General features: G+C 64.9%; 107 protein-coding genes and 1 tRNA gene (2 of these 108 cut by a window edge). 54 read left to right on the top strand and 54 right to left on the bottom strand.

The genetic code is table 11. The features are described 5' to 3' along the window. From AUL31_RS08760 to urtE, 6 genes are all read left to right on the top strand, one after another. Positions 1-322, top strand: the 3' portion of a protein-coding gene (locus AUL31_RS08760) for a formylmethanofuran dehydrogenase subunit C (RefSeq protein WP_060604548.1). Its footprint begins 476 nt before the window's first position; 322 of the gene's 798 nt are visible here — the last part of the coding sequence; the start codon falls outside the window, past its left edge; its stop codon occupies positions 320-322. A 226-nt stretch (positions 323-548) separates the two neighbouring features. After that, complete coding sequence (gene urtA, locus AUL31_RS08755; protein WP_060605317.1) at positions 549-1,880, top strand: urea ABC transporter substrate-binding protein; 1,332 nt, start codon at positions 549-551, stop codon at positions 1,878-1,880. An 85-nt stretch (positions 1,881-1,965) separates the two neighbouring features. Further along, entirely contained in the window at positions 1,966-3,576 is a 1,611-nt protein-coding gene (gene urtB, locus AUL31_RS20590) for an urea ABC transporter permease subunit UrtB (RefSeq protein ID WP_060604545.1), read from the top strand. Continuing rightward, complete coding sequence (gene urtC, locus AUL31_RS08745; protein WP_060604542.1) at positions 3,573-4,718, top strand: urea ABC transporter permease subunit UrtC; 1,146 nt, start codon at positions 3,573-3,575, stop codon at positions 4,716-4,718. The genes urtB and urtC overlap by 4 nt, the downstream gene beginning before the upstream one ends. A gap of 6 nt (positions 4,719-4,724) precedes the next feature. Beyond that, complete coding sequence (urtD, locus tag AUL31_RS08740; RefSeq protein ID WP_244489354.1) at positions 4,725-5,504, top strand: urea ABC transporter ATP-binding protein UrtD; 780 nt, start codon at positions 4,725-4,727, stop codon at positions 5,502-5,504. A gap of 4 nt (positions 5,505-5,508) precedes the next feature. Then, a complete protein-coding gene (gene urtE / locus AUL31_RS08735) occupies positions 5,509-6,204 on the top strand; it encodes an urea ABC transporter ATP-binding subunit UrtE (RefSeq protein ID WP_060604539.1) in 696 nt (231 codons plus the stop codon). A 19-nt stretch (positions 6,205-6,223) separates the two neighbouring features. Here urtE and AUL31_RS08730 read toward each other — a convergent pair whose 3' ends face one another. From AUL31_RS08730 to AUL31_RS08720, 3 genes are all read right to left on the bottom strand, one after another. Next, the gene (locus AUL31_RS08730) at positions 6,224-6,421 is read right to left on the bottom strand and encodes a hypothetical protein (RefSeq protein ID WP_060604536.1); all 198 of its coding nucleotides are present in this window, start codon (positions 6,419-6,421) and stop codon (positions 6,224-6,226) included. 160 nt (positions 6,422-6,581) lie between these two features. Continuing rightward, positions 6,582-7,004, bottom strand: coding sequence for a hypothetical protein (locus AUL31_RS08725; protein ID WP_060604532.1), 423 nt, complete (start codon positions 7,002-7,004; stop codon positions 6,582-6,584). 77 nt (positions 7,005-7,081) lie between these two features. Beyond that, a complete protein-coding gene (locus AUL31_RS08720; protein ID WP_060604529.1) occupies positions 7,082-7,519 on the bottom strand; it encodes a hypothetical protein in 438 nt (145 codons plus the stop codon). A 168-nt stretch (positions 7,520-7,687) separates the two neighbouring features. On the opposite strand from AUL31_RS08720, the gene AUL31_RS08715 reads away from it, so the two are divergent. From AUL31_RS08715 to AUL31_RS08675, 9 genes are all read left to right on the top strand, one after another. After that, positions 7,688-8,047 carry an MliC family protein gene (locus tag AUL31_RS08715; RefSeq protein WP_073469158.1) on the top strand — a complete coding sequence of 120 codons (360 nt, stop codon included), beginning with the start codon at positions 7,688-7,690 and terminating at the stop codon, positions 8,045-8,047. Between the two features lie 7 nt (positions 8,048-8,054). Continuing rightward, complete coding sequence (locus tag AUL31_RS08710; RefSeq protein ID WP_073469159.1) at positions 8,055-8,501, top strand: urease accessory protein UreE; 447 nt, start codon at positions 8,055-8,057, stop codon at positions 8,499-8,501. A 109-nt stretch (positions 8,502-8,610) separates the two neighbouring features. Continuing rightward, positions 8,611-10,050, top strand: coding sequence for a xanthine dehydrogenase small subunit (xdhA, locus tag AUL31_RS08705; RefSeq protein WP_060604523.1), 1,440 nt, complete (start codon positions 8,611-8,613; stop codon positions 10,048-10,050). Continuing rightward, complete coding sequence (gene xdhB, locus AUL31_RS08700) at positions 10,050-12,443, top strand: xanthine dehydrogenase molybdopterin binding subunit (RefSeq protein ID WP_082646867.1); 2,394 nt, start codon at positions 10,050-10,052, stop codon at positions 12,441-12,443. Before xdhA ends, xdhB begins: the two co-directional genes overlap by 1 nt. Next, on the top strand, positions 12,440-13,279 hold the full coding sequence (gene xdhC / locus AUL31_RS08695; protein ID WP_060604520.1) for a xanthine dehydrogenase accessory protein XdhC: 840 nt from the start codon (positions 12,440-12,442) through the stop codon (positions 13,277-13,279). Before xdhB ends, xdhC begins: the two co-directional genes overlap by 4 nt. Before the next feature lie 63 nt (positions 13,280-13,342). Continuing rightward, the gene (locus AUL31_RS08690) at positions 13,343-14,902 is read left to right on the top strand and encodes an ABC transporter ATP-binding protein (RefSeq protein WP_060604518.1); all 1,560 of its coding nucleotides are present in this window, start codon (positions 13,343-13,345) and stop codon (positions 14,900-14,902) included. Beyond that, positions 14,895-15,983, top strand: coding sequence for an ABC transporter permease (locus tag AUL31_RS08685; RefSeq protein ID WP_060604514.1), 1,089 nt, complete (start codon positions 14,895-14,897; stop codon positions 15,981-15,983). Before AUL31_RS08690 ends, AUL31_RS08685 begins: the two co-directional genes overlap by 8 nt. After that, on the top strand, positions 15,980-16,906 hold the full coding sequence (locus tag AUL31_RS08680; RefSeq protein WP_060604511.1) for an ABC transporter permease: 927 nt from the start codon (positions 15,980-15,982) through the stop codon (positions 16,904-16,906). The genes AUL31_RS08685 and AUL31_RS08680 overlap by 4 nt, the downstream gene beginning before the upstream one ends. Before the next feature lie 30 nt (positions 16,907-16,936). Then, positions 16,937-18,019 (top strand): BMP family ABC transporter substrate-binding protein, encoded by a 1,083-nt coding sequence (locus AUL31_RS08675; RefSeq protein ID WP_082646866.1) that lies wholly within the window; start codon positions 16,937-16,939, stop codon positions 18,017-18,019. 378 nt (positions 18,020-18,397) lie between these two features. Here AUL31_RS08675 and AUL31_RS20295 read toward each other — a convergent pair whose 3' ends face one another. Further along, complete coding sequence (locus tag AUL31_RS20295; protein ID WP_143190183.1) at positions 18,398-19,093, bottom strand: hypothetical protein; 696 nt, start codon at positions 19,091-19,093, stop codon at positions 18,398-18,400. Positions 19,094-19,492: 399 nt separating this feature from the next. Between AUL31_RS20295 and guaD the strand changes: the two genes are divergently transcribed. Continuing rightward, positions 19,493-20,875 (top strand): guanine deaminase, encoded by a 1,383-nt coding sequence (gene guaD / locus AUL31_RS08660; RefSeq protein ID WP_060605299.1) that lies wholly within the window; start codon positions 19,493-19,495, stop codon positions 20,873-20,875. Between the two features lie 83 nt (positions 20,876-20,958). Beyond that, complete coding sequence (locus AUL31_RS08655; RefSeq protein ID WP_060604503.1) at positions 20,959-21,828, top strand: fumarylacetoacetate hydrolase family protein; 870 nt, start codon at positions 20,959-20,961, stop codon at positions 21,826-21,828. Between the two features lie 6 nt (positions 21,829-21,834). On the opposite strand, the gene AUL31_RS08650 is transcribed toward AUL31_RS08655, so the two are convergent. Continuing rightward, positions 21,835-22,533 carry a GntR family transcriptional regulator gene (locus AUL31_RS08650; RefSeq protein WP_060604500.1) on the bottom strand — a complete coding sequence of 233 codons (699 nt, stop codon included), beginning with the start codon at positions 22,531-22,533 and terminating at the stop codon, positions 21,835-21,837. Positions 22,534-22,606: 73 nt separating this feature from the next. Between AUL31_RS08650 and AUL31_RS08645 the strand changes: the two genes are divergently transcribed. From AUL31_RS08645 to glgB, 4 genes are all read left to right on the top strand, one after another. Continuing rightward, entirely contained in the window at positions 22,607-23,611 is a 1,005-nt protein-coding gene (locus AUL31_RS08645; protein WP_060604497.1) for an ABC transporter substrate-binding protein, read from the top strand. A 180-nt stretch (positions 23,612-23,791) separates the two neighbouring features. Continuing rightward, positions 23,792-25,747, top strand: a complete 1,956-nt coding sequence (locus tag AUL31_RS08640; protein ID WP_060604495.1) for an alpha-1,4-glucan--maltose-1-phosphate maltosyltransferase — start codon at positions 23,792-23,794, stop codon at positions 25,745-25,747. Between the two features lie 60 nt (positions 25,748-25,807). Beyond that, on the top strand, positions 25,808-29,131 hold the full coding sequence (gene treS / locus AUL31_RS08635) for a maltose alpha-D-glucosyltransferase (RefSeq protein WP_060604493.1): 3,324 nt from the start codon (positions 25,808-25,810) through the stop codon (positions 29,129-29,131). Next, complete coding sequence (gene glgB / locus AUL31_RS08630; RefSeq protein WP_060604489.1) at positions 29,132-31,351, top strand: 1,4-alpha-glucan branching protein GlgB; 2,220 nt, start codon at positions 29,132-29,134, stop codon at positions 31,349-31,351. Positions 31,352-31,359: 8 nt separating this feature from the next. On the opposite strand, the gene ssuD is transcribed toward glgB, so the two are convergent. The 6 genes from ssuD to AUL31_RS08600 form a co-directional block, all read right to left on the bottom strand. Beyond that, complete coding sequence (ssuD, locus tag AUL31_RS08625) at positions 31,360-32,493, bottom strand: FMNH2-dependent alkanesulfonate monooxygenase (protein ID WP_060604486.1); 1,134 nt, start codon at positions 32,491-32,493, stop codon at positions 31,360-31,362. Positions 32,494-32,521: 28 nt separating this feature from the next. Continuing rightward, complete coding sequence (locus AUL31_RS08620) at positions 32,522-33,340, bottom strand: ABC transporter permease subunit (RefSeq protein WP_060604484.1); 819 nt, start codon at positions 33,338-33,340, stop codon at positions 32,522-32,524. Then, positions 33,337-34,137, bottom strand: a complete 801-nt coding sequence (locus AUL31_RS08615) for a taurine ABC transporter ATP-binding protein (protein ID WP_060604479.1) — start codon at positions 34,135-34,137, stop codon at positions 33,337-33,339. The genes AUL31_RS08620 and AUL31_RS08615 overlap by 4 nt, the downstream gene beginning before the upstream one ends. Positions 34,138-34,142: 5 nt before the next feature. Then, positions 34,143-35,123, bottom strand: a complete 981-nt coding sequence (gene tauA, locus AUL31_RS08610) for a taurine ABC transporter substrate-binding protein (protein ID WP_060604476.1) — start codon at positions 35,121-35,123, stop codon at positions 34,143-34,145. Positions 35,124-35,257: 134 nt separating this feature from the next. After that, positions 35,258-35,539 (bottom strand): hypothetical protein, encoded by a 282-nt coding sequence (locus AUL31_RS08605; protein ID WP_060604472.1) that lies wholly within the window; start codon positions 35,537-35,539, stop codon positions 35,258-35,260. A 78-nt stretch (positions 35,540-35,617) separates the two neighbouring features. Further along, on the bottom strand, positions 35,618-36,799 hold the full coding sequence (locus AUL31_RS08600; RefSeq protein ID WP_060604468.1) for a M20 aminoacylase family protein: 1,182 nt from the start codon (positions 36,797-36,799) through the stop codon (positions 35,618-35,620). Positions 36,800-36,983: 184 nt separating this feature from the next. Here AUL31_RS08600 and AUL31_RS08595 point away from each other — a divergent pair, with 184 nt between their 5' ends. Together AUL31_RS08595 and AUL31_RS08590 are read left to right on the top strand one after the other, a co-directional pair. Beyond that, on the top strand, positions 36,984-38,129 hold the full coding sequence (locus AUL31_RS08595; RefSeq protein WP_244489353.1) for a D-alanyl-D-alanine carboxypeptidase family protein: 1,146 nt from the start codon (positions 36,984-36,986) through the stop codon (positions 38,127-38,129). Further along, positions 38,126-39,259 (top strand): CobW family GTP-binding protein, encoded by a 1,134-nt coding sequence (locus AUL31_RS08590; RefSeq protein ID WP_060604466.1) that lies wholly within the window; start codon positions 38,126-38,128, stop codon positions 39,257-39,259. The genes AUL31_RS08595 and AUL31_RS08590 overlap by 4 nt, the downstream gene beginning before the upstream one ends. Here AUL31_RS08590 and AUL31_RS08585 read toward each other — a convergent pair. Continuing rightward, positions 39,243-39,464, bottom strand: coding sequence for a sulfurtransferase TusA family protein (locus AUL31_RS08585; RefSeq protein WP_409359953.1), 222 nt, complete (start codon positions 39,462-39,464; stop codon positions 39,243-39,245). The two genes, AUL31_RS08590 and AUL31_RS08585, sit on opposite strands and share 17 nt — an antisense overlap. A gap of 97 nt (positions 39,465-39,561) precedes the next feature. Here AUL31_RS08585 and AUL31_RS08580 point away from each other — a divergent pair, with 97 nt between their 5' ends. Both AUL31_RS08580 and AUL31_RS08575 read left to right on the top strand, forming a co-directional pair. Continuing rightward, entirely contained in the window at positions 39,562-40,113 is a 552-nt protein-coding gene (locus AUL31_RS08580; RefSeq protein WP_060604462.1) for a DUF924 family protein, read from the top strand. A gap of 76 nt (positions 40,114-40,189) precedes the next feature. Continuing rightward, positions 40,190-41,131, top strand: a complete 942-nt coding sequence (locus AUL31_RS08575; RefSeq protein WP_060605291.1) for an SMP-30/gluconolactonase/LRE family protein — start codon at positions 40,190-40,192, stop codon at positions 41,129-41,131. Positions 41,132-41,188: 57 nt separating this feature from the next. Here the strand turns inward: AUL31_RS08575 and AUL31_RS08570 are convergent, their stop codons facing one another. The 3 genes from AUL31_RS08570 to AUL31_RS08560 are packed head-to-tail and all read right to left on the bottom strand — an operon-like array spanning position 41,189 to position 43,396. Continuing rightward, positions 41,189-41,821: an alpha/beta hydrolase gene (locus tag AUL31_RS08570; RefSeq protein ID WP_060604459.1), complete on the bottom strand. Its 633-nt coding sequence runs from the start codon at positions 41,819-41,821 to the stop codon at positions 41,189-41,191. Next, a complete protein-coding gene (locus AUL31_RS08565) occupies positions 41,805-42,815 on the bottom strand; it encodes an MDR family oxidoreductase (RefSeq protein WP_060604457.1) in 1,011 nt (336 codons plus the stop codon). Before AUL31_RS08565 ends, AUL31_RS08570 begins: the two co-directional genes overlap by 17 nt. Continuing rightward, a complete protein-coding gene (locus AUL31_RS08560) occupies positions 42,812-43,396 on the bottom strand; it encodes a peroxidase-related enzyme (protein ID WP_060604455.1) in 585 nt (194 codons plus the stop codon). The genes AUL31_RS08565 and AUL31_RS08560 overlap by 4 nt, the downstream gene beginning before the upstream one ends. A gap of 104 nt (positions 43,397-43,500) precedes the next feature. Between AUL31_RS08560 and AUL31_RS08555 the strand changes: the two genes are divergently transcribed. Together AUL31_RS08555 and AUL31_RS08550 are read left to right on the top strand one after the other, a co-directional pair. Further along, a complete protein-coding gene (locus AUL31_RS08555) occupies positions 43,501-44,295 on the top strand; it encodes an enoyl-CoA hydratase (protein ID WP_073469163.1) in 795 nt (264 codons plus the stop codon). A gap of 11 nt (positions 44,296-44,306) precedes the next feature. Continuing rightward, positions 44,307-45,944 (top strand): acyl-CoA synthetase, encoded by a 1,638-nt coding sequence (locus AUL31_RS08550; RefSeq protein WP_060605288.1) that lies wholly within the window; start codon positions 44,307-44,309, stop codon positions 45,942-45,944. On the opposite strand, the gene AUL31_RS08545 is transcribed toward AUL31_RS08550, so the two are convergent. Further along, the gene (locus AUL31_RS08545) at positions 45,934-46,452 is read right to left on the bottom strand and encodes a gamma-glutamylcyclotransferase (protein ID WP_060604448.1); all 519 of its coding nucleotides are present in this window, start codon (positions 46,450-46,452) and stop codon (positions 45,934-45,936) included. The genes AUL31_RS08550 and AUL31_RS08545 overlap by 11 nt on opposite strands. 47 nt (positions 46,453-46,499) lie before the next feature. On the opposite strand from AUL31_RS08545, the gene AUL31_RS08540 reads away from it, so the two are divergent. Further along, complete coding sequence (locus AUL31_RS08540) at positions 46,500-47,513, top strand: DUF2125 domain-containing protein (RefSeq protein ID WP_159439797.1); 1,014 nt, start codon at positions 46,500-46,502, stop codon at positions 47,511-47,513. 36 nt (positions 47,514-47,549) lie between these two features. On the opposite strand, the gene AUL31_RS08535 is transcribed toward AUL31_RS08540, so the two are convergent. Continuing rightward, entirely contained in the window at positions 47,550-48,299 is a 750-nt protein-coding gene (locus AUL31_RS08535; protein ID WP_060604442.1) for an SIMPL domain-containing protein, read from the bottom strand. 140 nt (positions 48,300-48,439) lie between these two features. On the opposite strand from AUL31_RS08535, the gene AUL31_RS08530 reads away from it, so the two are divergent. Next, a tRNA-Ile gene (locus AUL31_RS08530) sits at positions 48,440-48,515 on the top strand. A gap of 397 nt (positions 48,516-48,912) precedes the next feature. Here AUL31_RS08530 and AUL31_RS19975 read toward each other — a convergent pair. The 8 genes from AUL31_RS19975 to AUL31_RS20285 form a co-directional block, all read right to left on the bottom strand. Next, a complete protein-coding gene (locus AUL31_RS19975; RefSeq protein WP_073469165.1) occupies positions 48,913-49,548 on the bottom strand; it encodes an NYN domain-containing protein in 636 nt (211 codons plus the stop codon). A 352-nt stretch (positions 49,549-49,900) separates the two neighbouring features. After that, positions 49,901-50,962, bottom strand: coding sequence for an ABC transporter ATP-binding protein (locus AUL31_RS08520; RefSeq protein ID WP_060605285.1), 1,062 nt, complete (start codon positions 50,960-50,962; stop codon positions 49,901-49,903). 41 nt (positions 50,963-51,003) lie between these two features. Continuing rightward, complete coding sequence (gene melA, locus AUL31_RS08515) at positions 51,004-52,320, bottom strand: alpha-glucosidase/alpha-galactosidase (RefSeq protein ID WP_060604435.1); 1,317 nt, start codon at positions 52,318-52,320, stop codon at positions 51,004-51,006. 45 nt (positions 52,321-52,365) lie between these two features. Then, complete coding sequence (locus AUL31_RS08510; protein ID WP_060604432.1) at positions 52,366-53,208, bottom strand: carbohydrate ABC transporter permease; 843 nt, start codon at positions 53,206-53,208, stop codon at positions 52,366-52,368. A gap of 10 nt (positions 53,209-53,218) precedes the next feature. Then, positions 53,219-54,160 (bottom strand): carbohydrate ABC transporter permease, encoded by a 942-nt coding sequence (locus tag AUL31_RS08505; RefSeq protein WP_060604428.1) that lies wholly within the window; start codon positions 54,158-54,160, stop codon positions 53,219-53,221. A 46-nt stretch (positions 54,161-54,206) separates the two neighbouring features. Continuing rightward, entirely contained in the window at positions 54,207-55,493 is a 1,287-nt protein-coding gene (locus AUL31_RS08500) for an extracellular solute-binding protein (RefSeq protein ID WP_159439798.1), read from the bottom strand. A 77-nt stretch (positions 55,494-55,570) separates the two neighbouring features. After that, the gene (locus AUL31_RS08495) at positions 55,571-56,626 is read right to left on the bottom strand and encodes a LacI family DNA-binding transcriptional regulator (protein WP_060604424.1); all 1,056 of its coding nucleotides are present in this window, start codon (positions 56,624-56,626) and stop codon (positions 55,571-55,573) included. A gap of 105 nt (positions 56,627-56,731) precedes the next feature. Further along, on the bottom strand, positions 56,732-57,361 hold the full coding sequence (locus AUL31_RS20285) for a helix-turn-helix domain-containing protein (protein WP_060604420.1): 630 nt from the start codon (positions 57,359-57,361) through the stop codon (positions 56,732-56,734). 212 nt (positions 57,362-57,573) lie between these two features. Between AUL31_RS20285 and AUL31_RS08485 the strand changes: the two genes are divergently transcribed. The 3 genes from AUL31_RS08485 to AUL31_RS08475 all read left to right on the top strand — a co-directional run bounded on the left by AUL31_RS08485 (position 57,574) and on the right by AUL31_RS08475 (position 61,008). Then, the gene (locus tag AUL31_RS08485) at positions 57,574-58,596 is read left to right on the top strand and encodes an Ldh family oxidoreductase (RefSeq protein ID WP_060604417.1); all 1,023 of its coding nucleotides are present in this window, start codon (positions 57,574-57,576) and stop codon (positions 58,594-58,596) included. Then, on the top strand, positions 58,593-59,894 hold the full coding sequence (locus AUL31_RS08480) for an MFS transporter (RefSeq protein ID WP_060604414.1): 1,302 nt from the start codon (positions 58,593-58,595) through the stop codon (positions 59,892-59,894). Before AUL31_RS08485 ends, AUL31_RS08480 begins: the two co-directional genes overlap by 4 nt. A gap of 148 nt (positions 59,895-60,042) precedes the next feature. Then, complete coding sequence (locus AUL31_RS08475) at positions 60,043-61,008, top strand: rhamnan synthesis F family protein (protein WP_060604410.1); 966 nt, start codon at positions 60,043-60,045, stop codon at positions 61,006-61,008. On the opposite strand, the gene AUL31_RS08470 is transcribed toward AUL31_RS08475, so the two are convergent. The 5 genes from AUL31_RS08470 to AUL31_RS08450 all read right to left on the bottom strand — a co-directional run bounded on the left by AUL31_RS08470 (position 60,995) and on the right by AUL31_RS08450 (position 68,850). Further along, positions 60,995-64,177, bottom strand: coding sequence for a glycosyltransferase (locus AUL31_RS08470; protein WP_060604405.1), 3,183 nt, complete (start codon positions 64,175-64,177; stop codon positions 60,995-60,997). The two genes, AUL31_RS08475 and AUL31_RS08470, sit on opposite strands and share 14 nt — an antisense overlap. Positions 64,178-64,224: 47 nt before the next feature. Next, the gene (locus AUL31_RS08465; protein ID WP_060604402.1) at positions 64,225-65,145 is read right to left on the bottom strand and encodes an NAD-dependent epimerase/dehydratase family protein; all 921 of its coding nucleotides are present in this window, start codon (positions 65,143-65,145) and stop codon (positions 64,225-64,227) included. 21 nt (positions 65,146-65,166) lie between these two features. After that, the gene (gene gmd, locus AUL31_RS08460; protein WP_060604399.1) at positions 65,167-66,144 is read right to left on the bottom strand and encodes a GDP-mannose 4,6-dehydratase; all 978 of its coding nucleotides are present in this window, start codon (positions 66,142-66,144) and stop codon (positions 65,167-65,169) included. Between the two features lie 189 nt (positions 66,145-66,333). After that, a complete protein-coding gene (locus AUL31_RS08455; RefSeq protein ID WP_060604394.1) occupies positions 66,334-67,941 on the bottom strand; it encodes an FAD-dependent monooxygenase in 1,608 nt (535 codons plus the stop codon). 84 nt (positions 67,942-68,025) lie between these two features. Next, complete coding sequence (locus AUL31_RS08450; protein WP_244489352.1) at positions 68,026-68,850, bottom strand: FkbM family methyltransferase; 825 nt, start codon at positions 68,848-68,850, stop codon at positions 68,026-68,028. A 35-nt stretch (positions 68,851-68,885) separates the two neighbouring features. On the opposite strand from AUL31_RS08450, the gene AUL31_RS08445 reads away from it, so the two are divergent. The 4 genes from AUL31_RS08445 (at position 68,886) to AUL31_RS08430 (ending at position 72,217) form a co-directional block, all read left to right on the top strand. Continuing rightward, a complete protein-coding gene (locus tag AUL31_RS08445) occupies positions 68,886-69,866 on the top strand; it encodes a zinc-dependent alcohol dehydrogenase (RefSeq protein WP_060604391.1) in 981 nt (326 codons plus the stop codon). Positions 69,867-69,876: 10 nt separating this feature from the next. Continuing rightward, complete coding sequence (locus AUL31_RS08440; protein ID WP_060604388.1) at positions 69,877-70,275, top strand: 6-pyruvoyl trahydropterin synthase family protein; 399 nt, start codon at positions 69,877-69,879, stop codon at positions 70,273-70,275. Further along, positions 70,272-71,072 (top strand): class I SAM-dependent methyltransferase, encoded by an 801-nt coding sequence (locus AUL31_RS08435; RefSeq protein ID WP_060604376.1) that lies wholly within the window; start codon positions 70,272-70,274, stop codon positions 71,070-71,072. Before AUL31_RS08440 ends, AUL31_RS08435 begins: the two co-directional genes overlap by 4 nt. A gap of 242 nt (positions 71,073-71,314) precedes the next feature. Then, the gene (locus AUL31_RS08430; protein ID WP_060604373.1) at positions 71,315-72,217 is read left to right on the top strand and encodes a LysR substrate-binding domain-containing protein; all 903 of its coding nucleotides are present in this window, start codon (positions 71,315-71,317) and stop codon (positions 72,215-72,217) included. Positions 72,218-72,222: 5 nt separating this feature from the next. Here AUL31_RS08430 and AUL31_RS08425 read toward each other — a convergent pair whose 3' ends face one another. After that, the gene (locus AUL31_RS08425) at positions 72,223-72,951 is read right to left on the bottom strand and encodes an SDR family oxidoreductase (protein WP_060604372.1); all 729 of its coding nucleotides are present in this window, start codon (positions 72,949-72,951) and stop codon (positions 72,223-72,225) included. Between the two features lie 122 nt (positions 72,952-73,073). On the opposite strand from AUL31_RS08425, the gene AUL31_RS08420 reads away from it, so the two are divergent. Genes AUL31_RS08420 through AUL31_RS08395 form a run of 6 tightly spaced genes read left to right on the top strand, consistent with a single transcriptional unit; the run spans position 73,074 to position 78,777 of the window. Beyond that, a complete protein-coding gene (locus AUL31_RS08420) occupies positions 73,074-74,417 on the top strand; it encodes an ABC transporter substrate-binding protein (RefSeq protein WP_082646861.1) in 1,344 nt (447 codons plus the stop codon). Further along, positions 74,417-74,974 (top strand): SIS domain-containing protein, encoded by a 558-nt coding sequence (locus AUL31_RS08415; RefSeq protein ID WP_082646860.1) that lies wholly within the window; start codon positions 74,417-74,419, stop codon positions 74,972-74,974. The genes AUL31_RS08420 and AUL31_RS08415 overlap by 1 nt, the downstream gene beginning before the upstream one ends. 9 nt (positions 74,975-74,983) lie before the next feature. Beyond that, positions 74,984-75,886, top strand: coding sequence for a carbohydrate ABC transporter permease (locus AUL31_RS08410; RefSeq protein WP_060604369.1), 903 nt, complete (start codon positions 74,984-74,986; stop codon positions 75,884-75,886). Next, positions 75,883-76,704, top strand: a complete 822-nt coding sequence (locus AUL31_RS08405) for a carbohydrate ABC transporter permease (protein WP_143190186.1) — start codon at positions 75,883-75,885, stop codon at positions 76,702-76,704. The genes AUL31_RS08410 and AUL31_RS08405 overlap by 4 nt, the downstream gene beginning before the upstream one ends. Further along, on the top strand, positions 76,701-77,693 hold the full coding sequence (locus AUL31_RS08400) for a sugar-binding transcriptional regulator (RefSeq protein WP_060604366.1): 993 nt from the start codon (positions 76,701-76,703) through the stop codon (positions 77,691-77,693). Before AUL31_RS08405 ends, AUL31_RS08400 begins: the two co-directional genes overlap by 4 nt. 4 nt (positions 77,694-77,697) lie before the next feature. Beyond that, positions 77,698-78,777 (top strand): ABC transporter ATP-binding protein, encoded by a 1,080-nt coding sequence (locus tag AUL31_RS08395; protein ID WP_060604360.1) that lies wholly within the window; start codon positions 77,698-77,700, stop codon positions 78,775-78,777. Here the strand turns inward: AUL31_RS08395 and AUL31_RS08390 are convergent. The 3 genes from AUL31_RS08390 to AUL31_RS08380 all read right to left on the bottom strand — a co-directional run bounded on the left by AUL31_RS08390 (position 78,774) and on the right by AUL31_RS08380 (position 82,070). Next, positions 78,774-80,477 carry a peptidoglycan D,D-transpeptidase FtsI family protein gene (locus AUL31_RS08390; RefSeq protein WP_082646859.1) on the bottom strand — a complete coding sequence of 568 codons (1,704 nt, stop codon included), beginning with the start codon at positions 80,475-80,477 and terminating at the stop codon, positions 78,774-78,776. The two genes, AUL31_RS08395 and AUL31_RS08390, sit on opposite strands and share 4 nt — an antisense overlap. Before the next feature lie 120 nt (positions 80,478-80,597). Beyond that, on the bottom strand, positions 80,598-81,587 hold the full coding sequence (gene galE / locus AUL31_RS08385) for a UDP-glucose 4-epimerase GalE (RefSeq protein ID WP_060604358.1): 990 nt from the start codon (positions 81,585-81,587) through the stop codon (positions 80,598-80,600). A 27-nt stretch (positions 81,588-81,614) separates the two neighbouring features. Continuing rightward, on the bottom strand, positions 81,615-82,070 hold the full coding sequence (locus AUL31_RS08380) for a tRNA (cytidine(34)-2'-O)-methyltransferase (protein ID WP_060604355.1): 456 nt from the start codon (positions 82,068-82,070) through the stop codon (positions 81,615-81,617). A 53-nt stretch (positions 82,071-82,123) separates the two neighbouring features. Here AUL31_RS08380 and AUL31_RS08375 point away from each other — a divergent pair, with 53 nt between their 5' ends. From AUL31_RS08375 to AUL31_RS08360, 4 genes are all read left to right on the top strand, one after another. After that, positions 82,124-84,013, top strand: coding sequence for an ABC transporter ATP-binding protein (locus AUL31_RS08375; protein WP_060605268.1), 1,890 nt, complete (start codon positions 82,124-82,126; stop codon positions 84,011-84,013). A gap of 146 nt (positions 84,014-84,159) precedes the next feature. After that, entirely contained in the window at positions 84,160-84,720 is a 561-nt protein-coding gene (gene petA, locus AUL31_RS08370; protein WP_060605264.1) for a ubiquinol-cytochrome c reductase iron-sulfur subunit, read from the top strand. An 18-nt stretch (positions 84,721-84,738) separates the two neighbouring features. Further along, on the top strand, positions 84,739-86,025 hold the full coding sequence (locus AUL31_RS08365; protein ID WP_409359959.1) for a cytochrome b: 1,287 nt from the start codon (positions 84,739-84,741) through the stop codon (positions 86,023-86,025). 23 nt (positions 86,026-86,048) lie between these two features. After that, positions 86,049-87,011, top strand: coding sequence for a cytochrome c1 (locus AUL31_RS08360; protein ID WP_082646887.1), 963 nt, complete (start codon positions 86,049-86,051; stop codon positions 87,009-87,011). 28 nt (positions 87,012-87,039) lie between these two features. On the opposite strand, the gene AUL31_RS08355 is transcribed toward AUL31_RS08360, so the two are convergent. Then, on the bottom strand, positions 87,040-88,140 hold the full coding sequence (locus AUL31_RS08355) for a helix-turn-helix domain-containing protein (RefSeq protein WP_060604351.1): 1,101 nt from the start codon (positions 88,138-88,140) through the stop codon (positions 87,040-87,042). A 146-nt stretch (positions 88,141-88,286) separates the two neighbouring features. Between AUL31_RS08355 and AUL31_RS08350 the strand changes: the two genes are divergently transcribed. Beyond that, positions 88,287-88,997 carry a hypothetical protein gene (locus tag AUL31_RS08350; RefSeq protein ID WP_060604349.1) on the top strand — a complete coding sequence of 237 codons (711 nt, stop codon included), beginning with the start codon at positions 88,287-88,289 and terminating at the stop codon, positions 88,995-88,997. Here the strand turns inward: AUL31_RS08350 and AUL31_RS08345 are convergent. Genes AUL31_RS08345 through AUL31_RS08325 form a run of 5 tightly spaced genes read right to left on the bottom strand, consistent with a single transcriptional unit; the run spans position 88,994 to position 92,505 of the window. Beyond that, entirely contained in the window at positions 88,994-89,464 is a 471-nt protein-coding gene (locus tag AUL31_RS08345) for a MaoC family dehydratase (RefSeq protein ID WP_060604346.1), read from the bottom strand. The genes AUL31_RS08350 and AUL31_RS08345 overlap by 4 nt on opposite strands. After that, complete coding sequence (locus tag AUL31_RS08340; RefSeq protein ID WP_060604341.1) at positions 89,461-89,901, bottom strand: MaoC family dehydratase; 441 nt, start codon at positions 89,899-89,901, stop codon at positions 89,461-89,463. Before AUL31_RS08340 ends, AUL31_RS08345 begins: the two co-directional genes overlap by 4 nt. Positions 89,902-89,929: 28 nt before the next feature. Next, positions 89,930-91,033, bottom strand: coding sequence for a redox-regulated ATPase YchF (ychF, locus tag AUL31_RS08335; protein WP_060604338.1), 1,104 nt, complete (start codon positions 91,031-91,033; stop codon positions 89,930-89,932). Positions 91,034-91,087: 54 nt separating this feature from the next. After that, entirely contained in the window at positions 91,088-91,810 is a 723-nt protein-coding gene (gene pth, locus AUL31_RS08330) for an aminoacyl-tRNA hydrolase (RefSeq protein ID WP_060604335.1), read from the bottom strand. Between the two features lie 53 nt (positions 91,811-91,863). Continuing rightward, entirely contained in the window at positions 91,864-92,505 is a 642-nt protein-coding gene (locus AUL31_RS08325; RefSeq protein ID WP_060604332.1) for a 50S ribosomal protein L25/general stress protein Ctc, read from the bottom strand. A 273-nt stretch (positions 92,506-92,778) separates the two neighbouring features. Between AUL31_RS08325 and AUL31_RS08320 the strand changes: the two genes are divergently transcribed. Beyond that, positions 92,779-93,408 carry a glutathione S-transferase family protein gene (locus tag AUL31_RS08320; protein WP_060604328.1) on the top strand — a complete coding sequence of 210 codons (630 nt, stop codon included), beginning with the start codon at positions 92,779-92,781 and terminating at the stop codon, positions 93,406-93,408. Between the two features lie 18 nt (positions 93,409-93,426). Here AUL31_RS08320 and AUL31_RS08315 read toward each other — a convergent pair whose 3' ends face one another. The 5 genes from AUL31_RS08315 to lgt all read right to left on the bottom strand — a co-directional run bounded on the left by AUL31_RS08315 (position 93,427) and on the right by lgt (position 98,421). Next, positions 93,427-94,359: a ribose-phosphate pyrophosphokinase gene (locus tag AUL31_RS08315; RefSeq protein WP_060604325.1), complete on the bottom strand. Its 933-nt coding sequence runs from the start codon at positions 94,357-94,359 to the stop codon at positions 93,427-93,429. Between the two features lie 126 nt (positions 94,360-94,485). Continuing rightward, on the bottom strand, positions 94,486-95,637 hold the full coding sequence (locus AUL31_RS08310) for a M24 family metallopeptidase (RefSeq protein WP_060604322.1): 1,152 nt from the start codon (positions 95,635-95,637) through the stop codon (positions 94,486-94,488). A gap of 11 nt (positions 95,638-95,648) precedes the next feature. Continuing rightward, positions 95,649-96,464 carry a peptidoglycan editing factor PgeF gene (gene pgeF, locus AUL31_RS08305; RefSeq protein ID WP_082646858.1) on the bottom strand — a complete coding sequence of 272 codons (816 nt, stop codon included), beginning with the start codon at positions 96,462-96,464 and terminating at the stop codon, positions 95,649-95,651. 32 nt (positions 96,465-96,496) lie between these two features. Then, on the bottom strand, positions 96,497-97,582 hold the full coding sequence (locus AUL31_RS08300) for a class I SAM-dependent methyltransferase (RefSeq protein WP_060605255.1): 1,086 nt from the start codon (positions 97,580-97,582) through the stop codon (positions 96,497-96,499). After that, complete coding sequence (gene lgt / locus AUL31_RS08295) at positions 97,579-98,421, bottom strand: prolipoprotein diacylglyceryl transferase (protein ID WP_060604318.1); 843 nt, start codon at positions 98,419-98,421, stop codon at positions 97,579-97,581. The genes AUL31_RS08300 and lgt overlap by 4 nt, the downstream gene beginning before the upstream one ends. Before the next feature lie 138 nt (positions 98,422-98,559). On the opposite strand from lgt, the gene AUL31_RS08290 reads away from it, so the two are divergent. From AUL31_RS08290 to AUL31_RS08275, 4 genes are all read left to right on the top strand, one after another. Continuing rightward, positions 98,560-98,871 carry an accessory factor UbiK family protein gene (locus AUL31_RS08290; protein ID WP_060604315.1) on the top strand — a complete coding sequence of 104 codons (312 nt, stop codon included), beginning with the start codon at positions 98,560-98,562 and terminating at the stop codon, positions 98,869-98,871. Between the two features lie 257 nt (positions 98,872-99,128). Further along, positions 99,129-99,629: a type III secretion system chaperone family protein gene (locus AUL31_RS08285; protein ID WP_060604312.1), complete on the top strand. Its 501-nt coding sequence runs from the start codon at positions 99,129-99,131 to the stop codon at positions 99,627-99,629. 49 nt (positions 99,630-99,678) lie between these two features. Further along, the gene (gene proC, locus AUL31_RS08280; RefSeq protein WP_244489351.1) at positions 99,679-100,488 is read left to right on the top strand and encodes a pyrroline-5-carboxylate reductase; all 810 of its coding nucleotides are present in this window, start codon (positions 99,679-99,681) and stop codon (positions 100,486-100,488) included. A 4-nt stretch (positions 100,489-100,492) separates the two neighbouring features. Further along, on the top strand, positions 100,493-100,852 hold the full coding sequence (locus AUL31_RS08275; protein WP_060604310.1) for a tRNA-binding protein: 360 nt from the start codon (positions 100,493-100,495) through the stop codon (positions 100,850-100,852). A 1-nt stretch (position 100,853) separates the two neighbouring features. Here the strand turns inward: AUL31_RS08275 and AUL31_RS08270 are convergent, their stop codons facing one another. The 8 genes from AUL31_RS08270 to AUL31_RS08235 all read right to left on the bottom strand — a co-directional run bounded on the left by AUL31_RS08270 (position 100,854) and on the right by AUL31_RS08235 (position 110,497). Beyond that, positions 100,854-102,842 carry an iron ABC transporter permease gene (locus AUL31_RS08270; RefSeq protein ID WP_060604307.1) on the bottom strand — a complete coding sequence of 663 codons (1,989 nt, stop codon included), beginning with the start codon at positions 102,840-102,842 and terminating at the stop codon, positions 100,854-100,856. Next, positions 102,839-103,708, bottom strand: coding sequence for an ABC transporter substrate-binding protein (locus AUL31_RS08265; RefSeq protein WP_060604304.1), 870 nt, complete (start codon positions 103,706-103,708; stop codon positions 102,839-102,841). The genes AUL31_RS08270 and AUL31_RS08265 overlap by 4 nt, the downstream gene beginning before the upstream one ends. Positions 103,709-103,712: 4 nt before the next feature. Beyond that, positions 103,713-106,181, bottom strand: a complete 2,469-nt coding sequence (locus AUL31_RS08260) for a TonB-dependent siderophore receptor (RefSeq protein ID WP_244489350.1) — start codon at positions 106,179-106,181, stop codon at positions 103,713-103,715. Positions 106,182-106,292: 111 nt separating this feature from the next. Beyond that, a complete protein-coding gene (locus AUL31_RS08255) occupies positions 106,293-107,219 on the bottom strand; it encodes a FecR family protein (protein WP_060604300.1) in 927 nt (308 codons plus the stop codon). Positions 107,220-107,223: 4 nt separating this feature from the next. Continuing rightward, complete coding sequence (locus tag AUL31_RS08250) at positions 107,224-107,736, bottom strand: RNA polymerase sigma factor (protein ID WP_060604297.1); 513 nt, start codon at positions 107,734-107,736, stop codon at positions 107,224-107,226. 66 nt (positions 107,737-107,802) lie between these two features. Beyond that, positions 107,803-109,119, bottom strand: a complete 1,317-nt coding sequence (locus tag AUL31_RS08245) for an ATP-binding protein (protein WP_060605246.1) — start codon at positions 109,117-109,119, stop codon at positions 107,803-107,805. A 119-nt stretch (positions 109,120-109,238) separates the two neighbouring features. Next, entirely contained in the window at positions 109,239-109,964 is a 726-nt protein-coding gene (locus tag AUL31_RS08240) for a response regulator (protein ID WP_060604292.1), read from the bottom strand. Then, positions 109,961-110,497, bottom strand: a complete 537-nt coding sequence (locus AUL31_RS08235) for a MarR family winged helix-turn-helix transcriptional regulator (protein ID WP_060604288.1) — start codon at positions 110,495-110,497, stop codon at positions 109,961-109,963. Before AUL31_RS08235 ends, AUL31_RS08240 begins: the two co-directional genes overlap by 4 nt. A 217-nt stretch (positions 110,498-110,714) precedes the next feature. On the opposite strand from AUL31_RS08235, the gene AUL31_RS08230 reads away from it, so the two are divergent. Together AUL31_RS08230 and AUL31_RS08225 are read left to right on the top strand one after the other, a co-directional pair. After that, positions 110,715-111,641, top strand: coding sequence for a branched-chain amino acid aminotransferase (locus tag AUL31_RS08230; RefSeq protein ID WP_409359958.1), 927 nt, complete (start codon positions 110,715-110,717; stop codon positions 111,639-111,641). Between the two features lie 135 nt (positions 111,642-111,776). Continuing rightward, positions 111,777-112,421, top strand: a complete 645-nt coding sequence (locus tag AUL31_RS08225; RefSeq protein WP_060604281.1) for an MBL fold metallo-hydrolase — start codon at positions 111,777-111,779, stop codon at positions 112,419-112,421. 119 nt (positions 112,422-112,540) lie between these two features. On the opposite strand, the gene AUL31_RS08220 is transcribed toward AUL31_RS08225, so the two are convergent. Beyond that, on the bottom strand, positions 112,541-112,632 hold the end of the coding sequence (locus AUL31_RS08220; protein WP_039188609.1) for a cold-shock protein. The gene runs 124 nt beyond the window's last position; 92 of the gene's 216 nt are visible here — the last part of the coding sequence; the start codon falls outside the window, past its right edge — the gene reads right to left on this strand; the stop codon is at positions 112,541-112,543.

The raw sequence follows: 112,632 nt of genomic DNA, 5'->3' as shown, positions 1-112,632 counted from the left end.
CAGGATGCGGCGCGGCACGATCGTCATCGCCGGCAGGGCCGGGGCCTATGCCGGATCGCGCATGATCGCCGGCACGCTCGTCGTCGGCGGCGCATGCGCAGCCGGTGTCGGGCAGCTCATGCGGCGCGGCACGATCATCCTTGCGGCAGCGCCGGAATCGACCCCCGGAAGCTTCGTCGACAACGGCGTCGCCGAAATCCTGTTCGTTCGTGTGTTGGCCGGCCTCGTGCCGCAGATGCCGGCCTTGCCCGCCAGACTGCGAAGGCTGGCGGGCGACATGGCCACCATCGGTAAGGGCGAAATCCTGCTGCCTACCGAATGATCGGTCGCAACCAGAAGCACAGCAGGCAGGCGTTATGCCCAAATAATGACCTGAGGTTGCGCACGCGATTTACGACTTTTGATCTCAGGGCGATCTCTTGCGAATAAAATAGGCTTTCGTTTCAGGTGCCGAACCAGCCGAGCCTGGCGCACCGTCACTTGGCACGAGGCTTGCACACCCATTCGTCCAGCAACCGCATGTCGCGGTCGATGGAATGGAGATGGGGATGACTTCTGCTTTGCAATGGGTGCGGGGGGCGCTCGGCGCCACCGTGATTACGGCGGCAAGCCTGACGGGAGCCTTCGCGCAGGATGCTGCCGCGCCGCAGGGCGAGCCGATCAAGGTCGGTGTTCTGCATTCCTTGTCCGGCACGATGGCCATTTCCGAGACAACGTTGAAAGACGCCATGCTCATGCTCATCGACGAGCAGAACAAGAAGGGCGGCCTTCTTGGACGGCCCCTCGAGGCGGTCGTGGTGGATCCGGCGTCCGACTGGCCGCGCTTTGCGGAACTGTCGCGCCAGCTCCTGACGCAGGACAAGGTCGCCGCCGTTTTCGGCGCGTGGACATCCGTGTCGCGCAAGTCGGCCCTGCCGGTCTTCGAAGAGTTGAACGGCATCCTGTTCTACCCCGTCCAGTACGAGGGTGAGGAATCCTCCCGCAACATCTTCTACACGGGCGCCGCCCCCAACCAGCAGGCCATTCCGGCTGTTGACTACCTGGCGCAGGAAGAAGGCGTGGAGCGCTGGGTGCTCGCGGGTACGGACTATGTCTATCCGCGCACGACGAACCGCATCCTGGAAACCTACCTGAAGGATCAGCTCGGCGTTGCCCAGGAAGACATCCTGATCAACTACACGCCGTTCGGCCAGTCCGACTGGCAGTCGATCGTGTCCGAGATCAAGGCCTTCGGCAGCGCCGGCAAGCGCACCGCCGTCGTTTCCACCATCAATGGCGATGCCAATGTGCCCTTCTACCGCGAGCTGGCCAACCAGGGCGTCAAGGCCGAGGACATCCCGGTCGTGGCGTTTTCCGTCGGCGAGGAAGAGCTTGCCGGTATCGACACAGCGCCCCTGGTCGGCCATCTGGCAGCCTGGAACTACTTCATGAGCGTCGATACGCCCGAGAACGAAGAGTTCATCAAGAGCTGGCACGCCTTCATCGGCAACGAGGACCGCGTCACCAACGATCCGATGGAAGCTCACTATATCGGCTTCAACATGTGGATTAAGGCTGTCGAGAAGGCCGGCACGACCGATCCGGATGCCGTCATCGACGCGATGGTCGGCGTTTCGGTGCCGAACCTGTCGGGCGGCTACTCCAGCATGATGCCGAACCATCACATCACCAAGCCGGTGCTGATCGGCGAGATCCAGGACGACGGTCAGTTCGAGACCGTGTTCGAAACGCCCGGCCTCGTCGTGGCGCAGGAATGGTCCCCCTATCTCGAAGGCTCCAAGGACCTGATCGCCGATTGGCGCAAGCCCATGTCCTGCGGCAATTTCAATGTCGTGACCGGCAAGTGCGGCGGCCAGGGTGAACAGGCGGCCGCCCAGTAAGGGCGCTTTCGCAAAGCCACCCACCCACCCTACGGCGCGCCGGGCCATTCCCCGGCGCGCCTCTTGCCAGCGCGAACGGAACAAGATGCTCCGCACCATCATCGCAACCACGCTTCTATGGCTGGCCTGCCTGTGCCTGCCGACCGCCGCGCTTGCGCAGGACGATCTCGGCGCGCTCGTGAACGCGCTCGGCCAGGGCAATTACAACCAGACCGAAGCGGCCATCGGCGCGCTTGCCGCCACCGGACGGCCGGAAGCAGCCCGCGTGCTGAACGAGCTGGAAGCGGGCAATCTCGTCGCTCGGAAGGCCGACGGCGCCGTCTTCATCGGCACGCGCGACGGCACCGTGTACGACCTTGAAGATCCGTTGACGGGCGCAGCCGCCGGACAGGCGCAGCGCAGTGCGGTGGAGGCGATCCGCGTCAACAACCGTATCCGGCGCGCCGTGCGCGCGGCCATGGGCTCTTTGACGCTGCAGAGCGCCGATGCCGGCCAGCGCCGCGCGGCCGCCAATGCCATCTTTGCGGGCCGCGACCCGGAAGCGATCGAAGCGCTGGATGCCGCCATCGCCGCCGAGACGGATGCCGGCATCGCCACCCTGATGCGCCAGGCCCGCGCCAGCGCCATCCTCAACTCCGACCGGCCAGAAGCCGAAAAGATCGAGGCGGTCAACGTCATCGGCGCGCGCGGCGACCGCGACGCGCTGGTGATCCTGACGCCGCTGGCCGAGGGCGAAGGTGCGCTTGCGCAAGCCGCCGGCAGCGCATTGGAGGCGGTGCAGGGCCGGCTGGCGCTGATCGACATCGCGCAGAACGTCTTCTTCGGCCTGTCGCTCGGCTCCGTGCTGCTTCTGGCTGCCATCGGCCTTGCCGTCACCTTCGGCGTCATGGGCGTCATCAACATGGCGCATGGCGAGATGGTGATGCTGGGCGCCTACACCACCTTCATGGTGCAGCAGCTTCTGCGCGACCACGCGCCGGCCCTGTTCGACCTGTCGCTGCTGATCGCGCTGCCGGCCGCCTTTCTGGTGGCCGGCCTCGTCGGCGTGGCCATCGAGCGCGGGGTGATCCGCTTTCTGTACGGTCGTCCGCTGGAAACGCTGCTCGCCACATGGGGCGTCAGCCTGATCCTGCAGCAGGGCGTGCGCACTCTGTTCGGCGCCTCCAACCGGGAGGTCTCCTCGCCGTCCTGGATGTCGGGCACCATCGACGTGTTCGGCGCAAGCCTGACCGTCAATCGCCTCGTCATCATCCTGTTCGCCATGGCGGTGCTGGCCGGGCTCATGCTGCTGTTGAAGGCGACGCGCTTCGGCCTGTCCATCCGCGCCGTGACGCAGAACCGGCGCATGGCGGCCGCCATGGGCATACGCACGCCCTGGGTGGATGCCATGACCTTTGGCCTCGGCTCGGGCATCGCGGGCGTGGCCGGCGTCGCGCTCAGCCAGATCGACAATGTCAGCCCCAATCTTGGCCAGAGCTACATCATCGATTCTTTCCTGGTCGTCGTCTTCGGCGGTGTCGGATCGCTGTGGGGCACGCTGACGGCCGCGATGTCGCTGGGCGTCGTCAACAAGTTCCTCGAACCCTATGCCGGCGCCGTGCTGGCCAAGATCTTCATCCTGGTGCTCGTGATCCTGTTCATCCAGAAACGTCCGCGCGGTCTGTTCGCGCAGAAGGGAAGGGCGGTGGAAGCATGATCGCCAAACGTCTCTTCGGCGGGCTTGGCGGCCTCGTCTTCGTTGCCGTGCTCCTGTCCATGGCGGTCTATGTGCCGCTGGCCAACATCGTCTTCGGGCCGGACTCCCCGGCCTCGCTGCCGACAACCTGGGTTGTGCTTCTGGGCCGCTGGCTGGCCTTTGCCATGCTGGCGCTGGCGCTGGACCTCGTCTGGGGCTATTGCGGCATCCTGTCGCTTGGCCATGGCGCGTTCTTCGCCCTCGGCGGCTATGCCATGGGCATGTACCTGATGCGGCAGATCGGCCCGCGCGGCGTCTACGGCAATCCGGACCTGCCTGACTTCATGGTGTTCCTGAACTGGTCGGAACTGCCCTGGTACTGGTGGGGCATGGGCAATTTCGGGTTCGCCATGCTGATGGTAGTTCTGGTGCCGGGCCTGCTCGCCTTCGGCTTCGGCTGGCTGGCCTTCCGCTCGCGGGTGACCGGCGTGTACCTGTCCATCATCACGCAGGCGCTGACCTTCGCGCTGATGCTGGCCTTCTTCCGCAACGAAATGGGCTTCGGCGGCAATAACGGCCTCACCGATTTCCGCGATCTGCTGGGCTTCGACCTGCGTGCCCGCGAAACGCGCATCGCGCTGTTTTCCATCACGGCGCTGATGCTGGCCGCCGCCTTCCTTCTGGCGCGCGGCATCGTCACGTCCAAGCTCGGCATCGTGCTGGTGGCGATCCGCGATGCGGAAAGCCGCACCCGCTTCCTCGGCTACCGGGTGGAGCGGTTCAAGCTGTTCGTCTTCACCGTTTCGGCCATGCTGGCCGGCGTGGCCGGCGCGCTCTACGTGCCTCAGACAGGCATCATCAACCCGAGCGAGTTCGCGCCGGCCAATTCCATCGAGGCGGTCATCTGGGTGGCCGTCGGCGGCCGCGGCACCCTGTGGGGGGCGGCGCTCGGCGGCCTTGTCGTCAATGCCGCGAAAAGCTGGCTGACGGGCGTCGCGCCGGGCCTGTGGCTGTTCTTCCTCGGGGGCATGTTCATCGCCGTCACCATCCTGCTGCCGCGCGGCATCGTGGGCACCGCCCAGCACGGCTGGACCGCGCTGGCGGACAGGCGGCGCGCGATGCGGGCGGAAAAAGGCGTGATCGCGGAAAGCGCGGCGGAGTAGGCGGACATGAGCACGCAGATCATCGGCATGCCGAGCCAGCCCGACAAGGGCGGCTCGCTTCTCTACCTCGACAACGTCTCCAAGAGCTTCGACGGCTTCAAGGCCATCAATGCCCTCTCGCTGGTGATCGGCAAGGGCGAGATGCGGGCCATCATCGGCCCCAACGGCGCCGGCAAGACGACGATGATGGACATCATCACCGGCAAGACCCGGCCCGATACGGGCGAAGTCTTCTTTCGCGGCTCCGTGGACCTGACGCGCCACGACGAGGCGGAGATCGCCAATCTTGGCATCGGACGCAAATTCCAGAAGCCGACCGTCTTCGAAAACCTGACCGTCACCGACAATCTCAGCCTGGCCATGGCCGGCACGCGCGGTGTCTTCGGAACCCTGTTCTTCAATGCCTATGCAACGCAGTCCAGGCGCATCGCCGCGATACTGGACGTGACGCGGCTGACGGCCAGGCGCGCCGTCCTGGCGGCGGACCTCAACCACGGGCAGAAGCAGTGGCTGGAGATCGGCATGCTTTTGGCGCAGGACCCGGAGCTGCTGCTGATCGACGAGCCGGTGGCCGGCATGACGGATGCCGAAACGGAAGAAACCGCCCGGCTGTTGCGTGAGATCGCCGAGACGCGGTCCGTCGTGGTGGTGGAGCACGACATGCATTTCGTGCGGGAGCTTGGCGTCAAGGTCACGTGCCTGCATGAGGGCCATGTGCTGGCGGAAGGCACGCTCGACGCGGTTTCGGCCGATCCACGCGTCATCGAAGTCTATCTGGGGCGCTGACGACATGCTGAAAGTCGACGATATCGACCTGTACTACGGCGCGGCCCAGGCCCTGCGCGGCGTTTCGCTGACGGCGGGGCAGGGGCAGATCACCTGTGTCCTCGGGCGCAACGGTGTCGGCAAGACCAGCCTGATGCGCGCCATCGTGGGGCAGCAGGCCATACGGCGCGGCAGCATCGATTTTAACGGTGATGAAATCGCCGGCGAAGCGCCCTACCGCCGGGCCCGGCGCGGCATCGGCTTCGTGCCGCAGGGGCGCGAGATTTTTCCGTTGCTGACGGTGCGAGAGAATCTGATGACCGGCTACGCGCCGCTCAAGCGCGCCGACATGACTATTCCCGACCATGTCTTCGAGCTGTTTCCGGTCTTGAAGAGCATGCTGGGCCGGCGCGGCGGCGACCTGTCGGGCGGCCAGCAGCAGCAACTGGCCATCGGGCGGGCGCTCGTCACCCGGCCACGCCTTCTGGTGCTGGACGAGCCGACCGAAGGCATCCAGCCATCCATCATCAAGGACATCGGACGGGCGATCCGGTTTCTGAAGGAAGAGGCCGGCCTGGCGATCCTGCTGGTGGAGCAGTATCTCGATTTCTGCCGCGACCTGGCCGACAAGGTCTACATCATGGATCGCGGGCAGATCGTGTTCGATGGAGTGGGAGAGGATCTCGACGACCCGTCCGTGCGCAAGCACCTAACCGTCTGAAAATATCTCCGCAGTCTCGTCAGCGCGGCAGGTCCGCGACCATGCCTTCGTCTTTCTCGACGAAGCGATAGCGGCCCTCGATGGCCGAGTAGAAAGCGGGGCCGGTGCGATCGCCGATCGTGACGATGCGGGTCGTCTCGGACGCACCCGTTCCAGCCGCGCCGGACGACAAGGCCACCAGGGTCAGCCCTCCAGCGAGGGCAATAAGGGGTTTCATGGTTTCCGTTCCCACCAATCGGTGATGCAGGCCTAATACGCTTGCGATGCAAACTTGTCTTCATATGTGATCGGCCCGATCACCGTTCAATATGCGTATGGTTAACGGAAACTCCGGTTATTGGTTGCTTTAGAGGCCTGTGCCGCGCGGCTGCGCCGGCTCAGGAACCGTCCGGCTTTGGCGTCGCGCTCGGCCACGCGCGCAGCGCGGAGCGGATCTGCTCCAGTTGCACGCCGACATGCGGGCGGGGGATATCGAACAGGCGGGAAGGACCCGTGCCGGCCAGCGACTGAAAATCATCCGTGCCGCCATAGGTGCCGCCGATGCTCGTCGCCGCGCCAAAATCGCCCGTGCGGGCGGCATCGTCGACATTCAGGCTGTTGATGCTGGACGAACCCGCGGACGCGGCGGGGCTTGGCCCGGCGCCGACACCGCTTGCCGTTCCGCCGACCGAAACGCCCGCGCCGCCAAGGCTGGGCGTCGAGCCACCGCCCGCACCCGCCCCGCCGAGATCCTGCGCAACGGCGGGAAGGCTCAAGCCAAGGGCCGTCAAGACTGCGATGGAAAGCCTGGATACGGCCATGGCGGAGGTCCTTTTTCGAACGGAAGCGTCAAAACAACTTGTGCGAGAGTGCCGTGGTTCCCTTCGGTTGAGAAGCCCTATTCGACGATGCGGGCACGATCCCTGACGCGCGGCGGCTTCAACTGCGGGCGGGTAACGCCGCTGCGGCTGATGACGCCCGGGTCCGACCGCGAGAAGACACCGGAATTGATGGTGTTGAGGTCGGACCGGCCTTCCGTCGCGCGCAACTCCACCGGAGGGGCGGCACGCGGCTGCACCACCTTGGGGCGCAAATAGCTGTTGTCGTATTCGCGCCCATAGGCGCGTTCTTCCACGGTGTCGCCGAAGACCTTGGCGCGCGGGATGTCGACGTTGCGCCGCACCTTCGGCGCCCCGTCGATTCGCATGCCGGAAACGGAAGAGCCCGGCACGCGGCCGAGCGGACCGGGCTCATAGGGCTGTGCCACCGTTTCCGTGGCAAGCACCGCTGCCACGGCGGTCAGCCCGGCGAGAACGAGGCCTTTTCGGGTATGCATCGGGACTTCCTTCCAACTGCTGTGCCGAGACCGGCCCGACCATCGAGGGCGGGGCCGACCATAACGATCTAGGTCAATGAGGAGAAGTTATGCGGCGTCGGAACGATCCGCAGCGGCAGAACACTATTTCCTGTTCGCAAAGGGCCTTTATCTAAGGTCGGATAACATATGGAACGGAGCGCCCTCATGTACCGCATCTTCGTCGCCGCAATCATGCTCGCCCCGGTGGCCGCGTCCGCCGCCCCGGTCGAGCTGGACCTGCCCGGGCAGGTGGAACGGACAAGCGTAACCTATAAATGTTCGGACGGCGTCGACCGCACGGCGGACTATATCAATGTGGGACAGAACAGCCTGGCAGTCGTCGGTATCGACGGCGAGCCCACGGTGTTCGTCAACGTGATGTCGGGATCGGGCGCGCGGTATGCCGCACGCCAGTATGTCTGGTGGAGCAAGGGGGACAGCGTGACCCTGACCAACGAAATGAACAGCGACGATGCCCCCGTGACATGCACGCAGAAGAAGGGTTGAGGCCGGCGTGATCGAAGCCGAAACCATCATCGCCCGTGAGGCCCGGCCCGGTCCGCTGGCCGATACCATCACCCTCGATGACAGCCAGCGGATGCGACGCCGCATGGCCATGGTTTCGGATGGCGGCATCGCCTTTCTCCTGAACCTCGCTCCGGGCGTGATGCTTCGGGAGGGCGATGCCATCGTGCTGGGCGACGGGCGGCTGGTGGAGGTACGCGCCAAGCCGGAAGAGGTTTACGCCGTGCAAGGCCGCGATGCGGCGCATCTTCTGGCGCTGGCCTGGCACCTCGGCAACCGGCATGTGCCGACCGCGATTTCCGAAGGTCGTCTGCTGATCCGGCGCGACCATGCGGTGGCAGAGATGGTGCGCGCGCTGGGCGGCACGCTGGAGGCGGTGGACGCCGTCTTCGAACCCGACGTCCATGCCGATACGGCCGGGGATGTCCGATCATGAGCTGTGACGCCATCTTACCCCATTCGACGCTCTGGAGGGGGGTGGACGCCATGGTCCCCTTCCTTGAAGATGCCGCTTGCCCGAACCGATTTGCCGCACAGGAGCGTGCATGACCGCCATCCGTTTCCTGCTCAATGGAGAAGAGCGCCATGTCGAAGGCATGGCGCCCACGACCACGGTGCTCAATCATCTGCGCTACGGCGAGCGCCTGACAGGCACCAAGGAAGGCTGCGCGGAGGGCGACTGCGGGGCATGCACGGTGCTTGTCAGCGAGCCGGATGGCGCGGGCGGCATCCGCCGCCGCGCGATGAACAGTTGCATCCTGTTTCTACCGGCACTGCATGGACGGGCGGTGGAAACGGTAGAGCATCTGGCGCGTGACGGGCTGAACCCGTTGCAGGAAGCGATGGTGCGCCACCATGCAAGCCAGTGCGGCTTCTGTACGCCCGGTTTCGTGATGCAGTTGCACACCGCCTGGCTGAACGGTGTGCTCGGCGACCGGCAATCGGTGAAGGACGCCGTATCGGGCAATCTGTGCCGCTGCACCGGCTACGGACCCATCGTCGATGCGGGCGCGGAACTGGCAGGTGTGACACCGCCCGATACCGCGCAGGACGACGCTGCGCTGGCGGCGCGGCTGGACGCACTGCGCGGGCCCGGTGTGCATGCCTATCGCGCGGCCGGCGGGGCCTGGTACGGACCACGCGACAGCGACGATCTTGCCGATCTTTATGCGGCCAACCCGGACGCCATCCTTGTGGCGGGTGCAACGGATGTCGGCCTTTGGGTCACCAAGCAGCGTCGCCATCTACCTGTGCTGATCGACGTGTCTCAGGTGTGGGACCTGGCGATGATCGAGGAGGCGGCCGGCCGCGTCTACCTTGGCGCGGCGGTTACGCATGGGCAGGCGTTGGCAACGCTGACCGATATCCACCCGGCGCTGGGCGCGATGATGCGCCGCTTTGCCGGCTATCAGGTGCGGAGTGCCGGGACGATCGGCGGCAATATCGCCAACGGCTCGCCCATCGGCGACCTGCCGCCCGCTTTGATCGCCCTGGGCGCGCGCCTGCATCTGCGCCGGGGCGACGAGGCGCGCAGCATCGCATTGGAGGATTTCTTCCTCGAATACGGGCGGCAGGACCGCCAGAAGGGCGAGTTCGTCGCGGCCGTAGAGGTGCCGCGCCCTGCGGATGACGAGGATTTCGCCGTCTACAAGATTTCCAAGCGGATGGATTCCGACATATCGGCCGTGCTTGCAGCCTTTCTGTTGAAGCGCGGTGCCGATGGCTGCGTCGTGGAGGCGCGCCTTGCCTATGGCGGCATGGCGGGCACTCCGAAGCGGGCGCGCGCGGCCGAAGCCGCACTGCTGGGCCGGCCTTTCGATGAAGCCGCGGTTGCGGAGGCGCAACGTGCCCTGGCGGAAGATTTCTCGCCGCTCACCGACATGCGGGCCAGCGCGGCCTACCGACTGGAGGTGGCCGGAAACTGCCTCGAACGGTTCCGCCTCGAACTCGAAGGCGCGCCGACACGCCTGTCGGAGCTGGCATGATGGACGAAACCCGCATCCAGGACAGGGGCGAGGCCGGCACCGTGCGGCCGGAAGCCCTGCACGAGAAACCGCCCGAGCCGCGCGCGCATCTGAAGGGCGGCGTCGGACAGGCGATCCCGCACGATAGCGGGCCCCTGCATGTCAGCGGCGCGGCACGCTACACCGACGACGATCCGGAACTGCCCGGAACGCTGCAAATCCACATCGCCATGTCCGGGCGCGCCCATGCGCGGATCTTAGCGATGGACCTTTCGGCGGTGCGCGCGCATCCCGGCGTCGCCGTCGTGCTGGCAGCGGCGGACGTGCCTGGCAAGAACGACTATTCCCCCGTTTTCGGCGATGATCCGATCTTTGCGGAAGGCCATGTTTTCTACGTCGGGCAACCGCTGTTCGCGGTGGCAGCGGGGGATCTTGACACCGCACGCGCTGCGGCGGCACTGGCAAAGGTAGAGTACGAGGACCTGCCTGCTGCCAACACCATCGACGAGGCCATCGCGCTTGCCGATGCCGAGGGAGAAGACCTTCTGCCCCCGCACGAAATGCTGCTCGGCGATGTGGCGGCCGCCATGGCGGCAGCGCCGCGCCGCGTGGAAGGGCAGGTCGAAACCGGTGGGCAGGATCATTTCTACCTCGAGGGGCAGGTGGCTTATGCCCTGCCGCAGGAAAATGGCGACATCGTCGTGCGGTCGTCGACGCAGCACCCTTCGGAAGTGCAGCACAATGTGGCCAAGGCATTGGGCCTGCCGGACCATGCCGTGACGGTGGATGTGCGCCGCATGGGCGGCGGTTTCGGCGGGAAGGAAAGCCAGCCGGCACTGATGGCTAGTGTTGCGTCGCTTGTGGCGGCGCGGACGGGCCGGCCCGCCAAATGCCGTCTCGACCGCGACGACGACATGGAGATGACCGGCAAGCGGCACGAGATGCGCACGGTGTACGCCGTGGGTTTCGACGATAACGGCCGGGTGCTGGCCGCTGACTTTTCCCATGCCGTGCGGTGCGGCTATTCGCGCGATCTGTCCGCGGCCATCGCGGACCGCGCCATGTTCCATGCCGACAACGCCTATCGGCTGCCGGCCGCGCGTATCCATTCGCGCCGTCTGAAGACGCACACCGTTTCCAACACCGCCTTCCGGGGCTTTGGCGGGCCGCAGGGCATGGTGGCCATCGAACGCGCCATGGATCGCATCGCCTTCGAGCTGGGCATCGATCCACTCGATGTGCGGCGGCGCAATTTCTACCCGGCGGGCGGCGATGCCGTGACGCCCTACCACATGCCCGTCACGGACAGCATCATCGGCGAAATCGTCGATGAGCTGGAAAAGACATCGGATTACCGTGCGCGGCGCGAAGCCGTCCGCGCCTTCAACGCCGATAGCCCGGTGTTGAAGAAGGGCATCGCGCTGACGCCGGTGAAGTTCGGCATCTCGTTCACGACCTCGCATCTCAACCAGGCCGGCGCGCTGGTGCATGTCTACAAGGATGGTTCGGTGCAGCTCAACCATGGCGGCACGGAGATGGGGCAGGGCCTGTTCACCAAGGTCGCGCAGGTGGTGGCCGAGGAATTCCAGATCGACGTGGAGCGCATCCGCATCACCGGCACCAGCACCGGCAAGGTGCCGAACACGTCGGCGACGGCTGCCTCCTCGGGCACGGATTTGAACGGCATGGCGGCGCAGGCGGCGGCGCGCACCATCCGCGACAGGCTGGTGGCCTATGCGGTGTCGCGCTACGCCGTGTCCGCCGGCGAGGTGGCGTTTCTGCCGGGGCGCGTGCGCATCGGCGACAAGGAATTGCGCTTCGAGGATCTGGTCGGCGAGGCCTATCTTGCCCGGGTCTCTCTGTCGGCCACCGGCTTCTACGCCACGCCCGGCATCCATTACGACCGCGAAAGCGCCAGCGGCGAGCCCTTCTATTACTTCGCCTATGGGGCGGCGGTCTCCGAGGTCGCCATCGATACGCTGACGGGCGAAAACCGGTTGCTGCGCGCCGATATCATCCACGATGTGGGCACGTCGCTGAACCCGGCCATCGACCTTGGGCAGGTGGAGGGCGGCTTCATACAGGGCATGGGGTGGCTGACGATGGAGGAGCTATGGTGGGATGCCAAGGGCCGGCTGCGCACCCATGCGCCCTCGACCTACAAGATCCCGACCGCCAACGACCGCCCCGACGATCTGCGCATCCGGCTGTGGGACAAGGGACGCAATCCTGCTGCTACCATCTACCGCTCCAAGGCCGTCGGCGAGCCGCCCTTCATGCTGGCCCTGTCTGTCTTTTCGGCGCTGGCCGATGCCGTGCTGGCCGCCGGCGATTACCGGACGTTTCCGGCACTCGACGCGCCGGCCACCCCGGAACGCATCCTGGCCGCCGTCAACGCGGTGCGCGCCCGATGAAGTTGTCGGTTGCCCTGGCCGACCGGCTTGCGGCGGGCGAGCCCGCCGTGCTGGTGCGCATTCTGGCTGCCCACGGCTCTACCCCGCGCGAGGCGGGCGCGGCGATGATGGTGACGCCGGACGGCGCCCGAGGCACGATCGGCGGCGGTGCGCTGGAGATGGAGGCCATCCGGCAGGCCCGGTCGATGATCGCCGCCGGCACGGCCGACGGCTTCATGGACGTGCCGCTTGGACCCGCCATCGGGCAGTGCTGCGGCGGGCGGGTCGAGCTGTCGTTGAAGCTTCTGGACGCGGCGGTGCTGGATGGTGTCCGCCGGACAGAGGAGGCGGCAAGCGGCCGCGCCATACCGGTTCTGGTGTTCGGCGCCGGCCACACCGGCCGCGCCATCGCACTGGCGTTGCAGCCGCTGCCTTTCCACGTCACCGTTGTCGATACAAGGCCGCAGCTTCTGGCCGAACTGCCCTCCGGCATCGATTCGCGCGCAATGCCGCTGCCGGAGCAGGCAGTGGCCGCTGCCCCGGCGCAGGCCGCCTTTCTGGTGGTCACGCATGATCACGCACTGGATTTCCATATCGCAACCGCGGCACTGGCGCGCGCCGACGCCGCCTATGTCGGCATGATCGGTTCTGCCACCAAGCGGGCGCGCTTCCACCGGCATCTGGCGGAAGCCGGGCTGGAAGGGCAGGCGGCCCGCCTGCATCTGCCGATCGGCGGCAACAGGGTGCGCGACAAGCGCCCGGAAGTCATTGCAGCCATGGTTGCCGCCGAGCTTCTGGTTCACTTCATGGGTACAGACGTGGAAAACCCGATGCACAGGCTTTGCACATGCCCATAGGCCGTGCATAAAACAATCATTCCAGCCTTTCCGAGCGGGATGTCGATCGATAACGGGAGTCCCATGCCGCCACGGCTCGAGCTCAGCCATGTGACGAAGCGCTATCCTGGGGTGGTGGCCAACAGCGACGTCTCCTTTGCCGTCGAGCCGGGGCGCATTCATGCGCTGCTGGGCGAAAACGGCGCCGGCAAGTCGACCCTGGTGAAGATTATCTACGGCGTCCAGAAGGCCGACGAGGGCAGCGTAGCCATCGACGGAACGTTGGTGAATATCGCCTCCCCACGGGAAGCGCGGGCCCGTGGCATCGGCATGGTCTTCCAGCACTTTTGCCTGTTCGAGGCGATGACCGTGCTGGAAAACATCGCCCTCGGCATGGACGAGCCGCCGCCCCGCCGCGAACTGGAGGGACGGATCGCCGAGGTGATGCGGGCCTATGGGCTGGAACTCGATCCGCACCGCGACGTCCACACCCTGTCCGTCGGCGAGCGCCAGCGCATCGAGATCGTCCGCGCGCTGCTGGGGCGGCCGCGCATCCTCATCATGGACGAGCCGACCTCCGTGCTGACGCCGCAGGAGGTGGAGGTGCTGTTCTCCACGCTGCGCAAGCTGCGCGACGAGGGGTGCTCCATCCTCTACATTTCGCACAAGCTCGACGAGATCCGCACCCTGTGCGACAGCGCCACCATCCTGCGCGGCGGCAAGGTGGTCGCCACCTGCGACCCCGCCCGGGAAACGGCGCGCTCCATGGCCGAGATGATGATCGGCGCGACGCTTTCCGACGTCTCCCGACATGGCGGGACGGTGGATGGGCCGGTGAAACTGTTGGTCGAGGGCCTGGGCCTGCCGGGCGAGCCGCCCTTCGGCACGACCCTTGCCGATATCTCCCTTGCCGTGCGGGCCGGCGAGGTGCTGGGCATCGCCGGCGTTGCCGGCAACGGGCAGAACGAGCTGGTCGCCGCCCTCTCCGGTGAATCGCGCGACGGGTTGACCGGGCGTGTGTCCTTGAGCGGCGTCGATATCACGGCACGGGGCGTATCGGGCCGGCGCGCCGCCGGCCTTGCCACCGTGCCGGAAGAGCGCAACGGCCACGCCGCGGTGCCGGGCATGAGCCTTGCGGAAAACGCCATCCTGTCGGCGCGCCAGCGCCGGGGGCTTGCATCCGGCGGGCTGCTGAAGCTCGGCAAGGCGTCGGCCTATGCGGCCGAGATCATCCGCGCCTTCTCCGTGCGGGCGACGGGGCCACAGGCCGCCGCGTCGAGCCTCTCGGGCGGCAATCTGCAGAAATACATCATGGGACGCGAGATCATGCAGGAGCCGGCCGTGCTGGTGGTCGCCCAGCCGACATGGGGCGTCGACGCCGGAGCGGCAGGCTTTATCCGGCAATCCATGCTGGACCTTGCGGCGCGCGGATCCGCTGTCGTCGTCGTCAGCCAGGATCTGGACGAGCTTCTGGAGATCAGCGACCGCATCGCGGTCATCAACGGCGGCCGCCTGTCGGAGCCGCATCCGGTGGGGGCCATCACGCTGGAGGAGATCGGCCTGCTGATGGGCGGCGTGCATGGCGATGGCGCTGGCGAGACGCACGTGGAAACCACAGGTGCGGAGGCGGGGCCCCATGCGTAACGCCGGCTCGTTCCTGCGCTTCCAGCCACGGCTGCAGCCCTCGCGCGCCATGCTGTATCTGTCGCCGGCACTTGCCGTGGTGGCGACCCTCGTTGCAGGCGCGTTGCTGTTCACCCTGCTCGGCTATGATGGGGTGGGGGCCGTTCGCGAAATCTTCGTGACGCCGCTGTTCAATCCCTATCGCTGGCAGGATCTTCTGGTGAAGGCGGCGCCGCTGGCGCTGATCGCCCTCGGCCTGTCTATCGGTTTCCGCGCCAATGTCTGGAATATCGGCGCCGAGGGGCAGTATGTCGTCGGTGGGCTCGCCGGCACGGGCATCGCCCTTCTGACGCTCGATATGGATGGACCCTGGATTCTGCCGGCCATGGTGGTGGCGGGCATTGCGGGCGGCGCGCTCTATGCAGCCATCCCGGCCTTTCTGCGCGTGCGGCTGGGCGTCAGCGAGATATTGTCCAGCCTGATGCTCAACTATACCGCCATCCAGCTTCTCTATTACCTGATGCGCGGCCCCTGGAAGGACCCGATGGGGTTCAACTTCCCGCAGACGGCGATGTTCTCCTCTGCCCAGACGCTGCCGACGGTCTTTCCCGGCACGCTCATCCATCTCGGCATTCCGCTGGCGTTGGCGGCAGCACTGACGGTGTGGTTCGTCATGGCGCGCACCATCGCAGGCTTCGAGGTGCGCGTGGCCGGCCTGGCGCCCAACGCCGCGCGCTATGGCGGCTTCCGCGATGGGCGCATTATCTGGCTTTGCCTGTTGGCCGGCGGCGGCTTTGCGGGGCTGGCGGGCGTATTCGAGGTGTCCGGACCGTTCGGGCAGATGGTGCCTTCGTTTCCCACCGGCTACGGCTTCACCGCCATCATCGTTGCCTTTCTCGGCCGGCTGCATCCGCTTGGCATCATCGTTTCGGCGCTGGTGCTGGCGCTCACCTATGTGGGCGGCGAGAGCGCCCAGACGGGCATCGGCCTTCCGGCCGCCGCCATCGGCGTGTTCCAGGCGATGCTGCTGTTCTTCCTGCTGGCGTCGGATATCTTCGTGCGCTACCGGCTGGCATTCGGCCGCGAAGGGGTAAAGGCATGACGCCCGAATTCGCCGTGGCCATCTTCGTGGCCGTCGTTGCCGCCGCCACCCCGATCCTCATCGCCGCGCTCGGCGAACTTGTGGTCGAGCGGTCGGGCGTGCTGAACCTCGGCGTCGAGGGCATGATGCTCATCGGGGCCGTAACCGCTTTCATCGTGTCCGTCACCACCGGGGTTCCGGCGCTTGGCGCGCTGGCGGCGATGGCTGCGGCTGCGGCATCCTCGCTGATCTTCGGCTACCTGACGCTGACGCTGGCCGCCAACCAGGTCGCCACCGGACTGGCTCTCACCATCTTCGGCACCGGTGTCTCGGCCCTGGTGGGCGCAAACTACGTCGGCATGACGACGCCGGCCTTCGGCAGCATCTTCCCGGCCGCGCTGGCGCAGGACCCGATCTGGCGTGTCGTCTTCGGCTATTCGCCGCTGGTCTATGCCTCGCTGATCCTGACGCTGGGCGTCTGGTGGTTCCTCAAATACAGCCGTGCGGGGCTTATCCTGCGGGCCGTGGGCGAGTCCGATACCTCGGCCCATTCCATCGGCTATCCCGTGCTGAGGGTGCGCTATCTCGCGGTGCTCTTCGGCGGGGCGATGGCCGGTCTCGGCGGCTCGTTCTTCTCGCTCGTGCTGACGCCCATGTGGGCCGAGCGGCTGACCTCCGGGCGTGGCTGGATCGCCATCGCGCTGGTCGTCTTCGCGTCGTGGCGGCCCGGCCGGCTGCTGCTGGGCGCCTATTTGTTCGGCGCGGTCATTACGCTGGAGCTGCAGGCCAAGGCCGCCGGATGGTCGGGGCTGGCGCCGGAGTTCCTGACCAGCCTTCCCTACATCGCGACGATCGTCGTGCTGGCATTGATCTCGGCGCGCAAGGCAAGCGCCAGGAATACCGCGCCGGCTTGCCTCGGCAAGCCGTTCCGCCCCACCGCCTGACTGACAAGAACCGACAGAGGAGTACAGTCCATGTTCGCCACCACCCGCCGCAAGCTCATGCTGGGCGCCGCCGCACTCCTGTCCTTCGCCGTGGCCGGCACGGCCTCGGCCCAGCCGCATGAAGGCCCCGTCAAGGCGGCCTTCGTCTATGTCGGCCCGGTGGGCGATTTCGGCTATTCCTTCGCGCACGACCAGGGGCGCAAGTTCCTGGAGGAGAAACTCGGCGACAAGGTCGAGACGTCCTATGTCGAAAACGTCGCGGAAGGGCCCGACGCCGAGCGCGTCATCCGCCAGCTTGCGCAGGACGGCAACGACATCATCTTCGCCACCTCGTTCGGCTTCATGAACCCGACGCTGAAGGTGGCCAAGCAGTTCCCGAACGTGAAGTTCGAGCATGCGACCGGCTACCAGACCGCCGAGAACATGGCCGCCTACAATGCCAAGTTCTACGAGGGGCGCGCCGTACTCGGCACCATCGCCGGCATGATGTCGAAATCCGGCAAGGCGGGCTATGTCGCCTCGTTCCCGATTCCCGAAGTGGTCATGGGCATCAACGCCTTCACGCAGGCGGCCCGCAAGGTGAACCCGGATTTCGAGACCCAGGTCGTGTGGGTGAACTCCTGGTACGACCCGGCCAAGGAGTCGCAGGCCGCCAGCGCCTTGCTGGACCAGGGTGCCGACGTCATCACCCAGCATACGGATTCGCCGGGGCCGCTGCAGGAGGCCGAAAAGCGCGGCGCCATCGCCTTCGGTCAGGCATGGGACATGCAGAGCTTTGCGCCCAATGCCCACATGACGGCCATCGTGGACCAGTGGGGCCCGTACTATGTGCAGCGCGTGCAGGCGGTGCTGGACGGCACCTGGGAGACGCAGAACGTGTGGCTGGGCATGAAGGAAGGCGAGGTGGTGATGTCGCCCTTCAACGACAAGATGCCCGACGACGTGAAGGCCGCTGCCCAGAAGATCGTGGACGGCACGATCGACGGCAGCTACCACGTCTTCGCCGGCCCCATCAACGACCAGAGCGGCGCCGAGAAGGTTCCGGCGGGCCAGACCGTTTCGGACGAGGACCTGCTCAAGATGGACTGGTACGTCGAGGGCGTGCGTAACTAAGCGTAACGGACAGGACCGGCGCGGCCTTAATCGCCGCGCCGGCCAGGCTCCAAGCAGATTTGTTGTTTTAAAGCATAATAATGAATAGCGGCGTATCTAGCTAGACTTTTAGCACTCTTCTGAAATGAATGGCGAGGTGGTAGTAAGATAGAATATTTCCGCCTTGATATAATAGTATAGAAACTCAGCATAGCTCAGCTTATTAGCCATCGTCATTGCCATCAGCACGTCCAGAAAACAAAGCTTCGGCGATGCAAATTTCATAATATTTTCAATACGCTCTTTGCCTTTGAGGCTTCCAAGAAGGTAATCCCTATCATTGAGGATCGTAATGCCCAGATAAGAGTCCAGTTCCACGTCGCTAGCGACCACAAACTCTTAGAAAGTCTCCTGTAGCAGGACATATTTTCTAAAATCCTGTAAAGTTTTGCTATCTATATTAAAGATATGCGGAATATTTATATATATTACGGACGACTGAATGGTGCTATTATTTATAGGGATCATAGCGCCAGCAATTGCCGCAGCGTAGTCAATCTTCGGAAAGTCATCATTAAAAAAGAATGGCGCATCATAACGAGTTAAAAGCACATTGAATAAATTTGAAAAGAAGAGATGACCCGTGGGATTTTCAGAGTATATAGATTCTAAGTAAGAACGAACTTTTTCTACTGCTCGACGTGCAAATTGATGGCTTATATCCGGGTCAGGTACATTTTTATTTACTATGATATAGGTCGAGTATTCCTCTGCATGATCTATATCAAAGCGCGAAGCTTCGATATCTTGCCCAGACAAATCGGCATAAAGAGAATAGATGTCGGTAAGAGTTCGGTAGTCATCCGCAGAGACAGCTTCGTCGACATACACCTTAAGTGGCCGATTTGGATCGCGTGTTGCGTAACTATTGCTGTGTATATAGTTTATAAGAACGCCATATTTCTCAGTCGATAGATAAGTCAGATCATTATAAATCAAATGTTCTTTATATAATTGGTGGAAGGAAATCAATGCTATTACAAATAAGGAAAATGTGATACAAAGAAACCCAATATCTTTGGTCGATTTAGACATGCGGCTTCCGCTCTAAGCAATTAGCGCTCGCATTTGACGCGAGCGCTTTTCGTTTCAATTTAAATGATGCGTCATTTGTCTTTCGACTAGACAGGGTCGCGCTCTGATGCGCTTCGCGTCAGACGTGGCCGCTCGTGGCTGAGCTGCCATTTAAAAGATATATCATAAAAATATTGAAATAACATTTATATTGCTTGTTGCGTAAGGCGAAGTCGTTGGTGCCGGAAGTGGGATTTCGAGTCGGTTATGGAGCCGGGAAAAATGCCTGGGGGCAGGCCGTTTTGGACGAAGACCTGCTCAAGATGGACTGGTACGTCGAGGCGTGGGTAACTAAGAGTAACAGACAGGACCGGCGCGGCCTTAATCGCCGCGCCGGCATGCATGACAGGAGCCATCGGCATGAACCACGAGATCGCGGCCGAAGGCATCACCGCGCTCCGCGCCCGGGTATTCACCTTCGGTGCGGACGCGGCGCAGCCGATACACCATCCGGATGGCCTCGTGGTCATGCGCGGCGGGCTGATCGAGCGGGTGGGCGCTTACGCCGAGATCGCGCCGCTGCTGGACCCGACGGTTCGGGTGACGGATCATCGCCCCAACATCGTGATGGCCGGCTTCATCGATCCGCATCTGCATATGCCGCAGACGCAGGTGATCGCCTCCTATGGCACCGAGCTTCTGGACTGGCTGTCGAAATACACCTTCCCGGAAGAGAGCCGCTATCACGACCGCGCCGTGTGCGACGCGGCCTCGCGCTTCCTTCTGGATACGTTGCTGCGCAACGGCACGACGACGGCCGCTGCCTATTGCACCTCGCATCCGCAATCGGTCGAAAGCCTGTTCGAGGAGGCCGCGAGGCGGAACATGCGCATCACCGCCGGCAAGGTGATGATGGACCGCAACGCCCCGGCATCGCTGACGGATACGCCCGAGCGCGCCTATGACGAGTCGCGGGCGCTTATCCAGCGCTTCGACGGCGTCGGGCGCCTGTCCTATGCCATTACGCCCCGCTTTGCGCCCACCTCGACGGAGGCTCAGTTGGAGGTGGCAGGCGCCCTGGCGGCCGAAAACCCCGACATGGCCATCCAGACGCATCTGTCGGAAAACCAGGCCGAGATCACCTTCGTTGCGGAGTTGTTCCCGTGGGCGAGGGATTATCTGGACGTCTATGAGCGCTTCGGGTTGGTGCGGCGCGGCGCGCTGTTCGGTCATTGCATCCATCTGACGGAGCGCGAGCGGGCGTCGATGGCCGAGCGGCGGGCCAGCGCCATCTTCTGCCCGACCTCCAACCTGTTTCTCGGCTCCGGCCTGTTCGACCGGCAGGGTTTGCAGGGCGCCGGCGTCATCACCGGCATCGCAACCGATATCGGCGGCGGCACCTCCTACTCGATGCTGGTAACGGCGGCCGAAGGCTACAAGGTGCTGGCGCTGCGGGGCGAGCGGATGACCGCCGTCGAGGCCTTCTACTGGATGACCGCAGGCAATGCCGAGGCGATGAACCTTGGCGACAGGATCGGCCGGATCGCCCCGGGAATGGAGGCGGACCTGGTTGTCCTGGACCCTCGGGCCACTCCGGAAATGCGGCACAGGATGCAGCGCGCCGACAATTTCGACGATGAGCTGTTCGCGCTTCTGATGATGGGCGACGACCGGGCCATCGCGGCAACCTATGTCGGCGGGCATCCGGCGTACCTGAGGGGTGGGAGGGGCTTGCCGCCACGGCAGCACGGTGAAGCCTATGCCGGCAGCCCGGCGGAGGAAGCAGCACAGGCCCAGCAATAACCGCCGCAAAATTTGTGCGAAGTTTCTGGACATCGCATAAAAAACATTTTCTAATCGAGAAAAGACGATCTCGGGAGGAAAATTTGAAGCTCGTCACTTACCAATCCACGCGTGGGCCCATTGTCGGCGTCGTGGCAGACGGCAAGGTCTATTCCGTATCGGACCTCGTTCCGGGCTCTCCCGAGACGATGATCGGCGTGATCGACGGCGGCACGGCGCTTTTGTCCAATATCCGCGCGGCGCTGGCGGTTACCACCACGCCCGGCGTGGAGCTTTCGCAGGCGGAGTTGCTCGAGCCGGTGCCCGGCCATGGCAAGTTCATCTGCATGGGGCTCAACTATCTGGAGCACATTCGCGAGGGTGGACGCGACCGTGCGGTGCCGGAGTTTCCGACGCTGTTCCTGCGCACGCGCACCAGCCTTCTGCCGCCGGGTGGCGCCATCGTCGCGCCGCAGGCCTCGGAGCGGCTCGACTTTGAAGCGGAGCTCGTCGTGGTGATCGGCAAGCGCGTCCGGAACGTGGATGAGGCGACGGCGCTCGAAGCCGTTTTCGGGTACACGGCCTTTAACGACGGGTCGCTGCGCGATTTCCAGAAGCATACGACGCAATGGACGGCCGGCAAGAATTTCGATGCGACCGGCCCCTACGGCCCCGCCATCGTCACGGCCGACGAACTGCCGTCCGGCGGCGCCGGCCTTTGGATACGGTCGCGCCTCAACGGTGCGGTCATGCAGGACGGCAATACCGACGACATGATCTTCTCCGTTGCGCGGATCATCGCCTATGCCTCGCAGGCGATGACGCTGGAGCCCGGAGACCTGATCGCAACCGGTACGCCCTCCGGCGTCGGACAGGCGCGCACACCGCCGGTCTTCATGAAGCCGGGCGATGTCGTGGAGATCGAGATCGAGGGTATCCCGGCCCTTCGCAACACCGTGGTGGCCGCGGCCTGATAGGCGTCAGGCCGCCGGGTCGCGGCCGAAATAGCGTTCGATGACGGCGAATGTCGTCATGTAGTGTTGCGTCAGCCGGGCGACGGCCAGTTCCGTATCTCCGGCCATGGCCGCGTCGGCGATGGCCCGATGCTCGTCCAGCGAGTCGCGTCGCTTGAAATTGGTGGAGGCGATGTGCCGGTATCGGTCGGCGCGCTCCCGAAGTTCCCGGCAATAGGCCAGCATGATCTGCGAACCGCAGGCGGAAAGGAGGGCGTCGTGGAATGCGTTGTGCCTTGGGCCCCATTCGGGGTTGGCGGTCTTTTCGTCGGCGCTCCAGTGCCGGGTGCGCGACAGCCAGTGCAAGGCCACGACCACGCGCTCTTCCCATGCCTCGTCGCGATTTCGGATCGCCTCGCCCAGGGCGCAGCCTTCCATCAAACAGCGCGCCCGCACAACATCGCGCCAGTCTTCCAGCGAGATCGGCGCCACGGTGAAGCCGCGCTGGTCCTCCTGGGTGACGAGGCCCTCGGAGGTCAGGCGGTTCAATGCCTCGCGGACGGGGTTGATCGTTGCGCCATAGGCCTTGCACAGGCCGTCGATCCGCAATTTGCGCCCCGGCTCCAGCGCGCCGCTCAGTATGTCGCGCCGGATGGCGGCGAAGGCCGTGCTTGCAGCGGTGGATCTGGCGGGCGCAGCGTGTTCCGGGAGGGTCGTTTCGAGCATGAGGATTAGGGAAGCCGTCCGTCATCGATAGAGACGGCATTATAATGCATTATTTTTCTAGGGAGGATAAAAAATGCAAAAACATGGCAGGATCATCATGTCGCTGGCTGCGGCTTTGCTGGCAGCAGTCACAGGGGCGAGGGCGGAGGACATCATAATCGCCGTCCCGAACCCGAGCTACGTGCCGCTGCTGCCGATCGCCGTCGCGATGGGCGAGGGCTATTTCGAGGATGAGGGGCTCTATGTGCGCGTGGAGGCGCTGAACGGGTCCGGCGCGGTGCTACAATCCCTGGCATCGGGGCAGGCGCAGATCGGCAATCCGGGCGCCGGCCCGTTCCTGTCGGCACGGGCGCGCGATCTGGACGTGAAATTTCTCTATCGCCTCAACCCCAACAGTTCCTATGGCCTCGTCGTGCCGGAGGCGTCCGAGGCCGATACGCCCGAGAAGCTCAGGGGCAAAGTCATCGGCATCGGCACGGCGGACGGTGCGGAGGCCGCCTTCACACGCTCGATCTTCAACGATTCCGGCATGACGGAGGGCACCGACTATTCCTTCCTCGTGGTGGGTGATGGCGGGCTGGCCATCGCGGCCTTCTCGCGCGGGGACATCGACGCCTATGCGGCGGCGACCGGCGATGCGGCCATCCTCAACAGCCGCGGCATCCTCGTGCGCAACATCACCCCCGACCGGTTCCGCAAGTTCTTCGGCAACGGGCTTGCGGCGATGACTTCCTATGTCGATGAAAACCCCGAAGTGGTGGAGCGCTTCGGTCGGGCCATCGTGAAGGGCGCGCGCTTTGCCGAAAAGCCGGAAAACATCGATACGGTGGTGGACCACATCGCCACCATCAATCCGCAGGAGGCCGAGGACCGCGACTTCGTCAAGGCGCTGGTGGAGCAGATCATCGTCCGCCAGACGCCGTTCGAACCGGAGAAGGGGTTCGGCTACCAGGACCATGAAGCCTGGGTTGCATGGCAGGACAGTCTGGTCCAGTCGGGCGACCTCGAAGAGCCCATTGCCGACCTGAATGCCGTCTACACGAACGATTTCGTGGAGCGCTGGAACGCCGTCGATTGAGAAAAGTCGTCCGCCCGGGTCTTTTTCGCCCGGGCGGAACTGGATATGTCCTGAAGGATTCCTATCCCTTTAGTGCACCGCACAGGGCAGGGGACCGACGACATGGATGCCAAATCGTCTAAAGATAAGCCGCGCAGCCCGAAACGGGCGGAAATGCCGCCGGCTCCGGATGGGTTGCGCATGCTTGCACGCAACCGCGTGGCGATCGAAGGCGTGACGCCGCTGGTCGATGGCGGCCGCTTTGCCATCAAGCGGCTCGAGGGCGAACCGCTGAAAATCGAGGCCGACGTTTTCTGCGACGGGCACGAGAAGATCGGCGCCGCCATCCTGACGCGGCCGGCCGGCGAGGCGGGCTGGACGGAGACACCCCTGGTCTTCGTCGAAAACGATCGTTGGGCCGGTGAGGTCGTTTTGGATCGGCCGGGCCCCTGGCGCTATACCATCATCGGCTGGCGCGATGCCTTCGGCACCTGGGCCAGCGACACCAGGAAGAAGCGCGATGCCGGCCAGGTCATCGCGCTGGAACTGAAGGAAGGGCGCGCGCTTCTGGATCGCGCCGTGGCGGGCAAGCGGGGCACCAAGGCCGATTGGGCCGAGCTTGCGTCACTGATTTCCAGTTTCGACGCCTTGCCGGAAGCCGACGGCGACGCCCGCTACGAATTGCTGGAACAGGAAGGCACCGTCGCGCTGCTGGGCCGCACGGGCCCGCGTGACGAGTTGTCCACCTTCGAGGTCGAGGTGCCCGTCTGGGTCGACCGGGAGCGGGCCGGCTTCTCGGCCTGGTACGAGTTGATGCCGCGCTCGCAGAGCGGCGACGTGAACCGGCATGGCACCTTCGACGATGTCGTGAAGCGGCTTCCGGACATCCGGGAAATGGGCTTCGACGTGCTCTATTTCCCGCCCATTCACCCGATCGGCCTCACCAACCGCAAGGGACGCAACAACAGCCTGAATGCCGGCCCCGGCGAGCCGGGCTCGCCCTATGCCATCGGCTCTCACGAGGGCGGACATCGCGATATCCACCCCGAGCTCGGCAGCTTCGAAGACTTTGCGCGCCTGGTCGACGAGGCCAAGGCGCATGGGCTGGAAATCGCGCTGGACTTCGCCATCCAGTGCTCGCCCGACCATCCCTGGATCAAGCAGCATCCGGACTGGTTCGATTGGCGGCCCGACGGCACGATCAAATACGCCGAGAACCCGCCCAAGAAATACCAGGACATCGTCAATGTGGATTTCTACCGCGAGGGCGCCATCCCGTCGCTGTGGTACGAGTTGCGCAACACGGTGCTGTTCTGGCTGGACAAGGGCGTGCGCATCTTCCGCGTGGACAATCCGCACACCAAGCCCTTCCCCTTCTGGGAGTGGATGATCGCCGAGGTGCGCGCCGCGGACCCGGGCGTGATCTTCCTGGCGGAAGCGTTCACCCGGCCCAAGCTGATGAAGCGGCTGGCAAAGGTCGGCTATAACCAGTCCTACTCGTACTTCACGTGGCGGAACGAGAAGTGGGAGCTGGAGGAGTACCTGACCGAGCTGACGCAGGAGGAATGTGCCGAGTACATGCGGCCGAACTTCTTCGTCAACACGCCGGACATCAACCCGCTTTATCTGCAGACAAGCGGGCGCCCCGGCTTTCGCATCCGGCTGGCCCTGGCTGCCTCCCTTGCCGGCAATTATGGTATCTATTCAGGCTTCGAGCTGTGCGAATACGAGCCGGTGCCGGGCAAGGAAGAATATCTGAACTCGGAAAAATACGAGATCCGCGCCTTCGACTGGAATGCGCCGGGCAATATCCGCGAGGATGTCGCCTTCTTCAACCGACTGCGGGCGGAGGAGCCGGCGATGAAGGCGTTCCGCAACCTCGCCTTCTACAATTTCTATAACGAGAACATTCTCTATTACGGCAAGCGCACGGAGGACAAATCGTCCTTCCTGCTGTTCATCGTCAGCCTGGACCCGCACAACCCGCAGGGCGGCCATTTCGAGGTGCCGCTGTGGGAGTTCGGCCTGCCGGACAACGGGTCGCTGAAAGTAGAGGATCTGACGGACGGACGGCAGTTCGTCTGGCAGGGCAAGGTGCAGCATTGGTGGATCGCCCCATCTCAGCGCCCTTATGCCGTATTGCGTATTTCAGCCTGATACCGAGGAACCGCCCCACCCTGTGGGGCTTTTCCTGTGACGACGATTTGGGGAGCCAAGATGAACGAGCATGTGTCCGCATTGCCGGCCGTTGACAACGCCGCGCCGAACCCGGAAGCCAACGACTGGTACAAGGACGCGATCATCTATCAGCTCCACGTGAAGACCTACGTGGACTCCAATGGCGACGGCATCGGCGATTTCGAGGGGCTCATCTCGCGGCTCGACTACATCAAGGAGTTGGGCGTTACCTGCATCTGGCTGCTCCCCTTCTACCCGTCGCCGCTGCGCGACGATGGCTACGACATCGCCGACTACCGCGCCGTCAATCCGAGCTACGGCACGATGGAGGATTTCGAGCGGCTGGTGGACGAGGCGCATAAGCGCGGCCTGCGCGTCATCACCGAGCTCGTCATCAACCACACGTCCGACCAGCATCCCTGGTTCCAGGCCGCGCGCAGCGCGCCGGCCGGCAGCCCGGAACGCGATTTCTACGTCTGGGCCGATGACGACAAGGGCTATGACCTGACACGCATCATCTTTCTGGATACGGAAACCTCGAACTGGACCTGGGACCCGGTGGCCGGCCAGTACTTCTGGCACCGCTTCTATTCGCACCAGCCGGACCTCAACTTCGACAACCCCAAGGTGCTGGAGGAAGTGCTATCCGTCATGCGCTTCTGGCTGGACAAGGGCGTCGACGGGCTGCGCCTCGACGCCATCCCGTATCTGGTGGAGCGCGAGGGCACCAACAACGAGAACCTGCCCGAAACACACGACGTTTTGAAGAAGATTCGCGCAGAGCTGGACAGGGTCTATCCGGACCGCATGCTGCTGGCCGAGGCCAACCAGTGGCCGGAAGACACGCGCCCGTATTTCGGCGACGGCGACGAGTGCCACATGGCATTCCACTTCCCGCTGATGCCGCGCATGTACATGGCGCTGGCCCAGGAGGACCGGCACCCGATCACCGATATCCTGCGGCAGACGCCGGATATCCCGGCCAATTGCCAATGGGCTATCTTCCTGCGCAACCATGACGAGCTGACGCTGGAAATGGTCACGGAAGAGGAACGCGATTACCTCTGGGCCACCTACGCCTCGGACAAGCGCGCCCGCATCAACCTCGGCATCCGCCGACGGCTGGCGCCCCTGATGGGGAACGACCGCCGCAAGGTGGAGCTGTTGAACGCGCTTCTGATGTCGATGCCCGGCACGCCGACCGTTTATTACGGCGACGAGATCGGCATGGGCGACAACTACTATCTCGGCGACCGCGATGGCGTACGCACGCCCATGCAATGGTCGCCGGATCGTAATGGCGGCTTCAGCCGGACCGATCCGCAGCGTCTGTACCTGCCACTGATCCAGGACCCGGTCTACGGTTATCAGGCCGTCAACGTGGAGGCGCAGTCGGCCAACCCGGCCAGCATGCTGTCGTGGATGCGCCGCCTGATCCAGGTGCGCGCCACGCGGGAGGCCTTCGGACGCGGCGAGATCGTGTTCCTGTATCCGTCCAACCGCAAGATCCTCGCCTATGTGCGCCAGATCGGGGACGATCGCATCCTGTGCGTCGCCAACCTGTCCAGCCAGGCGCAGGCGGTGGAACTGGACCTGTCGGCCTATGCCGGCTCGATCCCGGTGGAGATGCTGGGGCTCTCGGCCTTCCCGCCGATCGGCGAGGGGCCTTACGTCCTGTCGCTGCCCAGCTACGGCTTCTTCTGGTTCGCGCTCGGTGCGCCCGATCAGGTGCGGGCCGGAGGCGATATCCTGCCGGCACCGGAATTCACGACGCTGGTCATCACCGGCGACCTCAAGGACACGATCCCCGGCCGCAACCGGCGCGAACTGGAAAGCGTGCTGCCCGGCTTCATCGGGCGGCAACGCTGGTACTCCGGCAAAGCGGATGCGCCTAAGAGCGTGCGCTACGAGATCATGGGCGCGCCGGAGCCGACCAACCGCAAGCACATTCTGGCGGAAGCCATCGTGACCTCCAGAAGTGGCGAAACGCAGACCTATTTCCTGCCGCTGGCCGCACGCTGGGGCGAAGCCAACCCCGGCCGCGACGCCAACAATCTGCCGTACACGCTGGCGCTTATCCGGCAGGGTCCGCAGATGGGGTCGGTCATCGACGCCGGTCGCGATCCGCAATTCTGCATCGACCTGACGCACATCCTGTCGGCCGGCAAGCCGCTGAAGCTCGGCGACTGGACAATCGAGGTCGAGGCGTCGTCGGCACGGCCGGAGGCGCTGGAGAAAGCCAATTCCATCGAGGCCGATGCCGTCGTGCCGGTTTCGGGAGAGCAGTCCAACACCTCCATCGCCATTGGCACGGCCGCGATCCTGAAGATCTACCGCCTGCTGCGCGACGGGGTCCAGCCGGAGCTCGAGGTCACGCGCTTCCTGACGGAGAAGACCGGCTTCACCGCCGCCCCGGCGCTGCTGGCCAGTGCGGAGGTGGTGCGCCCGGACGGCACCCGCGCCGCCATCGCGGCGCTTTTCGAGCGGATCGAGAACCAGGGCGATGCGTGGAGCCGCATCACCGAAAGCCTGTCGCGCCACCTGCGCGATACGGCCTACGGCGTCGAGGAGGTGAGCGAAGCGGACGAGGAGGGCGCAAGCGAGGCCATGTTTGCCCTGCAGTTCGACCCGGGCGAGGCCATCGGCCGCCGCACGGGCGAGATGCATGCTGCTCTGCAGACGCGCACCGGCGACGCCGCCTTCGACCCGGAGGATATGACGCCGGAGTGGCTGGACGCCGCGGCCCGCAAGGCCGCCGACGAGGCCGATGCCGTGCTGGACAAGCTGGCGGAGTGGCGGGCCCGGGGCGCCGACGGACTGGAAAGCGAGGTCGACCAGCTCCTGGCGGGGCAGGCCGCGGTTCGCCAGTGGTTCGAAGCCATTGCCGGTCGGCAGGCTGCGGGCGTGCTGACGCGCATCCATGGCGATTTCCACCTGGGCCAGATCCTGGTTGCGCGCAACGACGTCGTCATCCTCGATTTCGAGGGAGAGCCGGGCAGGCCGCTGGAGGAGCGGCGGGCCAAATCCTCGCCGCTGCGGGATGTGGCCGGCATGCTGCGCTCTTACGACTATGCCGCCTTTGCCGCGCGCGATCGCACCGGCCCGACGGACGACGCCACCAGCGAGCGCATCCGCGAGACGGCCGAGAACTGGCGGGACCAAGTCAGTGCCGACTTCCTGGCCGCATGGTCGGAGGCCAGCGGCATCGATCTGGACGATGAAGGCAACCGTTCGCTGCTGGACCTGTTCCTGGCCCAGAAGGCATTTTACGAACTGAATTACGAATTGTCGTCGCGGCCGGCTTGGCTGTCCATCCCGCTGCGCGGCATCGTTACCCTTCTCAAAGAGAGGCAGGTCATCTGAATGGCAAAGGCACAATCGAAGGCAGCCGCGGCTCCATCACCGGAGCATCGGCTGGACGAGGGCGCCGTGACCGCCTTGGAGAACGGCTCGCATGGCGACCTCTTCTCGATCCTGGGTGCGCATGGGGGCGGCGCTATGCGGGTCATGCGCTGCTTCCGCCCCGGCGCGGAGGCGGCCAGCGTTGTCGATACCAGCGGTTCCATCGTTGCGGAACTGGAGCCGCAGGGGGCGGCCGGCCTCTTCACCGGGACGGTGCCCGGCACGCTGGAAGGCTACCGCTTCCGCTTTCGCCATGGTTCGGTCGAATGGGAAGAAGAGGACCCGTATCGCTTCGGCCTCATCCTGAGCGACCTCGACGCCTATCTTCTGGCAGAGGGGCGCCACTACCGGCTGTACGAAAAGCTCGGTGCCCACCCGACGCATATGGACGGTGTCGCCGGAACGCGTTTCGCCGTCTGGGCGCCCAACGCGCGCAGGGTTTCGGTAGTCGGCAACTTCAATGCCTGGGACGGGCGCCGGCATGTCATGCGCCACCGGTACGAGACCGGTATCTTCGAGATGTTCATTCCGGGCGTTGCGCCGGGTGAAGTCTACAAGTTCGAGATCGTCGGCCCGCATGGCGAGGTGCTGCCGCTGAAGGCCGATCCGGTGGGCTTCCTGCAGGAATCCGCGCCCTCGACGGCCTCCGTCGTCGCCGGGCTTGTCGAGCATGAATGGGCCGACGGACAATTCAGGGCCAAGGATCACGGCTGGCAGGGCCGCGACAAGCCCGTCACCATCTACGAGGTGCATCTCGGCTCATGGCGCCGTGGAGAGGATAACAGCTTCCTCGACTATGACGCGCTGGCGCGCGAACTGGTGCCCTACGTGCAGGAAATGGGCTTCACCCATGTCGAATTCCTGCCGGTGTCGGAGCATCCCTTCTACGGTTCGTGGGGCTACCAGCCCATTGGTCTTTATGCGCCGACCGCGCGCTTCGGCGACCCGGCCGGCTTTGCCCGGCTGGTGGATGCCTTGCACGCGGCGGATATCGGCGTGCTTCTGGATTGGGTGCCGGGCCATTTCCCGACCGATGTTCACGGGCTTGGCCGGTTCGACGGTACGCCGCTCTACGAGCATGCCGATCCGCGCCGGGGCTTCCACAAGGACTGGAACACGCTGATCTACGATTACGGGCGCACGGAGGTGAAGAACTTCCTTGTCGCAAACGGGCTCTATTGGCTCGACCGTTTCCATGTGGACGGCCTGCGCGTCGATGCCGTCGCCTCGATGCTGTATCTCGACTATTCGCGTAATCATGGCGAGTGGGAGCCGAACATCCACGGCGGCCGCGAAAACCTGGAGGCCATGGCCTTCCTGAAGGAAACCAACGAGCGCGTGGGCGAGTATTTCCCCGCGACGGCCACCCATGCGGAAGAGTCCACCGCCTTTCCCAACGTGTCACGTCCGACCTATGAAGGCGGGCTCGGCTTCCATTTCAAATGGAACATGGGCTGGATGCACGACACGCTCGATTACATGGAAAAGGACCCGATCCATCGGCGCTACCATCAGCACCAGATGACGTTCGGCCTGGTCTATGCCTATTCGGAAAACTTCATCCTGCCGCTCAGCCACGACGAGGTCGTCTACGGCAAGGGCTCCCTGTTGGGCAAAATGCCGGGCGACCAGTGGCAGAAATTTGCGAACCTTCGCGCCTATTTCGGCTTCATGTGGACGCATCCCGGCAAGAAGCTTCTGTTCATGGGCGGCGAGTTCGGGCAGTCGGCCGAATGGAACCACGACCAGTCGTTGGACTGGCATCTGCTGCAGTATCCCGAACATGCGGGCGTCCAGCGCCTGATCCGGGATCTCAACACGCTGTATCGCGGCGTGCCGGCACTCTACGAGATGGACTGCGACCCGGCAGGCTTCGAATGGGTGGACACGTCCAACGAAGCCGACAGCATCATCACCTTCCTGCGCAAGGACAAGCATGGCGGGCCGGTGCTGGTGGTGTGCAACTTCACGCCGAACCCGCATCATGGCTATCGCGTCGGCGTACCCAGGGGTGGTTTCTGGCGCGAGGCGCTGAACACGGATGCCGACATCTATGGCGGCTCTAATGTCGGCAATATGGGAGGCAGGAGGGCCGAGGACTTCGGCGTCAACGGCCGGCCATTCTCGCTCGAACTGTCGATCCCGCCGCTGGCGACGATGGTCTTCGTACCGGAGGACTAGGTAGCCGTTTAACGTTCTGTGGTGCGGCGGGTGGTGGCGCCATCGAAGGCGCCGCCGGTGAACACTCCACCTGCCGTTACCGCCGAATGCCGGCCGAGCAACGGGAAAACCAGCTCGGCGAAACGCCAGGCCTCTTCCAGATGCGGGTAGCCGGACAGGACGAAGCTGTCGATACCGATGTCCGCATACTCCTGGAGGCGTTTTGCCACCGTTGGTGGATCGCCGACCAGCGCGGTGCCTGCGCCGCCGCGCACCAGGCCGACGCCGGCCCACAGGTTCGGCGCGACGTAGAGATTGTCGCGGCGTCCGCCGTGCAGCGCGCTCATCCGTCGCTGGCCGACGGAATCCATCCGCGCCAGCGAGGCCTGTGCCGCGGCAATCGTCTCATCGTCGAGATAGCGGATCAGTTCCTCGGCCTCCGCTTCCGCCTCAAGCGTCGTTTCACGCACGATGACGTGCAGGCGCAGGCCGAACCGCATGGTCCTGCCCAGGCCGGCGGCACGCGCACGCACATCCTCGATCTTTGCCGCGACGGCGTCGAGCGGCTCGCCCCACGTCAGATAGACGTCGACGTGCCGGGCGGCCAACTCATGCGCGGCCGGTGAAGAGCCGCCGAAGTAGAGCGGCGGATGCGGGCGCTGTACCGGCACGAAATTATTCCGCGCCTGTTCGACCCGCAGATAATCGCCTGAAAAGTCGACCGTTTCGCCGGCCAGAAGGCGTTTCCAGATCGTCAGATATTCCTCGGACTGGGCGTAGCGCGCATCATGGTCCAGAAAGACACCATCGGCGGCAAGTTCCGCTGCGTCGCCGCCCGGCACGACGTTGAGCAGCAAGCGACCCTCGCTGACGAGGTCCAGCGCCGCTGCCTGTCTGGCGGACACGGCCGGCAGGCCGAGGCTTGTGCGCAGGGCGACAAGCAGCTTGATGCGCCGTGTGGCGGCGGCCACCGCCGTAGCGGTGACGAACGGATCCAGGCAACTGGACCCTGTCGGAATAAGCAGCCCGTCATAGCCGAGCGTGTCCGCGGCAACCGCGATCTGCCGGATGTAATCGAAGGTCGCCGGCCTGCCGCTCGAGGCACGTCCCAGATGGCGGGTATCGCCCGATGTCGGAAGAAACCAGAAAATGTCCTTGGTCATGACGATCGATCCACAGTCGGTTTTCCGGTCAACGCGCACGCGCCCACGGAATGAAGAAATGCTCGATGAGCCGGAAGGTGAGTTCGAACAGGAAGGCGAGCGCGGAGATGACCAGGATGCCGACCATCACCATTTCCGTGACGAGGAACTGGGCTGCGGACTGGATCATGTAGCCGAGGCCGGTCGTCGCGGCGACGAGCTCGGCTGCGACGAGGGTTGTCCATCCCGCGCCCAGTGCAATGCGGATGCCGGTGACGATGGAGGGCAGGGCGCCCGGAATCAGCACATGAAGCAGCACCTGTGATCGCGTTGCCCCGAAGGAGCGTACGGCGTTGATCTGCGATGGCGAGACGCCTCGGACGCCGAGCGCGGTGGCGATGGCAATCGGAGCGAACATGGCGATCGCGATGATCAGCGTCTTGCTGGGCTCTCCGATGCCGAACCAGATGATGATCAGCGGCAGGTAGGCCAGAGGGGGCAGCGGCCGGATGAATTCGATGATGGGATCGAGGATGGCCCGTCCGACCGGGCTGAGCGCCATGAACAGGCCGACGGGCACAGCCACCAGGATACTGGCCACGAGTGCCGACAGGACGCGCGACAAGCTGGCCAGCGCATGCTGCCACAAGGTTGCGTTGGCGTAGCCGTTGACGGCAACGGACCATGCAGCCCGCCATACCCGCACCGGCGACGGCAGGAATACGGCCGACACGAGCCCGGCGGCCGAGGCAGTCCACCAGGCAAGCAGGAGAATGACGAGCGTCGCCAGGCCGCCGCCCAGCGGCACGAGGACATGGCGCGGAAGGCGCCGCCGGCTCTTCCCTTCGGTATTCGGGGCGCGGCTCATGCGGGCTCCATCTCGTCCGCATGAATGGCCGCAGCGAGATCTTCCCGAAGGGCGATGAAATCGGGCCGCGAACGCAGCTCCCGGCCCGGCTCTCCGGCCAGGAAGCGGGCAGAAAAAGGGGATTCGACATCGCGCACGATGCGACCCGGCCCCGGTGCAAGGACAAGGATGCGGGTGCCCAGAAATACCGCCTCGTCGATGCTGTGGGTAATCAGAAGCGTGCCGGCGCCACTGGCGCCCCACGTGCGCAGGAGCAGATCCTGCATACGCTCTCGCGTCATGGCGTCGAGCGCGCCGAGCGGCTCGTCCATCAGCAGGAAGGGCGGTGCGCCGGCCAGCGCACGGGCGATGCCGACGCGTTGCCGCTGGCCGCCCGACAGTTCCCACACGTACCGCTTTCCAAAGCCTGCCAGGCCGACCTGCTCCAGCAGCGTCTCGGTGCGGCTATCGCGGTCGGCCCGCGACGCATGCCGAAGGCGCAGCGGCAGGGCGACGTTGCCGGCAACCGTCAGCCACGGCAGCAACGCATCGTCCTGGAAAACCACCGCTCGCTCCGCGCCGGGGCTTTTGACGGGAATGCCGTCGAAAAGCACCTGTCCGTTCGTCGGCATGATGAAGCCGGCGGCAAGGTTGAGCAGCGAGGTCTTGCCCGCCCCGGATCGCCCCAGGACGGTGACGAACTCGCCCTGCCGGATGGTCAGGTCGATTCCATCAAGAACATAGGTGGACACCGCGGAGCCGGCCTTTCGGGCCGGCTCGTAGGCAAGGCTTACGCCTTGAAACTGAAGAAGGCTCATGACGCTCAGTCTTTGGCCGCTTCCGCAAACGATGCGTCCACATAGGGCGTGTAGTCCGGCAGTGCTGCCGAGATGGTACCCTGAGTGGCCAGGAACTGCGCCGTATCGGCCAGCGCCTTTGCCGTGCCGCCACCAAGGTATGCCGCGCTTGTCTGCGCGTTCAGATCGGCAAATGTGTAGCCCTTCAGAAGCAGCGGAACATCTTCGGCCTTGGCGCCCGTCAGGCGGGCGATGGCCTCCACCTCGGACGAGCCGGTGGACCACTTGTCCGGGTCTGCCAGATAGTCGGCCGTGGCATTGCCCAGGACCTTGACGAACGCCGTGACGATTTCCGGATGTTTCGCGGCGTAATCCTTGCTGACGATCCACGCATCGAAGGTCGGGCTGCCCCATTCGGCGACATTCGACGAGTTTGCAAGGACCGTGCCACCCGAAGTCTTGATTGTCTGCAGGACCGGGTCCCAGATGTAGGCGCCGTCGATATCCCCGCGCTCCCAGGCGGCGGCGATTTCCTGCGGGCGCAGGTTGAGAAGCTGCACGGACGCCGACGGAATGCCCCAGTGGGACAGCGCGCTCAACAGCGAATAATGCGCCGTCGAGGCGAATGGCGTTGCGATTTTCTTGCCTTCGAGCTCCTTGGCATCGGTGACGCCCTTGACCGCCAGCGCCTCGGCCTCGCCGATATTGCCGACGATGTAGATGGCGGAGATCGGCAGTTCCTGGCTGGCGGCAGCGGTCAGGGGGCTGGAGCCGACATAACCGATATCGATGGAGCCGGATGCGATGGCGGCCACGACGTCGGCTCCGCTGGCGAACTGGCTCCAACTGACCTCGGCGCCCGTCTCCTTGTCGAATGTGCCATCCGCCTGAGGGACGCGTGCCGGCTCGACGATCTGTTGCCAGCCGACGCGCAGCTCTTCAGCCTGTGCCGATACGCTTGCCAATACGACGCCGGCCAATGCGGCCGTACGGAATAGAAACTTCATCGCAAACCCCCGTGATAGATCTGATTAAAATCTATCCGGGTGATGGATTTTATATAGGCATAAATATCCATCTTTGGCACATGCGATAGAAACCGCGTGCGCGCAGCGATGCCGGGGCAATCGACGATTTTCGCTCAGGCAAGGTTGGACAATACCTCGCGGCGGCCAAGGCGGCCGCCACGGCGCTGAATGGCGCCGATGGCCAGTTGCTGGGAAATGGGCTTGGACAGGACGGGCAGAACGCGCGCTTCCCAGATGCCGCGTTCCTCGGCCGAAAGATGGCCCTGGCCCTTTTCGGCGACGATGGAGGCAACGCGCGCATCGTCGGAGCGGGGCTTCAACAGGCCCGCGTCGAGGGCTTCGACGATGAGGTTCCGCAATTCCGGATCCACCGCGCGATTGTGTATGGCTGACATTGCGACTGCTTTCCCCACCTGATGCGAGCGGAACTTAAGCGCGCAAAATGAGATGTCCATGACACAATCAAGGATTTCTCATGATGCTTCGTCAGACCCGGACAAGCTTTGCTCCACAAGCGAAATCCAGTAGGACGCGCCGTAGGCGATGGCCTCGTCGGCAAAGTCGTAGGCCGAGCTGTGCAGTCCGGCGCTCGGCCCGTTGCCGATGAAGATGAACGCGCCGGGGCGCTCTTCCAGCATGTAGGAAAAGTCTTCGGCCGCCATCAGCGGCGGGCAGAATCGGTCGACGGCATCCTGCCCGGCAACGAATGCCGCGGCCTTCGCGGCCGCTGCCACCTCGGCCGTGTGATTGCGCGTCACGGGGTAGTTGCGGCGATAGGTCAGCGCCACCGACACGCCATGGATGGCCGCAATGCCCTGCGCGATCGCGCCCATGCGCGCCTCGACTTGGTCGCGCGTTTGCGCCGACAGGCTGCGCACCGTGCCCGATACCTGTGCCGTGTCGGGAATGACATTGTGGGCAAAGCCGGAATGGAACTCTGTCACCGAAACGACGAGGCTGTCCAGCGGATCGGCATTGCGCGAGACGATCTGCTGGAGGGCACCCACCAGCGCCGTGCCGGCCAGGATGGGGTCCGCCGTCTTCTGCGGGATCGCGGCATGGCCGCCCCGGCCCTCGATGGCGAAGGCGAATTCGTCGGTGGCGGCCATGATCGGCCCGTCGCGCATGGCGAAGCGCCCCACGGCAAGCCCCGGCAAATTGTGCATTCCGTAGACGCGGCGGATGGGAAACCGCGTGAACAGGCCATCCTCGATCATCGCTTTCGCGCCGGCGCCGCCTTCTTCGGCCGGCTGGAAGATCAGCGCGACGCTGCCCGCAAAATTGCGTGTCCGGGCCAGCGCCCGGGCCGCACCGAGCAGCATGGCCATGTGCCCGTCATGGCCGCAGGCATGCATCGACCCGGGCCGCGTGGACGCGTAGGCAGCGCCGCTCGCCTCGATGATGGGCAGCGCGTCCATATCGGCGCGCAGGCCGATCATCGGGCCGCCGGCGCCCGAGCGCCCATGCACGATGCCGACGACGCCTGTACGCCCGATGCCCGTTTCCACGATATCGCAGCCGAATTCGGCGAGTTTTTCGGCAATGAAGGCAGCCGTATCGACCGTGTCGTACAAGAGTTCCGGAATCGTATGGAGGTGCCGGCGCCAGGCGGTGATTTCCGCGCTCTCGTCGGCGATGCGGTTGTGAATCGGCATGGAGTTCGCGGTCCGATTTCGTTATTGCCAGTGCTAAGGCTACAATCTTCGCCTCACCCATGCCACGTGACGGGCGCAAGGGTTAAGCCTGGCTCAAGGTTCGCGCATGGCGGGCCGGTGACGCAAGCAGGATGAAAGGGTCGATCGAATGGCTTGGGCAGGCGGACGACGAGTTTGCGCGGCGGTGGCGCTGCTTATGGCGCTGTCCGTGCTTCCGGCCAATGCAGGACCGTCCATCGCCGTCGACGTGGGAACCGGCAAGGTGTTGTCGCAGGACAATGCCAGCCAGCGCTGGTATCCGGCCTCGACCACCAAGCTCATGACCGCCTATCTGGTGCTGCGCGAAGTGCAGGCCGGCCGTGCCTCGCTGGATACGCCCGTCGTCGTCACGCGGCTTGCCGCCGCGCAGGCGCCCAGCAAGATGGGGTATCCCGCAGGGTCCGTCATCCGGCTGGACAAGGCGCTGCGGATGCTGCTCGTCAAATCGGCCAACGACATCGCCGTTGCGATCGCCGAGTCCATCGGTGGCTCTCACGAAGGGTTCGTCGCCCGCATGAACGCCGAGGCGGCGCGCCTGGGCATGCGGGATACCCACTTCATCAACCCCAACGGCCTGCCAGGGCCCGGCCAGTATTCCAGTGCCAAGGACCTCGCCATCCTGGCGGTGGCCATCCGCCACGAATTTCCGGCCTTTACCGATTACTTCTCTACCGAGGCCATCCGCGCCGGCGATGCGACCATGGTCAACGGCAACGGGCTGCTGGGCCGCCTGCGCGGTGCGGACGGAATGAAGACGGGCTATATCTGCGCATCGGGCTTCAACCTCGTTTCCAGCGCCACGCGCGATGGACGCACGATCGTCGCCGTTGTGCTTGGGGCGCAGGGACCGATTTCCCGCGAGCGGGAGTCCGCCCGCCTTCTGGAAGACGGGTTCAAAGTCGATCCGGCAAAGGCCGAATTTACCGTGACGCAACTGCCTTCATCGAGCGGGCCGCCCTTCGATGTTTCCGAAACGGTCTGCTCTGCCGACGCGCGCACCGCGCGCGCCAACGAGCGCAAGCTGGAGGACGAGCGGGAACAGCCCTTCGGCTCGCCCTTCCTGACGGCGCTGGACCGCGACCCGGTCGTCTACCCGGTCGAGCTGGGCGGTGCGGCCGGTGGCCATGGCGCGGCGCCGGGCGTGTCCGTCATCGCCGGCTACGGCATCCCGGTGCCGACATGGCGGCCGGAGCCGCCCCAACTCGTCGAAACGGGCGATGCGGCGGCCGATGCCGGGCGCGCCGCGCGTGTCCTGTCGCCACAGCCTGAAAGCCGGGAAGCATCGCAATGAATTTTCCTCTGCGCGTAACGGTGCTGACGGGGTTTCTCGGCGCCGGCAAGACGACGCTCCTGAACGCCGTGCTGAAGCACCCCGACATGGCGCGCAGCGCCGTGATCGTGAACGAGTTCGGCGAAGCGGGGCTGGATCATCTGCTGGTGGAAAGCGCCGGCGAGGAGATCGTCGAGCTTTCCAATGGCTGCATCTGCTGCTCCGTACGCGGCGAGCTGGTGGACCGCCTGGCCGATATCGTGGACCGCTTGCAGACCGGGCGCCTGCCGCCGATCGAGCGGGTGCTGATCGAAACCACCGGAATGGCAGACCCGACGCCTGTCCTGACCTCCCTGATCGGGCATCCGGTGCTGGCGCAGGCCTATGCATTGGACGGGGTCGTGACGCTGGTCGACGCTCATGCCGGGCTTCCCGGCATCGAGGGCCGGGTCGAGGCCGAACGGCAGGTTGCCGTGGCGGACCGGATCGTGCTGACCAAGACCGATCTGTCGAAGCCGGGCGCCGACCTTCTGTCGTGGATCGCGCGGCTGAACCCGCGCGCACGGCTTCTGGATGCCGCCAGGGGCGAGGCCGTGCCGGCCACGCTGATGGAGGCCGGCGTGATCAACTCCCGCACGCGGGAGGCGCAACTGGCCGCCTGGCTGGGCGATGGCGGATGCGATTGCGGCGATCCGGAGCACCACGATCATCATCATCACCATCACCACGACCATCATCACCATCACGATCATCACCACCACGATCATGCGGGGCACCGGCACGGTACGGTGAATACCGTATCCATACTGTCGGATACGCCATTGCCCATCGGGCAGATGGAAGAGTTCATCAACCTCGTCCTGTCGATGCACGGCGACAAGCTGCTGCGCATGAAGGCCATGCTGCTGACGCGCGAAAACCCGACCCGTCCGCTGGTGGTCCATGCGGTGCGCCGGTTCCTGCATCCGCCGGTCTTCCTGCGCGAATGGCCGGCATCCATCCGCCCGCACAGCCGCTTCGTCCTGATCGGCGAGCGGCTGGACGAGGGCAAGCTGCGCGACCTGTTCGCCGCGTTCGCCGGTGGCCTGCGCAGCGACGCGCCCGACAGGGCCGCTCTGGTGGACAACCCTCTGGCTATCCCCGGCAGATAACGAAGCGCCAACCCCCATTGGGCAGCGGCGTGGTCGACACAAGCGCATGCCCCGCCTCGTTGCAGAGATGCGCCATATCCAGCGGGGCCAGCGGGTCGTCCGCCACGATGCTCAGGCGCCGTCCCGCGGGCAGGGCCGCCAGCGCCTTTTCCGTCCGCAGGGCCGGTAGCGGACATTTGAGGCCCATGAGGTCCAGTTCCTGCACGCGGCGGTTTCCTTGGCAGTGAATTTGCCCGATACGCGCACTATCTTGGGGCGGAAGGCTGATGCAAGCCGCAAGATAGTGAAAGGCTCGAACGGGAATGAGTGAGACGATCCTCGATCCGCAGGTCATCGTGGATTTCTGGCGCGAGGCCGGGCCGGAAAAATGGTTCGAGAAGGACGAAGCCTTCGACGAGACGATCAGGCAGCGCTTCGGCGACCTTTACGAACGCGCGGCGCTCGGCGACCTCGATTCCTGGGCGGAAGAGCCGAACGGCGCGCTGGCGCTGATCCTGTTGCTGGACCAGTTCCCGCGCAACATGTTTCGCGGCAGCCCGCGCATGTACGCGACCGACGCGAAGGCGGCACAGATCGCCCGGGCATCGCTGGATGCCGGCGATGCCGAACATCTGCCCGACGACGTGAACCAGTTTCTGGTCCTCCCGCTGATGCATTCGGAATCGCGTGCCGATCACGATGCCTGCGTTGCCTGGATGGACCGCATCGGCACGGAAGAGAACCGCAAGTTCGCGCGGCATCACCGCGAGATCATCGAACAGTTCGGGCGCTTTCCGCATCGCAATTCCTTGCTGGGGCGCGAAACGACTGCGGAAGAACGCAAATTCATTGCGGAAGGTGGCTTCACCGGGTGACCGGGCGGCCTTGCGTGCGAAGCTTTCGCCGTGTCGAAGTCGGGCACACAAGACAATGCCGGGGGAGCCTTTCGCCATGTCCGAAACACTGATCGCCGCGACGTCGGAGTTTTCCGCGCTGTTTCCGGCCGGGGCGGCGCTGGAGCGCGTCGCGACCGGCTTCGTCTGGGCCGAGGGCGGCGTCTGGGTGCCGGGGGCGAACGAGTTGCGCTTCTCCGACATTCCGAACAACCGTATCATGGCCTGGTCGCCGGAAGGCGGGCTTCGCACCTTCCGCCAGCCCTCCCAGCGCACCAACGGGCACACGCTGGACCTTTCCGGTGCGATGATAAGCTGCGAGCATGGCGGGCGCTGCGTCAGCCGCACGACGGCGGACGGCACTTATGAGGTGCTGGCCAGCCATTGGCAGGGCAAGCGGCTGAATTCTCCCAACGATGTCGTGGTGAAGAGCGATGGCAGCGTGTGGTTTACCGATCCGCCCTACGGCATCATCTCGGACCATGAAGGCATCCGCGCCGACAGCGCCATCGGATCCAACCAGGTCTACCGGCTGGACCCCCGGTCCGGTGAGGTGGAAGCGGTCAGTGACGCCTTCGACAGGCCCAACGGGCTGGCCTTCTCGCCGGATGAAAGCGTTCTCTATGTCGCGGATTCGGGCCGGGCGCGGGGAAACGGCTTCGGCTTCGACGACAGCCGCCCGCACGAGGTGCGCGCCGTGGAGGTGGTGGACGGAAGCCGGCTCGGCGCTTCGCGCCGGGTGGCCGAGGTGGACATCGTTCCCGATGGGCTGCGGGTCGACCGTGAGGGAACGTTGTGGGTGTCCGCCAATGATGGCGTCCATTGCTTCACGCCCGAGGGCCGGCATCTTGGCCATATCGCCGTGCCGGAAACCGTTGCCAATCTGTGCTTCGGCGGGCCGGATGGACGGCGGCTCTTCATCAGCGCCAGCAGCTCGATCTACGCCATCGATACGACGCGGCAGGATGCTGCCGCGGCCGCGCGAAAGGTTTATGGCTGAGGGCGGCTGCGTTGCGCTCAAGCGCTGTCGTGTGAGCCGGCGGGTTTCAAGCCGTCATCAACCCCCCGACACCTCCCGCGCCATCAGCACCTCGGTCAGGAAGGCGCCGCCCAGCCCGGCGCCTTCGGGCGAAATCGTATGACCGAGCTTCGGCAGGATGCGCAATGCCGTATCCACGCCGGCGGCGCGCAGGCGCGGCGCGGCAACCTCGCTTTCTTCCGGCGGCACCGCTGTATCGCCGGAGCCGTGGATCAAGAGCACGCGGGATGCGGTGCGTGGGTGCAACGGATCGCGCGTTGCCAGCCGGCCCGAATAGCCGAGCACCGCGGCAACCGGCCACCGCCCGCTGGCGAAAGCGTCGAGCGCCATGATCGTGCCCTGCGAGAAACCCGCGAAGACGACCCTGTCCAGGCGGTCGGCCATGCCGTACCAGTCGAGTATGCCTTGCACGACCCGGTCGAAGGCAGGCCGCGCCGCCGCGACCCTGTCCGGCCTGTTGTCGGGAGAGATGCCGGTCAGGCTGAACCATTGATGCAGCGGGCCGCCGCCATCGAAGGGAAAGGGGGCATCGGGCGCGGAGAAATCCGTGTTGGGCAGGCTGCGGCCCCAGACGCGGCCCAGCGGGGACAGGTCCGCGCCACGGGCCCCGACGCCGTGGAACAGGATGACGAGATTACGATACGTCGCCATCGGCAACCCTCACCACGACACGTCCGCGCACCTTGCCGGCAAGGATATCCTCGGCAATGCGCGGCACTTCGGAAAGGCCGACCGTCCGGGTCATCGAGGCGAGCTTGTCCCTGTCCAGGCTTTCGTCCAGCAGCGCCCAGGCGGCCTCACGGCGGGCGTGCGTTTCGGTAACGGAGTTGACGCCGATCAGCGCCACGCCGCGCAGGATGTATGGCATGACGGTGCCGGGCAAGTCCGCACCACCGGCCAGCCCGCAGGCGGCGACGGCGCTATCGCGCCGCAATTCGGCCAGCACGCTGACAAGGGTGGTGGAGCCGACACTGTCGACCGCGCCGCTCCAGCGCTCCTTTCGCAGCGGCGGCCCGGCTGCCGATAACTCCTCGCGCGATACGAAGGACGAAGCGCCGAGTGCGCTGAGATAGTCTTGCGTCTCGGGCCGCCCGGTGGACGCCGCGACCGTGTGGCCGCGCGCCGCCAGCAGCGCCACGGCCACCGAGCCGACACCTCCGGCCGCCCCGGTGACGAGCACGGGCAGTCCGTCATGCCCGAGAGTGCCCCAATCCTCCAGCCGGTTGACGCAGAGCGCCGCCGTGTACCCGGCGGTGCCGATGGCCATCGCCTCGTCCAGGCCGAATCCGTCCGGAACGCGGGTCAGCCATTCCGGCTTGAGCCGCTGGAAGCGCGCATAGCCGCCCCATTCCGTTTCCGAAAGCCCCCAGCCATTCACCAGGACCCGGTCACCCGGTTGCCAATGCGGATCGCGGGACTCCACAACGGTTCCGGCAAGGTCGATGCCGGCCACCATGGGCAGGCGACGCGCGATCCGCCCCTTGCCGGTGACGGCGAGCCCGTCCTTGTAGTTGACGGTCGAGTAGGCGATCTCCACCGTCACGTCGTGATCCGGCAGGTCGGCCAGCGTCAGCGTCTGGAAGGCGGCGCGCTGGCCCCCTTCGGCCTCGTCGATGACCAGCGCCTCGAAGCCCGTGTCGCTCATGCGGCTTTCTCCTGTCGTCCGAGTGCATAGAATTCGGCATTGGGCCGCATGGAAAAGGCATTAGCGAGGCGGTTCGACATGCCGAAGAATGCCGCGATGGCGGCGATGTCCCATGCGTCGTCTTCGGTGAAGCCATGTTCGGCCAGCCGCTCGTAATCGTCTTCGTCGACCGTCTCGGCGGCCAGCGCCACCTGCATCGCGAAATCCAGCATCGCCATCTGGCGCGGGGTGATGTCGGCCTTGCGGTAGTTGACGGCAACCTGATCGGCGATCAGCGGGTTGCCGGCCCGGACGCGCAGGATGGCGCCATGGGCGATCACGCAGTACTGGCACTGGTTTGCGGCGCTGGTGGCCACCACGATCATCTCGCGCTCGGCCGCCGACAGCCCGCCCGGCTTCTCCATCAGCGCGTCATGATAGGCAAAGAAGGCACGAAACTCCGCCGGCCGCGCGGCCAGAACCAGAAAGACGTTCGGCACGAAGCCGGCCTTTTCCTGCACCGTCCTGATTCGCTCCAGGATGTCCGGGGGCAGGGAGCCGAGGTCCGGTGGCGTGAAACGGCTGATCTTCGGGTCCTGCATGCGGGTTCCTCCCTGGTGTCCTGTCGCTCGAAGCCGGATTGCCGGAACGCCCGCCCTCGACCTATGCTCGCTTCACGTCATCGACCCGGGGAGGAGACTGGAAGATGCGGGATGATGCAATGGGGGAGGGGGCACCCGTCCGCGTCCGGCGCGATGGCGGTGTCGCGTATCTGGTACTGGACCGGCCGGCGCAGCTCAACGCGCTTTCGCAAGAGCTCCTTCTCGGGCTGCTGGATGCGCTGAAGCGGCTGGCGGACGATGATGGCCTGCGCGCCGTCGTCGTGTCCGGCAACGGACGCGCCTTCTGTGCCGGCCACGATCTGAAGGAGATGCTGGCGGCGGACGATATCGACGCCCACCGCGCGCTGTTTGCGCTGTGCAGTCAGGTCATGCAGGCCATCGTGGCGCTGCCCGTGCCGGTGATCGCCAAGGTGCACGGGATTGCCACCGCTGCCGGTTGCCAGCTCGTCGCCAGTTGCGACCTGGCGCTTGCGGGTCAGAGCGCGCGTTTCGCCACATCGGGCATCAATGCCGGGCTGTTCTGCTCTACCCCCGCCGTGGCGCTGTCACGCAACGTCGCCGCCAAGCGCGCCTTCGAGATGCTCGTGACGGGCGACTTCATCGACGCCGCAAAGGCGGCCGACTGGGGTCTCGTCAACGCCGCCGTGCCGGATGACGCGCTGGACGCCGCGGTGGACAGGCTCGTCGCATCCATCCTGGCGAAAAGCCCGGCGGCCATCCGCCACGGCAAGGCGCTGTTTCACCGCCAGCTCGGGCTGTCCCTTGCCGACGCCTATGGGCAAGCCGGCGAGGTGATGGCCTGCAACATGATGGAAGCCGATGCCCGCGAAGGCATCTCCGCCTTCGTCGAAAAGCGCCAGCCGGTCTGGCAGTCATGAGAGAGGATCGCATGGATACCGGAAGCGGCAACATCTACCGGCAGGGCCTAGACCGGCGTCCGGCCAACTTCACCCAGCTTTCTCCCGTCAGCTTCATCACCCGCACGGCGGAGGTGTATCCGGACCGCGACGCGGTCATCTACGGCCAGCGGCGCGATAGCTGGGCCACCACCTATGCCCGGTCGCGGCGGCTGGCGGGCGCGCTGGCCGCGCGCGGCATCGGACCCGGCGACACCGTATCGCTGATGCTGCCCAATGTGCCGGCGATGGTGGAGGCGCATTTCGGCGTGCCCTTCACAGGCGCGGTCATCAACGCCCTCAACATTCGTCTGGATGCGCCAACCATCGCCTTCATGCTAGACCATAGCGAGGCGAAGGTGGTGCTGACCGACCCGGAATTCGCGCCTGTCATCACACAGGCACTCGCCATGATGAAGGGTGCGCGCCCTTTGGTGATCGACGTGCCGGACCCGGTGGCCGGTGTGACGGGGCCGGCGATCGGCGACATGGATTACGATGCCTTCCTGGCCACGGGAGATCCCGAATTTGTCCCGCGCCTGCCGGAGGACGAGTGGGATGCCATCGCCCTCAGCTACACGTCGGGCACGACGGGCAACCCCAAGGGCGTCGTGACGCATCATCGCGGTGCGTATCTCAATGCGGTCAGCAACGTCCTGGTGTGGAGCATGCCGCAGCACCCCGTCTATCTCTGGACGCTGCCGCTGTTCCATTGCAATGGGTGGTGCTTCCCCTGGGTCATCGCGGCCGTTGCGGGCACCAATGTCTGCCTGCGCCGCGTGGATACCGCCCGCATCTTCGACGCCATACGCAGCCACGGCGTGACGCATTACTGCGGCGCGCCCATCGTGCATGCCATGATGGCCGACGCGCCGGCCGAACAGCGCGCCGGCATTACCCACCGCGTGTTCGGTATGGTGGCGGGCGCGCCGCCACCGCCCAGCGTCTTCAAGCGCATCGAGGCCATCGGCATCGACCTCATCCATGTCTATGGCCTGACCGAAACCTACGGCCCCGCCGTCGTCTGCGCGCCGCAGCCTTCATGGGAGGAGCTGGATGCCGACGCGCGCGTCGGCCTCAAGGCGCGGCAGGGCGTGCGCTACACGCTGGAAGAGGCGGTCGAGGTGTTGAACCCGGACACGATGGAGCCGGTGGCGCGCGACGGCGAAACCGTGGGCGAGATCATGTTTCGCGGTAATGCGGTGATGAAGGGTTACCTGAAGAACGAGGACGCCACCGAAAAGGCGCTCGCCGGGGGATGGTTCCATTCGGGCGATCTCGCGGTCGTCTATCCGGATGGCTACATCCGCATCAAGGACCGCTCCAAGGACGTCATCATCTCGGGCGGCGAGAACATCTCCTCCATCGAGGTGGAGGACGTGCTGCATGCCCATCCGGACGTGCAGGCAGCGGCGGTGGTGGCCATGCCCGACGAGAAATGGGGCGAGGTGCCGGCCGCCTTCGTGGAACTGCGGCCCGGCGCGCGGCTCGAGGAGGCCGAACTGATCGCCTTCGCGCGGGAGCGGCTGGCCGGGTTCAAGACGCCCAAGAAGGTGATCTTCTCGGATCTGCCACGCACGTCGACCGGAAAGATCCAGAAATTCGCCCTGCGTGCGACGTTCAACGCGTAAGCCGGGAGACGACGTCCGCCAGCCACGCATCCCGAAGGCCGAGCGCTGCGATCTCCCGGTGCGCCGAGAGCACATAGTCGGTATTGGCGCCCGATTGGCCGTGCGAGCGGGCAACGATATGGGCTGCCGCCTCCGGCGTCAGCCGCCCGGCATACTGGGCGTGGCCCCTGTCGGCGACATAGGTGACAGCATGGACGCTGCGCCCGTCGGCCAGGCGGATAGCCTGCACGGTTTCCCGGTAGACGTTGGTCACCAGTTCCCGTCCGCGCAGATAGGCGATGGTTTCGTCACGGCGCCCGGCGTCCACGCGAAAGGCCATGCCGACGCAGGAGCCGCCCTTGTCCAGCCCGAAGACCAGGCCGGGCTTTTCGGGCGTGCCGCGATGGACGTGGCTGAGAATGCACAGCGCCCGGTGATAGCCCGACAGACGGGCCTTGGCCTGTTCCTCAAAGGCGAAGCCCGGCCGCCATATCAACGAGCCATAGCCAAAAACCCATAAATCGGTCATGTCCAAACGCCATGGTTGCAGCGAACGCCGGTCGAAAGGAAAGCCTTATGAACAAACCGCGCCAAAGAAGAAAGAGCGGGGCCATGCGCGCCATGGCCGGGGTCGTGGTCGTGGCGCTGCTTCTGGCCGGTGGTCTCACCGGCGCATGGTTCTATCTTGCGGGCCAGCTCGACCAAAAGATCGTCGAGGTGGTGGACAGTGCGGCCGGCGGCGGCACGACGATCGTATGCGACGGGCGGCGCGTCTTCGGATACCCGTTCCGCATGGGCCTGGCCTGTGACGGCGTGGCGGTGCAGGCCCCGGCCAGCGGCATCGACGCCTCTGCCGGGGCGTTCCGCGCCGTGGCCCAGATCTACGACCCGAACCTGATCGTCTCGGAACTGACCGGCCCAGTGCGCATCGCCGCTCCGGACCTGCCGGCGGTGCAACTGGCCTACGCCTTGGCGCAATCCTCGACCCATCTGTCGGATGGGCGGCTGCAGCGCTTTTCTCTGGCTGTCGAGCAACCGGTCCTGACATTGGGCGATGGCGGACAGCCGCTTGCCAATTCCGCCCGGCTGGAACTGCATGCGCGGCAGAACGGCGATGATCTCGACCTGGCTCTCACCGATGCCGGCGTCGTCGTGACGCCGCCCGGCCTCAGCCCCTTGCCGCCCTTCGATTTCGGGCTGGACATGGCGGTAACGGGCGGGGCGGAGTGGCTGCGCGGCGTGCTGCCGGGCGGTCGGCTGGAAACGGCCCTGCGCGGGCGCTCGGGCCAGTTGCGGGCAATCCGCGTCAATCTGGATGGCGGCGGCGCGGCCGAGATTGCCGGGCCCTTCAGCTTTTCGCCCGAGGGGTTGCTGAGCGGGGATTTTCGCATCGCGCTGGAAAATCCCCGGGCCATCGCCGATCTCGTCGGACGGATCGCACCGGCAGCCGGCGGCGTCGCCAACGCGATTGCCGGTGGCATCGGATTTGCGGGGCGGCAGGAAAACGGGCGCTCGGTGATCGACGTGCAGGTTCGCAACGGCAGGGCCCAGCTCGGCTTTATCCCGCTGGGCGATATCCCGCCCCTTTGAGGGGCGGGATCGCAATTGGAAAGCGATGCAAGGCGCTTACTGAGGGCCTGCGGCCTCCAGTTCGAACACGATGCGCACGCGGGCGGTGGTGGTGTTCTCGCCCGCTTCCACGGGCGCGCTCGAATCTTCGGCGGACATGCGCAGGGCTGCGCCCATGGGCATCGGCATGGGTGGGCGCCCGCCATAGCTTTCATCGCTGATGGCGATGATGTCGCCAAGGCCGAGCTCTGCCGCTTCCGCTATGACTTCGGCCGTGGCGCGCGCCTTGGCGATTGCATCGCGGCGGGCGGCATCGGCAAGCGGAGCCGGGTCGTCGAGCGTGAAATTGATGTCGCCACCCTGGTTGACGCCCAGCGAGATGGCCTTGTCGAGCACTTCCCCGACCTTGGCGATGTCGCGCACGCGTACGGACAGCGAGTTGCGGACTTCATAGCCGACGATCTTCGGCGGATTGGCCGGCTGCCCGTCCTGGCGATTGTCGTACTGGTACTGCGGGTTGACGGAGAAGCCGACGGTCTGCAGATCGCGGCCTTCGATCCCGAGTTCGCGCAGGGCGGCGGTAACGGCGGACACGGCCTCGTTGGCCTGCCGTGTGGCGTCGGCGGCGGTTTCCGCGTTGCGCAGCACGGTCAGCGTCGTCATCGCGATATCGGGGGCGGCGCTGGCGCGGCCTTCGCCGACGATGGTGAGGGTGCGCGTGTCGCTGTCGGGCGCCTGCGCGGAAGCGACCATCGGAACGGCTGCCAGCAGCACGGCGAGCGGCAATGCCAGGGTTTTTGAAATCATGGGCGGGTACACCTCCGGTTCGTTCGATTCGGCGAACGTGCCAGACAATTGAGGCACGAAACGGCCACGGAAAGGGTGGGCAATTTAACGTGGCCGTCGCTTGTGGTTGTTCGGCCTTTCGGCTAGAGCCTTGGCGCGTAGGGTCCGTAGCTCAATGGTTAGAGCCGGCGGCTCATAACCGCTTGGTTGGGGGTTCGAGTCCCTCCGGACCTACCATTTGCAATTTTCAATATTGATTTTACTACATAATTTTCTCGGCTTGTCCCACCCGTTTAGGATGTGTCCCAAAGTGGGACATTCAAAACCCTACTCCACGTATCCGTGCGGCACGATGATGATGCGGCCGCTGCCGATGTTTCACCATGAGAGTCCCGCAAGATCCGAAACGCGCAGGCCGGTGAACTGGAAGAAGACAAGCGCCCGGAACGGATTTGTTCCTTTCGGGTGGCGCCTTACGAACGCTTCCACTTCTTCGACCTCCACGCATGGAAGCCGTCACCGCTCCGGCAGGGCTTCATCGGCGCCTACTACTACCGCATGGGCTTTTCTGGCATGCCGCAACGCGCTTCGGGCGGTTTTGTGTGAACGGGGAGAAGGGGATAGGGCCAGCGTATTAGGTGGCGACCGCCGGCGGGGTGTAGCCGTTGGGGCGGGAGGCGATGAGATTACCACCGGCGTCCCGAACTTCGGCAGGCAAAAGGCAGCGGGCCAGACGGCCTTGCGTTATCATCGTTCCGGAATTGCAAACCTTCAGCAACTCACGAGCGTGTCCGTGCCTACCAGGTGGGGTCGCGCAAAAGACCTGCTTCCCTGGGTATCGAGTTCGCACCCGGCGGGCAGCAGGCACATGGTCACTGTCCGCGCTTATGATGATGGCTCGATCGAAGACGCTGTCGATCGCATCTTCGAGCAACGTAAGCGAGAAGTGAACGTCAGTCTCTTTCTCTTCGTGCTGCTTCCAAGTGGTGCCGCAGCTGCGGCAGGACGCCGACTTTTCGCTGAAACGCGCCATGTGGCATTCGACGCCAGCGTTTCGGAGAGCTGCAACATACTCCCGATGCCGCGCGTATGCCTCGGTTCTCCAAGTAGCATAAGCTGAAAAGTAAGCGACCTTGACCAGCTGTTCGTCAGGCCGACAGATCGACTGCGCCAAGGCCCAGATATCGAGCCATTTCAGGTGAGGCTTACGGAGGTCATCAATCGAATGGTACAGATTGAAACCGTCAACGTAGCATGCAACTCGCCTCATACACGCGCCTCGAATGAAAAAGGCCGACTCGTAGAGCCGGCCTATCCGATGGGATATACCCAACGGGGGGAATGTGAGGATGATACCTAATTGCGAGTTAATGAAAAGTCAACGGTTCCAGATCGTAGTTCCATCGACACCTCGGGCCGCACCAATCACCCCACCTACAAGTAGGCCGTTGAGCAGAAAATGGTGGGACAATCAGGGCAAAAAGCGGAATGGCTGCGTACTAGGGAAACCCGTCCCGCTTGGGCCTTACCGTATTGAATCTCCGCGAAACGCCAAATCTCTCCGGACCTACCATTTCCCACTTCTCCGTCTTTGCCGTGCAGAGCGTTCCGCATACTGCCGATCAGCGCTCCGGAAGCCTGTTTCCCTCCTTCGCGTCGAACAGGTGAACGCGGCTCACATCGGGCATTACTTGGATGGTTTCGCCGGGGCGGGCATGCATCCTGTCGCGGAAGACACAGGAGATCGTTTCGCTACCCAGCTTCGCCACGACCTGCGTTTCCGATCCCGTCGGCTCCACCACGACGACCTCCACCGGCAAGCCGCTTTCGACGGCTTGCAGATGCTCGGGCCGGACGCCGTAAAAGGCTGAGCGGTCCTCATGCGGGGCCGCTGCGTGCGGCAGCGGCAGATGGATGCCGGACGCCGTCACGAAGCAGCCGCCCTGAATGCGCCCTTCCAGCACGTTCATCGCCGGCGATCCGATGAACTCCGCAACGAAACGGTTGGCGGGCCGGTCGTAGAGGTCCAGCGGCGCGCCGATCTGCTCGATCCGCCCGTCGCGCATGACGACGATCTTGTCGGCCATCGTCATCGCCTCCACCTGATCGTGCGTGACATAGACGATCGTGGTCCCCAGCGTCTGGTGGAGCGCCTTGATTTCGGTGCGCATCTGCACGCGCAGCTTGGCATCGAGGTTGGACAGCGGCTCGTCGAACAGGAAGACGGCCGGGTCGCGCACGATGGCCCGGCCCATCGCCACGCGCTGGCGCTGGCCGCCGGAAAGCTGGCGGGGATATCGCTCTAAAAGGGTTTCGAGGCTCAGGATCGAGGCCGCACGTTCCACCTTCGCGCGGATATCGCCTTTTGCAAGCTTCGACAGCATGAGCGAGAAGCCCATGTTTTCGGCGACCGTCATGTGCGGGTAAAGCGCGTAGTTCTGAAAGACCATGGCGATGTCTCGATCCTTCGGGGGCAGATCGTTGACGATACGCCCTCCGATCTGCATCTCGCCGCCGGAGATGTCCTCAAGCCCGGCCAGCATGCGCAGCAGGGTGGACTTGCCGCACCCGGACGGCCCGACCAGGATGACGAATTCGCCATCGGCGATATCCACGGAGACGCCGTGGATCGCCGCGACGGCCCCGTAGGATTTGCGGACATCTCGAATACTGACGTCGGCCATGCCCATTCCTCCCATTGCTTTCGATTGTTTCAGGCGCTGCCTTATGCGGCCGCGGCGCGGCGCGCGCGGCGCAAGCCTTCCGGCATGGCGTCGCCATGCGCCACGATCATCTCGTCCACCATCTTGCGGATATCGGTGATCGACAGGACGCTGGCGGTATTGCGATCCAGGACGGCGGCGCGGTTGACGCGCTCGACGTCGCCTTCCAGCGCGGCCTTCACCGTCAGATCCTGGACGAAGACGTGGGGGGCGCAGTAGCCGGCCAGTTCCGGTGGCAGATCGCCCACATGCGTCGGCCGCAAACCGTTGCGATCCACCAGGATCGGTACTTCCACACAGGCATTGTCGGGCAGGTTGGTGATCAAGCCGGTGTTGCGGACATTGCCGTAGATGACGCGGGCCTCGCCCGTCACCATGGCATGGATGATCAGCGAACCGTATTCGGCACTGCGTTCGATCGGGAAAGGCTCCCCTGCCAGAAGCTTGCGCCGCGTTTCCGCATAGCGACCGAGATTGCGCTCGGAGCGGCGCACATACTCGTCCACCGGCACGTCGTAATGGGCGATTTCCGCATCGGACCGCAGGAAGTGCGGCGTATATTCGGCGTTGTGCTCGCTGGATTCGGAGATGAAGCGGCCGAAGACGCGCATCAGCTCGAACCGGACCTTGTCCTGCGCGACGATTTCCGGCTGTTCCGCAGCCTTCCACAGAAGCGGATAGGCATCTTCCGCGCCGATGCGCAGCTTCAGGAACCAGCACATATGGTTGATGCCCGCACAATCGTATGAGAGCTCTTCGGTCGGCACGCCAAGGTAACCCGCAAGGTCGCGCGCGGTGTTCTGGATATTGTGGCAGAGCCCGACAACCTTCTGCTCCGGAAACGCCTCGTACACCGCCTGGGTCAGAATGCTCATGGGATTGGTGTAGTTCAGCAGCAGCGCGTCGGGGCAGACATCGCGCATGTCGGCAACCAGCGCCGTCATGAAGGGGATCGTCCGCAGGCCACGGAAGATGCCGCCGATGCCGAGCGTATCGGCGATCGTCTGCTTGAGGCCGTATCGGCGCGGGATGTCGAAATCGATCAACGTCGCCTCGTGCATCCCGATCTGCACCATGTTGATCACGAAGTCGGCGCCGTCCAGCGCCGCACGCCTGTCGGCGTGAAGCTCGATCTGCGGATGCGCGGAAAACTGCGCAGCCGTCCACTGGGCCATCAGGCCGGCCGTTTCCAGGCGTTCCGCGTCGATATCGTGGAGGGCGATGGTGACATCGCGCAGGGCCTCGAAATCGAGGATATCGGTAAGAAGGTTCTTCACGAAGACGACGCTTCCGGCGCCGATCATGGTGACTTTGAACATAGGCTTGGTCCTTGCGGTATGAGGCTTCAGGTCAGGAGCGGGGCGTTACTTGAGGCCGGTGCCGGCGATGCCCTGGATGAGTTGGCGCTGGAAGAAGGCGAAGATCACCAGCATGGGCACGAGCGACAGGAGGGCGATGGCCATGATGCTCGTCCATTCGATATTGTATTGGCCCTTCAACAGGTTGAGGCCGAGCTGCACGGTGTACATGTCCTGGTCGGTCAGGACGATGAGCGGCAGCACGAAGTCGTTCCATCGCCACATGAAGGTGAAGATGATCAGCACCGCGATGATGGGTTTGGACAGTGGCAGGACGATCTTCCGAAAGATCTGGAACTCGGTGGCGCCGTCCAGCCGCGCCGCTTCCAGCAACTCGTCCGGAATGCTCAGCATGAACTGCCGCACCATGAAGATGCCGAAGGCCTCCGCCGCACGTGGCAGGATCACGCCCCAATAGCTGTTGAGCAGGCTCATATCCGCAAGCAGCAGGAACAGGGGAACGATGATGACCTGGATGGGGATCATCAGCGCGCTGATCACCGCGATGAAGAGGACGTCGCGGCCGGCAAAGCGGAACTTGGCGAAGGCGTATCCGCACAAAAGATTGAGGCTGACCGTAATCACCACGGCGACGACGGAAATCACCGTGGAGTTCCACGCCCAGTGCAGGAAGGGCATCGCATCCAGTGCCGCGCGAAAGTTGGACCAGACCCAGCCTGTAGGTAGAAGGCTCGTGGCGCCGGAGAAAATCTCGTCGCTTGGCCGGATGGCCGTGACGAACATCCAGTAGACCGGAAAGAGCATGATGCCGGCGCCCAGGACGAGCAGCAGCCACAGGCAGGCCCGCTCCAGGCGGGTGGTCGTCGGTCGTGTCGAAGAAGCGATCATTCCCGGCCCCCTAGATGAATTGTTCGGTGCGGCGGTTGATGCGCCATTGAACGAGCGTGAACAGCAGTACGAGGACGAACAGCACGACACCCATGGCGCTGGCGTAACCCATCTCCGAGGTCACGAAGGCGGCCTGGTAGATGTACTGGACGAGCATCGTCGTGGAGAAACCGGGGCCGCCGCCCGTCATGACGAAGATGAGGTCGAAGACCTGGAACGAATGGATGACGTTCAGGATCAGCAGCAGAAACGTCGTCGGGCGCAGCAGCGGCCAGGTGACATAGCGGAACTGATGCCAGCGGGTGGCGCCGTCGATGCGTGCCGCCTCGTAGTAACTGGGCGAGATCGACTGCAGCGCGGCAAGGTACACCACCATGCAGAAGCCGATGCGGGTCCATAATGTGGTGATGATGATCGAGGGCAGGGCCCACTGCGTCGTGGAAAGCCACGCGATGGGCCGGATGCCGACGAAGCCGAGTACGGCGTTGATGACGCCGTAATTATCGTTGAACAGCCACGCCGCGATCACCGCCGTCGCCACGCTGGAGATGACGACCGGAAGAAAGAAGGCGCTGCGCAGCAGGGTGCGGGCAAACAGGTCGCGGTTGAGCCCGATGGCCACGGCCAACCCTATCGCCAGGCTGGTGGGCACGGTCGTGACCGAATAGAGCACCGTGTTGCCGAGTGCCTGCCAGAATTGCCGGTCGTCCAGCAAGCGGGCGTAATTCTCTGTCGCCGTATACAGCGGCACGTCGATCAGCGACCATTCGTGAAAGCTGATGTAGAAGGCATAGAGCAGCGGGAAAAAGATGAAGACACTGAACAGCACCATGTTCGGCGCGATGAAGACGTAAGGCGTTGCGCGCGACTTGAAGCGCTGCCACCGGGCGCTCGCGCGCCCGGCCGAGCGCGCGATGGGGCGCTCGATCGTCAGGTTCGTTGCTTGCGTCATGACTGGGCCTCTCGACGATGGTCCGACAGGGTTCGAGCGCGCATCGTCAGGCGACGAGCACCCGGTCGATGTCTCCGGCAACCGTCTCGGCCGTTTCCTCGGGCGACTGGCCGGAGGTGAAGGCAAGGTCGAGCTGGTCGGCAAAACGCGGCGCGAAACGGCCCCATGTGGGCATCGTCACCGTGCGGACCAGATGTTCGGGCACCGTCTTGGTCATCTCCACGAAGACGCCCATCTCTTTCGGCCGCAGCTTGTAGTCGATCCCCTGGTCGACGAGTGCCCGCCGCACCGGCAGGAACTGGGCATCGTCGACGAAGCCGCGCATGTTCTCCTCGTCCGTCAGGAATCGAAGGAAGGCGGCGGCGGCTTCCGGGTCTTCGGCATCGCGCGATACCGCGACGCATGTGCCGCCGAGATCGTCGGCCATGGCCTTGTCACGCGGCAGATAGGTCACGCCCCATTTGAATCGGCTTGCCTGCTGCTCGACGAACGGTATCTGCCAGTTGCCGTTCAACATCATCGGAATCGTTCCGTTGACGAACAGGTTCTGGATGCGCTCGGAACTCTTCAGCGATGTCGAGGGCGGAACCAGCCCTTCCTGGAACCAGCTTTGGGTCCAGCGTATGGTTTCGAGGCCTTCCGGATCCTGGATGGCCGCGGCCGACAGGTCGTCGTTCAGAAGCTTTCCGCCGTGCTGGTACAGATAGACGAGCCACCGGTGCACCGAGCCGTTCTGCCAGCTCATAGCGAATGGATACGAGCCAAGCCGACGCTCCTTCAAAAGGTTGGCGTTCTCGATGAAGCGCTGCCATGTCCACGCGTCGTCAAGGCTGTTCGGCAACGAGATCCCGGCCTGATCGAGCATATCGGCATTGTAGTAGAGCGCGAACGTGTCGGTGTGGTGGGGCATACCGTATGGCGCGCCGTCCACCGTGACCGCGCTCCAGACGGCAGGGGTGAAAGCCTCGGCCGTGCCGGCTTCGATGTAGGGCGAAAGGTCCACTGCGGCGCGGCTGTTGGCGTAGCGGCCGATGTGCTGGTAGGTGACGCGGAACAGATCGGGCGCCTGGCGGCCGGCCAGGCGTGTATCGATCTGCTGGTAGAACTGGGCGAAGGGCATGACGTCCAGCCGGATGGTCGTCCCCGGATTGGCGGCCTGGTATCGCGCGATCACGGCGTTGTACGCGGCCACTTCAGCGTCGCTGCCCCAGACGGCGAGCGTCATCTCGCGGCTTTGCGCAAGCGCCGGCCGCGCAAGCCCGCCCAGCGTGGCGCCGGCGCCCAGGACCAGTCCGGATTTCAAGACGCTGCGTCGATTGATCGAATGTATCATCAGCTTCCTCCCGAAGCGTTTGGTTGTCATTGGCCGATCGCCAGCCGCCTTTCCTCCCGGCGGCGTGGCGCGGCGCATCAAGGTGCGGGTTGGCCCCCGCATGAACCGCGCACGACGAGGCGCACGGGCAGGCGATGCGTTTGGCCTGTCTGGTATCCATCCTCGATGGCCTTGATCAGCGTCTCGGCCGCAAGCCTTCCGATCGCCTCGCGCGGGCTGTCTATCGTCGTCAGCGCAGGGGCGGTGAAAGCGCCGATCGCCAGGCCATCGAAGCCGACCAGCGAGAACTCTCCGGGTACGTTCACCCCGCGTTCCCGAAGGCGCGCGAGGGCGCCGACCGCAAGCCGGTCATTGTAGACGAAAGCCGCCGTCGGGCTGTTTTGCGCCAGCTCGAGAAGACGGTCGACAGCCGCGGCGCCGCCCTCCATCGAGTTTTCCGTAACGAAGACCAGTTCGGGGTCGAACGGCAGCCCGGCCTCGGCCAGGGCACGCCGATAACCGCCGAGGCGGCTTTCGGCATCCGGCAGCGCGCGCAGCCTTTCGGTTATGTGGCAGACGCGCCGGTGCCCCTGCCGGATCAGGTGCCGCGTCGCGATATAGCCGCCTTCTTCCAGGTCGACGCTGATGGAGCTGATGGCGGGATCGGGGCTGGGCTCCTGCACCACGACGACCGCCAGCCCGCGCGCCTTGAGCGCAAGCAGATCGGGCGAACTGCAATTGTCGTGCCCGGTCGCGATGATGCCGTCGCATGCCGCGCCCTGCAGCAGCGCAGAGGTACGCAGATCGCCGGCTGCACGCATGGGAATGACGGCGACGGAGTAACCGGCATCGCGTGCGACTTCCTGCGCAGCGTGCACGACGTCGGAAAAATAGGGGTTGCCGATGGTCGGCATCACCAGCGCGATCAGCTTCGTGCGGCGCTCGCGCAGCGATCGGGCGGCATGGTTGGGCGTGTAGCCAAGGTTGGCGGCAGCATCCAGAACCTTCTGCCGTGTGTCGGCCGAAATCCGGGTGATGCCGGCCTTGCCGTTGAGCACCTGCGAGACGGTCGTCTGCGACACGCCGGCACGGCGCGCAACGTCGGCGCTGGTGGGCGCTTTGCTGGAATCCGGTTCTTGCCGATCATTGGCCACAGATAGCTACCAGTCTTGCTAATACGTATTAGCAAAGTTGCAACCAGTGATGTCTGTTGTCAAGCCTCGACCCGAAAGCGGTTCGGATGGGCGGATTTAAAATGGTCAGCCGAGCTCGGCGACGAGGTCCGATGCCACCCACATCACGGTCGCGTTTCCCGGGCCTTCCGATACCAGCACGTGCGCCATCGCCGAATCGAAATAGCAGCTATCGCCGACGGCAAGCGTCAGCGGCTCGTACAACTCGGTCAGGATGCGCACCTTGCCGGACAGGACATAGACGAACTCCTCGCCGGCATGGCGTACGTAATCGCGCGAGGAGATGCTTTCGCCAATGCCGATAGTGGCGACGATGGGGTGGAAGCGCTTGTTGGAAACATCGGCAGACAGCATCTCGTAATCGTAATGCTGCGCCTTGACGCGCGCGCCAGCGCCGGCCCGCGTTACGGAGCGCCGACCCGACCGCATGCTCGTTGCCTCGTCGACGAACAGCGCCTCCATCTGTGCGCCAAGGCCCAATGCAAGGCGCAGGATGATGTCGTAGGTCGGCGACATACGTGCATTCTCGACCTTGGAGATGGTGGACGCGGCCACACCGCAGCGGGCCGCAAGATCCCTGACGGTCAGCCCACGATCCTGCCGCAGGCTTTTGATCCGCTGGCCAAAACGGTCGATTCGCGTCTGCACCAATTGTTCGGATACGACGGCCTGAGGCTGTTCGAACGTGCGTGTCACTCGTGATGCCTTTCGATGCCTGTGGCCGGACGCACTCCTATCAAGGAGTGTCCGGGCAAGACAACAACCTGCTTTTTGCACAGCTTTCCCGGCCGATTGCCGAAAGTTGGGGCAGGGCCCCGGATTGACCTGCACAATCCTGCCGTGTTCATTATAGGAAACATGATCATTATCGGACACAAGCTCTAGCTTGTCGCCCGGCTGGAGGGGCCGTGACGGAACTATCGATCTCGCTCGACGTGTTGACGGCGACGCTTCGCGATATCCTTGTGGCTCACGGCTGCTCGGACACGGTAGCAAACGCCCTGGCCACCAATTGCGCGTCGGCAACGCGCGATGGCAGCAAGAGCCACGGCCTGTTCCGGATGGCCGGATATGTGTCGACGCTGCGCAGCGGCTGGGTGGATGGCCGCGCCGAGCCGGTGGTGGAGGATGTCGCCCCCGGCTTCGTCAGGGTAGATGCACGCAACGGCTTCACGCTTCCGGCTCATGCGGCCGCGCGGTCGCTGCTGGAAGAAAAGGCGCGGCAGAACGGCATCGCGATCCTGGCCATCCGCGACTCTCATCATCTGGGCGCGCTGTACCTGGATATAGAGCCGTATGCGCAGGCCGGCTTCGTCGCCCTGTCCGTCATCAACTCCATGGCGGTCGTGGTGCATCCGGGCGGCAACAAGCCCGTCTACGGCACCAACCCGGTCGCCTTCGCCGCGCCGCGCGGGGAGGGCGCCCCGCTGGTGTTCGATATGGCGACATCCACCATGGCGCATGGCGATGTGCGCGTGGCCGCGCGGGAAGGGCGGTCCGTGCCGGAGGGTGTCGGCGTGGACGCCAAGGGCAGTCCGACGACCGATCCGTCCGCCATCCTGGAGGGCGGCGCCCTCTTGGCCTTCGGCGGCCACAAGGGCACTGCCATCGCGCTGATGGTGGAACTTCTGTGCGCCGCGCTGGTCGGCGGGCAATTCTCGTTCGAGGTGGACTGGAGCGCCCATCCCGGCGCGCAGACTCCGCGTACCGGCCAGACCGTCATTCTTATCGACCCTACCCGCGCATCCACACCGCTGGCGCCGTTTGCCGACCGCGTCGAGCTGCTCGTGCAAAGCATCCTGGGCTCCGGCGACGTTCGCCTGCCGGGCGAAAAGCGCCTTGCCTGCCGCCGCGCGGCGGAGGCCGGCATCGTCGTGGACGCCGCGCAATGGCAATCCATTCTAGACCTGAAGGACAGGACATCCGCATGACGACAGAAACAATGGCCGCGCCCAGCGCGGCGCATCGGCGCAAGGCGTTGATCGCCAGCCTGATCGGAAGCTCGATCGAGTGGTTCGACTACTTCCTCTATGGCACGGCGGCAGCGCTGGTGTTCAACCGGCTGTTCTTCCCCAGCGCCGACCCGGCCATCGCGCTGCTTTTGTCCTATCTGTCCTTCTCTCTCACCTTCTTCATCCGGCCGTTCGGCGGCATCATCTTCGCCCATATCGGCGACCGGATCGGCCGCAAGAAGACGCTGGTCATAACCCTGTCGCTCATGGGCGCGGCGACGGTCGGCATCGGCCTGCTGCCCACCTACGACACCATCGGAATCTGGGCGCCGATCATCCTGATCATGCTGCGCGTGGTCCAGGGCCTCGGCATCGGCGGAGAATGGGGCGGCGCCCTGCTGCTGGCCTATGAATACGCCCCGAAGAACCGCAAGGGCTTTTTCGGCTCCGTACCGCAGACGGGCGTCACCATCGGCATGCTTTTGGCCACCCTGTCCATCACGGCGATGCTGCTGATCCTTCCGGAAGAGGCCTTCCTGTCCTGGGGATGGCGCATTCCGTTCCTGCTGTCGGCAAGCCTCGTCTTCCTCGGCCTGTGGATCCGCTCCGGCATCGACGAGACGCCCGACTTCAAGAAGACGAAGGCGGAAGGCAAGGTCGTGCGCATGCCGGTGGTAGAGACGCTGCAGACGCAATGGCGCGAGGTGCTGATCGCCGCCGGATTGAAGGTGGCCGAGACCGCGCCCTTCTATATCTTCACCACCTTCATCGTCAGCTATGCCGTCACCAATGTAGGCTATGCGCGTGAAAGCATCCTGACGGCGGTGATGATCGGCGCGGCGATCTCGACGGTGATGATTCCGCTGATGGGCCTTCTGTCGGACTATGTCGGGCGCAAGGTCGTCTACACCGTGGGCTGCATCGCCATGGGCCTCTTCGTGTTTCCCTACTTCATGATGGTGAACACCAACGACATCGTGCTCCTGACCGTCGCCACCGTGATCATCTTCGGCTTCATCTGGTCGCCGGTAACGGCGGTGCTGGGCACGCTCTTCTCGGAGATATTCCCGAGCCGGGTGCGGTACACCGGCGTTACGCTGGGCTATCAGATCGGCGCGGCGCTGGCCGGCGGCACCGCGCCGCTGATCGCCACATGGCTGCTGACGCGTTTCGACAATGACTGGCGTACCGTTGCGGCCTACGTGCTTGCCACGGTCGTCCTGTCGCTGACGGCGGCCTTCATGATCCGCAAGCGGCCGGCGAACATAGGCGGCTGAGCTGCACTGAACGATGACAGGGAAAGCCTCCTCGCACGGGGCTTTCCCATAGTCGATGAAACCGGTGCTTAGCACCAATGGCTGTCGACACGGGCTGCCCAATCCGGGTAGAGCAGACGCGATCCTATGCCGTCCGGGAGACCGACCCTTGTCCAAACTGCATGCCGATGCGCTACCGCAAGTGTCTGTCTTCGTGCAGGTCCACTATCCGGACATATGGCAGGACATGAGCGGCATCATCGCCGAGCGGATGGCCACTCCGTTCCGGCTGATCCTGACGACTTCGCATCACGGGGAACGGTTGGCCATTCCGGATACGCCTAATCTGGCGTCGCACCATGTCCTGTACACCGCCAATCAGGGGCGCGATATCCTCCCCTTCCTGCGGGCTCTGGCAGCGGAACCCGAATTCGATATAGGCCTCAAACTGCATACAAAGAAGTCGCCCCAGAGGGGCGATGGAGACAGGTGGCGGACCGACATCCTCAATTCCCTTCTGCCGGACCAGGCCGGCACCCGCCGCATCGTGCGCAAACTGGCTGAAGATCCGCGTGTGGGTTTCGTGGCGCCCGATCGGTTCTGCCTGCCGGTGGAACCCTGGATACTGGAGAATGGCGATGCGATGCGGCGAGCCATGGAAGCCATCGCGCCCGCTGCTCCGCAGGCCTACATGGATGGCGCCTACTTTGCGGCTGGCAGCATGTTCTGGTTTCGGCGCGCTGCGTTGGCAGCCCTGGGGAGCGAGCGTCTTTTCAGCATTTTCGAGCCTGAGATGAAGCAGCTCGATGGAACGATCGCGCACGGGCTGGAGCGCCTATTTCCGGTAGAGGCACGTCGTCAGGGCTTTCTGACGATGCCGCTGTCGACATTGATGGCGGCCGGTCCGCAAACGCCTGCGGAGCAGGTTGAGGCAATCACCCGCCTGGAGGTTGCAAAACCCAACCCTCTCTTTCCATCGCCCTATGAGTCCCCGGCGTCGGCGTCCCTGTCCGTTGATAGAGCCCCCGCGAAACGCGCGAATATCGTCGCGCGGCTGGGGCCGATCTACATGGCCTTGCCGCTACCGCTGCGGCGCCTTGCCAAGTCGATGCTCAAGCGCTTCAAGACCGGCTGACCGCGTCAGGACCGTTCAGGATTTCTTCCAGGCGAGCATCGATCAGCCGTGCGACGTTCTCGACCCCGAACCGTTCATGAATGAACGCCTTGCCCGCTTCCGCCCGCCGTCTCGCGTCATCCGGCTCCGACACGACCTTGACCATGGCGGCGGCGCAATCGACTTCGTCCGGTTCGGCCCAGACCTGTCCTTCGGTGTAAATGTAATCGTGCGGTGACAGGCGCTTGAGGCGGTATGCGATCGGGTAGGCCGTGTCCGTGCGTACGAATTCCGTATTGCCGGAATAGTCGGTGCCGATGACAGGCTTGCCGAGCGTCATCGCCTCGGCCATCCCAAGTCCGAACCCTTCGGCCCGATGCAGGGATACGTAGCAATCGGTCGCTTTCATAAGCGACAGCATCTGCCCCCGCGACAGCGATTGATCGATGATGCGGATGCGATCATCGAAGCTGGCCATTCGAGCCAGCTGCTTCTTCACTTCGGGATGATGGTCGGCAGACCCCGTCGACTTGACGACCAGGCCTACCTGCGCGGCGTGGTCGGGAAAAGCCTTCTGGAAGGCGCGTACTACTGCGAGAGGATTCTTCCGTTGCAGGAAGGAATAATAGTCGAACGAGAAGAAGAAATAGAATCTCCCGGCGTCGAGGCCGAACCGCGCCCTCGCGTCTTCGTCGGCAGGCAGGCCGTCTATGTCGGGCGGGATGACGCAGGGCGGGATGACGGTTATGGGGCCATCGAAGACCGTTTTGAAGCTTTCGGCTACAAAGGCGTTCGGAGCCCAGATCTCGTCGATGGACGCAAGCTTGGGCCGCCAGCTTTCAGGCGCCCGCGACAACTCCCAGTATGTTCGCAATATCGTGTAGCTTTGGTCGAAGCGCGTACTGCCGATTGAGCCGAAGACTTTCGGGAGTTCGTCCGGCGTGACTTCTATCACGTTCACTGCGTGTGCACGCCGCGTGTCGTACCGCTCTTCCATGTAGGGTGCGCCACGCCTGTCCTCTACGCCGACGGTGAACGGATAGATGCTGAATGGCCGGCTCGTGTGCGAGAGCGCAAGCGCCAGACCCCGCAGAGACTGCCCGAGCCCCAACTGGGCATCGATGTAACCGATCAGAAGGGTTGATCCAGCAACCGGCTGCTGTTGCTTTCGATAGAGCGACATTGCGGCCTGGCTACCCCTCTTCCCGAGCCGGGACAGGTCGCGCCTCATCCCGGTCCACCGCCGTTTGCTGGCGGCCAGAAAATAACCCACCTCCGAGGCCGCGTTGTCGGTAGCTGATTTGAAGCCGTTGGCTTCCCATGCCGTGCCGAACTGCTCGGTCAGGCGTCCGGCCGTCTTCAGGCGTCGGGCGGCGATGCCGCCCAGACGTGCCATTGCCGTGGACTTGTCCTTGTTCATCAAGGATATGGCGCTTGCCGAAGAGTGCCGCCGCTTGAGCGCCTCGATGGTGGGTTCCGGCTCGCGCTCCTCCATTTGCGACAACGCATTGCGAACCATCATGGCCGAGTTCCGCAGCGTATATCCGTTCCTGACACGGAACAGGCCGCGCACGGAGAGTTCGCGACGTTCGGCGTCGTTCAGGCCGTCGCTGCGGATAAGAGCCTGCAGAAGATCGTCGGCAGAGGGATGTTTGCGCGTACCAATCGACAGGCCCGCATCGGATCCACCGCCGAAACCCAACGCTCCATCGAACTTGAAATCCGACGACAGACCGAAATCGGCGAATATGCAGGGTGTTCCGCAGGCATGCGATTCCAGCATTGTCGACAAGCGGCCTTCATTGGAAGACACGCCGATCGTGAAATCGACGCTGCGGTAGAGGACGGCCATGTCCTCGTCGTCCGGCCAGGCGCTCACCTCATGGACGATCACCTGCTCCGCAGCGAAACACGCAATTTCGGCATCGCCCCAGCGATATTGCGAGTCAGGCGCCCGGCCCAGACTATCCAGCAGACCGAGACCGAAAAGCACAAGCTTGACCTTGGGGCGATCGGCCGAAAAGCGGTGCCAGGACTTGAGGACCAGATCGAGCGCCTGGGTCTGGCTCCTGTCCAGAATGGCAAGATAGGTCGTCTCATCGAAAAGCCGCCTGGATGGTCCCCACGGGTTGAAGAGGTCTGTCTCGACGCCGAGCGGAACGACGAACGTGTTGCGGTAACCTGCGGCCTCGAACAGGTCGCATGTCTGCCGGGAGGTCGTGAACACCCCTTGGTAGCGCTCGCTCGAATGGCTCCAGGATGGGGGAAGAGCCGTACCCTCATAGGGGGTGTAGATAATGCCCTGCGTGTCCGCTCCGGGCGACGACATCACAAGCTCCGGGCGCGCGGAATTAAGCAGTCCGTATTGCTTCAGGAAGGGGTGCAGGCGAAAACAGTAGGCGTCCCAGGCATCGGCATGCCGGAGAGACGGCTTTGGCTGATGCAGGCCGTAGCCAAGGTGCTTGCCTGCAAAATACTGCTTGTTCTTGGCGATATACTCGGCCTTGAGAGCCAGCTTGTCCTTATTGAACGTCGAGCTGGAGAAATGCTCGATCTGGGCAGCCGGCAGGTAGGCGCAGCTGTATCCGGCCTGGCGCAGCCTGTAACCGAAATCGGCGTCTTCGTGGTAGAAACCGTACTCATTGTCCAGGAAACCGACCTCGTCGACGATGGACAGTCGAACGAGGGCACAGGTCAGTTCGCAGAAGTCGCATTCCAGCCGCTGCTGTTCGGTATCCAATGGTTTGACTTCATGGAAGAAGTCGACCGTCTCGAGATCCCACCGCACACGATAGGACAGCGGCTGGTTTCCCAGAGTTTCGTCCACGATGATCTGCGACGGAGCGACAATGCCGAGCCGGTCGTCGCGGTCCATTTCGGCGACCATGGCACCGATGACATCCGTCCTGAAGACGATGTCGTTATTCGATATGCAGACGTAAAGAGCACCGCGCTCACGGGCCAGAGAGGCCCCGATGTTGCACGCCTGCGTATAGGTGTGCGGGTGCGACAACTGCACGAGTTCGACGTTCGCTTCGGCACAGACCGCTGCCGTATCGTCGGTGCTTCCCTGATCCAGGACGACGACCCTGGAGGGGTCGAAGCGCAATGTCGGCAGCATCCGGCGGAGAAGCGCGCCTCCATTGATGGATGGGATCACCATAAGGACTTTATCGGACGCATCCACCATGGAACAAACCTTCTGCGTTTCATGTACTCGCGGACTTCAGATGGGGCCTACCGATTGGTCCGCCACGCTTCCAGCACGTCCTGCAGTGTCTTCTCGAATGGTATCTCGACGCGCCAGTCTAGAAGATCGCTCGCGCGGGTTACGTTCCCCACGGCACGGCGCGTGCCGACCGGGCCGAGCTTCATCGGATCCGTCCTGACCTCGATCGGCTGCCGGCTCATCTTCAGAAGCCGGGAAAGGACGTCGGAGATCGGACGCGGCATACCGCTTGCCAGGTTGACGGCAACGCCCGCCGGGAGCGGGTCGTCCATCGTGGCAGCGCGTGCGTAGGCACGCACGATATCCCGCACGTCGGAGAAGTCCCGTTCGGCCTCCAGGTCGCCGACTTCGATGACCGGCTCCTGCCGTCCGGCCTCAATCAAGGCGATCTGGCGCGCAAACGCCGGAACGACGTAGGATTCCGACTGTCCGGGACCGGTGTGGTTGAATGGCCTGAACCGAACGACCTGCAATCCGTCGGCGGCCATCTGCCCCAGCAACATGTCGGCCGAAGCCTTGGTTACGCCGTACAGGGTTTGCGGCTCCAGCGGAGCGGTCTCGTCCAATGGCTCAGCGATCGTGTTGAAGGATCGACCGTATGCTTCGGAACTGCCGGCGAAGATCAGGCGCGTCTGCGGACGGATATCCAGTATGGCCGACGCGAGGTTCAACGTGCCGATCACATTTGTATCGAACGCGGCTACGGGAGCCTTTCGTGCATCCGCCGGCGCGGCTACCGCCGCCAGATGCACGATGGTGTCCGGCTTCTGGGTCGCCAGTATCGACCGGATTGCTGCGGCGTCTTCCAGACCCACGCCGGAATTGTCGAAAAAGGGCACGGCGTCGACGCCCAGCGACTGGAGATGCGCCATAAGCCATCGCCCGACGAACCCGGATGCGCCGGTGACCGCTACGCGCGTTCTAATCATCGAGAGGCTCCGAAATCCCGATCAATGTCGCCCTAGCCGCGCGACGTCGGCATCGACCATTTCGACGATCATGTCCTCCAGCGATGTGCTCGCCTCCCAACCGAGCCGGGCTTTCGCCTTGGCCGGATTACCGAGAAGGATATCGACCTCGGCCGGACGGAAGAGAGCGGGATCGATGACGAGATGATCCTCCATGGACAGTCCGGCGTGAGCAAAGGCGATACGGCACATATCGCGGACCGTAACGGTGCGCCCCGTGGCGATCACATAGTCGTCCGGCACGTCCTGCTGGAGCATCAGCCACATCGCCTCGACATAATCGCGCGAGTGGCCCCAGTCGCGCTTTGCATCGATGTTGCCGAGCCTCAATTCGGATGCGAGACCGAGCTTGATGCGCGCAACGGCGTCGGTAACCTTTCTGGTCACGAATTCTATGCCACGCAGGGGGGACTCGTGGTTGAACAAGATCCCGCTGGATGCATGCAGCCCGAAGCTTTCGCGGTAATTGACCGTGATCCAGTGACCATAAAGCTTGGCGACCGCGTAGGGTGACCTGGGATAGAAGGGCGTCGTCTCGGACTGCATATCCTCCTGGATCATGCCGTACATTTCAGACGAAGATGCCTGATAGAAGCGGGCTTCCGGCCGCTCTATCCGAATAGCTTCGAGCATGTTGGTGACGCCCAGCGCCGTGACCTGGCCTGTCAGGATAGGCTGCTGCCAGGACGACTTGACGAAGGATTGCGCCGCAAGATTGTAGACCTCGTCCGGCTTTGTATCGCGAACCGCCCGCATAATCCCCGACAGGTCCAGAAGATCGCCGTCGATCAGATGCACCTTGTCTGCGATACCGAGCCACTTCAGGCGTACATCGTTGACTTCGGCCGTGCTGGATCGGCGCAGGATGCCGTAAACCTCGTAGCCCTTGCTGAGCAGCAGTTGCGAAAGATAGGCTCCATCCTGCCCCGTTATGCCGGTTATCAACGCCGTCTTGGTCATAGTCTCTCTCAAATTCGTCAGCATGTCGGTATGTGCGGCGAAGGACCTTCGGCAGCGTGCCGCATCTAATCAGGCTGGTAATCAAAGGCAATGTGAATGCCGTTATCTACGGTACTGGGGCGAATAACCTGTACTTGATACATACGTTTGCACCCAGAAGTTGCAGAATTGCACTGGCCTGGAAGGTCTTCACGATGCCGATAATCCGCAAGCGGCCGGCGAACATAGGCGGCTGAGCTGCCTTGCAAGCCCTGGCTGGTCGAGGCTGGTGCCTCGCCAGCCGATATAGCCGTCCGGCCGGATCAGCCAGAAGCGTGCGCTGCGCCCGTAGGAACTGATGAAGCTTTCCGCCGCATCCGCAAGAAGCACGATGCCGGGCCCTTCCGGCCAGGGCACGGCATCGCCTGCGGTTATGCAGACGATGCCAAGTTGCTCGGCAAGGTGCTGCGGCTGCGTCTGCCGCCACGCATGCACCTCTGCCGTGTCGGCCATTGCCACCAGCGTCGGCCGGCCGCTGCGCAATGTATCGAACAGGCGCAGCGGAAAGCCGAAACCGCGCCGCAACAGGCCGTCGGCGTCCGGCGCGCGATCCCCGGCGACGGGCTCGTCCGGGCCGGCCGCCGGCGCGTCCTCGTCTATGAAGGCCGTGCCCTTGTAGGAAATGCGGATCTGCGTATCGGCGTAAGGATCGGGCTTGCCCTGTTCCCGCCCATAGCTGAGGCTCGCCTGCCGGGTCCGTTCCAGAACCGCGGCGCCGACCGGGCGCCGCTCGGCCTCATAGCTGTCCAGAAGGCCGGCATCGACGCCTCCGCGCAACACGGCGGCCAGCTTCCAGCCCAGGTTCCAGGCGTCCTGTATGCCCGTATTCATGCCCTGGCCGCCCGTAGGGGGATGAATATGGGCGGCGTCCCCCGCCAGAAAGACACGCCCGACGCGATAGCTGTCCGCAAGCCTGAGGCTGATCCGGAAGATGGAAGACCATCTGAGGTCGGAGAGGAGCGGTTGGCCGGGCAGAAGGTCGTCCGCGATGGCTTGCAGATCGGGCAGCGCGGGGCCGGGCATATCCGCCTGTATGCCGTGGTCGGTTCCGCCGGGCGGGACGATCGTGGGCGGGGCTGGCATGGAAATGCGGTAGCGCCCTGCCTCCGGCAGCGGGATCGCGATGAACATGTCGGGTGGCCCGTCCTCGTGCAGGCGCAGCGCGCGCAGCGCCATCCCGTAGGGCAGGTCCCATGCGATATGCACGTCGCCCAGCATGAAGGGCCAGGGGAAGGCATCGCCGGTAAAGCCGACGCCGATCTGACGGCGCACCGTGCTGTGCGCCCCATCGCAACCGATGACATAGGCGAAGTGCGCTTCTTCCGCGCCGGCATCGCCCGACAGGGTCACTGTAACGCCGCTCGCGTCCTGCGACAGCGCGGTCAGCGCTATGCCGCGCTCGGGCGTGACGCCATGAAGCGTCAGCTTCCGCGTCAGTATCGCTTCCGTTGCGTACTGCGGAATGCCGAGTTCCGCGTAGGGTATGGGCAGTTCCGGCCGGATCATGTCCTGCGTCGGGCCACCGGCGATTACCGATCGCATACCGCGCAGCCAGAGGCCGGACCCGATCATCTCGTCTGCCAGGCCCATGGCGTCCCACACTTCGAGGGTGCGGGGCGTCACCCCGATGGCGCGGCAATAGGGCAGGGGTTGCGCCAGCCGGTCGACGATCCTGCACGGCACGCCCCGACGCGTCAGCTCCAGTGCGATCGTCAGTCCGACGGGGCCCGCCCCGACCACGAGTACATCCTTCCCCATGTCCGACCTCCCCAATGGTGCAACCGTTGAGAGAGTATGCTGAACCAGCGTGTGTTTGCACCTGCCCAAAGGTCGTGATCGCACCTACGAAGGCATGGCGGCGTAGATGTCGCCAGAGGCCGCTGTGTCCGGCAGAGCCGCGATCTCGTCGCGCATGGTCGCGGCGTCGCACCAATCGGCGTTGACCCAGATGTTGCCTTCCCCGACGACGCGGTTGAACCGATAGGGGGCAAGAGACGCCAGCCGGTCGATTGCGTCCAGCGCCACCGCGCGCATGGGCGGGATGTATTCGAAGGCAATCATCCGGATCGGCTTGCTTAGCCCGGCGAGGATCGTCGCTTCGGCCCCTTCGACGTCGATCTTGCAGAAGGCGGGCATGCCATGGCGCGCAATCAGCATGTCGAGCGTCCGGGTTTCGACCGGCTGCCTTTCGTCCCAGCGCACCCTCTGGAAGCCCGGGGCGCGGGAGGCGCCGTCGATGAAGTCGGCGGACACCGTGGACACGGTCGGATGCCGCGACGAAACATGCAGTATGGTTTGCCCCGGTTCCGCGCCCAGGGCGCAGCGCTCGACCGCAACCAGCCGCCCGCTCATGGTGCGTTCCAGAAAATCGGCGTAGAGCCGCTGCGGCTCCACCGCAATCACGCGGGCACCCAGCCGAACCATGGCGATGCTGCGGTTGCCGACATGCGCGCCGATGTCGAAAACGAGGTCGCCGGGCCGAACGAAACCGGCCAGAAAATGCCGGAGTGCACGATCCTTCCACGGCCGGGCGCGGTATATGACCAGCGAGCGTGCCAGCCCGAACAGTGCGGGAAGCCCTACCAGATCGCTCTCTCCTCTGACCCCATGCCCGATTGCCGTAAGATAGGGCGCCAGGCGGCTTTGCCTTCCGTTGACGCTGCCCAATGTAAAGCTGCCTGACAGGGGAGTGACTGTCGCCGATGAACATCGAAGCAGGAAGCATGGCACGGGCGCTGTGGCTGGAAAGCGAAGGAAAGGCCCGGCTGCGGCAGGAGCCGGCGCCACACGCCGGACCCGAAGACGTCGTGGTGCGCGCAACCTATTCCGGCATAAGCCGTGGCACGGAGAAGCTGGTTTTCGACGGTCGGGTTCCGCCCGGGTCGTGGCCGGACATGCGCGGTCCGCATATGCAGGGCGACTTCGGTTTTCCGCTGAAATACGGCTACGCGGTCGTTGGCGAAGTCGTCGCGGGCCAGCCGGACAGGTTGGGCGAAACGGTCTTCTGCCTGCATCCCCATCAGGATATCTTCAGCATCCCGGCGGCCGATGCCGTGCCGGTGCCCGCCGGCGTGCCGCCCCGGCGCGCGGTACTGGCCGCCAATATGGAAACGGCGCTCAACATCGTATGGGACGCCAATATCCTGCCGGGAGACAGGGTCGCCGTGTTCGGGGCGGGGGTGGTCGGCTGCCTCGTCGCCTATCTGGCGGCGCGCATCCCGGCGACGGACGCAGTCATTATCGACCGGCAGGCCTGCCGTGCGCACACCGCCCGGGCCCTCGGCATCGCTTTCGCCGGCTCCCCCGCCGATCTGACGGACTGCGATGTCGTGGTGAACGTGACGGGTTCGGGTGACGCCTTGTGCGAGGCGATCGAGATCGCCGGCACCGAGGCGCGGATCGTGGAGGCAAGCTGGTACGGCAGCCGCCCGGCAGAGCTGCGACTGGGTGGGGCCTTCCATTCCCGGCGACTGACGATCGCCAGCTCGCAGGTCGGGGCCGTCTGTCCGTCGCGGGCGCCGCGCTGGCCCTCGCGACGGCGGCTGGAAACGGCGCTGGCATTGCTGGCGGATGCCCGGCTGGACTGTCTCGTGGCCGGCGAAAGTGCTTTCGACAGCCTGGATGTCGATTATGCCGGCATCCTCGCCGACCCATCCACCCTGTGCCATTGCGTCCGTTATTGAGGGAGCAGCCATGTACGCCGTCGAAGTCCGAGACCATATCATGATCGCCCATAGCCTGCCCCGACCGGTCTTCGGTCCGGCGCAGGCAATGCACGGCGCGACCTTCGTCGTCGATGCGGCGTTCTTCACGGACGAACTGGACGAGGACGGCCTTGCCGTCGATATCGGCCGCGCCACCGAATTGCTGGCCAGCGTTCTGAAACCGCTGAACTACGCCAATCTGGACGAGGCGCCGGCCTTTGCGGGCAGGGTATCCACCACCGAGGCCATCGCCCGGCACATCTTCGACGCGCTTGCCACGGCGATAGCCGATGGCGGGCTCGGTGGCGCAGGTGCACCCGTTCGCCGACTTCGCATCACCCTGCATGAATCCCATGTTGCACGCGCCTGGTACGAGGCGGACTTGTGAGCGGCGACTTCACGTCCGAATGGCTGACCCTGCGCGAGCCGGCAGACAGCCGCGCGCGGAATGCCGGCCTGCTGTCGCGCCTTGTCGCCATCGCAACCGAGCTGGACATCGAGGATGCGGTGGACCTCGGTTGCGGAACCGGGGCGACATGGCGCGCCATGCCCGCGGATCTGGCCGAGCGCCTTGCCTGGACGATGGCCGACAGGGATGCCTTGCTGCTGCAGGAAGCCGGCCGGCAGATCGGGCCACGAGCGAATGTGTCTTACCGATCGCTGGAGCTTGCCGACCTTGCGGCCATACCGATTCCGGATCGCGGGCTGGTGACGGCGTCGGCGCTCTTCGACCTGTGCTCGCAGCACTGGATCGACGGCTTCGTCCCGCGCATCACCACAAGCGGCGCGGTTCTCTACGCGGCCCTCACGCATGACGGCCGCGTATCCTTTGCGCCGGAAAGCGCGGCCGACGGGCTTGTATGTACCGCCTTCGAAGCCCACCAGCGGAGCGACAAGGGGCTGGGGCCCGCCATGGGTCCGGATGCCGCGCCCTATCTGGCCGCCCGGCTGCGCGATGCAGGAATGAATGTGCTGGAAGCGCCGTCCGACTGGATTCTGACACAAGCCGACGCGCGGCTGCAGCGGGCCTATCTGGACGGCTACGCGGCGGCCCTGCACGATGACCCCTCACTGCCGCAGGGCCTGCTCGACGGCTGGCTGTCGCATCGCTTTTCGTCCATCGACGGGGGCGAGGCTTCCTGCGTGGTCGGCCATTGCGACATTCTGGCCTGGCCGCGCAGGTGATGGTCAGCGGTCGCGCGGCCATCGAGAAGGCCGATGTCGCGGCTCAGCCAATCCGGAAGCTCTTCCTCGCGCAACGTGCGCGGGCCATCAAGCAGCCGACGGATAAAGACATTCGATAGTCGCCGGAGGAAAGCCTTAGTCATGTCCGCATGTCCATGCTGGTCGTTTGCATGGACAATGCGCCCGTGCACGTGCGATGACCAATCGAAGATCGCTCTTCTGGTATAAGGCAGTTCGATACGATGGCACCCCTGCCGCCCTTGTCCGCCATCCGCGTCTTCGAGGCGGTCGCACGCAATCTCAGCTTCAGCAGGGCCGGCGAAGAGCTGGGTATGAGCCAGGCTGCCGTAAGCTACCAGATCAAGGTGCTGGAAGACCGGGTGGGAAAGCTGTTCCACCGGCGCCATCGCCATATCGAGTTGACCGAGACCGGGCGCCTGCTGGCGCCCGGAGTCCGCGAGGCTTTCAGCCAGTTGTCCGACACGTTCGCGCGGGCATCGGCCGAGCGCACCGAAATCCTGTCCATGACGGTGGTGCCCACCTTCGCCTCGCAATGGCTTGCGCCGCGCATCGGCGCCTTCCAGATGTCCCATCCCGATATCGCCGTGCGCGTCGACGCGACGACGACACTCGAAGAACTGGGCTCCGGACGGTTCGACATCGCCATCCGCGCCGGGCCGGGCGGCTGGCCCGCCCTTCAGACGACGCGCCTGCTGCCCGTCCAGTTCACGCCCATGGTATCTCCCGCCGCATTGGAGCGCTTCGGCCGGCTCTCGACACCATCCGACCTTGCGGGCTTTCCGCTGATCGATCCGGGTGACCCGTGGTGGGATCAATGGTTCGCCGAGGTCGGCGTTCGCCGGCCACTGTTGCCCGGGCGGGCCTCTACCATGGGTTCGCAGCATCTGGAGGCCATGGCCGCGATGGCGGGCAACGGAGCCGCGATCCTGACGCCCTTCTTCTTCCAGACGGAGCGGGCGGAAGGCCGCCTGATCGCGCCCTTCGACCATGTGGCGCGGAACGGACATTTTTATTGGCTCTGTGCCCCGCCGGGCCCGGTGCCGCGCAAGGTGCGGTTGTTTGCCGAGTGGCTTCTGTCGGCGCTCGGCGTTGCGGGCGGGGACAGGGACGGCTCTGTCGCCTGATTGCGTCAGACGGCGGTGAAGCCGCCGTCGATCGGCAGGCAGATGCCGTTCAGCATCGAAGCGGCAGGGCTGAGCAGAAAGGCGATTGCCTCCGCCACTTCCTCCGGCTCCACGAAACGCCCCATCGGAATGCGCTGAAGCATCGGCCGCGCCTTGTCGGCATCGCTCCATGCCTTCACCGCCATCGGGGTCAGCGTCACAACCGGGTTGACGGCATTGGCACGGATGCCGTGCGGCCCGTATTCCAGCGCCATCACGCGCGTGGCCGCATCGAGCGCGCCCTTGGAGGCGCAATAGACGAGGTGGTCGCGGATGCCGACGGTGGATGCGATGCTGGATACGTTGACGATGCCGCCGCCGCCGCCCCGGTCGATCGCCTGTCGGGCGAAGTCCCGCGACAGGGCCATGGGGGCGCGCACATTGACGGCCATGATCTCGTCGAAGGTTGCGCCACGGAAATCCGACGCCGCCTCAAGGGTCGTCGTGCCGGCACAATTGACCAGATCGTCCATCTGGCCAGCACGGGCGATGATGCCGTCGACGGCGCCCGCGTCGGCCAGATCGGCCTCAACCGTGTCGCAGCCCGTTTCCTGGGCCAGGCTTTCAAGGTCGGCGCCGGTACGCCCTACAGCAATGATGTGCGCCCCGTAGCCTGCCAGCAGACGCACTGTCGCCCGCCCAATACCCTTTCCCGCGCCGGTCACGAGTATGCGCCTGCCCGCCAGTTCCGCCATGGTCCCTCCCGCTTGGTGAAATTTTGTATTTTGATTTTTACAAAATCTCTTCCCAACCGCAAGTTTGTATCCTAACCTTTGGTCCAGATCGCCGGGGAGCGCGATCTTACCGGGAGGAAATCATGAGACAGTTCCTGTTGGCTTGCGCCAGCGTGGCGGCGCTTGCCTGCGCGGCTCCGCATGCCATGGCCCAAGGAGAAGGCTGGAGCCTCGAAAAAGCGGCGGAGCCCTACAAGGGGTCCGAGATCAGTGTCATTTTCCTGGATCGGCCGGGCTACCGCGCGATCATAGACCTGTTGCCCCAGTTCGAGGAGGCGACGGGCATCAAGGTCAATTACGAGATCGTCCCCTACGAGAACACGCGCGAGCGCCAGGTTCTCAACTTCACCTCGATGGGCGACCTGACCATCGCCCTGGTCGATCTGGTCTGGATCGGCGAGTTCGCCGAGAATGGCTGGATCGTCCCGGTCGAGGAATTCACCGCCGATCCCGAGATCACCGATCCGAAGCTGAACCTGCAAGGGTTCTTCCCGCTGCTGCTCGATGCGTTCGGCACCTGGGACGGCACCGTCTACGGACTGCCCTTCGACAATTATTCGGGCCTCTTGTTCTATAATCGCTGCATGCTCGAGGAGGCCGGTTTCGATGGGCCACCCGATAGCTGGGCACAGTTGAAGGACGAGTACGGACCGAAGCTGACCAAGGATGGCAAATTCGCCTTCGCGCTGCAGTCGCGCCGCGGCGAGACGCAGTCTGCCGACAGTTTCATGCGGGTTCTCTGGCCTTTCGGCGGCTCGCTGCTGAACGACGAGTTCCGCTCGAACCTGATGAGCGAGGGCAGCCAGGCCGGCCTGAACTTCCGGCAGGAGCTGATGCAATACATGCCGCAGGGCATCGTCAGCTACGATCATAACGAGGCCGTCAACGCACTGGCGCAGGGCCAGGTGGCGATGATCACCGAATGGTCGTCCTTCTATTCCACGCTTGCCGACCCCGCCACGTCGACGCTCGGCGACTGCCTTGCCGTCGCGCCGGAGCCGGAAGGTCCGGCCGGCCGCCTGCCGGCGCTGGGCGGCTTCTCGCTTGCCGTCGCCTCGCAGGCGCCGGAAGATCTTCAGAAGGCATCCTGGCTGTTCATCCAGTGGGCGACCTCGGAAGACATCGCACGGGCTTACGTGGATGCAGGCGGCGTCTCCGGCCGCACCGCAATCTATGAAGACCCGGAAATCAAGGAAAAGTACCAGTTCGTCGAGCCGATGGTGGCGTCGTGGCAGAAGGGCGTGCCGGAATTCCGCCCGCGCTTCCCCGCCTGGCCGGCCATTTCGGAAATCGTCGCCGAATGGGGCACCAAGATCATGCTGGGCGAGGTGACCGTTGAAAACGGCGCCAAGGAAATCGGCCAGCGGATGGAGCAGGTGCTGGACCAGGAAGGCTATTACGGCGGCGACAAGGCGCTGCTGCAGTAGTGCCGACGAGGATCGGCCCCTACCGGGCCGCGCTGGAGGAGATCGGCGCGGCTCTGGACAGGTTGGACGAGGGCGGTTTTGCCGCCTTCGTCGAGGCCATCGCCTCGGCGCGCCGCATCGCCCTTTACGGCGTCGGCCGCGAGGGGTTGGCGATCAAGGGCTTCGCCATGCGCCTTTTCCATCTGGGGCTGGACGTTTCCATGGTGGGCGACATGACGACACCGTCCATCGGGCCGGGCGACCTCCTGGTCGTTTCGGCCGGGCCCGGCGGTTTCTCCACCGTGGACGGGCTGATGGGCGTGGCGAGGGCGGCGGGTGCGCGCATCGCCCTCGTCACCGCCAATCCCGGCGGTAGCGCCGCTCAGCTTGCCGACACCGCGCTGGTGGTGCCGGCGCAGACGATGGCCGACGATGTCGGCGGCGCTTCCGTGCTGCCGATGGGCTCGCTCTTCGAGGGGGCCGAATTCATCCTTTTCGAGATGGCCGTCATGGCCCTGGCGGAGCGTCTGGGCGTCGGCGCCGACGCAATGCGCGCACGACACACGAACCTGGAATAGGGCAGGCGGATGAGCAGCGAAACACGAACACCGAACAGGGGCTACGGGCGCTTCACGCCGCTGTGGTTTCTGGCGCCGTCGATCTTCGTGCTGCTGGCGGTCGGCATCTATCCGCTGCTCTTCGCGCTCGTCACATCGTTCCGGAGATACAATATCACCCGGCCGCGTGACGGGTTTCCCTTCATCGGATTCGACAATTACGTCGCCGTCTTCAATGACACCAGCTTCTGGAACGCGCTTCTGCTGACGCTGCGCTTCTATGTGACGGCCCTGCCGGTGCAGATCGCGCTCGGCCTGTTCGTGGCGTTGCTGCTGCATCGGCCGGGGCTGGGCTTTCTGCGCGCCTTCGCGCGTGTCTCGCTGGTCGTGCCGCTGGCGACCACCTATGCGGTCGTCGGCCTTATCGGACGCCTCATCTTCAACGGCAATTTCGGCGTCGCCAACCAGATCATCGGCTGGGCGGGCCTGCCGGGATTCGACTGGCTGGGCTCTCCGGCGGGCGCCTTCGCCGCCATCGTGATGATGGACATCTGGCAATGGACGCCCTTCTGCGCGCTCATCTTCCTGGCCGGTTTGTCGATGGTGCCCGTCGAGATCGAGGAGGCGGCCCGGCTCGAGACGCGGTCCAAGCTGGCCCTGCTGCGCCACGTGCAACTGCCGTATCTCCTGCCGGGATTGACAGCCATCCTGATCCTGCGCTCTGCCGACGTGTTGAAGCTGTTCGACATGGTCTTCGTGATGACGCGCGGCGGCCCGGGCTCGGCCACCGACCTCGTCTCCGTCTATATCCAGCGTGTGGGCTTCCGCGTCTTCGACATGGGGATGGCCTCGGCCCAGGCGATCATCCTGCTCATCTTCACCATCATCATCAGCCGGCTTTACATCCGCCTCTTCTACCGGGAGATCGAATGATGACCTCGCCGCTTTCGCGCGCCTTGCACGCGCTCGGCCTTCTGGCCGTCATCGTCTTCACGCTGTTTCCCTTCTACTGGATGGTCTCCTCCAGCCTGAAGCAGCAATCGGACCTCCTTGCCTCGCCGCCATTGTGGATCTTCAACCCGACGCTTGACCATTATCGCGCCGTCCTGGCCGATCCGCGCGTCCTGTCGTCCATCGGAGACTCGCTCATCGTCGCCAGCGTCACCACCGCCATCGCCGTGCTTCTGGGCACGCCGGCGGCCTATGCGCTGGCGCGGTTCGACTTTCGCGGCAAATCCGATCTCTGGTTCTGGTTCATCTCCAACCGCATGGTGTCTCCCATCGTGCTGGCGCTGCCGGTCTACCTTCTGGCAAACCAGCTTCGGCTGCTCGACAGCTATGCGGTGCTGGTGCTGATCTACCTGACCTTCAACTTGCCGATCGTCGTGTGGATCTGCACCGACCAGTTCCGCTCCATTCCGGGCGAGCTGGAACAGGCCGCGCGGCTGGATGGCGCCAGCCAGTTCACCATCTTCCGCCGCATCTACGTGCCGCTCGGCGTGCCGGGCATCGCCGTCTCGGCGATCTTCAGCTTCATCTTCTCGTGGAACGAGCTGATGTACGCACTGGTGCTCACGCGGCGCAACGTGCAGACCGCCCCCGTCATCGCAACCAGCTTCATGTCGGGCTACGAGCTGCCCTGGGGCAAGATCATGGCCACGGGCACGCTGATCGTCCTGCCGGTCACCATCTTCGCCATCCTCGTCTCGCGCCACATGATCCGCGGCCTGACCATGGGCGCCACCAAATGAGCGTTGCGGAAAGCGGCTTTCCTTCCGATGGCTTGCTGCCGGAGGGCGGCGAACTGACGGCGCGGGCCATCTGGTACTATTATGTCGGCGGGATGACCCAGCAGCAGGTGGCGGAAAAGCTGGGCCTGACCCGGTTGCGCGTCAACCGCATCATCGGGCAGGCGCGGGCCGACGGGCTTGTCCGTTTCGACATCCGCATGCCCATCGCCGGCTGCATCGCTTTGGCAGAAGCGCTGACGGAGCGGTTCGGCCTTGCCGAAGCCGTCGTCGTGCCGGCGCTGGACTCCGTCGAGGAAACCCAGCGCGCGGTGGGCGAGGCGGCAGGCACGCTGCTGGACGCGATGCTGGAGCCTGGGGTCGACCTTGGCCTCGGCTGGGGCCGCACGCTGTGGGCGGGCGTCCGCAACCTGACCGCCCGCAGGCTGGCCGATGCCGACGTGGTGACGCTGATGGGCAGCCTGACGCGGGGCTCGGGCATCAACACGATCGGCGTGGCCACCGCCGTCGCCAACCGCATCGCCGCCGAATGCCATTATCTGGCAGCGCCCATCTATTGCCCGACAACCGACATCCGCGCCGCGCTGCTGTCGCATCCGGGGCTGGAAGAGGTGCTGGCGCGCGCGGCGTCGGTGGATATCGCCATGGTTTCGGTGGGTGACCTCTCGTCCAGGTCCATCCTGGCATCCACCAGCATCGTCGCGCACGAACTGGAAAGCCTGCGGCAGGCCGGTGCGGTGGGCGATGTGCTCGGCACCTTCCTGGATGTCGACGGCCGCCCGGTGGACCACTCGCTGCGCCAGCGCGTCGTCGGGCTGGCTCCCGATACGTTCGCCGCCATCCCCATGCGCATCCTGGCGTCGGGCGGGCTGCACAAGCTTCCCATCATCCGGGCCACCCTTCTGGGGCCCACCGTCACCCATCTCGTTACCGACGAAGCCGTCGCCCGGCGCCTTTTGGCCGAAGACGGCATCGAACATGCAGAGGCCTGAGCCCATGTCCTTCCTCGCCCTCGACAATGTCACGAAATCCTACGGCGACCACGAGGTCATCAAGGGCGTCAGCTTTTCGGCGCAGAAAGGCGAGTTCGTCGTGTTCGTCGGCCCGTCGGGCTGCGGCAAGTCTACCTTGTTGCGGATGATCGCCGGGCTGGAGGAGATCACCGGCGGCGACGTCTCCATCGACGGACGCGTGGTCACCGATGTCGAACCCGCCTTGCGCCAGGTGGCGATGGTGTTCCAGAGCTACGCGCTCTACCCGCACATGACCGTCTTCGACAACATGGCCTTCGGCCTGACCATGGTGAAGACGCCGAAGGACGAAATCCGGCGCAAGGTGGACGAGGCGGCCCGCATCCTGCAGATCGAGCCGCTGCTGCAGCGCAAGCCGCGCCAGCTCTCCGGCGGGCAGCGCCAGCGCGTGGCCATCGGCCGCGCCATCGTGCGCGACCCGAAGCTGTTCCTGTTCGACGAGCCGCTGTCCAACCTCGACGCCGAGCTGCGCACCCAGATGCGTGTGGAGATCGCCCGCCTGCACCGGGCGCTCGGCGTCACCATGGTCTATGTGACGCACGACCAGATCGAGGCGATGACCCTGGCCGACCGCATCGTCGTGCTGCGGGCCGGCAAGGTGGAGCAGGTCGGCACGCCCACCGAACTCTACGACCGGCCGGCCAATCTTTTCGTCGCCGGCTTCATCGGCTCGCCGCGCATGAACTTCCTGACGGTCGACGTGGTGGAGGCGGGGCAGAGCGCGGTGACGCTGGCGCATCCGGCCTTTTCCGGGGGGCAGATGCGGCTGGCGCGGTCCGCCGGCGGCCTTAAAACGGGCGCGCGCGCCATCGTGGGTCTTCGGCCCGAGCATCTCCACATGGGCGGTGCACCCGCGCTGTCGCTTGTCGTCGATTTCTCGGAAAATCTCGGCGGAGCAACGCAGATCTATGCGCGGCCGCCGGGCGGCGACATGATCACCGCCGTCGCACCCGGCCGGCCGGGGCTGGAGCCGGGCGCGAAGGTCGACCTGTCCGTCGACCCCGCCCATGTCTACCTGTTCACGGAGGATGGCCTGGCGCTTTAGCGCCCGGCCGATTGCGGCAGCACGTTCTGGTAGCCGTAGGCATTCTGCCGCGTCGCCACCGGGAACGGGTCCGGCGGATTGTCGAAGACGGGCGCAAGGTGCAGCAGCGGCAGGATCCGCTCGAAGATGCGGCCGCCGGCGGGCACGGCATTCCAGCCCGAGGTGCGGAAGCCGTAGGTCTCCTTCGATCCCTTCGGCTCGTCCAGGATCACTAGCATCAGGTATTTCGGGTTGTTGGCCGGCAGCACACCCATGAACGACGTCATGACGCGCGACTTGTCATAGCGCCCGTTGACGACCTTTTCGGCGGTGCCCGTCTTGCCGCCGATGAAGTAGCCGGGCACGTTCGCGCGCTTGGCCGAGCCCATCACGGCGTTCAGCCGCATCAGGTAGCGCAAGGTCTCGCTGGTTTCCGGGGCCACGACATTGTCGGCGATCATGCGGTCGGCGACGGGCGTGTCCTTGATGAATGTGGGGCGGATCAGGTGACCGCCATTGACGAGGCCCGCCACGCCCGTCGCCGCCTGCAGGGGCGTGACGGCAAGGCCATGGCCGAAGGCGATGGTGGCGGTGTTAACCTCGGTCCACCGCTTGGGCACGATGGGGGCCGCGCTTTCCGGCAGTTCGGTTGTCAGGCGGGTCGTCTCGCCCATCTTGGCCAGGAAAGCCTTGTGCTTTTCCACGCCGACGGCCAGCGCCATCTTGCCGAAGGCGATGTTGGACGACACCAGGAACGCTTCCGGAAGGTTCAGCGGCCGGTATTCGCCGCGATAGTCGCGGATGGCGAAGCGTCCGAAGCTGAGCGGCTTGGAAGCGTCGATCACCGAGCGAAGATTGAACTGCCCGCTGTCGATGGCCATCGCGGTGGTGAGCGCCTTGAAGGTGGAGCCCATCTCGTACACGCCGACATTGATGCGGTTGATATTTTCCTTCTTCAGCGCCTGTGTCGGATCGTTGGGGTCGAAGTCGGGCAGTGACACCAGCGACAGGACCTCGCCATTGGTGACGTCCATCAGCAGGCCGGCACCGCCCACGGCCTCGTACTTCTCGATCTCCTTGGCCAACTGGTCGGTAAAGGCGTGCTGGACATAGAGATCGATGGACAGTTGCACCGGGTCGAGGTCGGCGCGCTCGTAGCGCATGCCGGTGGTGCGCAGCACGCCGAGTCCGGAGGTATCGATCCATTTCTCGATGCCGGCGATGCCGACATTGTCCACATTGACCGCGCCCAGCACCTGCGCCGCCGCCGGCCCGTTCGGATAGAGGCGCTTGACCTCCTCGCGGAAGCCGATGCCCGGAATGCCGAGGTTGAGGATTTCCTGCTGCTTGGCGGGGTTGATCGACCGCTTGATCCAGGTGAAGCCGGATTTGCCGCTGAGCCGCTGATAGAGCGACTTGGCGTTCAGGTCCGGCATCGCCGTCAGAAGCTTCTCGACCGCTTCGTCAGCATCCACGATGCGGCGTGGCTCGGCATAGACCGAGAAGGTGGCAAGGTCGCGCGCCAGGATGTTGCCGTTGCGGTCCAGAATGTCGGGCCGCGCCGTGGAGGGAGCGGCGATACCGTAATTGGGTACCGCCGGCTCGCTGTAGGCGAAATCCACGAGCCGCGCGACAATGGCGACATGCGCGGCGATGAAGATGCCGAGCACGAGGTTGACGCGGACACGGCTCTTGCCGGATTCCATCCTGTTCTGGGGCATTGGCGGCTCACGCTCTGTCGATGGCCCGAAGGCCCGTCCATCCGCCTATGATGGCCGGCGCCGCGTTGAGAACTGGTTAACCTTGATTGTCATCCCGCATGAAATTTTTCGTGCACGGCCCTACGGCGTGTTGCGGCGCATGAGCTTTTCTTCCCAGGCAAGGGCGTTCTGGACGATGCCGGGCAGGTCGTCGTGGCGCGGGGTCCAGTCGAAGAGGGAGCGGGCCCGGCTGCCGTCCGCCACGATGGCCGACGCATCGCCCGGGCGGCGGCCCGCCATCTCTACCGGAAAATCGCGCCCCACCACGCTGCGCACCGTATCCAGCACTTCCAGCACCGAATAGCCGCGGCCATAGCCGCAATTGGCCACCGTGCTGTCGCCGCCGCCACGCAGATAGTCCAGCGCGCCGGCATGGGCGCCGACAAGGTCGGTGACGTGGATATAGTCCCGCACGCAGGTGCCGTCCTGCGTCGGGTAGTCCGTGCCGTACACCTTCATGCCGTCACGCTTGCCCAATGCCGTCTCGCAGGCAACCTTGATGAGGTGGGTGGCGCCGCGCGTCGACTGGCCGGTGCGGCCGTCCGGATCGGCGCCCGCAACGTTGAAGTAGCGCAGGATGGCGTAGCGCAGCCCATGCGCGTGCCCGACATCCTCCAACATGCGCTCGGTCATCAGCTTGGAGGCGCCATAGGGCGATTCGGGAGCCTTCGGGGCGGCCTCCGTCACCGGTACGGCCTCGGGCGAGCCGTAGACGGCGGCCGTGGACGAGAAGATGAAATTGTCGACGCCGCCGGCCACGGCCGCGGCGATGAGGCTGCGGCTGCGCACGGTGTTGTTGAGGTAATATTCCAACGGGTCGGCGACCGAATCCGGCACCACCACGGAACCGGCGAAATGGATGATCGAACGAACACCGCGCTCGGCGATCAGGCGCTCGACCATCGGCTGGTCGCCGATATCGCCCACGACCAGTTCCGCGCCGGGCGCGACGGCCCAGTCGAAGCCGGTGGACAGCCGGTCCAGCACGACCACCGTCTCTCCCCGGTCGAGGAGTTCATAGACCATGTGGCTGCCGATATAGCCTGCGCCGCCGGTTACCAGAATCGTCATGTAGCCTGCCTTCTTTCGGTTTCGCCGTCAGCCGCGTGTCTGCCGCAACGCCTCTCCCAGCACCATGGCCGCGCTGACGGCAAGGTTCAAGGAGCGCGCGCCTGTTGCCATCGGAATGGTCAGGCGGACATCGGCCGCGTCGTGCACATGGGCGGGAACCCCGGCGCTTTCACGGCCGAACAACAGAATATCCTGTGGGTCGTAGGAAAAATCCGTATAGGCGCGCTCGGCCTTCGTCGTCAGAAGGACGATGCGCCGGCCCGCTTCGCGCCGGGCCCTGTCGAAGGCGGGGTACTCGACATGGCGGCGCAGCGTCGCCAATTCCAGGTAATCCATGCCGGCGCGCCGCAGGTTGCGGTCGGACAGGTCGAAGCCCGCAGGCTCGATGATCTCGACGGGGACGCCCATGCAGGCGCCCAGCCGCAGGATGGTGCCGGCATTGCCTGCGATGTCCGGCTGGTAGAGGGCGATGGAAACTGTCATGCCCGATTGATAGACGATGGCGCGCCATGACAGAAGACGGAGGATTCCAAGGCATGTACCGGAAGTTCGAGCGGCTGGTGAATCCCTTCCCGGATACCGGGGGCGGCCGGCCGCCGGCATCCCTGATGGCCTTCGTCTGGTATTATGTGCGCCCTCTGTGGCCGCTGTTCCTTGCCGTCGCGGCGCTGACCGCCATGGTGGCGGTGCTGGAGGTGATGCTGTTCTCGTTCGTCGGCTCCATCGTCGACTGGCTCACCTCCACCCCGCGTGAAACCTTCCTGGCCGAGCAGGGGTGGACGCTGGCCGGCATGGCCCTGGTGATCCTCGTGCTGCTGCCGGGGCTGGTGCTGGTGGAGTGCCTGTTCACCTTCCAGGGCATCTTCGCCAATTTCCCGATGCGCTTCCGCTGGACGGTGCATAATTGGCTGCTCGACCAGTCCCTCGGCTTCTTCCACGACGAATTCGCGGGCCGCGTTGCCACCAAGCTCATGCAGACGGCGCTGGCGGTGCGCGAAACCGTGATGAAGGCCATAGAGGTGCTGCTCTATGTCACGGTGTATTTCACCGGCGTGGTGGTGCTGATCGCCGCGGCGGACTGGCGCCTGACGCTTCCCTTCATCGGCTGGCTTGTCCTGTATGTCGCGATGTTGCGCTATTTCATTCCGCGGCTGATGGTCGTGGCCGAAAGCCAGGCCGACGCCCGCGCCTTGATGACGGGGCGCATCGTCGATGCCTATTCCAACATCGGCACCGTCAAGCTGTTCGCGCATACGCGGCGCGAGGCCGATCATGCCCGCGATTCCATGCGCGGCTTTCTCGGCACCGTCTACGGGCAGGCCCGGCTGATCACGGCCTTCTATGTCTGCCTCTACCTTCTCAACTCGCTGCTGCTCTTCTCGGTCGCCGCGGTGGGGATCGGCCTGTGGCTCAATGAGCTGCTGACGGTCGGCGCAATCGCCGTCGCCACCGGGCTGGTGCTGCGGCTCAACGGCATGTCGCAGTGGATCATGTGGGAGGTGTCCAGCCTGTTCGAGAACATCGGCACCATTCGCGACGGCATATCCACCTTCACCCTGCCGGTTGCGCTGGAAGACAAGCGCGACGCGGCCGAGCTGCAGGTGACGGCGGGTGAAGTCGTGTTCGACAAGGTGTCCTTCTCCTATGCGGCGGCCCTGCCGCACAGGCCGGCCGGCCCGGTGGTGGAAGACTTCACGCTCACCATCCGTCCCGGCGAGAAGATCGGGCTTGTCGGGCGCTCAGGTGCCGGCAAGTCCACGCTGCTCAACCTTCTGCTGCGCTTTTACGACGTATCTTCCGGCCGAATCAGCATCGACGGGCAGGACATACAGGGCGTCACCCAGGCATCGCTGCGGCGTCAGATCGGCATGGTCACGCAGGATACCTCGCTGCTGCATCGCACGATCCGCGACAATGTTCTGTACGGCCGCCCGGACGCCGACGAAGAGGACCTGTTGCGCGCCATCCGCCGCGCCGAGGCCGAGGGCTTCATTACAAGCCTTTCGGACAGGGAGGGCCGCAACGGCCTCGATGCCGAGGTGGGAGAGCGCGGCGTCAAGCTGTCGGGCGGGCAGAGGCAGCGGATCGCGATCGCCCGCGTGATGCTGAAGGACGCACCCATCCTGCTTCTCGACGAGGCGACCTCGGCGCTCGACTCGGAGGTCGAGGCGGCCATCGCCGAAAACCTGTACCGGCTGATGGAGGGCAAGACCGTCATCGCCATCGCCCATCGCCTGTCCACCATCGCCGCGCTCGACCGCCTGGTGGTGATGGACAAGGGACGTATCGTGGAGCAGGGCACCCATGCGCAGCTATTGGCCGCGGACGGCATCTACGCGCAGTTGTGGCATCGTCAGGTGGGCGGATTCCTGGAATGTGCAGACGCGCCGCAGCCCGAGGATAATGCCGCCTATATGCAGCCATAGTCTGGACAAGTTCCAAGTGGCCGCTTAAGAAAACCCGCCGGTCTGCGGACCTTCGGCCATGCGGATTCACGCATCTGGGCGAATCGTTTTCCTGCCGGCCGACAGTGCCGGTTCACGCCGGCAAGCCTGAGGGAGCATGATTGGCCGTGAGCGTTGACCACACATCGGAACCCACCCGCCGGGATTTCCTCTACATCGCGACGGGCGCCGCGGGCGCCGTGGGTGCGGCGGCGCTGGCCTGGCCCTTCATCGACCAGATGAATCCGGATGCCGCGACGCTGGCGCTTGCGCAGATCGACGTCGATGTCAGCCAGATCGCCGAAGGCCAGTCGATCACCGCCAAATGGCGCGGTCGGCCCGTTTTCGTCCGCCAGCGCACGCCGGCCGAGATCGAGGAAGCCAAGCAGGTTCCGCTTGCCGAGCTGAAGGACCCTCTGGCACGCAACGCAAATCTTACCGCCGATGCGCCCGCCACCGACGAAAACCGCGCCGTTCCGGAGCGGGAGCAGTGGCTGGTCATGATCGGCGTGTGCACGCATCTCGGCTGCATTCCGCTGGGCCAGGCAGGCGATTACGATGGCTGGTACTGCCCGTGCCACGGCTCGCACTACGACACGGCCGGGCGTATCCGCCAGGGGCCGGCACCGGAAAACATGCATATTCCGGTCTATGAATTCACCAATGACACGACTATCCGTATCGGCTGACGAGGGGGAAACGCTGCAATCATGAGTGGTCACTCGTCCTATGTTCCATCCACCGGTCTTACCCGGTGGATCGACTCCCGTCTTCCGCTTCCGCGCCTCGTCTATGATTCGTTCATCGCCTATCCGACGCCGCGCAACCTGAACTACGCCTACACGTTCGGCGGTATCCTCTCCCTGTTCCTGGCGGCTCAGATCATCACCGGCATCGTGCTGGCGATGCACTACGCCGCCTCGGTGGACGTTGCCTTCAATTCGGTCGAGCACATCATGCGCGACGTGAACTGGGGCTGGCTGCTGCGCTACATGCATGCCAACGGCGCGTCGTTCTTCTTCATCGCCGTCTACCTGCACATCTTCCGCGGCCTTTATTACGGGTCGTACAAGGCGCCGCGCGAGATTCTCTGGATTCTCGGCGTCATCATCTTCCTTCTCATGATGGCGACCGCCTTCATGGGCTACGTGCTTCCGTGGGGGCAGATGTCCTTCTGGGGCGCCACCGTCATCACCGGCTTCTTCACCGCCTTCCCGGTCATCGGAGAGCCGATCCAGACGCTGCTGCTCGGCGGCTTCGCGGTGGACAACCCGACGCTCAACCGCTTCTTCGCGCTGCATTACCTGCTGCCCTTCATGATCGCGGGCGTCGTCGTGCTGCACGTCTGGGCGCTGCACGTCGCGGGCCAGACCAACCCCACCGGTGTCGAGGTCAAGACCCCGAAGGACACGGTTCCCTTCACCCCCTACGCGACCATCAAGGACGCGTTCGGCATGGTCTTCTTCCTGATCTTCTTCGCCTATTTCGTCTTCTATCTGCCCAACTATCTGGGGCATCCGGACAATTACATTCCGGCCAACTCGCTGCAGACGCCGGCGCACATCGTGCCCGAATGGTACTTCCTGCCCTTCTACGCCATGCTGCGGGCCATCACCTTCAATATCGGCCCGATCGATTCCAAGCTGGGTGGCGTGCTGGTGATGTTCGGCTCGATCATCGTCCTGTTCTTCCTGCCCTGGCTCGACACGTCCAAGGTCAAGTCGACGGCCTATCGTCCGGTCTACAAGGTCTTCTTCTGGATCTTCGCGGTCAACGCCGTCTTCCTGGGTTGGCTCGGCTCGCGTCCGGCCGAGGGCATCTATCCGCTGCTGTCGCTGATCGGCACGATCTACTACTTCGGCCACTTCCTGATCGTCCTGCCCATTCTGGGCCTGGTCGAGACCCCGAAGAAGCTGCCGGCGTCGATCACGGAGGCCGTGCTGGCCAAGCACGCCGCCCGTCACGGTCACGCCGAAGCGGTGGCCAAAGGCTGATGAAGCGCACGAAGGAACTTGCAATGAAAAGGCTTCTATCAGCACTCCTTGCGGCGGCGTTTCTTGCTGCGCCGCTGCCTGCCTTCGCACAGACCGCGGAGCCGGCCCCGGCCACCGAGGCCCCGGCCCCGGGCGAGGCGCCCGCTTCTTCGACCGGCGTCAACACGGTCTCCGGCGAGCAGGAAGGCGAGGCCAATGTCGCCGCCGCGGAAGAACATGCCACGCCGCACTATCCGCTCAAGAAACCCGAGCACATGGACTGGAGCTTCGCCGGCCCGTTCGGCAAGTGGGATCTGGGCCAGCTACAACGCGGCATGCAGGTGTATCGCGAGGTCTGCTCCTCGTGCCACTCGATGAACCTCGTTGCCTTCCGCAACCTGGAAGCCCTCGGCTACAGCGACGCACAGGTTCGCGCTTTGGCCGCCGAATACCAGATCCAGGACGGCCCGGACGCCAATGGCGAAATGTTCGAGCGGCCCGGCATCCCGAGCGACCATTTCCCGGCGCCGTTCCCCAACCCGGAGGCTGCTGCCGCGTCCAATGGCGGAGCGCATCCGCCAGACTTCTCGCTCATCGCCAAGGCGCGGGCGGTGGAGCGCGGTTTCCCCACCTTCGTGTTCGACATCTTCACGCAGTATGCGGAAGGCGGCCCGGATTACATCCATGCGCTGCTGACCGGCTATGGCGAAGAGCCGCCCGCCGGCCTCGAACTGCAGCCGGGTACGCATTACAATCCCTACTTCATCGCGTCTTCGGCGCTCGCCATGGCGCAGCCTATCAGCGATGGCCAGGTTACCTACGGCGACGGTTCGCCCGAGACGGTCGAGCAATATTCGCGCGATATCTCGGCCTTCCTGATGTGGGCGGCAGAGCCGCATCTGGTGGAGCGGAAATCCCTTGGCTTCGTGGTGATGATCTTCCTCATCGGCTTCGCCGGCATGCTCTATGCGGTGAAGCGTCGGGTCTGGTCCAAGATCCCGCACTGACAGCGTTTCACTGCTGGACAAACTTTCGTCAGGGGCCTTTCGGGGCCCCTGTTTCGTTTGCGGTCTCCGGGTGCAGGCTGTTTGCCGATGTCGCCAGGCCATGACGCTGGGCCCTGCGCCATGCGCTTGGCGTCATGCCCATGACACGCAGGAATTCGCGGTTGAAGTTGGATTTCGTCATGAAGCCGGAATCGAGCATGATCGCGGTCACGCTATCGCGCGTTTCGCTCAGCAACTTGCCCGCATGGCGCACCCGATATTCGTTCACATACTGCGATACGCTCATGCCGTGGCTGCGGTTTATCGCAATGGAGACATCGCGAGGCGGTAGCCCAAGCCTTCGGGCAATCTTGGCAAGGTTGAGGTTCAAATCCTTGTAGAGCTCCGTGTCGAGCATGAGCGCTTCGACGCGCCGGGCGATGACCGCCTCGGTGTCGTTGGGGCCGGGGGGCGGGGCTGGCTTACTGTCGGCAGTTGATGCCGCGTCAGCGGGGCTGCCGCGCGCCACCGTGGCCGCCACGCCAAGGGTTACGAGCGCCAGCATGTTTCCGGCCGCGATGATGGTGGGCGCGTGAACGCCTCCGGACCAGTCCAGGTCCAGACCGATAAGGACATCCGAGGCGGCCGACCCGAGCAGCGCCAGCCCGGTCACGTACATGGCGCGATAGGAGTGCAGCACCCCGTCCAGACGCGAGGTGACGAGGCGGTCTGGCCCCGACCGCGCGTCCCATAGAAGCGCGGTGCCATAGGCGGCGAACAGCACGACAATTATAAGACCGACCGGTGCCGGCCAGACGATGACCAGCCCGGCCACGGCCGCCGCCGGTGTCAGATGCAGGGCTATCGTCCGCGGCCGGGGACGGAGACGATCACCGGAGAGGGAGCGGAAGGACAGGAAGGCCAGCGGTGCGATGACCGAGGCCATGATGGCCATGGCGGGCAGTACGGCCAGGATGCCGTAGCCCCACCGAAGACCGATCAGAACTGACTGGATCGCGTAGGCGACAATCAGAACCGTAAATAGAGAGCCTTGAAACGGCTCGTCTTCTGCGTCGCGCCCGACATACTCCTTGGCAAGAAGGATCACGATCAGGAAGGCCACGAAGAAGGGCAGGGGAACAAGAAACATAGGTCGATCACGCTCCGCGATCCGCGACAGGATCAGGTCCCCGATGACCTGGATTACGATCAGGATCGACCTTTATCACGATCCGGGACGCGTGAGCCTGCACCATCCTGCTTCTGGCGGTATCGAAACCGCATCGGAGCCCGATCATGCAATCGAAATCCATTCTGGCGCTGGCAATCTTTCTTCTTGCCTGTCCCCCCACACAGGCGGCTGAAGAGGCTGCAAGTCTCGACCTGTCCGGCGTTACCCAGGTACAGGTGAGCGGCGATGCAAGCATCATCCGGCTGACGGCGTCGCCCGGGCAAACGCATCGCGCATCGGCATCGGCGGTGCGAACGGGATGGTTCGGGCGCTGGTGGCTGTCGAGCTGGTTCTACGAAGACTGCCGATCGCAGACGCGGATGTGGCGGGACGGCGATAAATTGATGCTCGATGCCGGGTCGGCCTGGTCGTTCGGTCCGGGCGAATGCCGGGTCGAGTTTACCGCCGACCTTCCGTCGGACGTGTCGGTGACGATCGACCAGCAGGCCTCCGACATCCATTTGTCCGGCGCGTTCGCATCGGTGCACCTTGCAGGGCAGGCGGCGGATCTGAGCTTGTCGGGCACTGCGCCCGTGATGGAGCTCAGGGCTCGCGCCTTGAGGGCAAACCTCGTCTTCAATCCATCGGCGGCGCCCACAACGACGCTACTGGACAGCGATGCGCTGGATCTGAGCGTTCGGTACACCGATGCCACCAGCATACATTACGAGGTCAGGGCCTCCGCCGCGCTGGTCGACAGCAGTCGGCCGGACGTACCGGATGCCGCCACGAGGTTGCTGGTCACCGCCAACTATGTCCGCGCCACCATCCGCTAGGCGGTGCGCAGGAAAACGCTTGCGTCGAAGCTTAGGGCGGGTTTGCCGTCCTGGGTCTCGGCATCGACGTGGCTGTCGATGACGGCCCATCCGTGCCGGCGTTGCGACAGGCGCTTGGCCGTGGCGGTCGTGCGATAGGTGATCCGGTCGCCGGCATAGACGGGCCGCAGCCACTTGATGTTGCGGACACCAGGGGAAGGGCCCCAATGGGGCTGGTCCAGCCCTTCGGCGGCGCGCCGTGCCGCCGTGGCCGCCATGAATGCCACATTGAGCTTCATGAAGACGGCCGTCGTATGCCATCCGGAGGCGCAAAGGCCCCCGAACAGGCTGGCTTTCGCGGCCTCCGCATCGAGATGGAAGGGCTGCGGATCGAAGGCGCGTGCAAAGCGCACGATCTCTTCCGCCGTGAAGAGGTGCGTGCCGATCTCTACCGGTTCGCCGATGACGATATCGTCGTAGAAGCTCATGCTGCCTCGCGCCTGTGCAGCATCACGCTGTACTCGCTTTCAATCACCCGCTCGCCGGCCTGGTTCTGCAGCCATGTCCGCAGCTTCAGGAAGCCGATATGGGGGCGGGAGGCGGAGCCGCGTGCGTCCAGCACCTCGGTTTCACCGGTGAGGCTGTCACCGGGGCGCACCGGCGCCAGCCAGTTGACGAAGTCGACGCCCGGCGACCCCTGCGAGGACGAGGAATGGATGAAGGCATCGCACATCATCCGCATCATCATGCCGCAGACATGCCAGCCCGAGGCCGACAGGCCGCCGAGAAGGCTGTCGGCGGCCGCACCCTCGTCGAGATGCATCGGCTGCGGGTCGTATTCCTGTGCGAAGACGACGATCTCATCGCGCGTCACCGCATAGGGGCCCATGGGCAGGCGCGTCCCAACCGGGAAATCCTCGAACATCTGCAAGGCCGGTTCCTCCCGATGCGCGTCAGACGTTGAACTTGAACATCATGATATCGCCGTCCTGAACGACGTATTCCTTGCCTTCGTCCCGCGCCTTGCCGGCTTCCTTTGCGGCGGCCTCGCCACCCAGCCGCACGAAATCATCGTAGGCGATGGTCTGGGCGCGGATGAAGCCCTTTTCGAAATCGGTGTGGATGACACCCGCCGCCTGCGGCGCCTTGTAACCGCGCAGGATGGTCCAGGCGCGGGTCTCCTTCGGCCCCACCGTGAAATAGGTGATGAGATCGAGCAGCTCGTAGCCGGCGCGGATCAGCCGGTCCAGCCCCGGCTCCGTCAGGCCCATGGCCTCGAGATAGTCGCCGACCTCGTCATCGGGCAATTGGGCGATCTCCGCCTCGATGGCGGCAGAAATGACGACGCTTCGCGCACCCTGCTTTTCAGCCATGGCCGCGACGGCCGCCGAGTAGGCATTGCCGGTTGCGGCATCTTCTTCGGCCACGTTGCAGACATACAGCACGGGCTTGGACGTCAGAAGGTTCAGGTTGCGCAACTGGCTGCGTTCTTCGGCGTCGAAGCCGGCAATCAGCGTGCGCGCCGGCTCGCCGGTCTGAAGCTTGGCCAGCACCGCTTCCATGACGGGCAACTGGGCGATGGACTCCTTGTCCTTGCCGGCGGCGCGCTTGCGGGTATTCACGATGCGCCGCTCGATGCTTTCGAGATCCGACAGCATCAGTTCGGTCTCGACGGTCTCGGCGTCGGCAACCGGATCGATCCGACCTTCGACATGGGTGATGTCGTCGTTCTCGAAACAGCGCAACACATGCGCGATGGCATCGACTTCGCGGATATTGGCAAGAAACTGATTGCCGAGCCCCTCACCCTTGGAAGCGCCGCGCACAAGGCCGGCAATATCCACGAAGGTGATCCGCGTCGGCACGATCTGCGCGGACTTACCGATCCTGGAGATATCGGCAAGGCGCGGATCGGGTACGCCGACATCGCCCGTATTCGGCTCGATGGTGCAGAACGGGTAATTCGCGGCTTGCGCGGCGGCCGTCTTGGTGAGCGCGTTGAAAAGGGTGGACTTGCCGACATTCGGCAGACCGACGATACCGCAGCGAAAACCCATGATGCACTCTCATCCGATGGCCCCGCCGAGCGGCCGGGTAGGGGCCCTGACTGTTCAATCCTTGCCGAAAATCCGCTTCAGCATGTCGGCCATCGGGCCGCTTGTCGGAATACGCTGCGGGGCGGCGCCCCGCGCCTGCCGAATATGGCTGGCACCCTTCTGCTTTGCCTTCGGCTCAGCCACCGCGCCCACCGAGGGCTTGTCCTTCGGCTTTGCGCCGGCGCCGGACAGGCGGTTCATGAAGCCTGCATCGTCGCCGGATGCGAGAAGGCCCACATTGCGTGCCACGTCTTCCAGAAGCGGGCGTAGCCATTCCTGGTCGACCTTGGCGAAGTCGCCGAGCACGTATGGCGACACGAGTTCCTTGGCGCCCGGATGGCCGATGCCCAGGCGCACACGCCGGTATTCACGGCCGAGATGGGCGTCGATGCTCCGCAATCCGTTGTGGCCACCATGCCCGCCGCCTGTCTTCACCCGCACCTTGCCGGGCGGCAGGTCGAGCTCGTCGTGCAGCACGATGATGGATGCGGGTTCGATCTTGTAGAAGGCGGCAGCGGCGGCGACGCTTTCGCCCGAGGCGTTCATGAAGGTCTGCGGTTTGAGCAGCAGCACCTTCTCGGCCCCGATGCGACCCTCCGAGATTTCGCCCTTGAACTTCTGCGACCAGGGCGAAAAGGACGGATCGCGATGGATTTCGTCCACTGCCATGAAGCCGATATTGTGTCGGTTTCCGGCATAGCGGGGGCCGGGATTCCCCAGACCTGCGATCAGCAGCATGAAGCCCGGCCCCCTCGATGGTCGATCCTGTGGCCCCTGCAGGGGCCGATGGATCAGTCTTCCTTGGTCTCGTCTTCGGCGTCGGCCGCGGCCTCGGAGGCGTCGGCTTCGACGTCATCCTCGATCTCGGCCTGCGGCGCGACGATGGACGCGATCACGAAATCGCTGTCGTCGACCAGCGTCACGCCTTTCGGCAGCTTGAGCTGCGAAGCGTGGACGGAGTCGCCGATGTCCAGGCCCGTCAGGTCGACGGTGAAGGAATCCGGAATGCCTTCGGCAGGGGCCTGCACGTTGACGTCATGCTCGGCGATGTTGAGAACGCCGTTCTTCGCCTTGATGCCGGGCGCTTCGTCTTCGTTCTCGAAGTGCACGGGCACGCGCACGGTGACGACGGACTTGGCGGAAACGCGCAGGAAGTCCACATGCACCAGCGTGTCCTTGACGACATCGAGCTGGTAGTCCTTCGGCAGGACGCGGATCTGCTGGCCGCCGACCTCGATGGTGGCAACCGTGGTCAGGAAGCCGCCCGAATGGAGGCGCAGGAAGGTTTCCTTGTAGTCGATGGCGATCGGCAGGGGCTCCTGCTTGTCGCCATAGATGACTGCTGGCACTTTGCCGTTGCGACGGAGATTTCTGGCGGCCCCCTTGCCGACCTTCTCGCGCGCTTCGGCCTTGACCGTGTAGCTCTCGCTCATGGGTAAGTCCTTGCTTTAAATCGGAGAAGCCGTTCCGGTGCACCATGCAAGGAACGACGAAAAGCGCCACACGGCCAACGGGCAGCCTTGCAGCCGCGCCGCGACCCATGGTCGCTTCACTCCGCGCTGCCTCCAAGGGTGTCTGCGCGGATGGAGGTGCCTATAGACCAGCCCCCGCCATTATTCAAGAAGCGGGAACGCCCTCCCGCCTCGGATACTGTCTGACGATAGGCGCGCGTGATAGCGTCCGGCCTGCAAAATTCTGCGGAGGCGATGATGGCGGAACTCATCCTGTACACCAACCCGATGTCGCGCGGGCGGATTGCGCGCTGGATGCTGGAGGAGGTGGGCGTTCCGTACGAGACGCAAATTCTCGGCTACGGTCCGGACGGCATGAAAAGCTCTGCCTATCGCGCCATCAACCCGATGGGCAAGGTGCCGGCGATCCGCCATGACGGCGTGGTCGTCACCGAGGTGGCGGCCATCTGCACCTATCTTGCCGATGCCTTTCCCCAGGCCGGGCTCGCGCCGGCGCATGATTCCAGAGAGAGGGCGCCATACTACCGCTGGCTCTTCTTCACGGCGGGGCCGTTGGAGCAGGCAGTCGTCAACAAGGCTTGCGGGTTTCAGTCCACGGCGGAGCAGGGCCGCATGCTGGGTTACGGCAGCTACGGCAATGCGCTGGACGCGCTGGAGGCCGCGGTGTCGGCCGGCGACTACCTTGCCGATGGCCGGTTCACTGCCGCCGACCTGTATGTCGGCGCCCATCTGGGCTGGGGCCTTGCCTTCGGCACCATCGAGAAGCGGCCCGCCTTCGAGGCATATGCCAAACGGTTGAGCGAGCGGCCTGCCTGTCGGCGGGCGGCTGCGATCGACGATGCGCTGATGCCCAAGAAGGAGTAACCTAGTCCGGCCTGCCCCTCAGTCGAAGAGGCTGGAGACCGATTGCTCCGTAGCCGTCCGTGCGATGGCTTCGCCGAGCAGGTTGGCGGTGGTCACGACGCGGATGTTGCGCGCATCGCGGATCGCCGAATTGGGCTGGATGGAATCGGTGATCACCAGCTCTTCCAGATTGGAATTGACGATACGCGGTACCGCCCCGCCCGACAGGACGCCGTGGGTGATGTAGGCCCGCACGCTTTTCGCGCCATGGGCCATCAAGGCATCGGCGGCGTTGCAGAGGGTGCCGCCGGAATCGATGATGTCGTCGATGAGGATACAGTGCCGCCCGTCGACATCGCCGATGATGTTCATGACTTCGGATTCTCCCGGCTTCTCGCGGCGCTTGTCCACGATGGCCAGCAGGGCATCGAGGCGCTTGGCCAGCGAGCGGGCGCGCACCACGCCGCCGACATCGGGCGAGACGACCATGACGTTGTCGAGGTCGAGATGCTCCTTGATGTCGCGGGCCATCAGGGGCACTGCGAAGAGATTGTCGGTGGGGATATCGAAGAAGCCCTGGATCTGCCCGGCATGCAGGTCCAGCGTCATGACGCGGTCGGCGCCGGCCTCGGTGATGAGATTGGCAACGAGCTTGGCCGAGATCGGAGTGCGGCCACCGGCCTTCCGGTCCTGCCGTGCATAGCCGAAATAGGGCAGGACGGCGGTGATGCGGCGGGCCGAGGCCCGGCGCATGGCGTCGATCATGATGAGCAGTTCCATCAGGTGATCGTTGGCCGGGTAGGACGTGGACTGGATGATGAAGACATCCTCGCCGCGCACATTCTCCTGGATTTCGACGAAGATCTCCTGGTCCGCGAAGCGGCGCACCGTTGCCCGGCCGAGGGAAAGTTCGAGGTAGCGCGCTATGGCCTCAGCAAGAACCGGGTTCGAATTGCCGACGAAGAGTTTCATGCGGTTCCCGCTCGCGACCGATCAAAAGGAACAAACGGGCCTTGCCGTCCGATGCGGTGGCTCTAAGCGCGTTTGCGAGTCGTTTCAAGGATTTCCGTGAGGCGCCGACACTCATACGCGCGTCGGTTACCCAACCACCGTCATTTCCAACGGCAGGCGGGAGAGAGGCTCGGGCGCGCCGGTGGTGGTGAGGTAGGTGCGGCCGAGGCACATGGCGGTGCCGGAATCGGAATCCATGATGATCATGTGGGCGAACAGCGTCATGTCCGGCTGGATCGGCTCCGGATTGCCGGCATAGAACATCTGCGGGTCCATCCAGGATGGCGCGAAGCGCGCGCCGAGCGAATAGCCGCACGCCGTCAGGCGATGGCGAACCAGATTGTGCTCTTCCATGACGCGGGCATGGGCGTCGAAGACGTCGCCGAAGGTCTGGCCCGGCCGCATGACCTCTTCCACCGCCAGCAGCGCCTCGTGCGCGGCGGCAAACAATTCCTCGTGCCGCATCAGCGGGCTGCCGACGATCAGCGTGCGCATCAGGGCCGAATGGTACTGCGATTTGACCCCGGCCCACTCCAGCGTAAGCTGGTCCTGCGCGGAAAGCTTGCGACGCCCCGCCTTGTAGCGGCACAAAAGCGCATCCGGACCGGACCCGATGATAAACGGGTTGGCCGGATAGTCTCCGCCCTGCCGCAGGATGTCGCCCTGCAGGACGGCAAGAAGCTCGCCTTCGTCGGCTCCCTCCTTCACCAGCGGCAGCATCGCCTCGTAGGCATCGTCGGCAAGCCGTGCCGCCTCGCGGACATGGACGATCTCGGCCGGGCTCTTGATCAGGCGCAGCGCCGGCACGAGGTCGGACGCATCGCGCAGGGTGGCGAAGGAGCCGAGCTTCTCCTGCACCAGCCGCCCATTGGCGGCGGTCAGGCCGTGCGTCGCCCATTCGACGCCGATCTTCGCGCCGAGAAGGCCCATTTCGTCGCACAGGTCGCGCAGGTCGATGGATGGATCGGCTCCGGCGCGGTCGCGCCAGAGGACGATATCCTTGATGACGGATGTCGCCTGCGCCTGGCGCAGGTCTGCCGAACGGGTGAGCAGCTTCATCTCACCATCGGCCTTCACGATCAGGCACTGGAAGAAGCAGAACCCGAACGTGTCGTACCCCGTCAGCCAGTACATCGAATCCTGGGCAAACAGCAGCATGGCGTCGAGCTTCTGCTCGGCCATCTCCACCATCAGCCGGTTCAACCGCGCGGCATACTCGTCGGGCGCGAAATGAAGCATGGGGGTTTTCCTCAGAAGCTGTCGTTCAGCATGATAGCCGACAATTGACGCCCGTAATCCGGCTCGCCCCGATGGGTGGTGCGCCGGAACGAGTAGAAGGCGGCAGGCTCGCCATAGGTGCAGCGGCCAACGAAATGGCCTTCTACCCCGGCGCGTTCCAGTGTCGCAAGAATGAAGCCCGGCAAGTCGAACTGGCGCTTTTCAGGCGATACTCCGGGCGCGAAGAAGCGCGCGAAGGCGGGGTCGGCCTCGATGAACTCCGCCATCATGGCGGCCCCCACTTCGTAGTTCGGGGCCGTGATGCACGGGCCGAGAACCGCAACGATGTCGCCCCGGGCCGCGCCGAGCCCTTCCATGGCCGCGATGGTGGATTCCAGGACGCCGCCCAGCGCGCCGCGCCAGCCGGCATGGGCCGCGCCTACCGCGCGTCCCTGCCTGTCGGCGAAGAGAACCGGGCCGCAATCGGCCGTGACGACGCCGATGGCAAGGCCCGGCCTTGCCGTAACCACGCCGTCGGCCTTGGGGCGCGTGCCCACGAAGGGCGCGTCGATCACCGCGACATCGGGCGAGTGGACCTGCCAGGGTGTTGCCGGTCCTTCGCCGGCCGCGCCCAGCCAGTGCATCGCGGCACGGCGATTGGCGGCGACATGGGCCGGCTCGTCGTCGGAGCCGATACCGACGTTCAGCCCCTCATAGATGCCGCGCGAAACGCCGCCGCGTCGGGTAAAGAATGCGTGGCGCACATGGGCTAATGCGTCCAGCGGCGCACCGCCGACGACATCGTCCTGCGTCAGCGTGGGATCTGCTTCGAGACTCGCTTCATTCATGGCGCGGATGGTGGTTGAGCGGCAGGCGCAAGTCAATCGAAGGGCGGCAGCGGCAATGCCGCGGAACCGGCGGCAACGACCTTGAAGAGGTCTCCCATCTCGCCGGGGCCGGTGCCGGCCAGCCGGTGCGCCTGGGAGGTGATGTCGGCGCGCCCCGCCTCGTCGCGCGTCGCGCCAAGCGCCCCGGCACGTTCGGCAAGGCCGAGCGCCAGCAGGAACTGCCCCTGCGTCACGACGGGTGAAACGATGGCGCCCGCATGGCGCATGATTTGCGCAAGGTCGGCGAAGTCGACATGCGACGTGATATCGTGGAGCCCCGGCTGCGCCAGCGGGTCGGCGAAGGCGTGGCCGCGCATGGCCTGGAGCGTATCGCCATAGCCACTGCGCGCATGGCCGTAGTCGAAGCACAGAAACGCCCCGCCGCGCTGCGCCAGCATTGCCCCGAGATGGGCGGCCAGGCGCTGGCGGTCCGGCGACACTTCCAGAATATCGCCGGCGCGTGGCGGCGGCAGGTGCGCGGGCATGCTGATCTGGCCTGCCGGCCCCTCCACGAAGCAGAAGCCGCCTCCGGGCGCGGTGGCCACCAGCCGCTCGCGCAGGCCGACGCCGTCATGGACGAACTGGCGGATGGCGATGGCGTCGAACAATTCATTGGCCACCGCCAGCAGCGGCATGGCGGGCAGTTCGGCGATGCTGCGGTGACGGCGCAGCGGCAGGTCGAACCCGGACAGCCTCTCGTGCTGGATGCCGGCCAACCGATCACTGACTTCGATCAGGTGCACCTGGGCTGCCCGCGAAAAGCCGGTGTCGAGCTGCCGGACGGTGCGCAGGATGTCGGCCATCATTGTACCGCGCCCCGGGCCGATTTCGGCAAGGGCGAAGGGGGAGGGGCTCCCGAGCGCGCGCCAGGCGGCCACGAGCCATGCGCCGACAAGCTCGCCGAACATCTGGCTGACATCGGGCGCGGTGATGAAGTCGCCCTCCGCGCCAAACGGCCGGCGGCTCGTGTAGTAACCGTCGACGGGGTCGAAGAGAGCCGCGTTCCAGAACTCGGCAAGCGTCAGCGGACCCCGCGCCGCGATGCGCTCTGCCAAGCGCTCCGGGAGCGGCTTCGTCATGGCCTTGGGTCGGCGGCCCGCGCCGTGGCGATGGCCCAAAGGCCGATCAGCACCATCGGCAGCGACAGCACCATGCCCATGGTGAGCCAGCCCGTGCCCAGGAGGTAGCCGAGCTGCGGGTCCGGCAGGCGGAAGAATTCGACGAAGATGCGCGCCAGGCCGTAGAGCAGCACGAAGGACCCGCTGACCAGGCGCGGCCGGCCCAGAGCGTGGAAATGGTGCGTCATGATGCGCAGCACGATGAAGATGAGAACGCCTTCGAGAAGCGCTTCATAGAGCTGGCTCGGATGGCGTGGCTCCGGCCCCGCATGCGGAAAGACCATGGCCCAGGAAACGCTGGTCGGCGCGCCCCACAATTCGCCGTTGATGAAGTTGGCGATCCGTCCGAAGAACAGGCCGAAGGGCACCGATGCCGCGACCACGTCGATCAGGCTGAATATCGGCACGCTGTGCCTGCGCGCGAAGATGATCATGGCTATGGTGACGCCGATCAGCCCGCCATGGAAAGACATGCCCCCTTCCCAGATGCGCAGGGCCGAGATGGGGTCGGCGGCGATGCGGGCGAAATCGTAGAAAAGAATGTGGCCGATGCGTCCGCCGGCCACGATGCCGATCGTGATCCAGACGATGAAATCGTCGATATCCTCGCGCGTCAGCGGCGAGCGTCCGCCCGGCCACAGACGGGGGTTGGAAACCAGCGCCCTGCCGTAGAGCCAGCCGCACAGGATGCCGGCCACATAGGCAAGACCGTACCAGCGCAGGGCAATCGGGCCCACCTGCAGGAACACGGGGTCGATCTGCGGATAGGTCAGCACGCTGAGAAAGGGCAGGGCGTTCATGGCAGGTCCGTCGCATGGGTCTTGGCGGCAGGTGTGTCGTGCCGACGGCCCCCGGTCAAGCGCGCATTGCCCGCCGCCATTGCCAACGGGCCTGCCATCACCTACCTCAGACTTCCGGCTTAGATGGAGACAGCGACGATGACGAACAGCGGCCCGAACCGAATTTTCGACGAGTTCGCCAAGGTGTTCACCGACACCGCAGGCGCCGCACAGGGCGTGCGCCGCGAAGTGGAAACCATCGTGCGGACGCAGGTGGAGCGTCTCATGAACCAGCTGGAGATCGTCCAGCGCGAAGAGTTCGAGGCCGCGCGCGACATGGCCGTGCGGGCGCGCACGGAAAACGAGGAGTTGAAGCGCCGGATCGCTGCGCTGGAGGCGCGCCTGGGCGCCGGCGTGTCGCCCGCCGTGCCCGGCGACGAGCCTTCCAGCCCGGCCGCGCCCACGCTCTGACCGGCGATCTACAGGTTTTCCACAGCCGCCCCGGCGTTTATCCACCGGCATTATAGCGCCGGTGGAAAAGCCAAAAAGCGCTTGGGCCAGAGTCGCTTGGCGCAGGCGCATCCCGCTTCGGGCGGGCGTGCGCCTGTCATGAAAGGGTTAAAAACCGGTTACCCCTCTGGCGTCCGGAATCTCTCCCTATACACTGATTCTAAAGGTTGATTCGGTGTCCGGCGCGTTGTCGCGCCAAAGGGGAATGACTGCTCATCATGCGCTTTGGCGAACTGGAATTCGTGCGACACTCGCACCCCGTGGATGTCATCGAGGTGGTCGCTTCCGATCGCGACTGGAGTTTCGAACGCCCGTGCGACGACGAGATCGCGATGAGCGTCACCGGCCGCTGGGCCGACTACTCCGTTTCCTTTTCATGGGTCGAGGATTGCGAGGCCCTGCATCTGGCCTGCGCCTTCGAGTTGAAGGTGCCGGAGCGGCGCCTGTGCGAAATGCACCGGCTTCTGGCGCAGGTGAACGAGAAACTTCTCGTCGGTCATTTCGACCTGTGGAATTCCGAAAGCGCCATCATGTTCCGCCATGCGCAGCTTTTGTGCGGCGGTGCGGACCCGACCAGCCAGCAGGTGGAGCGCATGCTGGTTCTGGCGCTGGATAGCTGCGACCGATACTTCCAGGCCTTCCAGTTCGTGGTCTGGGCCAACAAGCCGGCCGACGAGGCCCTGGCGGACGCCCTGTTCGAAACGGTCGGCAACGCCTGACGGCAATGATCCGTATGCCGGCAACAGCCGGGTGATGGAGATGAGCGGTATGACGGTTCCAAAGCGGGTCCTTCTGGTTGGCGGCGGCAATATGGGCGCCGCGATGGCGCATGGCTGGCTCGATCGGGCACTTGCGCCGGCGGGCCTGACGGTGCTGGACCCGAATGCCGGGGCGCCATTGCAGCCCTTGATCGATAAGGGCGCGCGGCACGTGACGGAGGCTCCGTCCGAACGCTTCGATGTCGTCGTGGTGGCGGTCAAGCCGCAGGTCATGGAAGCGGCGCTGCCGGCGCTGCGCCCGGCCCTTTCCGGCGACACGCCGGTGGTTTCGGTGGCGGCGGGCAAGACGGTCTCCTCCATCGAGCGGCTTCTGGGTGAGCGACCTGTCGTCAGGGCCATGCCGAACACCCCCGCAATGATCGGCCGGGGCATCACCGGCGCCTATTGCAACCAGCGGGTCACCGCAGAGCAGCGCGCCATGGCGCAGACGCTGCTGGAGGCAAGCGGTCCGGTGGAGTGGGTCGAGCGCGAAGGCGATATCGATCTGGTAACCGGGGTCTCCGGTTCCGGCCCCGCCTATGTCTTCCTGCTGGCCGAGGCGATGGCCGCAGCGGGCGCGAAACTTGGTCTTTCGCCCGAACTTGCCATGCGCCTTGCCCGCCATACGGTGGCCGGCGCCGGCGAATTGATGATCCGCTCGGACGACGAGCCGGCAACGCTGCGCCGCAACGTCACCTCGCCCAATGGCACCACGGCCGCCGCGCTGGCGGTGCTGATGGAGCCGGATGGGCTCGAGCCGCTGATGCAGAAGGCAATTGCCGCCGCCGCGCGGCGGGCCGCCGAACTTTCGAAGGACTAAGGGCATGGGTGCAGGCGAGGCGGTGGCCGAGGAGATCGGCTTCGATGACTTCCTCAAGGTGGATATCCGCGTCGGGACCATTGTCCAGGCGGAGCCTTTTCCCGAAGCGCGCAAGCCGGCCTTCCGGCTGATGATCGATTTCGGGCCCGAAATCGGGGTGAAGAAGTCTTCGGCGCAGATCACCGTTCGCCATTCGCTGGACGAACTCGTCGGCCGGCAGGTCATGGCGGTGGTGAACTTTCCACCACGGCAGATCGGGCCGATGCGCTCCGAAGTGCTGACGCTGGGCTTTCCGGACGAAAGCGGCAACGTCATCCTGGCGGCAGTGAGCCACGCCGTGCCGAATGGCGGTCGGCTTTTCTAGCTCAAGCCAGGCTCCGCCGCGTCCGCGCGATCAACACGATCAGGATCAGCGCGCCGGCAAAGGATCCGACGAGACCGGCGGGAATCTCGAACGGATAGGCGATCCGGCGGCCTACCCAGTCGGCCGCCACCATCAACGATGCCCCAAGCATGGCTGAAGCGGGCATCTGGACGATCGTGCGGCGCGCGCCGAGCAGGATGGCTGCCTGCGGCGCAAGCAATCCGACAAAGCCGAGCGGGCCGATGATCGCTACCGCCATGGCGGCGGCAAGGGATGCCGCAATCGTTGCCAGCAGTTCCGTGCGCCGGGCGGCCAGACCGCGCCCACGCGCCATGTCGGCACCGAGTGTCAGCAGGTCCAGTGCCCGGGCCATCGCCATAAGCGACGCAGTGCCGAGGCATGCGGCGGCAAGGGCCACGATGGCCTCCGACCCCGTGGCGAAGGCGGTACTGCCCGAAAGCCATGTCAGCAGCGCCCCCAGTCTTGGACCCGCATTGGCAAGGGCGATCCGCAGCACGCTGTCCATGAAGACGCCGAGCGCGATCCCCGCAAGGATCAGATGCGGCCCCATGTCGGCGCGGCGGGGCGCGATTGTCAGCAACAGCGTCAGGCAGGCGAGGGCGCCACATGTCCCGGCAATCACCATGGCCCCCCGTGACAGGTCTCCGAGCGCAAGCGTCGCGGCCATGATGGCCAGTGCCGCCCCGCCATTGATGCCGAGCAGTTCCGGGCTGGCGAGGCGATTATGCGTCAGTTTCTGGATCAACAGGCCTGCAAGCCCCAGCGCCGCGCCGCAGGCGGCGGCCGCGAAGACGCGCGGCGACCGCGCCTCCAGCAGCCGGCCCAGCATCTGGCCATCGGGCAGCGCGAAGGCGCCGGCATCGGTGCCGGAAACGAGGGCGATTCCCATTGCGACGGCAAGGCCGACAAGACTGGCCGGTATCAGCGCGCGCCCGGGCAGAATTGGACGACCGACGGGTGATGGATCCTGTGCTGGCGGCCGCCGGGGGAGGCGGCGCACGAGCGCCAGCAGGACCGGGCCGCCGAGAAGAGCTGTCACGGCGCCGGCCGGCACCAGTTCGGCCGCCCCGAGCGACAGGAAGCGCGCCACCGCGTCCGCCGCCACGACCATGAGGCCGCCGGTCAACGCGGTAGCAAGGGGATGGCCGGCCACGAAGGCCAGGCCCGCCAGCCGCAGCACCGCGGGGACCGCAAGTCCGACGAAGCCGATGACGCCGAGCTGCGATACGGTGATGGCCGAGATCACCACGGCAAGGGCAATGGCGCACAGCCGCGCCAGCCCGGACGGGAAACCCAGGGCGCGGGCGACATCGTCGCCGACTGCCAGCAGGCGCAGGGGGCGGGCCGTGGCCGTGACCAGCAGGACGGCAAAGGCGAGTGGACTGCCGAGATGCCTGACCACGTCCCAGTCCGCCTGGGCAAGGTGCCCGGAGCCCCAGAGAAACAGGAATGACAGGCGCTCTTCCTGCAGCAGCGCAACAAGGCTTGCCGCCGCCGTGGCGAGCAGCGATACGGCGACGCCGGCCAGCGCCGTGCCGGCGGGGTCGAAGCCGGTTCGGCTGGCCGCGGCCAGGACGATTGCGAAGGCGAGGATCGCTCCCGCAAGGGCAATCGCCGGGGCCGGCACTCCGGAAAGGGTCGGCGTCAGCGCAGCCAGCGCCAAGGCGAGCTGGCTTCCGGCCGACACGCCAAGCGTCGTCGGCGAGGCCAGCGGATTGCGGAGCGCCAGTTGCAGGAGGGCGCCGGCAAGGGCGAGGCTGCCGCCGGCCAGAAACCCGGCCGCAAGCCGCGGCAGGAAGGCATCTCGGAACAGGGTTTGCCAGAAGCCGTCCGGCGTCTTGCCGGCCAGCACCGGAAAGACGGTGGCGCCGTCGAAATGCGGTTCCCATGCAGCGGCGGACGCAAGCAGCGCCGTCAGGCAGAGCGCTGCCCAAAGCGCGACCAGCCGTGCAAGCGTGCCTCGGCTCAAGGTGTGTCCGGAGCGAGCGCGTCGGCGATGGCGTCCGCCATGTGCATGGCGGATGGCACGCCGCCATAGGTCCACACGACGGGCAATTCCCGAACGCGCCCGGCACCAGCCGCCGGCAAGGCGCGGCCCACGGGACTGTCGAACATTGCAGCCATCGTGCCGGGCGCATTGGGGCCGACCGCCAGCACGAAGGCGTCCGGATCGCCGGCCAGAGCGTCCACCTCCGCCGTTGCGAAGCCCCATTCGTTGACGGGACCGTCATAGGCGTTGCGCAGACCCAGGCGCACCAGCACTTCGGCCGCCATGGAGCGGTCGCCGTCGATGCGCAGGGCCGAGCCGGTGACCAGCCGAACGACATAGACCGGTGAGCCGGCCAGCCCTGCCGCCTCGATCCGCCGTCGGGCCGCCGCAAAGGCGGTGTCCGCCCGTGCCAGAAGTGCCTGGGCCTCGGCCTCGCGCCCCGTCTGGGCGCCGAGGTCGCGTGTCGCGGAGACGATCGTTTGCCACGTATCCTGCCCGTTGCCGCCGAAGACGACGGACCGTACGGGCGCGATGGCTTCCAGCCGGGGTCGCATCGCGGCCAGCAGGTCGTGCGACAGGATCAGGTCCGGCTTCAGCGCCGCGAGGCGTTCGAAATTGGGGGCCCGCCGCGAACCGATATCGGCGACGGTTTCCGGCAGTTCCGGCTGTCCCACCCAGTCCCGGTAGCCGTCCGGCTCGGCGATGGCGAGGGGCGCAAGCCCCAGCGCCAGCAGCGTTTCCGCCTGCGCCCAGTCGATAGCGGCGATGCGCTCGGCGGCTTGTGCCGGAAGGCCCGGCGTCACGATCAAAAGCAGCGCGGCCGCCAGATTGCGGATGGTGCGCATGCCGTCAGAACCGCTTGGTCATGGACAGGGCGAAGGTGCGGCCCCGGCCCTTGTAGTCGAAGGCCTGTTCGTCGGCGAGGCTGGAATAGAAGATCTGCGCCCGCTGGCCCCACAGGGTCGTGTAGTCCTTGTCGAAGAGGTTCAGGATGCCGAAATTCAACGTCATGTCATATTTGGCGAATTCGTAGGCGCCCGTCAGGTCGAACAGCGTATACCCGTTCAGCCTGTCGCCCTGATCGTCCGACAGGTCGAACAGATGCTGGCCGTCGAGGCGTAGCGACAAGGCCTCGTTGCGCCAACCGACATGGCCGCCCACCTTGGAAGGGCTGGCATAGGTGACCACGTCCTTGATCCAGCGTCCGTCGTCCTTGGTTTCGTTGCGGGTGTAATGGCCGTTGAGGCCGAGTTCGAAACTGTAGGGAAGCTGCGCGGTCACCTCGGCTTCGATGCCGTAGACCCGCCGGTCCTGGTCGACCAGCGAAATCAGGAATGTCTGCCGGTCGTAGGTTATGGTCTTGTCGGACAGCGAGTAGTAGGCCGCGACATTGGCCGACAGGAAGCCGTCATTGTAACGGTAGCCGAGCTCGAAACTGTTGGTCTGTACTTCCTGGAGGGCGGAGTCGGCGACGGTAACCCCGTTCAGAAGCTGGAAATGCCGGCCCACACGACGATAGGAGCCCTGGCCGTAATACTTGGCCGGGTCGGGCAACTCGAAGCCTTGCGAGAAATTGCCGTAGAGCTGGGACGCATCGGTGATCTGGAAGGCGGCGCCGGCATTGAACAGGTGCGCGTCATAATCAACCGAGCCGCCGGGAACGGCATCGGCGGAGTCCGCCTGGCCGAGCGCGATCGCGACCTGCTGGTTGGAGGCGACGAAATCGCCCACCTTCGTATCGACATACTGGTAGCGCCAGCCGCCGTTCAGCGTCAGCCGATCCGTGGCCTTGTAGCTGGCCTGGGCGAAGCCCGACAGCGTCGATACCTCGATCTTCGGATAGCGCCCCACCACGTCGGTCTCCTGCAGCACCATGCCGCCGCTGGAGTTGGCGATGGCGGTGTCGAAGATCGTGTTGCGCGAGGTGAAGACATCCTTGTCACCGTCGACGCCGTAGGTCAGCGTCAACCCGTCGAGGGGCTCGGCGATCATCGCGCCCTTGAAGCCGTAGAAATCCGTATTCTGGCTGGAGCCCGAGACATAGCTGCCGTAGGGGAACGGGTTGAAGTCGAGTTCCTCGGACCGATAGAAGCCCTGCAGCATCAGCTTCTGGCCCAATAGGTCGTCGTGCGTGTAGGTGCCGTTCACCATCTTGCGGCGAGATGCGGGGTCGAGGTCCGAGCGATAGCCGAAGCGCGCCTCGATCAGGTCCGGGCGTCCGCGCAGGCCGGCGAAATTCTGGCCGAAATACAGGCCGGTCCGGCTGTTCTGGGTCGAGTCGTAGTACTGCCCGGTCAGCTCCGCGCGCTGGTTCTCGTCGATCTGGACACCGACATTGCCGAAGAAATCTCCCAGCCGGTTGTACTGGGTCGAGGTCTGGGTGATGTCGGGGATCAGCAACTGCCCCGCGCCGTCGTAGTAGGCGCCAGTCTTGCCGCCGGTGGCCGAGATGCGCATGTCGACGCTGTCGTTGCGCCAGGTGATGGCGCCGGATGCCTTGCCGTCGAAGTCGTCCTTGCCACGGAAGCCGGTTTCGGCCCCGCCGACGACCTCTCCATGCAGGCCATAATCGGCATCCTTGCCCTTGCGGGTAATGATGTTGATGATGCCGCCCGTGGCGTTGCCGCCATAGATGGCCGAGGCGCCGGACAGAACCTCGATACGGGCTATGTTGAACGGGTCGATGGCATCGAACTGCCGGCTGACCGAGCGTGCCGAGTTGAGCGAGATGCCGTCGATCAGCACCAGTGCACCCCGGCCCCGCAGATTCTGCCCGAAATTGGTGCGGGTGCCGCGGCTGGACGCATCGAGACTGGGGATCTCCATGCCCAGGATCTGCTGCAGGTTCATGCCGGATCGGCTGAGCGTCGCGATCTTCTCGCCGTCGACGACATAGATGGTGCGCGCCGTCTCGCTGATCTGCTGCGGCGTTCGGGTGCCGGTCACCACGATGGCGTCCAGCGCAATGGCGCCCCCTTCCACCGGCGCATCGGACGATGCCGCCGACGCGTCGACAGGACGGATGGTGACCGTTCCATCCGAGGTGAAATCATAGGTCAGCGTCGTACCCGCCAGCAGGGCATCGAGCGCCTGCGCATCGGTCAGCGCGCCGCGCGCGCCGGATGTCGTCTGGCCCGCCGCGATATCGGAGGCGAAAAGCAGCCGCAGCCCGCTTTCCCGGGCAAACTGCGTCAGTGCGCTGCCCAGCGGCTGCGCCGCGATCCGGTAATCGCGCTCCTGCGCCCCGGCCGTCTGAACCGCCAGCATCACCATCAGGCCAGCCGCCGTCAGGCGCAGGCTCATCCTATCGAAAGACATCGCTGTTCGTCCCCAGTCGCATGGCCCGCGCATCCCCACGCACGGGCTCTCAAAACAAGGACGAAGCGGCCGGCCCGATCTTGCAGTCCGCTTGGCAGATTTTTTTGAAGATCAGTAGATGACCGTCGCGAAGGGCAGGTCTGCGACCTTAACGGGGAGCGTCTCGGTCATGGCCGTCAGCACCTTGTCCGTATCGTCGAGGTCGAAGGCGCCCGTCAACCGCAGACCGCCCAGGCGGGAACTGGCGATGAACAGAGGCCGGCGCCGGTAGCGCGCGATGGCCGCCACGATATCGGATAGCGGCCGCTCCGCAAAAACGAGACGGCCGCTCTGCCAGGCGGCTGCGTCTTCCGCGTCGGCGGGCCGTGGCCGGGCCAGCCCGATATCGTCCCCGAACAGGATCTGCTGCCCCGCCTCCAGTTGCGTCGCGCTTCCCGGCGCCTGTGTGATCTCGACCGCCCCGCCCAGCACTGTCACCGCAACGCCGCTTTTGCGCATGTCGACGTCGAAGCGCGTTCCAAGCGCGACGATCTCGCCGCCGCCCGCCGTAACCCGAAAGGGGCGGACCGGATCGCGGGCGACATCGAAGATCGCCTGCCCGTTCTCCAGCGTGACGCGGCGGGCATCCGGACGAAAATCCACAAGGGCCCGGGACGACGCATTGAGCGACAGCGAACTGCCGTCCTGAAGGCGGAAGCTGCGGCGCTCGCCCGTGGCCGTCGCCAGCCGCATGCCGCGCTCCGTGGACGGCATCGACACATAGGCGGCGGACAGTCCGGCAAGGCCGACCGCGCCGAAGGCCAGCAGAGCGCGCCGGTTTACAAGGGCGGCGCTCGGCTTGCGGCCCACCGCCACACCGACGCCGTGCCAAAGGCTTTCGGCTTCGATGGCGGCATTCTCGTGCCGGGGGCTTTCAGCGCGCCAGCGCAGATAGGCGGCCCGGTCCTGCTGCGTCGCGGTGCCGGAGTTCAGGCGGACCACCCAGGCGATGGCCTCGTCACTGAGCTTCAGGTCCTCGTCGGTGCGGCCGGCGGGCATGCGGTCACACCCTGTCGCAGGCATCACGGCAGCGGCAGAGCGCCTGCACCAGATACTTGGCCACCATGCTTTCCGATACGCCGAGGCGCGCGGCAATGCGGGCATGCGTCCAGCCATGGCAGCGGGCCAGCAGCAGCGCCGTGCGCGGTTTGGGGGGCAGGGCGGCCAGCGCGCGCGCCAGCGCTTCCAGCGATTGCCTGTCGATCAGGCATGTTTCGGCCGAAGGCGCCATGTCCGCCACGGCGTTGAGCGCTTCATCGTCCGAAATCGTCCTGTCGGTGTGGCGCCGCTCGCGCCGGACGAGGTCGATGGCGATGTTGGCGGCGATGCGCAGGATCATCGCCTGCCGGTCCTGCACGGCGGCGCCACCCATGTCGCACAGCCGGATATAGGTTTCCTGCATGGCGTCTTCGGCAAGGTCCCGGCTGCCGACACGGCGCTGCAGCCGGCTGGCCAGGCTGTGCCAGTGCGTCAGGTAATCGGCCAGAAGCTCGTTGGCGATGGCGCGTGCCGCCATGATGGTCCCCGGAATGTCCCTTGGGAAAACCTGATTGCATAAATCCACTTTGACTGCAAACAGCGTCTATGCGGGTATCCGGATCATGGCGCGCAGGCCGCCGAGCGCCGACTCCGACAGGAGGATGTCGCCGCCATGGCTGCGGGCGATATCGCGTGCGATGGCCAGGCCAAGCCCCGTTCCGCCATCGTCGATGTTGCGCGCGGTGTCCAGGCGGACGAAGGGTTTGAAGGCTTCCTCGCGGTCGTCCGGTGCGATACCCGGTCCGTCGTCCTCAACCGTGACCGTCAGCCATCGGCCCTCGTGCCGGGCCGTCACCTCGACATGGCCGGCATGGCGCAACGCATTGGCGACCAGATTGCCGATGGCCCGCGTGAAACTGTCCGGCCGCACCAGGATCGTCGGGTCGCCCTCGATGGTGGCGATCAGGCTCTTGCCCTTCATCGCGGCTTCCGTCTCGAAGCGGGCGAGGATCGATTCCAGATCGAGGACGCCGACTTCCTCGCCGGCTTCGCCGCGCGCGAAGGCAAGATAACCTTCCAGCATGCGCTGCATCTCGTCTACGTCGCGCTCCAGCTCGCGGCGGTCCTCGCCATCGGCAAAGAAGGTGAGCTGCAGGCGGAACCGTGTAAGCACGGTGCGAAGGTCGTGGCTGACGCCGTTCAGCATCTGGGTGCGCTGCTCGATCTGCCGTTCGATGCGGTCGCGCATCTGGATGAAGGCAAGCGCCGCCTTGCGCACCTCCTGGGCACCCCGCAGCCGGAAATCCGGCGGCAGCGGCTGCCCGCGGCCAAAGCCTTCGGCGGCCGATGCAAGCTGCTGGATGGGCCGGATCTGGTTCCGCAGGAACAGAACCGCGATCAGGATCAGCACCAAAGAGGTGCCGACCATCCAGACGATGAAGATATGGGTGTTGGACGCATAGGCCGAGTTGCGCCGCGCAAAGACGCGCAGCATGTGATTGTCCAGCTGGATGCGGATTTCGACAAGGCGGGAATCGCCCACAGTGTCGATCCAGAAGGGCCGGCCGATCTGCGCGGTGATCTCTTCCGACAGGACGCCGTCCAGAATGTTGAAGAAGGGCTTGGGCGCCGGGGCGGGCAGGGGCTCCGGCGGCAGCACCAGGATGTTGAGATCCAGACTGTCGCGCGCGATGCGGGTGATCTCGGTGAAATCGGGATCCTGCGGGAAGGTTTCAATGACATCGATGACGGCCGCGATGTCCTGCACCACCGCTGCGGACAGCCTTTGTGTGACCGTCGCCCAGTGACGCTCCATGAAGACGGAGGCAACCACCGCCTGCAACAGGACCATGGGCGCGATGATGATGATCAGCGACCGGGCGTAAAGACCCTTCGGCGTGCGCCGCGACAGCCATCGCATTCCCGGCAGGTCGCGCAGGCGCGGCAGCCATCGCGGCCGGCGCGGCATGCGCCAGCGGGTGGATGATGACGCGCGCCCGGTCGGCAGAAGGCGCTTGAGCGCCGGGAAGGGGCGCAGGTTCAATCGACGTTCAGCCGGTAGCCGATGCCGCGCACGGTCTGCAGCCAGAGCGGATTGGCCGGATCGCTTTCGATCTTGCGCCGCAGCCTGTTGATCTGCACGTCGACGGTGCGCTCGCCCACTTCGCCCTCGCCGCCCAGCAATTCGTGGCGCTGGACGGTTTCACCGGCATTGGCGGCAAACTGGGCCATGATTTCCTGCTCCCGGTCGGTCAGCCGGATCAGGTCGGCGCCGCGCTTCAACTCGCGCCGCGACAGGGAGAAGGTGAAGGGCCCGAAGCGCACGTTCTCCACTTTGTGGATCTGGGGAGGCGCTCCCCGGCGCAGGATGTTGTTGACGCGCAGCAGAAGCTCGCGCGGGTCGAAGGGCTTCGGCAGGTAGTCGTCCGCGCCGGCCTCCAGCCCGTTGATCCGCTCTTCCGTCTCGGACAGTGCCGTCAGCATCAGGATGGGGGTTTCGCGCGTCGCCGAAAAGCTGCGGACGAGATCGAGCCCGCTTTCCCCGGGCATCATCACGTCCACCACCAGAAGGTCGAAATCGAGCCCGCCCAGGATGCGCCGGGCCTCTGCGGCGTCCGCGGCCACCGAGACCCGGAACCCGTGCTCGGACAGGAATCGCGACAGAAGGCCGCGAATGCGCCTGTCGTCGTCGATGACCAGGATATGCGGGGCATCGTCGTCGGGCTTGCGGCCGTCGACCGCAGCGGCGGGCTGGACATGGCTCATCGACGTTCATCCTCCACAATGCCCTGCCGGGCAAACCATTCGCGCGTCGCTTCCCCGTCCTGCCCCATCAGCCGCAGGAAACGGTGGATGGAATCGGAATGGCGCTGTCCGGTGCCGGCCATGGCCAGGTCAATGCGCCGCGCCTGCGCCCGCGACAGTTCCAGTGTCAGCTCGCGGCCGCGCGCCGTCGGAAACAGGAGCCGCTGGCGGCGGTCGTCGTCGCCGGGCAGGATGGCGATGAAACCCTCCTCCACGAGCTGGCGCAAGACCCGCGACAGCGACTGCTTGGTGATCTGCAGAAGGTCCAGGATTTCGGCGATGGTCATGCCTGGGGCGCGGTTCACGAAATGCAGGATGCGATGATGCGCCCGCCCGAAGCCGTATTGCGCCAGAAGCTCGTCGGCATCGGCGGTGAATTCGCGATAGGCGAAGAAGAACAGCTCGATGAGCCGAAAGTCGACCGAGCCGGTCGTGGGCAGCGCTTCCCGCTCGATATCGGTCGGGTCGGCAGGAGGGTCCGTCAGGTCAAGCAAGGTAAAATCCGCAAAAATAGGTCAGCATTGTTGACGTATCCTGACGTTATTGTTACACGCAACACCGCAACGTGGAAACACTCGTCATGCCGGTCGAACCCCGATAAGGTCGGCCCGGGGACAAGTCCCCGGGAGGCATGAGCCGCCGTTCCGCGGCTGCTATGATGTGGCGCATTGCCAAGCGGCAAACCGGATATCCTCTTTGCCAGACAATGCAATGGACAGGAAAGGCCGCCCGCAGGGCGAGGGGAGAAAAATGAGCGTTCCATTCGATCAAATGGACGGACAGATCTGGTTCAATGGCGAATTCGTCGACTGGAAGGATGCCAAGGTCCACGTACTGACGCATGGCCTGCACTATGCCAGCGCCGTATTCGAGGGCGAGCGCGCCTATGGCGGCGAAATCTTCAAGCTGCGCGAGCATACGGAGCGGCTGATCGAGTCCGGCCGAATCCTCGGCTTCACCGTGCCCTATGGCGCGGACGAGATCGACGCGGCCTGCAACGAGCTTCTGCGGCGCCAGGGCTTCAGCGACGCCTATGTGCGCCCCATCGCCTGGCGTGGGTCGGAATCGATGGGCGTTGCCGCCCAGAAGAACCGTATCAACCTCGCCATCTCGATCTGGCAGTGGCCGAGCTACTTCGACCCCGAGCAGCGCATGAAGGGCATCCGGCTCGACATCGCAGAGTATCGGCGGCCCGATCCGCGCACCGCGCCGTCCAAGTCCAAGGCGGCCGGCCTGTACATGATCTGCACCATCTCCAAGCATGCGGCCGAGGCCAAGGGCTATGCCGATGCCCTCATGCTGGACTGGCGGGGGCAGGTCGCCGAGGCGACCGGCGCCAACATCTTCTTCGTCAAGGACGGCGTGGTGCACACGCCGACGCCGGATTGCTTCCTGGACGGGATCACGCGCCGCACGGTCATCGATCTTGCCAAGCGCCGCGGGCTCGAGGTTCAGGTGCGGGCGATCCAGCCGGAAGAGCTGGAAGGTTTCAGCGAGGCGTTCCTGTGCGGCACTGCCGCCGAGGTGACGCCGGTCGCGGAGATCGGGCCCTATCGCTTTACCCCGGGCACGATCACCCGTCAGCTTGTGGAAGACTACATGGCCGAAGTTCAGCCCAAGCGGCTCGCCGCCGAATAGGGCAGCGGTTGCGAGGCAGGCCAGGGTCTGGTTTGCAGCGCGCGAAAAGGCCGGATCGGGAGGCGGGGTGGCCGTTGGCCGCCCCGTTTCCATGTTCACCGTCCTGAACCATCTGTATCGCGGAGACCATGCGACATGACCAGACTTGCGGCCGAGATCGTCCCCGTCACGCCGTTCCAGCAGAATTGCTGCATCCTGTTCGACGTGGAGGAAAAGCGCGGCGTGGTCGTGGATCCGGGCGGCGATGTGGATGACATCGTGGCGGCGATCGAAAAGGCCGGCGTCGCCATCGAGGCGATCTGGTTGACGCATGGCCATATCGACCATGCGGGCGGCGCGATGGACCTGAAGGAGCGGTTGGCGGGTATCGACATCGTCGGCCCGCATCGCGCCGACGAATTCCTCATGCAGCGGATCGAGGATCAGGCGGCGATGTTCGGGGTCGGGGCCGGTTACCGCAACGCGACGCCGGATCGCTGGCTGGTGGATGGCGATGCGCTGGCCATCGGGCCGCACCGCTTCGAAGTTATCCACGCACCCGGCCATTCACCGGGGCACGTCGTCTTCTTTCAGCCGGAAGCCAGGTTCCTGCATGCGGGAGATGTGATCTTTGCCGGCTCGATCGGCCGCACGGACCTTCCCGGTGGCGACCACGCGACCCTTATCGATACCATCCGCACACGCATCCTGCCGTTGGGCGACGATGTCGGCTTCATATGCGGGCATGGCCCCGGCGGGCGCCTGGGCCAGGAAAGGCTGACGAACCCCTTCATCCGCTGATCGGCCGTACCAACCGCGGAGCCAGGATATGATCAGGGGTGAGTTGCGGGAGCGGCCGGGTCGTCGCGGACCCGCCCGATCCTGTCATGACATCGCGCTGAGCCGCGATCCGAAGAGTGTCAGTCGTCGGCCTGCAGGTTGACGGCCTTGGGGCCTTTCCCGCGCTTGTCCGGCTCCATGTCGTAGGAAACCTTCTGGTTCTCCACGAGGC

It is taken from the genome of Aureimonas altamirensis (assembly GCF_001463885.1).
In the GTDB taxonomy this organism is placed as follows: domain Bacteria; phylum Pseudomonadota; class Alphaproteobacteria; order Rhizobiales; family Rhizobiaceae; genus Aureimonas; species Aureimonas altamirensis.
The sequence above is the reverse complement of the archived record's forward strand: the minus strand, read 5'-3'. Positions and strand labels throughout refer to the sequence as shown.

Bases quoted from the DNA above. Each gene is read 5' to 3' on its own strand.
- urtA (WP_060605317.1), top strand. From the start codon at position 549: ATGACTTCTGCTTTGCAATGGGTGCGGGGGGCGCTCGGCGCCACCGTG.
- urtB (WP_060604545.1), top strand. From the start codon at position 1,966: ATGCTCCGCACCATCATCGCAACCACGCTTCTATGGCTGGCCTGCCTG.
- urtC (WP_060604542.1), top strand. From the start codon at position 3,573: ATGATCGCCAAACGTCTCTTCGGCGGGCTTGGCGGCCTCGTCTTCGTT.
- urtD (WP_244489354.1), top strand. From the start codon at position 4,725: ATGAGCACGCAGATCATCGGCATGCCGAGCCAGCCCGACAAGGGCGGC.
- urtE (WP_060604539.1), top strand. From the start codon at position 5,509: ATGCTGAAAGTCGACGATATCGACCTGTACTACGGCGCGGCCCAGGCC.
- AUL31_RS08730 (WP_060604536.1), bottom strand. From the start codon at position 6,421: ATGAAACCCCTTATTGCCCTCGCTGGAGGGCTGACCCTGGTGGCCTTG.
- AUL31_RS08725 (WP_060604532.1), bottom strand. From the start codon at position 7,004: ATGGCCGTATCCAGGCTTTCCATCGCAGTCTTGACGGCCCTTGGCTTG.
- AUL31_RS08720 (WP_060604529.1), bottom strand. From the start codon at position 7,519: ATGCATACCCGAAAAGGCCTCGTTCTCGCCGGGCTGACCGCCGTGGCA.
- AUL31_RS08715 (WP_073469158.1), top strand. From the start codon at position 7,688: ATGGAACGGAGCGCCCTCATGTACCGCATCTTCGTCGCCGCAATCATG.
- xdhA (WP_060604523.1), top strand. From the start codon at position 8,611: ATGACCGCCATCCGTTTCCTGCTCAATGGAGAAGAGCGCCATGTCGAA.
- xdhB (WP_082646867.1), top strand. From the start codon at position 10,050: ATGGACGAAACCCGCATCCAGGACAGGGGCGAGGCCGGCACCGTGCGG.
- xdhC (WP_060604520.1), top strand. From the start codon at position 12,440: ATGAAGTTGTCGGTTGCCCTGGCCGACCGGCTTGCGGCGGGCGAGCCC.
- AUL31_RS08690 (WP_060604518.1), top strand. From the start codon at position 13,343: ATGCCGCCACGGCTCGAGCTCAGCCATGTGACGAAGCGCTATCCTGGG.
- AUL31_RS08685 (WP_060604514.1), top strand. From the start codon at position 14,895: ATGCGTAACGCCGGCTCGTTCCTGCGCTTCCAGCCACGGCTGCAGCCC.
- AUL31_RS08680 (WP_060604511.1), top strand. From the start codon at position 15,980: ATGACGCCCGAATTCGCCGTGGCCATCTTCGTGGCCGTCGTTGCCGCC.
- AUL31_RS08675 (WP_082646866.1), top strand. From the start codon at position 16,937: ATGTTCGCCACCACCCGCCGCAAGCTCATGCTGGGCGCCGCCGCACTC.
- AUL31_RS20295 (WP_143190183.1), bottom strand. From the start codon at position 19,093: ATGTCTAAATCGACCAAAGATATTGGGTTTCTTTGTATCACATTTTCC.
- guaD (WP_060605299.1), top strand. From the start codon at position 19,493: ATGAACCACGAGATCGCGGCCGAAGGCATCACCGCGCTCCGCGCCCGG.
- AUL31_RS08650 (WP_060604500.1), bottom strand. From the start codon at position 22,533: ATGCTCGAAACGACCCTCCCGGAACACGCTGCGCCCGCCAGATCCACC.
- AUL31_RS08645 (WP_060604497.1), top strand. From the start codon at position 22,607: ATGCAAAAACATGGCAGGATCATCATGTCGCTGGCTGCGGCTTTGCTG.
- AUL31_RS08640 (WP_060604495.1), top strand. From the start codon at position 23,792: ATGCTTGCACGCAACCGCGTGGCGATCGAAGGCGTGACGCCGCTGGTC.
- treS (WP_060604493.1), top strand. From the start codon at position 25,808: ATGAACGAGCATGTGTCCGCATTGCCGGCCGTTGACAACGCCGCGCCG.
- glgB (WP_060604489.1), top strand. From the start codon at position 29,132: ATGGCAAAGGCACAATCGAAGGCAGCCGCGGCTCCATCACCGGAGCAT.
- ssuD (WP_060604486.1), bottom strand. From the start codon at position 32,493: ATGACCAAGGACATTTTCTGGTTTCTTCCGACATCGGGCGATACCCGC.
- AUL31_RS08620 (WP_060604484.1), bottom strand. From the start codon at position 33,340: ATGAGCCGCGCCCCGAATACCGAAGGGAAGAGCCGGCGGCGCCTTCCG.
- AUL31_RS08615 (WP_060604479.1), bottom strand. From the start codon at position 34,137: ATGAGCCTTCTTCAGTTTCAAGGCGTAAGCCTTGCCTACGAGCCGGCC.
- tauA (WP_060604476.1), bottom strand. From the start codon at position 35,123: ATGAAGTTTCTATTCCGTACGGCCGCATTGGCCGGCGTCGTATTGGCA.
- AUL31_RS08605 (WP_060604472.1), bottom strand. From the start codon at position 35,539: ATGTCAGCCATACACAATCGCGCGGTGGATCCGGAATTGCGGAACCTC.
- AUL31_RS08600 (WP_060604468.1), bottom strand. From the start codon at position 36,799: ATGCCGATTCACAACCGCATCGCCGACGAGAGCGCGGAAATCACCGCC.
- AUL31_RS08590 (WP_060604466.1), top strand. From the start codon at position 38,126: ATGAATTTTCCTCTGCGCGTAACGGTGCTGACGGGGTTTCTCGGCGCC.
- AUL31_RS08580 (WP_060604462.1), top strand. From the start codon at position 39,562: ATGAGTGAGACGATCCTCGATCCGCAGGTCATCGTGGATTTCTGGCGC.
- AUL31_RS08575 (WP_060605291.1), top strand. From the start codon at position 40,190: ATGTCCGAAACACTGATCGCCGCGACGTCGGAGTTTTCCGCGCTGTTT.
- AUL31_RS08570 (WP_060604459.1), bottom strand. From the start codon at position 41,821: ATGGCGACGTATCGTAATCTCGTCATCCTGTTCCACGGCGTCGGGGCC.
- AUL31_RS08565 (WP_060604457.1), bottom strand. From the start codon at position 42,815: ATGAGCGACACGGGCTTCGAGGCGCTGGTCATCGACGAGGCCGAAGGG.
- AUL31_RS08560 (WP_060604455.1), bottom strand. From the start codon at position 43,396: ATGCAGGACCCGAAGATCAGCCGTTTCACGCCACCGGACCTCGGCTCC.
- AUL31_RS08555 (WP_073469163.1), top strand. From the start codon at position 43,501: ATGCGGGATGATGCAATGGGGGAGGGGGCACCCGTCCGCGTCCGGCGC.
- AUL31_RS08550 (WP_060605288.1), top strand. From the start codon at position 44,307: ATGGATACCGGAAGCGGCAACATCTACCGGCAGGGCCTAGACCGGCGT.
- AUL31_RS08545 (WP_060604448.1), bottom strand. From the start codon at position 46,452: ATGACCGATTTATGGGTTTTTGGCTATGGCTCGTTGATATGGCGGCCG.
- AUL31_RS08540 (WP_159439797.1), top strand. From the start codon at position 46,500: ATGAACAAACCGCGCCAAAGAAGAAAGAGCGGGGCCATGCGCGCCATG.
- AUL31_RS08535 (WP_060604442.1), bottom strand. From the start codon at position 48,299: ATGATTTCAAAAACCCTGGCATTGCCGCTCGCCGTGCTGCTGGCAGCC.
- AUL31_RS19975 (WP_073469165.1), bottom strand. From the start codon at position 49,548: ATGAGGCGAGTTGCATGCTACGTTGACGGTTTCAATCTGTACCATTCG.
- AUL31_RS08520 (WP_060605285.1), bottom strand. From the start codon at position 50,962: ATGGCCGACGTCAGTATTCGAGATGTCCGCAAATCCTACGGGGCCGTC.
- melA (WP_060604435.1), bottom strand. From the start codon at position 52,320: ATGTTCAAAGTCACCATGATCGGCGCCGGAAGCGTCGTCTTCGTGAAG.
- AUL31_RS08510 (WP_060604432.1), bottom strand. From the start codon at position 53,208: ATGATCGCTTCTTCGACACGACCGACGACCACCCGCCTGGAGCGGGCC.
- AUL31_RS08505 (WP_060604428.1), bottom strand. From the start codon at position 54,160: ATGACGCAAGCAACGAACCTGACGATCGAGCGCCCCATCGCGCGCTCG.
- AUL31_RS08500 (WP_159439798.1), bottom strand. From the start codon at position 55,493: ATGATACATTCGATCAATCGACGCAGCGTCTTGAAATCCGGACTGGTC.
- AUL31_RS08480 (WP_060604414.1), top strand. From the start codon at position 58,593: ATGACGACAGAAACAATGGCCGCGCCCAGCGCGGCGCATCGGCGCAAG.
- AUL31_RS08470 (WP_060604405.1), bottom strand. From the start codon at position 64,177: ATGGTGGATGCGTCCGATAAAGTCCTTATGGTGATCCCATCCATCAAT.
- AUL31_RS08465 (WP_060604402.1), bottom strand. From the start codon at position 65,145: ATGATTAGAACGCGCGTAGCGGTCACCGGCGCATCCGGGTTCGTCGGG.
- gmd (WP_060604399.1), bottom strand. From the start codon at position 66,144: ATGACCAAGACGGCGTTGATAACCGGCATAACGGGGCAGGATGGAGCC.
- AUL31_RS08455 (WP_060604394.1), bottom strand. From the start codon at position 67,941: ATGGGGAAGGATGTACTCGTGGTCGGGGCGGGCCCCGTCGGACTGACG.
- AUL31_RS08445 (WP_060604391.1), top strand. From the start codon at position 68,886: ATGAACATCGAAGCAGGAAGCATGGCACGGGCGCTGTGGCTGGAAAGC.
- AUL31_RS08440 (WP_060604388.1), top strand. From the start codon at position 69,877: ATGTACGCCGTCGAAGTCCGAGACCATATCATGATCGCCCATAGCCTG.
- AUL31_RS08430 (WP_060604373.1), top strand. From the start codon at position 71,315: ATGGCACCCCTGCCGCCCTTGTCCGCCATCCGCGTCTTCGAGGCGGTC.
- AUL31_RS08425 (WP_060604372.1), bottom strand. From the start codon at position 72,951: ATGGCGGAACTGGCGGGCAGGCGCATACTCGTGACCGGCGCGGGAAAG.
- AUL31_RS08420 (WP_082646861.1), top strand. From the start codon at position 73,074: ATGAGACAGTTCCTGTTGGCTTGCGCCAGCGTGGCGGCGCTTGCCTGC.
- AUL31_RS08410 (WP_060604369.1), top strand. From the start codon at position 74,984: ATGAGCAGCGAAACACGAACACCGAACAGGGGCTACGGGCGCTTCACG.
- AUL31_RS08405 (WP_143190186.1), top strand. From the start codon at position 75,883: ATGATGACCTCGCCGCTTTCGCGCGCCTTGCACGCGCTCGGCCTTCTG.
- AUL31_RS08400 (WP_060604366.1), top strand. From the start codon at position 76,701: ATGAGCGTTGCGGAAAGCGGCTTTCCTTCCGATGGCTTGCTGCCGGAG.
- AUL31_RS08395 (WP_060604360.1), top strand. From the start codon at position 77,698: ATGTCCTTCCTCGCCCTCGACAATGTCACGAAATCCTACGGCGACCAC.
- AUL31_RS08390 (WP_082646859.1), bottom strand. From the start codon at position 80,477: ATGCCCCAGAACAGGATGGAATCCGGCAAGAGCCGTGTCCGCGTCAAC.
- galE (WP_060604358.1), bottom strand. From the start codon at position 81,587: ATGACGATTCTGGTAACCGGCGGCGCAGGCTATATCGGCAGCCACATG.
- AUL31_RS08380 (WP_060604355.1), bottom strand. From the start codon at position 82,070: ATGACAGTTTCCATCGCCCTCTACCAGCCGGACATCGCAGGCAATGCC.
- AUL31_RS08375 (WP_060605268.1), top strand. From the start codon at position 82,124: ATGTACCGGAAGTTCGAGCGGCTGGTGAATCCCTTCCCGGATACCGGG.
- AUL31_RS08360 (WP_082646887.1), top strand. From the start codon at position 86,049: ATGAAAAGGCTTCTATCAGCACTCCTTGCGGCGGCGTTTCTTGCTGCG.
- AUL31_RS08355 (WP_060604351.1), bottom strand. From the start codon at position 88,140: ATGTTTCTTGTTCCCCTGCCCTTCTTCGTGGCCTTCCTGATCGTGATC.
- AUL31_RS08350 (WP_060604349.1), top strand. From the start codon at position 88,287: ATGCAATCGAAATCCATTCTGGCGCTGGCAATCTTTCTTCTTGCCTGT.
- AUL31_RS08345 (WP_060604346.1), bottom strand. From the start codon at position 89,464: ATGAGCTTCTACGACGATATCGTCATCGGCGAACCGGTAGAGATCGGC.
- AUL31_RS08340 (WP_060604341.1), bottom strand. From the start codon at position 89,901: ATGTTCGAGGATTTCCCGGTTGGGACGCGCCTGCCCATGGGCCCCTAT.
- ychF (WP_060604338.1), bottom strand. From the start codon at position 91,033: ATGGGTTTTCGCTGCGGTATCGTCGGTCTGCCGAATGTCGGCAAGTCC.
- pth (WP_060604335.1), bottom strand. From the start codon at position 91,810: ATGCTGCTGATCGCAGGTCTGGGGAATCCCGGCCCCCGCTATGCCGGA.
- AUL31_RS08325 (WP_060604332.1), bottom strand. From the start codon at position 92,505: ATGAGCGAGAGCTACACGGTCAAGGCCGAAGCGCGCGAGAAGGTCGGC.
- AUL31_RS08320 (WP_060604328.1), top strand. From the start codon at position 92,779: ATGATGGCGGAACTCATCCTGTACACCAACCCGATGTCGCGCGGGCGG.
- AUL31_RS08315 (WP_060604325.1), bottom strand. From the start codon at position 94,359: ATGAAACTCTTCGTCGGCAATTCGAACCCGGTTCTTGCTGAGGCCATA.
- AUL31_RS08310 (WP_060604322.1), bottom strand. From the start codon at position 95,637: ATGCTTCATTTCGCGCCCGACGAGTATGCCGCGCGGTTGAACCGGCTG.
- pgeF (WP_082646858.1), bottom strand. From the start codon at position 96,464: ATGAATGAAGCGAGTCTCGAAGCAGATCCCACGCTGACGCAGGACGAT.
- AUL31_RS08300 (WP_060605255.1), bottom strand. From the start codon at position 97,582: ATGACGAAGCCGCTCCCGGAGCGCTTGGCAGAGCGCATCGCGGCGCGG.
- lgt (WP_060604318.1), bottom strand. From the start codon at position 98,421: ATGAACGCCCTGCCCTTTCTCAGCGTGCTGACCTATCCGCAGATCGAC.
- AUL31_RS08290 (WP_060604315.1), top strand. From the start codon at position 98,560: ATGACGAACAGCGGCCCGAACCGAATTTTCGACGAGTTCGCCAAGGTG.
- AUL31_RS08285 (WP_060604312.1), top strand. From the start codon at position 99,129: ATGCGCTTTGGCGAACTGGAATTCGTGCGACACTCGCACCCCGTGGAT.
- proC (WP_244489351.1), top strand. From the start codon at position 99,679: ATGACGGTTCCAAAGCGGGTCCTTCTGGTTGGCGGCGGCAATATGGGC.
- AUL31_RS08275 (WP_060604310.1), top strand. From the start codon at position 100,493: ATGGGTGCAGGCGAGGCGGTGGCCGAGGAGATCGGCTTCGATGACTTC.
- AUL31_RS08265 (WP_060604304.1), bottom strand. From the start codon at position 103,708: ATGCGCACCATCCGCAATCTGGCGGCCGCGCTGCTTTTGATCGTGACG.
- AUL31_RS08260 (WP_244489350.1), bottom strand. From the start codon at position 106,181: ATGTCTTTCGATAGGATGAGCCTGCGCCTGACGGCGGCTGGCCTGATG.
- AUL31_RS08255 (WP_060604300.1), bottom strand. From the start codon at position 107,219: ATGCCCGCCGGCCGCACCGACGAGGACCTGAAGCTCAGTGACGAGGCC.
- AUL31_RS08250 (WP_060604297.1), bottom strand. From the start codon at position 107,736: ATGGCGGCACGCGCCATCGCCAACGAGCTTCTGGCCGATTACCTGACG.
- AUL31_RS08245 (WP_060605246.1), bottom strand. From the start codon at position 109,119: ATGCGATGGCTGTCGCGGCGCACGCCGAAGGGTCTTTACGCCCGGTCG.
- AUL31_RS08240 (WP_060604292.1), bottom strand. From the start codon at position 109,964: ATGAGCCATGTCCAGCCCGCCGCTGCGGTCGACGGCCGCAAGCCCGAC.
- AUL31_RS08230 (WP_409359958.1), top strand. From the start codon at position 110,715: ATGGACAGGAAAGGCCGCCCGCAGGGCGAGGGGAGAAAAATGAGCGTT.
- AUL31_RS08225 (WP_060604281.1), top strand. From the start codon at position 111,777: ATGACCAGACTTGCGGCCGAGATCGTCCCCGTCACGCCGTTCCAGCAG.